This is a genomic window from Streptomyces sp. NPDC050988 (genome assembly GCF_044456225.1).
GTDB lineage: Bacteria > Actinomycetota > Actinomycetes > Streptomycetales > Streptomycetaceae > Streptomyces.
On sequence record NZ_JBITFQ010000001.1, the window covers coordinates 721,677 to 835,186 of the forward strand.

General features: G+C 70.4%; 98 protein-coding genes, 2 tRNA genes, 9 pseudogenes and 1 riboswitch (1 of these 110 only partly in view). Of the genes and pseudogenes, 40 read left to right on the forward strand and 69 right to left on the reverse strand.

All coding sequences use genetic code 11. The features are described 5' to 3' along the window. Positions 1–112 precede the first annotated feature (112 nt). Positions 113–186 (reverse strand) — tRNA-Pro (locus tag ACIBEI_RS03105). A gap of 101 nt (positions 187–287) precedes the next feature. On the opposite strand from ACIBEI_RS03105, the gene ACIBEI_RS03110 reads away from it, so the two are divergent. The 3 genes from ACIBEI_RS03110 (at position 288) to ACIBEI_RS03120 (ending at position 3,951) form a co-directional block, all read left to right on the forward strand. After that, entirely contained in the window at positions 288–800 is a 513-nt protein-coding gene (locus ACIBEI_RS03110) for a DUF309 domain-containing protein (protein WP_398884467.1), read from the forward strand. Positions 801–879: 79 nt separating this feature from the next. Continuing rightward, positions 880–1,650: a precorrin-6A synthase (deacetylating) gene (gene cobF, locus ACIBEI_RS03115; protein WP_398884469.1), complete on the forward strand. Its 771-nt coding sequence runs from the start codon at positions 880–882 to the stop codon at positions 1,648–1,650. Positions 1,651–1,848: 198 nt separating this feature from the next. Next, entirely contained in the window at positions 1,849–3,951 is a 2,103-nt protein-coding gene (locus ACIBEI_RS03120; protein ID WP_398884471.1) for an MDR family MFS transporter, read from the forward strand. Between the two features lie 22 nt (positions 3,952–3,973). Here ACIBEI_RS03120 and ACIBEI_RS03125 read toward each other — a convergent pair whose 3' ends face one another. The 3 genes from ACIBEI_RS03125 to ACIBEI_RS03135 form a co-directional block, all read right to left on the reverse strand. Continuing rightward, a complete protein-coding gene (locus tag ACIBEI_RS03125) occupies positions 3,974–4,720 on the reverse strand; it encodes a cobalt-precorrin-6A reductase (protein WP_398884473.1) in 747 nt (248 codons plus the stop codon). 55 nt (positions 4,721–4,775) lie between these two features. Then, positions 4,776–6,611 carry a glycoside hydrolase family 15 protein gene (locus ACIBEI_RS03130; protein WP_398884475.1) on the reverse strand — a complete coding sequence of 612 codons (1,836 nt, stop codon included), beginning with the start codon at positions 6,609–6,611 and terminating at the stop codon, positions 4,776–4,778. Positions 6,612–6,802: 191 nt separating this feature from the next. Next, positions 6,803–7,576: a sulfite exporter TauE/SafE family protein gene (locus tag ACIBEI_RS03135; RefSeq protein WP_398884477.1), complete on the reverse strand. Its 774-nt coding sequence runs from the start codon at positions 7,574–7,576 to the stop codon at positions 6,803–6,805. 152 nt (positions 7,577–7,728) lie between these two features. Here ACIBEI_RS03135 and ACIBEI_RS03140 point away from each other — a divergent pair, with 152 nt between their 5' ends. From ACIBEI_RS03140 to ACIBEI_RS03160, 5 genes and pseudogenes are all read left to right on the forward strand, one after another. Next, positions 7,729–8,538, forward strand: coding sequence for a lysophospholipase (locus ACIBEI_RS03140; RefSeq protein WP_398884479.1), 810 nt, complete (start codon positions 7,729–7,731; stop codon positions 8,536–8,538). Positions 8,539–8,606: 68 nt separating this feature from the next. Continuing rightward, a complete protein-coding gene (locus ACIBEI_RS03145) occupies positions 8,607–8,867 on the forward strand; it encodes a WhiB family transcriptional regulator (RefSeq protein WP_398884480.1) in 261 nt (86 codons plus the stop codon). Between the two features lie 32 nt (positions 8,868–8,899). Then, the gene (locus tag ACIBEI_RS03150) at positions 8,900–9,379 is read left to right on the forward strand and encodes a Dps family protein (RefSeq protein ID WP_398884482.1); all 480 of its coding nucleotides are present in this window, start codon (positions 8,900–8,902) and stop codon (positions 9,377–9,379) included. Positions 9,380–9,492: 113 nt separating this feature from the next. Then, positions 9,493–9,843, forward strand: a complete 351-nt coding sequence (locus ACIBEI_RS03155; protein WP_398884484.1) for a DUF3140 domain-containing protein — start codon at positions 9,493–9,495, stop codon at positions 9,841–9,843. Between the two features lie 25 nt (positions 9,844–9,868). Then, positions 9,869–10,254, forward strand: a pseudogene (locus tag ACIBEI_RS03160) (SAM-dependent methyltransferase); the annotation flags it as partial. Here ACIBEI_RS03160 and ACIBEI_RS03165 read toward each other — a convergent pair. The 9 genes from ACIBEI_RS03165 to ACIBEI_RS03205 form a co-directional block, all read right to left on the reverse strand. Further along, a complete protein-coding gene (locus tag ACIBEI_RS03165) occupies positions 10,249–10,938 on the reverse strand; it encodes an SDR family NAD(P)-dependent oxidoreductase (RefSeq protein WP_398884486.1) in 690 nt (229 codons plus the stop codon). The pseudogene ACIBEI_RS03160 and the gene ACIBEI_RS03165 overlap by 6 nt on opposite strands. After that, a complete protein-coding gene (locus ACIBEI_RS03170) occupies positions 10,935–11,843 on the reverse strand; it encodes a cupin domain-containing protein (RefSeq protein WP_398884488.1) in 909 nt (302 codons plus the stop codon). Before ACIBEI_RS03170 ends, ACIBEI_RS03165 begins: the two co-directional genes overlap by 4 nt. Continuing rightward, a complete protein-coding gene (locus ACIBEI_RS03175) occupies positions 11,840–13,198 on the reverse strand; it encodes an amidohydrolase family protein (RefSeq protein ID WP_398884490.1) in 1,359 nt (452 codons plus the stop codon). Before ACIBEI_RS03175 ends, ACIBEI_RS03170 begins: the two co-directional genes overlap by 4 nt. Positions 13,199–13,227: 29 nt before the next feature. Then, positions 13,228–14,208, reverse strand: a complete 981-nt coding sequence (locus ACIBEI_RS03180) for an alpha-ketoacid dehydrogenase subunit beta (RefSeq protein ID WP_398884492.1) — start codon at positions 14,206–14,208, stop codon at positions 13,228–13,230. Beyond that, positions 14,196–15,209: a thiamine pyrophosphate-dependent dehydrogenase E1 component subunit alpha gene (locus ACIBEI_RS03185; protein WP_398884494.1), complete on the reverse strand. Its 1,014-nt coding sequence runs from the start codon at positions 15,207–15,209 to the stop codon at positions 14,196–14,198. Before ACIBEI_RS03185 ends, ACIBEI_RS03180 begins: the two co-directional genes overlap by 13 nt. Continuing rightward, positions 15,206–16,543 carry a M24 family metallopeptidase gene (locus ACIBEI_RS03190; RefSeq protein WP_398884496.1) on the reverse strand — a complete coding sequence of 446 codons (1,338 nt, stop codon included), beginning with the start codon at positions 16,541–16,543 and terminating at the stop codon, positions 15,206–15,208. Before ACIBEI_RS03190 ends, ACIBEI_RS03185 begins: the two co-directional genes overlap by 4 nt. A gap of 47 nt (positions 16,544–16,590) precedes the next feature. Then, positions 16,591–17,241: a helix-turn-helix domain-containing protein gene (locus ACIBEI_RS03195; protein WP_398884498.1), complete on the reverse strand. Its 651-nt coding sequence runs from the start codon at positions 17,239–17,241 to the stop codon at positions 16,591–16,593. Positions 17,242–17,329: 88 nt separating this feature from the next. Next, positions 17,330–17,908 carry an RNA polymerase sigma factor gene (locus ACIBEI_RS03200; RefSeq protein WP_398884500.1) on the reverse strand — a complete coding sequence of 193 codons (579 nt, stop codon included), beginning with the start codon at positions 17,906–17,908 and terminating at the stop codon, positions 17,330–17,332. 78 nt (positions 17,909–17,986) lie between these two features. Next, a complete protein-coding gene (locus ACIBEI_RS03205) occupies positions 17,987–20,086 on the reverse strand; it encodes a penicillin acylase family protein (protein ID WP_398884502.1) in 2,100 nt (699 codons plus the stop codon). A 136-nt stretch (positions 20,087–20,222) separates the two neighbouring features. On the opposite strand from ACIBEI_RS03205, the gene ACIBEI_RS03210 reads away from it, so the two are divergent. Then, on the forward strand, positions 20,223–20,882 hold the full coding sequence (locus tag ACIBEI_RS03210) for an isochorismatase family protein (protein WP_398884504.1): 660 nt from the start codon (positions 20,223–20,225) through the stop codon (positions 20,880–20,882). Between the two features lie 64 nt (positions 20,883–20,946). Here the strand turns inward: ACIBEI_RS03210 and ACIBEI_RS03215 are convergent, their stop codons facing one another. The 3 genes and pseudogenes from ACIBEI_RS03215 to ACIBEI_RS03225 all read right to left on the reverse strand — a co-directional run bounded on the left by ACIBEI_RS03215 (position 20,947) and on the right by ACIBEI_RS03225 (position 22,389). After that, positions 20,947–21,180 carry a hypothetical protein gene (locus ACIBEI_RS03215; protein ID WP_398884506.1) on the reverse strand — a complete coding sequence of 78 codons (234 nt, stop codon included), beginning with the start codon at positions 21,178–21,180 and terminating at the stop codon, positions 20,947–20,949. Then, positions 21,177–22,146: pseudogene (locus ACIBEI_RS03220) on the reverse strand (amidohydrolase family protein). The gene ACIBEI_RS03215 and the pseudogene ACIBEI_RS03220 overlap by 4 nt, the downstream one beginning before the upstream one ends. 30 nt (positions 22,147–22,176) lie before the next feature. Further along, positions 22,177–22,389: an MbtH family protein gene (locus tag ACIBEI_RS03225; protein ID WP_189839450.1), complete on the reverse strand. Its 213-nt coding sequence runs from the start codon at positions 22,387–22,389 to the stop codon at positions 22,177–22,179. Positions 22,390–22,490: 101 nt separating this feature from the next. On the opposite strand from ACIBEI_RS03225, the pseudogene ACIBEI_RS03230 reads away from it, so the two are divergent. Further along, a pseudogene (locus tag ACIBEI_RS03230) lies at positions 22,491–23,165 on the forward strand (methionyl-tRNA formyltransferase); the annotation flags it as partial. 213 nt (positions 23,166–23,378) lie between these two features. On the opposite strand, the gene argB reads toward ACIBEI_RS03230, so the two are convergent. Beyond that, on the reverse strand, positions 23,379–24,263 hold the full coding sequence (gene argB / locus ACIBEI_RS03235; protein WP_398884509.1) for an acetylglutamate kinase: 885 nt from the start codon (positions 24,261–24,263) through the stop codon (positions 23,379–23,381). A 207-nt stretch (positions 24,264–24,470) separates the two neighbouring features. Between argB and ACIBEI_RS03240 the strand changes: the two genes are divergently transcribed. The 3 genes and pseudogenes from ACIBEI_RS03240 (at position 24,471) to ACIBEI_RS03250 (ending at position 28,034) form a co-directional block, all read left to right on the forward strand. Further along, positions 24,471–25,820, forward strand: a complete 1,350-nt coding sequence (locus tag ACIBEI_RS03240) for a lysine N(6)-hydroxylase/L-ornithine N(5)-oxygenase family protein (RefSeq protein WP_398884511.1) — start codon at positions 24,471–24,473, stop codon at positions 25,818–25,820. 152 nt (positions 25,821–25,972) lie between these two features. After that, positions 25,973–27,152 (forward strand): annotated as a pseudogene (locus ACIBEI_RS03245) (ABC transporter transmembrane domain-containing protein); the annotation flags it as partial. Positions 27,153–27,506: 354 nt separating this feature from the next. Next, positions 27,507–28,034, forward strand: a complete 528-nt coding sequence (locus tag ACIBEI_RS03250) for an NUDIX hydrolase family protein (RefSeq protein ID WP_200401382.1) — start codon at positions 27,507–27,509, stop codon at positions 28,032–28,034. Between the two features lie 29 nt (positions 28,035–28,063). Here the strand turns inward: ACIBEI_RS03250 and ACIBEI_RS03255 are convergent, their stop codons facing one another. The 3 genes from ACIBEI_RS03255 to ACIBEI_RS03265 are packed head-to-tail and all read right to left on the reverse strand — an operon-like array spanning position 28,064 to position 31,556. Beyond that, on the reverse strand, positions 28,064–29,104 hold the full coding sequence (locus ACIBEI_RS03255; RefSeq protein WP_398884513.1) for a ComEC/Rec2 family competence protein: 1,041 nt from the start codon (positions 29,102–29,104) through the stop codon (positions 28,064–28,066). Then, positions 29,101–30,387: a hypothetical protein gene (locus tag ACIBEI_RS03260; RefSeq protein WP_398884515.1), complete on the reverse strand. Its 1,287-nt coding sequence runs from the start codon at positions 30,385–30,387 to the stop codon at positions 29,101–29,103. Before ACIBEI_RS03260 ends, ACIBEI_RS03255 begins: the two co-directional genes overlap by 4 nt. Then, positions 30,384–31,556: a caspase domain-containing protein gene (locus tag ACIBEI_RS03265; RefSeq protein ID WP_398884516.1), complete on the reverse strand. Its 1,173-nt coding sequence runs from the start codon at positions 31,554–31,556 to the stop codon at positions 30,384–30,386. Before ACIBEI_RS03265 ends, ACIBEI_RS03260 begins: the two co-directional genes overlap by 4 nt. Positions 31,557–31,688: 132 nt before the next feature. Here ACIBEI_RS03265 and ACIBEI_RS03270 point away from each other — a divergent pair, with 132 nt between their 5' ends. Beyond that, complete coding sequence (locus ACIBEI_RS03270; protein ID WP_398884518.1) at positions 31,689–32,774, forward strand: DUF2235 domain-containing protein; 1,086 nt, start codon at positions 31,689–31,691, stop codon at positions 32,772–32,774. 38 nt (positions 32,775–32,812) lie between these two features. Here the strand turns inward: ACIBEI_RS03270 and ACIBEI_RS03275 are convergent, their stop codons facing one another. From ACIBEI_RS03275 to ACIBEI_RS03300, 6 genes are all read right to left on the reverse strand, one after another. Then, on the reverse strand, positions 32,813–34,291 hold the full coding sequence (locus ACIBEI_RS03275; protein WP_398885093.1) for a dihydroorotase family protein: 1,479 nt from the start codon (positions 34,289–34,291) through the stop codon (positions 32,813–32,815). A 75-nt stretch (positions 34,292–34,366) separates the two neighbouring features. Continuing rightward, positions 34,367–35,146 (reverse strand): ABC transporter permease, encoded by a 780-nt coding sequence (locus tag ACIBEI_RS03280; RefSeq protein ID WP_398884520.1) that lies wholly within the window; start codon positions 35,144–35,146, stop codon positions 34,367–34,369. 56 nt (positions 35,147–35,202) lie between these two features. Next, complete coding sequence (locus ACIBEI_RS03285; protein ID WP_398884522.1) at positions 35,203–36,033, reverse strand: ABC transporter ATP-binding protein; 831 nt, start codon at positions 36,031–36,033, stop codon at positions 35,203–35,205. Positions 36,034–36,081: 48 nt separating this feature from the next. Then, a complete protein-coding gene (locus ACIBEI_RS03290; RefSeq protein WP_398884524.1) occupies positions 36,082–37,200 on the reverse strand; it encodes an ABC transporter substrate-binding protein in 1,119 nt (372 codons plus the stop codon). A 333-nt stretch (positions 37,201–37,533) separates the two neighbouring features. Continuing rightward, entirely contained in the window at positions 37,534–40,908 is a 3,375-nt protein-coding gene (locus tag ACIBEI_RS03295) for a pyruvate carboxylase (RefSeq protein WP_398885096.1), read from the reverse strand. Between the two features lie 203 nt (positions 40,909–41,111). Continuing rightward, on the reverse strand, positions 41,112–42,062 hold the full coding sequence (locus ACIBEI_RS03300) for an SDR family NAD(P)-dependent oxidoreductase (protein ID WP_398884526.1): 951 nt from the start codon (positions 42,060–42,062) through the stop codon (positions 41,112–41,114). Between the two features lie 234 nt (positions 42,063–42,296). Between ACIBEI_RS03300 and ACIBEI_RS03305 the strand changes: the two genes are divergently transcribed. Beyond that, entirely contained in the window at positions 42,297–42,728 is a 432-nt protein-coding gene (locus tag ACIBEI_RS03305) for a VOC family protein (protein WP_398884528.1), read from the forward strand. Positions 42,729–42,746: 18 nt separating this feature from the next. On the opposite strand, the gene ACIBEI_RS03310 is transcribed toward ACIBEI_RS03305, so the two are convergent. Then, positions 42,747–44,594, reverse strand: coding sequence for an ABC transporter ATP-binding protein (locus tag ACIBEI_RS03310; RefSeq protein ID WP_398884530.1), 1,848 nt, complete (start codon positions 44,592–44,594; stop codon positions 42,747–42,749). Positions 44,595–45,024: 430 nt separating this feature from the next. Between ACIBEI_RS03310 and ACIBEI_RS03315 the strand changes: the two genes are divergently transcribed. The 8 genes from ACIBEI_RS03315 (at position 45,025) to ACIBEI_RS03350 (ending at position 51,572) form a co-directional block, all read left to right on the forward strand. After that, positions 45,025–45,195 carry a hypothetical protein gene (locus ACIBEI_RS03315; RefSeq protein ID WP_398884532.1) on the forward strand — a complete coding sequence of 57 codons (171 nt, stop codon included), beginning with the start codon at positions 45,025–45,027 and terminating at the stop codon, positions 45,193–45,195. Positions 45,196–45,388: 193 nt separating this feature from the next. After that, positions 45,389–46,228: a hypothetical protein gene (locus ACIBEI_RS03320; RefSeq protein WP_398884534.1), complete on the forward strand. Its 840-nt coding sequence runs from the start codon at positions 45,389–45,391 to the stop codon at positions 46,226–46,228. Positions 46,229–46,325: 97 nt separating this feature from the next. Beyond that, entirely contained in the window at positions 46,326–47,327 is a 1,002-nt protein-coding gene (locus tag ACIBEI_RS03325) for a glycoside hydrolase family 43 protein (protein WP_398885098.1), read from the forward strand. Between the two features lie 364 nt (positions 47,328–47,691). Beyond that, positions 47,692–48,078, forward strand: a complete 387-nt coding sequence (locus ACIBEI_RS03330; protein ID WP_398884536.1) for a molybdopterin-binding protein — start codon at positions 47,692–47,694, stop codon at positions 48,076–48,078. A 51-nt stretch (positions 48,079–48,129) separates the two neighbouring features. Next, positions 48,130–48,960, forward strand: coding sequence for a molybdate ABC transporter substrate-binding protein (gene modA, locus ACIBEI_RS03335; RefSeq protein WP_398885100.1), 831 nt, complete (start codon positions 48,130–48,132; stop codon positions 48,958–48,960). Next, positions 48,957–49,829 carry an ABC transporter permease gene (locus ACIBEI_RS03340; protein ID WP_398884538.1) on the forward strand — a complete coding sequence of 291 codons (873 nt, stop codon included), beginning with the start codon at positions 48,957–48,959 and terminating at the stop codon, positions 49,827–49,829. The genes modA and ACIBEI_RS03340 overlap by 4 nt, the downstream gene beginning before the upstream one ends. Beyond that, a complete protein-coding gene (locus tag ACIBEI_RS03345) occupies positions 49,826–50,956 on the forward strand; it encodes an ABC transporter ATP-binding protein (protein WP_398884540.1) in 1,131 nt (376 codons plus the stop codon). Before ACIBEI_RS03340 ends, ACIBEI_RS03345 begins: the two co-directional genes overlap by 4 nt. 196 nt (positions 50,957–51,152) lie before the next feature. After that, complete coding sequence (locus ACIBEI_RS03350; protein ID WP_398884542.1) at positions 51,153–51,572, forward strand: molybdopterin-binding protein; 420 nt, start codon at positions 51,153–51,155, stop codon at positions 51,570–51,572. Here the strand turns inward: ACIBEI_RS03350 and ACIBEI_RS03355 are convergent. Further along, positions 51,538–52,740 (reverse strand): cytochrome P450, encoded by a 1,203-nt coding sequence (locus ACIBEI_RS03355; protein ID WP_398884544.1) that lies wholly within the window; start codon positions 52,738–52,740, stop codon positions 51,538–51,540. The genes ACIBEI_RS03350 and ACIBEI_RS03355 overlap by 35 nt on opposite strands. A 171-nt stretch (positions 52,741–52,911) precedes the next feature. On the opposite strand from ACIBEI_RS03355, the gene ACIBEI_RS03360 reads away from it, so the two are divergent. Further along, positions 52,912–53,463 (forward strand): SigE family RNA polymerase sigma factor, encoded by a 552-nt coding sequence (locus tag ACIBEI_RS03360; RefSeq protein ID WP_398884546.1) that lies wholly within the window; start codon positions 52,912–52,914, stop codon positions 53,461–53,463. Further along, positions 53,460–54,815 (forward strand): PQQ-binding-like beta-propeller repeat protein, encoded by a 1,356-nt coding sequence (locus ACIBEI_RS03365; protein WP_398884548.1) that lies wholly within the window; start codon positions 53,460–53,462, stop codon positions 54,813–54,815. Before ACIBEI_RS03360 ends, ACIBEI_RS03365 begins: the two co-directional genes overlap by 4 nt. A 58-nt stretch (positions 54,816–54,873) precedes the next feature. Here the strand turns inward: ACIBEI_RS03365 and ACIBEI_RS03370 are convergent, their stop codons facing one another. Continuing rightward, complete coding sequence (locus ACIBEI_RS03370; protein ID WP_398885102.1) at positions 54,874–55,458, reverse strand: TetR/AcrR family transcriptional regulator; 585 nt, start codon at positions 55,456–55,458, stop codon at positions 54,874–54,876. A 148-nt stretch (positions 55,459–55,606) separates the two neighbouring features. Here ACIBEI_RS03370 and ACIBEI_RS03375 point away from each other — a divergent pair, with 148 nt between their 5' ends. The 3 genes and pseudogenes from ACIBEI_RS03375 to ACIBEI_RS03385 all read left to right on the forward strand — a co-directional run bounded on the left by ACIBEI_RS03375 (position 55,607) and on the right by ACIBEI_RS03385 (position 57,625). Continuing rightward, on the forward strand, positions 55,607–56,299 hold the full coding sequence (locus tag ACIBEI_RS03375) for an NAD(P)-dependent oxidoreductase (RefSeq protein ID WP_398884550.1): 693 nt from the start codon (positions 55,607–55,609) through the stop codon (positions 56,297–56,299). Then, positions 56,296–56,700: pseudogene (locus ACIBEI_RS03380) on the forward strand (pyridoxamine 5'-phosphate oxidase family protein). Before ACIBEI_RS03375 ends, ACIBEI_RS03380 begins: the two are co-directional and overlap by 4 nt. Positions 56,701–56,752: 52 nt before the next feature. Beyond that, positions 56,753–57,625 (forward strand): haloalkane dehalogenase, encoded by an 873-nt coding sequence (locus ACIBEI_RS03385; RefSeq protein ID WP_398884552.1) that lies wholly within the window; start codon positions 56,753–56,755, stop codon positions 57,623–57,625. Positions 57,626–57,736: 111 nt separating this feature from the next. Here the strand turns inward: ACIBEI_RS03385 and ACIBEI_RS03390 are convergent, their stop codons facing one another. Both ACIBEI_RS03390 and ACIBEI_RS03395 read right to left on the reverse strand, forming a co-directional pair. Next, the gene (locus ACIBEI_RS03390; protein ID WP_398884554.1) at positions 57,737–58,990 is read right to left on the reverse strand and encodes a hypothetical protein; all 1,254 of its coding nucleotides are present in this window, start codon (positions 58,988–58,990) and stop codon (positions 57,737–57,739) included. A gap of 23 nt (positions 58,991–59,013) precedes the next feature. Next, entirely contained in the window at positions 59,014–60,357 is a 1,344-nt protein-coding gene (locus tag ACIBEI_RS03395) for a family 43 glycosylhydrolase (RefSeq protein WP_398884556.1), read from the reverse strand. Positions 60,358–60,653: 296 nt separating this feature from the next. Between ACIBEI_RS03395 and ACIBEI_RS03400 the strand changes: the two genes are divergently transcribed. From ACIBEI_RS03400 to ACIBEI_RS03425, 6 genes are all read left to right on the forward strand, one after another. After that, entirely contained in the window at positions 60,654–61,895 is a 1,242-nt protein-coding gene (locus ACIBEI_RS03400; protein ID WP_398884558.1) for an ROK family protein, read from the forward strand. A gap of 40 nt (positions 61,896–61,935) precedes the next feature. Beyond that, positions 61,936–62,751 (forward strand): ABC transporter permease, encoded by an 816-nt coding sequence (locus ACIBEI_RS03405; RefSeq protein ID WP_398884559.1) that lies wholly within the window; start codon positions 61,936–61,938, stop codon positions 62,749–62,751. Then, positions 62,748–63,527 (forward strand): ABC transporter ATP-binding protein, encoded by a 780-nt coding sequence (locus ACIBEI_RS03410; protein ID WP_398884561.1) that lies wholly within the window; start codon positions 62,748–62,750, stop codon positions 63,525–63,527. The genes ACIBEI_RS03405 and ACIBEI_RS03410 overlap by 4 nt, the downstream gene beginning before the upstream one ends. Before the next feature lie 206 nt (positions 63,528–63,733). Then, positions 63,734–64,717, forward strand: coding sequence for an aliphatic sulfonate ABC transporter substrate-binding protein (locus ACIBEI_RS03415; protein WP_398884563.1), 984 nt, complete (start codon positions 63,734–63,736; stop codon positions 64,715–64,717). 111 nt (positions 64,718–64,828) lie between these two features. After that, on the forward strand, positions 64,829–66,388 hold the full coding sequence (locus ACIBEI_RS03420) for a sulfatase-like hydrolase/transferase (RefSeq protein ID WP_398885104.1): 1,560 nt from the start codon (positions 64,829–64,831) through the stop codon (positions 66,386–66,388). A 98-nt stretch (positions 66,389–66,486) separates the two neighbouring features. After that, positions 66,487–67,362: a formylglycine-generating enzyme family protein gene (locus tag ACIBEI_RS03425; protein WP_398884565.1), complete on the forward strand. Its 876-nt coding sequence runs from the start codon at positions 66,487–66,489 to the stop codon at positions 67,360–67,362. 103 nt (positions 67,363–67,465) lie between these two features. Here ACIBEI_RS03425 and ACIBEI_RS03430 read toward each other — a convergent pair. After that, positions 67,466–67,542: transfer RNA gene (locus tag ACIBEI_RS03430), tRNA-Pro, on the reverse strand. Positions 67,543–67,698: 156 nt separating this feature from the next. Here ACIBEI_RS03430 and ACIBEI_RS03435 point away from each other — a divergent pair. Continuing rightward, a complete protein-coding gene (locus ACIBEI_RS03435) occupies positions 67,699–68,421 on the forward strand; it encodes a transketolase (protein ID WP_398884567.1) in 723 nt (240 codons plus the stop codon). Positions 68,422–68,489: 68 nt separating this feature from the next. Then, entirely contained in the window at positions 68,490–69,404 is a 915-nt protein-coding gene (locus ACIBEI_RS03440; protein WP_398884569.1) for a transketolase family protein, read from the forward strand. Positions 69,405–69,580: 176 nt separating this feature from the next. Here ACIBEI_RS03440 and ACIBEI_RS03445 read toward each other — a convergent pair. The 8 genes and pseudogenes from ACIBEI_RS03445 to ACIBEI_RS03480 all read right to left on the reverse strand — a co-directional run. Further along, positions 69,581–70,909: pseudogene (locus ACIBEI_RS03445) on the reverse strand (MFS transporter); the annotation flags it as partial. A gap of 165 nt (positions 70,910–71,074) precedes the next feature. Next, entirely contained in the window at positions 71,075–71,434 is a 360-nt protein-coding gene (locus ACIBEI_RS03450) for an MmcQ/YjbR family DNA-binding protein (RefSeq protein ID WP_398884571.1), read from the reverse strand. A gap of 143 nt (positions 71,435–71,577) precedes the next feature. Continuing rightward, entirely contained in the window at positions 71,578–72,147 is a 570-nt protein-coding gene (locus tag ACIBEI_RS03455; protein WP_398884573.1) for a GNAT family N-acetyltransferase, read from the reverse strand. Continuing rightward, entirely contained in the window at positions 72,144–72,740 is a 597-nt protein-coding gene (locus ACIBEI_RS03460) for a helix-turn-helix domain-containing protein (protein ID WP_398884575.1), read from the reverse strand. Before ACIBEI_RS03460 ends, ACIBEI_RS03455 begins: the two co-directional genes overlap by 4 nt. Before the next feature lie 46 nt (positions 72,741–72,786). Next, positions 72,787–73,692 (reverse strand): LysR family transcriptional regulator, encoded by a 906-nt coding sequence (locus ACIBEI_RS03465; RefSeq protein WP_190227439.1) that lies wholly within the window; start codon positions 73,690–73,692, stop codon positions 72,787–72,789. 74 nt (positions 73,693–73,766) lie between these two features. Beyond that, on the reverse strand, positions 73,767–74,966 hold the full coding sequence (locus ACIBEI_RS03470) for a glycine C-acetyltransferase (RefSeq protein ID WP_398885106.1): 1,200 nt from the start codon (positions 74,964–74,966) through the stop codon (positions 73,767–73,769). Positions 74,967–74,975: 9 nt separating this feature from the next. Beyond that, on the reverse strand, positions 74,976–76,004 hold the full coding sequence (tdh, locus tag ACIBEI_RS03475) for an L-threonine 3-dehydrogenase (RefSeq protein ID WP_269652509.1): 1,029 nt from the start codon (positions 76,002–76,004) through the stop codon (positions 74,976–74,978). 269 nt (positions 76,005–76,273) lie between these two features. Continuing rightward, a complete protein-coding gene (locus tag ACIBEI_RS03480) occupies positions 76,274–77,458 on the reverse strand; it encodes a Gfo/Idh/MocA family protein (protein ID WP_398884578.1) in 1,185 nt (394 codons plus the stop codon). A 302-nt stretch (positions 77,459–77,760) separates the two neighbouring features. Between ACIBEI_RS03480 and ACIBEI_RS03485 the strand changes: the two genes are divergently transcribed. Continuing rightward, positions 77,761–79,644 carry a DUF2264 domain-containing protein gene (locus ACIBEI_RS03485; protein WP_398884580.1) on the forward strand — a complete coding sequence of 628 codons (1,884 nt, stop codon included), beginning with the start codon at positions 77,761–77,763 and terminating at the stop codon, positions 79,642–79,644. Between the two features lie 72 nt (positions 79,645–79,716). On the opposite strand, the gene ACIBEI_RS03490 is transcribed toward ACIBEI_RS03485, so the two are convergent. From ACIBEI_RS03490 to ACIBEI_RS03515, 6 genes and pseudogenes are all read right to left on the reverse strand, one after another. Then, on the reverse strand, positions 79,717–80,310 hold the full coding sequence (locus ACIBEI_RS03490; RefSeq protein WP_398884582.1) for a GAF domain-containing protein: 594 nt from the start codon (positions 80,308–80,310) through the stop codon (positions 79,717–79,719). Further along, on the reverse strand, positions 80,307–80,906 hold the full coding sequence (locus ACIBEI_RS03495) for a GTP-binding protein (protein ID WP_398884584.1): 600 nt from the start codon (positions 80,904–80,906) through the stop codon (positions 80,307–80,309). The genes ACIBEI_RS03490 and ACIBEI_RS03495 overlap by 4 nt, the downstream gene beginning before the upstream one ends. Then, positions 80,884–81,255: a DUF742 domain-containing protein gene (locus ACIBEI_RS03500; RefSeq protein WP_269652502.1), complete on the reverse strand. Its 372-nt coding sequence runs from the start codon at positions 81,253–81,255 to the stop codon at positions 80,884–80,886. The genes ACIBEI_RS03495 and ACIBEI_RS03500 overlap by 23 nt, the downstream gene beginning before the upstream one ends. Before the next feature lie 2 nt (positions 81,256–81,257). Beyond that, the gene (locus ACIBEI_RS03505) at positions 81,258–81,692 is read right to left on the reverse strand and encodes a roadblock/LC7 domain-containing protein (protein ID WP_398884586.1); all 435 of its coding nucleotides are present in this window, start codon (positions 81,690–81,692) and stop codon (positions 81,258–81,260) included. Positions 81,693–83,056: 1,364 nt separating this feature from the next. Continuing rightward, a pseudogene (locus tag ACIBEI_RS03510) lies at positions 83,057–84,262 on the reverse strand (sensor histidine kinase); the annotation flags it as partial. Positions 84,263–84,645: 383 nt separating this feature from the next. After that, a complete protein-coding gene (locus ACIBEI_RS03515) occupies positions 84,646–85,848 on the reverse strand; it encodes an MBL fold metallo-hydrolase (RefSeq protein WP_398884588.1) in 1,203 nt (400 codons plus the stop codon). Between the two features lie 335 nt (positions 85,849–86,183). Between ACIBEI_RS03515 and ACIBEI_RS03520 the strand changes: the two genes are divergently transcribed. Together ACIBEI_RS03520 and ACIBEI_RS03525 are read left to right on the forward strand one after the other, a co-directional pair. Beyond that, positions 86,184–87,374 (forward strand): Glu/Leu/Phe/Val dehydrogenase dimerization domain-containing protein, encoded by a 1,191-nt coding sequence (locus ACIBEI_RS03520; protein ID WP_398884590.1) that lies wholly within the window; start codon positions 86,184–86,186, stop codon positions 87,372–87,374. Positions 87,375–87,477: 103 nt separating this feature from the next. Further along, positions 87,478–88,098, forward strand: coding sequence for a TetR/AcrR family transcriptional regulator (locus tag ACIBEI_RS03525; protein WP_388452722.1), 621 nt, complete (start codon positions 87,478–87,480; stop codon positions 88,096–88,098). Between the two features lie 359 nt (positions 88,099–88,457). Here the strand turns inward: ACIBEI_RS03525 and ACIBEI_RS03530 are convergent, their stop codons facing one another. The 4 genes from ACIBEI_RS03530 to ACIBEI_RS03545 all read right to left on the reverse strand — a co-directional run bounded on the left by ACIBEI_RS03530 (position 88,458) and on the right by ACIBEI_RS03545 (position 93,666). After that, positions 88,458–89,243: an SGNH/GDSL hydrolase family protein gene (locus tag ACIBEI_RS03530; protein ID WP_266754045.1), complete on the reverse strand. Its 786-nt coding sequence runs from the start codon at positions 89,241–89,243 to the stop codon at positions 88,458–88,460. A 146-nt stretch (positions 89,244–89,389) separates the two neighbouring features. Next, positions 89,390–90,061, reverse strand: coding sequence for a DUF6250 domain-containing protein (locus tag ACIBEI_RS03535; RefSeq protein WP_398884592.1), 672 nt, complete (start codon positions 90,059–90,061; stop codon positions 89,390–89,392). 138 nt (positions 90,062–90,199) lie between these two features. Next, positions 90,200–91,120, reverse strand: coding sequence for a peptidoglycan DD-metalloendopeptidase family protein (locus ACIBEI_RS03540; protein ID WP_398884594.1), 921 nt, complete (start codon positions 91,118–91,120; stop codon positions 90,200–90,202). Between the two features lie 4 nt (positions 91,121–91,124). Next, positions 91,125–91,289, reverse strand: a riboswitch (cyclic di-AMP (ydaO/yuaA leader). 295 nt (positions 91,290–91,584) lie between these two features. After that, positions 91,585–93,666, reverse strand: coding sequence for an alpha-galactosidase (locus tag ACIBEI_RS03545; protein ID WP_398884596.1), 2,082 nt, complete (start codon positions 93,664–93,666; stop codon positions 91,585–91,587). A gap of 169 nt (positions 93,667–93,835) precedes the next feature. On the opposite strand from ACIBEI_RS03545, the gene ACIBEI_RS03550 reads away from it, so the two are divergent. After that, entirely contained in the window at positions 93,836–94,633 is a 798-nt protein-coding gene (locus ACIBEI_RS03550) for a tyrosine-protein phosphatase (RefSeq protein WP_398884598.1), read from the forward strand. Positions 94,634–94,664: 31 nt separating this feature from the next. Here the strand turns inward: ACIBEI_RS03550 and ACIBEI_RS03555 are convergent, their stop codons facing one another. From ACIBEI_RS03555 to ACIBEI_RS03645, 19 genes and pseudogenes are all read right to left on the reverse strand, one after another. Beyond that, positions 94,665–94,790 (reverse strand): DUF6126 family protein, encoded by a 126-nt coding sequence (locus tag ACIBEI_RS03555; protein WP_055616152.1) that lies wholly within the window; start codon positions 94,788–94,790, stop codon positions 94,665–94,667. Then, complete coding sequence (locus ACIBEI_RS03560) at positions 94,787–95,428, reverse strand: helix-turn-helix domain-containing protein (protein WP_398884600.1); 642 nt, start codon at positions 95,426–95,428, stop codon at positions 94,787–94,789. The genes ACIBEI_RS03555 and ACIBEI_RS03560 overlap by 4 nt, the downstream gene beginning before the upstream one ends. 69 nt (positions 95,429–95,497) lie before the next feature. Continuing rightward, entirely contained in the window at positions 95,498–96,895 is a 1,398-nt protein-coding gene (locus ACIBEI_RS03565) for an aspartate aminotransferase family protein (RefSeq protein ID WP_398884602.1), read from the reverse strand. A gap of 251 nt (positions 96,896–97,146) precedes the next feature. Then, positions 97,147–99,036, reverse strand: a pseudogene (gene dxs / locus ACIBEI_RS03570) (1-deoxy-D-xylulose-5-phosphate synthase); the annotation flags it as partial. A 29-nt stretch (positions 99,037–99,065) separates the two neighbouring features. Then, entirely contained in the window at positions 99,066–100,247 is a 1,182-nt protein-coding gene (gene ispG / locus ACIBEI_RS03575; RefSeq protein WP_055616154.1) for a flavodoxin-dependent (E)-4-hydroxy-3-methylbut-2-enyl-diphosphate synthase, read from the reverse strand. 4 nt (positions 100,248–100,251) lie between these two features. After that, the gene (hpnH, locus tag ACIBEI_RS03580) at positions 100,252–101,274 is read right to left on the reverse strand and encodes an adenosyl-hopene transferase HpnH (RefSeq protein ID WP_398884603.1); all 1,023 of its coding nucleotides are present in this window, start codon (positions 101,272–101,274) and stop codon (positions 100,252–100,254) included. 5 nt (positions 101,275–101,279) lie between these two features. Continuing rightward, positions 101,280–101,924 (reverse strand): 1-hydroxy-2-methyl-2-butenyl 4-diphosphate reductase, encoded by a 645-nt coding sequence (locus ACIBEI_RS03585; RefSeq protein WP_398884605.1) that lies wholly within the window; start codon positions 101,922–101,924, stop codon positions 101,280–101,282. Further along, positions 101,924–103,942, reverse strand: a complete 2,019-nt coding sequence (gene shc / locus ACIBEI_RS03590; protein WP_398884607.1) for a squalene--hopene cyclase — start codon at positions 103,940–103,942, stop codon at positions 101,924–101,926. The genes ACIBEI_RS03585 and shc overlap by 1 nt, the downstream gene beginning before the upstream one ends. A 112-nt stretch (positions 103,943–104,054) precedes the next feature. Next, entirely contained in the window at positions 104,055–105,185 is a 1,131-nt protein-coding gene (locus ACIBEI_RS03595; protein WP_398884608.1) for a polyprenyl synthetase family protein, read from the reverse strand. Next, positions 105,182–106,618, reverse strand: a pseudogene (gene hpnE, locus ACIBEI_RS03600) (hydroxysqualene dehydroxylase HpnE); the annotation flags it as partial. The gene ACIBEI_RS03595 and the pseudogene hpnE, both read right to left, overlap by 4 nt. Continuing rightward, a complete protein-coding gene (locus ACIBEI_RS03605; RefSeq protein WP_398884610.1) occupies positions 106,603–106,743 on the reverse strand; it encodes a DUF6380 family protein in 141 nt (46 codons plus the stop codon). The pseudogene hpnE and the gene ACIBEI_RS03605, both read right to left, overlap by 16 nt. Then, a complete protein-coding gene (gene hpnD, locus ACIBEI_RS03610; protein ID WP_398884612.1) occupies positions 106,743–107,663 on the reverse strand; it encodes a presqualene diphosphate synthase HpnD in 921 nt (306 codons plus the stop codon). The genes ACIBEI_RS03605 and hpnD overlap by 1 nt, the downstream gene beginning before the upstream one ends. Positions 107,664–107,689: 26 nt before the next feature. Beyond that, positions 107,690–108,592, reverse strand: coding sequence for a squalene synthase HpnC (gene hpnC, locus ACIBEI_RS03615; protein ID WP_398884613.1), 903 nt, complete (start codon positions 108,590–108,592; stop codon positions 107,690–107,692). Between the two features lie 374 nt (positions 108,593–108,966). Beyond that, the gene (locus tag ACIBEI_RS03620) at positions 108,967–109,746 is read right to left on the reverse strand and encodes an ABC transporter ATP-binding protein (protein ID WP_143634321.1); all 780 of its coding nucleotides are present in this window, start codon (positions 109,744–109,746) and stop codon (positions 108,967–108,969) included. Next, a complete protein-coding gene (locus ACIBEI_RS03625) occupies positions 109,739–110,668 on the reverse strand; it encodes an ABC transporter permease (RefSeq protein WP_398884615.1) in 930 nt (309 codons plus the stop codon). The genes ACIBEI_RS03620 and ACIBEI_RS03625 overlap by 8 nt, the downstream gene beginning before the upstream one ends. A 98-nt stretch (positions 110,669–110,766) precedes the next feature. Continuing rightward, positions 110,767–111,651 (reverse strand): glycosyltransferase family 2 protein, encoded by an 885-nt coding sequence (locus ACIBEI_RS03630; protein ID WP_398884617.1) that lies wholly within the window; start codon positions 111,649–111,651, stop codon positions 110,767–110,769. After that, positions 111,648–112,427 carry a CDP-alcohol phosphatidyltransferase family protein gene (locus ACIBEI_RS03635; RefSeq protein ID WP_398884618.1) on the reverse strand — a complete coding sequence of 260 codons (780 nt, stop codon included), beginning with the start codon at positions 112,425–112,427 and terminating at the stop codon, positions 111,648–111,650. Before ACIBEI_RS03635 ends, ACIBEI_RS03630 begins: the two co-directional genes overlap by 4 nt. Beyond that, on the reverse strand, positions 112,405–113,469 hold the full coding sequence (locus ACIBEI_RS03640; RefSeq protein WP_398884620.1) for an iron-containing alcohol dehydrogenase family protein: 1,065 nt from the start codon (positions 113,467–113,469) through the stop codon (positions 112,405–112,407). The genes ACIBEI_RS03635 and ACIBEI_RS03640 overlap by 23 nt, the downstream gene beginning before the upstream one ends. After that, positions 113,457–113,510, reverse strand: the final stretch of a protein-coding gene (locus ACIBEI_RS03645) for a phosphocholine cytidylyltransferase family protein (protein ID WP_269649843.1). The gene runs 699 nt beyond the window's last position; 54 of the gene's 753 nt are visible here — the last part of the coding sequence; the start codon falls outside the window, past its right edge — the gene reads right to left on this strand; the stop codon is at positions 113,457–113,459. Before ACIBEI_RS03645 ends, ACIBEI_RS03640 begins: the two co-directional genes overlap by 13 nt.

Here is a 113,510-nt window from a genome sequence, read left to right on the forward strand (position 1 = left end):
GGAACGCCCAACCTGGGCCGGCCCTCACCCGACCCTCAGCCCCCCCCGTAAACGATCGATGGGTGGCTTCGGATTCCTCCGAAGCCACCCTTCGACCTGCGACTCGTACGAGTCGGGACGACAGGATTTGAACCTGCGACCCCTTGACCCCCAGTCAAGTGCGCTACCAAGCTGCGCCACGTCCCGATGCGCTTCTTCGCGGCAGAACCGCGTGATCGCACAGACAGAACACTACCCCACACCCGGTGCTGCTTCGAAGGTGGCGTGGGGCGAGGGACAATCGGTGCATGAGCAGTGCTTCTGACGACAGGCGGGACCGGGACGCCGAGGGACGGGCGCGCAACGCGCGGCCCCGGGACGGGCTCGGGCGGCCCCTGCCGTACGGGACCGACGGGGTGGAGCGGCAGCCCGAAGGGGTGGTTCGCGCGCCCGAGGAGACGGTCGTCGAGGCGCAGGCTCTGCTGGCGGCGGGCAAACCGTTCCACGCGCACGAGGTGTTCGAGGACGCGTGGAAGTCGGGTCCCGACGAGGAGCGGGCGCTGTGGCGCGGGCTGGCCCAGCTCGCGGTGGGGCTCACCCACGCGGCCCGGGGGAACGTGACGGGCGGGGCGCGCTTGCTGCGGCGGGGCGCCGGGGCGGTCGAGGAGTGGGCGGCGGAGGCCGGGCGGTCGCGGCCGTACGGGCTGGAGCTGGCCGGACTGGCCGCGTGGGCGCGGGAGTTGGCGGGCACGGTGGAGAAGGACGGGGCGTCCGTGGACGCGCGGGTGTGGGCGCCGCGGCTGCGGGGCGGCGGGGCCTGACAGCGGCTCAGGGCCGGGCCGGGTCTCCTCCGTCGGACGCGGTGACGGGACTGTCGGTGGCGTGGGGCAGACTCGGGGTGTGCGAAAGATTCATGTCATCGGCATCGGGGCGGGCGATCCCGACCAACTGACCCTCCAGGCGGTCAAGGCGCTGAGGAACACGGACGTGTTCTTCATCCTCGACAAGGGCGAGGCCAAGTCGGACCTCGTCCAGCTGCGCCGTGACATTCTCGACGCGCACCTGCCGGACGGGACGTACCGCCTGGTGGAGGCGCGCGATCCGGAGCGGGACCGGGCCGCCGGGGGCGCGGGCTACTCCCCCGCCGTCGGCGACTGGCGCAGTGCCCGTGCCGACATCTACGAACGGCTGATCACCGAGGAGCTGGGCGAGGACGAGAGCGGGGCGTTCCTCGTCTGGGGCGACCCCTCCCTGTACGACAGCACGCTGGGGATTCTGGAGGAGATCCTCGACCGGGGCGCGGTCTCCTTCGAACACGACGTGGTGCCGGGCATCAGCAGCGTCTCGGCACTGGTCGCCCGCCACCGCACCGGGCTCAACCGCGTGGCCCGGCCCGTCCAGATCACCACGGGCCGGCGACTGGCCCAGGGCTTCCCGGAGGACGTCGACGACGTGGTGGTCATGCTCGACGCCCACCAGGCCTTCCAGCAGTACGCCGACCAGGACATCGACATCTACTGGGGGGCCTACATCGGCACGCCCGACGAGATCCTGGCCTCCGGCCCCCTCGCGGAGACGGCCCCGCGCATCGCCGAACTCCGCGAGCGGGCCCGCGACCGCAAGGGCTGGATCATGGACACATACCTGCTGCGCAGACACCCCCAGGACTAGACCGCGGCCCCAAAGGGTCGCGGGGAACTGCGCGACCAGCCACGGCGAACCCGCGGCCGAAGCACCGGCCTTCCGGCGGAGCGTTCAGGGGCGCCCGGCGCCCCTGCGCTGCCCCGCACCACCACCGCGGTAGCGGGCTCGCACCCGTGCGGACGGCCCCGCATGCACCCGCCACCACCCGGTGTGAAGCTGACGAGTGTGACGACCACCGACACCGCCGAGCCGCCGTCCGAGGCTCGGACGGCCCCCGCGCAGCCGCCCGTGCTGGACAAGCGTCGCCGCAACGTCGTCTTCGTGACGATCATGCTCGGCATGCTGCTGGCCGCGCTGGACCAGACGATCGTGGGCACGGCCCTGCCGACGATCGTGTCGGACCTCGGTGGTGCGGAGCACATGTCGTGGGTGGTCACCAGCTATCTGCTCGCGGAGACCGTCGCGACGGTGCTGGTCGGCAAGTTCGGTGACCTGTTCGGCCGCAAGGTGGTCTTCCAGGCGTCGGCGATCATCTTCATCACCGGCTCGTTCCTGTGCGGCCTCGCCTCGAACATGACACTGCTGATCGTCTGGCGGGGCATGCAGGGCATCGGCGCGGGCGGTCTGATGGTCACCGCGATGGCCCTGATCGCCGATGTGATCCCACTGCGCGAACGCGGCAAGTACCAGGGCGCCATCGGTGCCGTCTTCGGTGTCGCCACCGTCATCGGCCCCCTGCTCGGCGGCCTCTTCACCGACCACCTCACCTGGCGCTGGTGCTTCTACGTCAACGTCCCCATCTCGATCCTCGTGGTCGTGGCCGCGGCCCGCACGATCCCGGTGGTGAAGTCGCCCTCCCGCCCGGTCATCGACTATCTGGGCATCGCCCTGGTGGCCGTCGGCGCCAGCGCCCTGATCCTGGCGACGAGCTGGGGCGGCAACGAGTACGCCTGGAGCTCGCCGGTCATCATCGGCCTCTTCGCGGGCGGCATCGTCGCCCTCGCGGCCTTCTGCTGGGCGGAGACCCGCGCGGACCAGCCGATGCTGCCGATGCGGCTGTTCGGCAACCCCGTCTTCACGGTCTGCTCGATCCTCAGCTTCATCGTGGGCTTCGCGATGCTGGGCGCGATGACGTTCCTGCCGACGTTCCTGCAGTACGTGGATGGCGACTCGGCCACGGTCTCCGGCGTCCGCACCCTGCCCATGGTCATCGGGCTGCTCATCGCGTCGGTGTTCAGCGGCAACGTGGTCAGCAAGACCGGCCACTATCGCGTCTTCCCCATCGTCGGGTCCCTGGTGATGGGCGTCGGCCTGTTCCTGCTCTCCATGATGGGCCCCGGCACCAACACCTGGCTCGCGTCGTTCTACATGTTCGTCCTGGGCACCGGGATCGGCCTGTGCATGCAGGTGCTCACCATCGCCGTGCAGAACACCGTCGAGTACACCGACCTGGGCACCGCGACGTCCGGGGTGACCTTCTTCCGTACGCTGGGCAGTTCGTTCGGCACCGCGGTGTTCGGCACGATCTACACGAACACGCTGGCGCCGCGGCTCGCGGACGGCGTCGCGGAGGCGGCCCGGACGACCGGGACCGATCCCGCGGCCCTCACGAAGGCCGCGACCAGTCCGGAGGGGCTGCACGAACTGCCGTCGGCGACCGCCGCGCCCATCGTGGAGGCGTACGCCGACACGCTCCAGACCGTCTTCCTGTGGACCGTGCCGGTGACGCTGATCGGCTTCGTGGTCGCGCTGTTCCTCAAGCAGGTGCAGCTGCGCGACAGCGCCCGGATGGGGTCCACGGACCTGGGCGAGGGCTTCGCGACCCCCTCCTCGGCCGACAACCAGCGGCGTCTGGAGGCCGTGGTCGGAAAGATCATCGGCGGTACGAGTCCCGACGCCATGCGCCGGCTCGTCACCGAGTCCGACACCCGTCTCGACATCGCGGGCGCCTGGGCCGTGATGCAGGTCGAGCTGTTCACCCGGATGGTCGGCCACGCGAGCCTCAGCCTGATCGCGGCCCGCCGCCACATGCCTCCGGAGGTCCTGGTCCCGGTCTTCCAGCGCATGGTCGAGGAGGGCTACCTCACGCGCGACGGCACCCTCTTCTCCCACACCGAGGCGGGTGACCGCGAGGCCCACGTCATCGGCAAGGCCTTGGCCACGGCGCTCGCCGAACGCGTCGAACAGGACATCGGCCGCCCCTCCGGCGCGGACCTCCGCGCCGCCGTCGACACCATCGCCAAGCGTCTCCTGGTCGAGGACCTGACCCAGGACATCCTGACGGAGGACCGCCCCAAGTCCCTGGCAGCGGCCACGACGGAAACCTGACGAGCACGCCGGCCGAGCGGCCCTACCCCGCCCCGAAGCCCAGCCGGGCCAGCACCGACACCACATCCGGTTCGGCTCGTATCCCCTGTGGGAGAGGAGGGCGGTGTACGACCACGACCGGCAGCCCCAGTTCCCTGGCGGCCGTCAGTTTGGCCGAGGTGGCCGAGCCGCCACTGTCCTTGGTGACCAGGACGTCGATGCGGTGCTCGCGCAGGAGGGCCGTCTCGGACTCCACCGTGAACGGGCCGCGTGCCAGCAGGACTTCCGTGTGGCGCGGCATCGGCGGCTCGGGGGGTTCCACCGAGCGTACGAGGTAGTGCAGTTCGGGCTCCCGGGCGAAGGCCGCGAGGCCCAGGCGGCCCGTCGTGAGGAAGACGCGCCGGCCCAGGGGCGGGAGCAGGGCGGCGGCTTCGGCGAGGGACGCCGCCGGGTGCCAGCGGTCGCCGGGGACGGGGGTCCAGCCCGGGCGGCGCAGGACCACGGCCGGGACGCCGGTCGCCGCCGCGGCCCGTACTGCGTTCTCGGTGATGCCTCTCGCGAAGGGGTGCGTGGCGTCGACGACGGCGTCCACCTGCTCGGCGCGCAGCCACCGTGCGAGGCCCTCCGACCCGCCGAACCCCCCGACGCGTACGTCCCCGTCCAGGGCTCCCGGCCGGGACACGCGGCCCGCGAGCGACGTGGTCACGCGCACGCCGGGGCGGGCCGCGAGCGACGCGGCCAGTTCACGCGCCTCGGTGGTCCCGCCGAGGACCAAGACATGCGGGGACATGGCATCGAGCGTACGGGCCCGGACTCCTTCAGCCGTCCGCCGGCCTCGGCCGCTGTCAGCCCAAGGCCCGGTCCAGGTTGAACGCCGCGCTGATCAGGGAGAGATGGGTGAAGGCCTGCGGGAAGTTGCCCTGCTGTTCGCCGGTGTGGCTGATCTCCTCGGCGTACAGACCGAGGTGGTTGGCGTAGGTGAGCATCTTCTCGAAGGCCAGCCGCGCCTCGTCGAGCCGTCCGGCCCGGGTCAGCGCCTCGACGTACCAGAAGGAGCAGATCGAGAAGGTGCCCTCCTCGCCGCGCAGACCGTCGGGGCTCGCGTTCGGGTCGTAGCGGTAGACCAGCGAGTCGGAGACCAGGTCCTCGGTGAGCGCGTCGAGGGTGGAGAGCCACTTCGGGTCGGTGGGCGAGATGAACTTGGCCAGGGGCATCATCAGCACCGCGGCGTCGAGGACGTCGTCGTCCTCGTGCTGGACGAACGCCTGGCGCGCCGGTGACCAGCAGCGTTTCATGATCCGCCGGTAGATCGTGTCGCGGGCGCCGCGCCAGCGCACGATGTCCGCGGGCAGGCCCCGGCGGGTGGCCAGCCTGATGGCCCGCTCGATCGCCACCCAGCACATGAGCCGGGAGTAGAGGAAGTTCTTGCGGCCGCCGCGGGTCTCCCAGACGCCCTCGTCGGGCTGGTCCCAGTGTTCGCAGACCCAGTCGACGAGTCCGCAGATGTCGTCCCACTGGTCGCTGGAGATCGGCTGGGCCCACTTGTCGTAGAGGTAGACCGAGTCGATGAGCGCTCCGTAGATGTCGAGCTGGAGCTGGTCGGACGCCGCGTTGCCGACCCGGACGGGCGCGGAGCCCTGGTATCCCTCCAGGTGGGGAAGCTCCCGCTCGGGCAGGTCGGTGCGCCCGTCGATGCCGTACATGATCTGCACCGGGCCCCCGGGGCGGCCGTCGCCCGGGGTGATGAATTTTGCCGCGAAGGCCATGAAGGACTCGGCCTCGCTGGTGAAGCCCAGCCTCAGCAGCGCGTACACGCAGAAGGCGGCGTCGCGCACCCACACGTACCGGTAGTCCCAGTTGCGCTCGCCGCCGAGCTGTTCGGGCAGGCTGGTCGTGGCCGCTGCCACGATCGCGCCCGTCGGCGCGTAGGTGAGCAGCTTGAGGGTGAGCGCGGAGCGGTGCACCATCTCCCGCCACCGGCCGCGGTACTGGGAGGCGGTCAGCCAGCGCCGCCAGAAGGCCACCGTGGCGGCGAACAGATCCTCGGCCTCGGCGCGCGGGCAGCGGCGGGGCGCGATGTCGCCGCTGACCTGGTCGAGGGCGAACACCGCGGACTCGCCCTCCTGGAGCTTGAAGTCCACTCGCGCGTCGAGCCCGTCGCATTCGAGCGGCTCCGTGGCGGTCAGCGCGAGGGACAGACCCGCCGACTCGAAGATCACCATGTCGTCGTGGGTCCGCGCGGTGTGCGGCTGGGCTCCGTACTCGAACCGGGGAGCCACCCGCGCGCGGAAGGGGATCGAGCCGCGTACGCACAGCACACGGCGGATGAGCCGGTGCCGGTCCGCCTCGGTCTCGTCGCCGTCCACCGGCATGAAGTCCTGGATCTCGCCCACCCCGTCCTCGGTGAAGAACCGGGTGACCAGGACGTTGGTGTCGGGGAAGTAGAACTGCTTGGTCCGGGCCGGCACGGCGGCCGCCAGCTCGAAGGAGCCGCCCCGGTCCGCGTCGAGGATCGAGGCGAAGACGCTGGGCGCGTCGAAGGACGGACAGCAGTACCAGTCGATCGTGCCGTTCGTGCCCACCAGGGCCACGCTGCGCAGATCGCCGATCAGACCGTGCTCGGCGATCGGCAGATAGCCGGTGGATGCCGGTGGATCCTCGTGACCGGACGCCTCGGACATGGCCGCAGCCTCCCTGCCCCGGGAACACACTGATGACGCCTTCCAGCGTAGGCGCTCCGCTGGATTTGCGGTTGGTCTTCGCTTTGGTCCGCGGTTGGTTTTGTGCGAGCCGGTGGGGGCTGGTCACGCCCCGTGGCGGAGCCGCAGATCGATACATCCCCGCGCCCCTTACGGGGCTCGGGGATGCGGCATCAGCGCAGGAGCAGCTGTGCTCCGCCCACCACCGTCGCCGCGATCACCAGCTGTTCGAAGAGTCGCTGATTGATCCGGTTCACGGCCCATTTCCCGATGAACGCCCCTGGTACGACGAAGGCGGCGAGGGCGGCGTCCAGCAGCAGCGAGTTGCCGTCGATGAGGCCGAGGCCGACGCTGAAGGGGACCTTGGAGACGTTGACGATCAGGAAGAAGAAGGCGGAGGTCCCCAGGAAGCCGAGCTTCCGGAAGCCCGCGGAGAGCAGGTACATCGACATCACCGGGCCGCCCGCGTTGGCGACCATCGTGGTGAAGCCGCCCAGCACGCCGTACGAACGGGCCTTGATACGGCCGGTGCGCGTGGCCACGGAGTCGGGTTCCTCCTCCGCCTCGGCCTTGCGGCGGCGCCAGATGGTGACCCCGGCCATCAGCAGCAGGATCGCGCCGATCGACGTCCGTACGACCTGGTCGTCGGCCCACATGAGGAACACCGTGCCGACGATCACTCCCGCGGCGACCGCCGGGAACAGTTTCCACAGCGTCGGCCAGTGCGCGTGCCGCCGGTAGGTGAGCACGGCGAGCACGTCACCGACGATGAGGATCGGCAGCAGGACGCCGGTCGACGCCCGGGCGGGCAGGACGGCCGCGAAGATGGCGAGGCTGACCGTGTTGGCTCCGCTGACGGCTGTCTTGGAGAAGCCGACAAGCAGGGCCGCGGCGGCGAGGGCGGCGAACTCCCACAGGGATATGTGCCAGAGCGTCATCGTGTTCATGCGGGGACCGATGCTATGCCCACGTATCCGATGGCGTCAGGACCGTCTCGACAGGTGGCCCCTGCCGTCGGCGCCGGCCGCGCGGTGTGGACCGCTCCCCCGCCCCCTGGAAAGATCGCCCTCGATTCTTCGCCGACGCCGATGGAGGACCCATGGCCGACTCCCGCGAGCACACCCTCACGGGCACCCGGGGCACGATCACCGCACGCGAGTGGCCACGGGAGCGGCCTCGGTACGTGGCGTTGCTGGTGCACGGCTACGGGGAGCACATCGGCCGGTACGAGTACGTGGCCGACGTGCTGCACGCGCACGGCGCGGCCGTGTTCGGCCCCGACCACATGGGGCACGGGAAGTCGGCGGGCGAGCGGGTGCTGGTCGAGGACTTCGAGGACGTGGTGAGCGACGTCCACGCGGTGGAGCGGCTGGCCCGGGCCGCCCATCCGCACGTACCGGTCGTGCTGGTCGGCCACTCCATGGGCGGCCTGATCGCCGCGCGACACGCCCAGCGGTACGGGGACGGGCTCGCCGCGCTCGTCCTCTCCGGGCCGGTCATCGGCAGCTGGGACCTGCTGCCCCAGCTGCTCGCGCTCGATCCGCTGCCCGACATCCCCATCGACCCGACGACGCTCTCGCGCGACCCGTCGGTCGGTGCGGCGTACGCGGCGGATCCGCTGGTCTGGCACGGGCCGTTCAAGCGCCCCACGCTGGAGGCGTTCGTACGCACTCTGGAGACCATCGCCAAGAGCGGTGACGTGGGTGCGCTGCCGCTGCTGTGGCTGCACGGGGACGACGACCGGATCGTGCCGCTGCCCGCCAGCCGCGCGGGCATCGAGGAGCTGCGCGGGGCCGACTGGTCCGAGCGTGTGTACGCGGGCGCTCAGCACGAGGTGTTCAACGAGACGAACAAGGACACGGTCCTCGCGGACGTGACCGCCTTCGTGGACCGGGTCCTGGCCGGCTGAGGGCGGACGGGCCCCGCGGCCCGGAAATCGGGTGTTTTCGCTGATCCGCCCTGGGCACCCGGCCCCGCATGGAGTGGTTGCGGAGCGCGGCTTGCGCGGAGGAGGACCCTGAACTGTTCTTCCCTGTAGGTACGACCGGCCCCGCGCAGCGGGACATCGCCGCCGCCAAGCGAGTCTGTGCCCGTTGCCCGGTGGCCGGCCCGTGCCTGGCGTGGGCGCTCGCCACCGGACAGACGTCGGGTGTATGGGGTGGTACGGGCGAGGAGGAACGTACTGAACTGCTCCGCATGGTTCGCCGCCAACAAGCGTCGCAAGAACCGCGAACGTAGCAAACATCGCAAACGTCAAGGAGAAACGCGCCATGACCGTGGTGAAGAGCACCCTGCCCGAGTCCGCTCGTCAGGTCGTCGGGGAGGCCCTGCAGGGCACTCTGGTGGATCTGCTCGGGCTGTCGCTCATCGGCAAGCAGGCCCACTGGAACATCGTGGGCCCGCGGTTCCGCTCGATCCATCTGCAGCTCGACGAGGTCGTCGACACGGCCCGTACGTACGCCGACACCGTGGCCGAGCGCGCGGCGACGCTCGGTGTGCCGCCCGACGGCCGGCCCGAGACGGTCGCGACGGCGGCCGCCCCGCAGGGCCCGAAGGCGGGCTGGGTCCAGGACACCGAGGTCGTCGGCGTGCTCGTCGAGGCGCTGGAGACGACCATCGGACTGCTGCGCGAGCGGATCACCGCGACCGCCGAGCCCGATCCCGTCACGCAGGACCTGCTGATCGGTCTGACGGCGGAGCTGGAGAAGCACCGCTGGATGTTCCAGGCCGAGGACTGGCCGCGCACCTGAGGTCCGCGGGCATGCGCGGCAGGACAGCGCACGCAGCCATGTCGTCTTCGTAGGCCAGCCATGTGGTCTTCGTAGGCAGGGACGAGCGCACGACCGAAAGGGAGGTGTACGTCATGACCGACGCCCTCGAACTCGACGCGTTGTGGGACGAGTTCCACCGCGCGGTGAACATGACCTCGCAGGAGCTGGCCGCGTGGCTGCGGGTGAGCGACGCCTCCGAGGAGACGGAACCGCTGCCGGAGCACGCGGGTTCGCCCACCGGTCAGCATGTGCTGGCCATCCTCCAGAAGCGCCGCACCGACCTCACCGACGACGACCTCGACGTGATGTACGAGGTCGTGGACATCGTCACGGCCGAGACGGATCCGGAGGGCGAACCGTTGGCCGGTCCCGGCGCCGAGGAGACACAGCGCCGGCATCGGCTGATGGCATTGGGCCACGACCCGCTCAAACCGCCCTCCTAGGGGGACAGAGCCTTCCGCGCACCGGATCGACACCAGCAGGCCTCATCCCGCACGGGTGTACGACTGGCTCATCGGCGGCAAGGACAACTACCCGGTCGACGAGCAACTGGGCCTGCAGATGCTGGCGTTGGAGCCGGCCGCGGCGCCCGACGCACGGATCGTGTACGCCGACAACGACCCCATCGTGCTGGCCCATGCCGCGGCGCTCCTGCACGGCACTCCCGAGGGGTGACGGAGTACATCCAGGCGAATGTGCGCGACACGGGCAGGATCCTGGAACAGGCGAGGGCCGTCCTCGACTTCGACCGGCCCGTCGCGCTGTCGCTGGTCGCGCTGCTGCACTTCGTCGCCGACGAGGACGGGGCGTACGACCTGGTGGGCAGCCTGGTCGAGGCGCTGGTCTCATCATCGCAGCAACCACCCTCCGTCCACACCGAGGTTGACGCCGTTGACCGCTTCGTTGCGCAGCAGGAAGTCCACCGCGTCCACGACGTCCCGCATGCGCGCGAGCCGGCCCGTGGGCGTCTGGGCGCGGTAGTTCTCCAGCACCTCCGGTGGCTTGCCCGCCCAGAAGGGGCTGTCGCCGACGATGCCCGGGTGGACGGCGTTGACGCGTATCGGGGCGAGTTCGCTCGCGAGGGTTCGCACCAGGCCCGTGACGCCGGCGTTCACCGTGGCGACGGTCGTGGCGCCCGGGTAGGGCCGTTCCTTGGCCTGCCCGCCGAAGATCACGACGGCGCTCGCCTCGGTCATCCGGGGCAGCAGCGTGTGGACGACCTCGGTGTAGCCGACGAGCTTGAGCGTGACGAGGTGCAGCGCGGCGGCTATGTCGTAGTCGGTGACGGTGTTCCGGTCACGGGAGATGCCCGCGAGGACGAGGTGGTCGACCCGCTCGACACCGGCCAGCGCGCCCGCGATCTCGCGCGGCCGGGACAGGTCGAGGGCGAGCCCGCGCGCGCCGATCTCCTTGGCTGCCGTGTCGGCGCGGTGGGCGTCACGACCGGTGAGTACGACCTCGTCGCCGCGTTCCGCGCGGGTGCGGGCGAACTCGCGGCCGATGCCGGCCGTACCGCCGATGACGACAACACTGCTCATGGCCTCTCCCCCAGCATGTCGCGCAGGTAGTCCCAGTCGCGGGCGAACCGGTAGGAGTGGCGCGACGGCGGCTGTGGTGCCTGTGTCTCCAGCCAACGCACCGGTCCCGTACCGGCGTTGGTGAAGCTGTGGACGCAACCGGCGCACGCCCAGGCGGCGTCGCCCACGCCCAGCCGGTACCGCTCTCCGTCGAAGGCGGCGTCCACGGCTCCCTCGACGATGAGATACGTCTCCTCGAACGGGTGGTCGTGCGCGCCCGCGACGCCGTCGGCCGCGTACCGCACCATGAACATGGTCGAGGCCACCGCGCCCAGGTCGGCGTCCACCATCATCTTCACGGTGATCCCGCTGTAGACGAGCAGCGCGGTGCGCATACTGGCCGACACGGCGAGGAGGTCCTGGGACTGTTTGCCGGGGTCCATCTGGGCGGCCTCGAAGTGGCCGAACGAGCGGGTGCGCGGGTCGCGGACGTCGATCCGGACCGGCTCACGGAACGACTCGCGGTCCGGCAGTGCGGGCACCGCCCGGGTGTCGTGTCCATAGCGCGCCCTCGGCACCGGTGCGAGCATGTCCGCCCAGCGTGCGACGGTGTCCCCGGCCCCGCGCCAGGCGTGCGGCATGCCCGTCGGCAGCAGCCCGTAGTCGCCTTCTTCGAGGAGGTACGAGCCCTCGGGCGTATCGAGGATCACCGTCCCGGAGAGCAGGTGGAAGGACTCCTCGTACGAGTGGACGTGGGCCCCGATGGCCCCGTCCGGCGTCAGTTCGCAGACGCCGAAGCCCGTGTGCACGGAGCCGTCCTCCTCGCCGACCACAGTCCGCCGAGTGAACCCCGTGCTCCCGTACGGCAGTTGGGGCGGGGCGGCGAACGTGGCGTCCGCCGCCCGCCGGATCACGTGGTGCGTCATGCCTGCTGCTTCCCACGTGCCTCGACCGCTGCCGCGAGACGGTCTCGGGACTCCTCGACCAGGCGCCGCGCCCGCCCGACGTCGGCGAGCAGCCTGCCGTCGCGCTTGCGGACGACTCCGTCGACGATGACGGTCTCGACGTTGGACACGTCCGCGCCCAGCGTCACGGCGGCCACCGGGTCGATGAGCGGCGCGACGTTGAGCGCGGTCGCGTCGATCGCGACGACGTCCGCGCGCTTGCCGGGGGTCAGTGAACCGGTGCGCTGTTCAAGTCCCGCGACATGGGCGCCGTTGACCGTCACGATCTCCAGCATCTGACGTGCCGTCAACATCGTTTCGGGTACGGGGGTGTCGGCCTGCCAGCACTCGGCGTTCACCCGTGCCCGCTCGGCGCCGAAGGCCGCTCGGATCTGGGTGAACATGTCGCCGGGCACAGTGGTGACCACGTCGATGCTCAGGGACGGCCGCAGCCCGTGCTCGATGGCCTTCATCACCGGCGGCCAGCCGTGCCCCATCTGCAACTCCACCTGGGGTGCGACGGAGACCGTGCCGCCGCTGTCGGCGACCATCCGCCACTCCTCCTCGCTGAAGTAGCAGCAGTGCACATAGGTGGTGTCGGAGCCGAGCAGCCCCAGCTCGTGCAGTTGCCTGACCATTCCGAAGCGGCCGGCGAGCCGCCCCATGCCGACGTGCACGGTGATGGGGATGCCCAGTTCGCGTGCGAGGCGCCACTCGGCCTCGACGACGTCGTTGATGCAGAAGCCTGGACCACGGGTGGCGAGGCCCATGGTCAACAGTCCTTCGTCCGAGGCGAAGTGACGGTCCCTCACCCTTCGTACGTCGTCCCCGGGAATCGAGATCTTGCTCTCGTACCAGTAGTCGGCGAGCGAGGTGTTGGCACTGCCGTACGCGTACTGGGCGCGGATACCGGTCTCGCCGAGTGCCTGGACCGCGGCGTCCGGATGCTCGGGGGTGTTGTTGATGTGGGACCAGTCGACGAGGGTGGTGATGCCCGCGTTCAGGCACTCCAGTGAGCCCGCGAGGTTGCCCGCGTACACGTCCTCGGGTGTGTAGACGGGCGCGAAGGTGTCGAGGACCTCCACGAAGTAGTCGTCGAGGGTGGCGTTGGGCGCGCAGCCGCGAATGGGCGCCTCCCAGGTGTGGCGGTGTGTGTCGACGAAGCCGGGCACGAGGATGCGGCCCGTCATGTCGAGCACCTCGGCGTCCGCGCTGATGTCGCGGTCGACCGCCACGATCTTCCCGTCCTCGATGAGGACGTCACCGCCGGGCAGGTCCCCGATGTCGGGGTCCATCGAGATCACGTGGCCCGAGCGCAGGAGCATCCGATTCGTCATCGCCCTACTCGCCTCTCTCCTTGCCGAGTTCAGTACGCGGTGAGGTCGCGGACCTTGGTCACGACCTTGTCGACGGTGGGGATCACCTGCTCCTCGAGCGCGTCCGCGAAGGGCAGGGGCACGCATTCGGCGGCGACCCGGCGCACGGGCGCGTCGAGGAGGCCGAATCCCTCGTCGGCGACGACCGAGACGAGCGTGCCTCCCCAGCCGCCCTGGTACGGGTTCTCCTCGACGGTCACGAGGCGCGAGGTCCTCGCGAGCGAGCCGAGCACGGTCCGGGTGTCGAGCGGCACCAGGCAGCGCAGGTCGATCACCTCCGCCTCGATGCCCTCCTCCGCGAGCCGTTCGGCGGCGGTGAGCGCCACCGGCACCATCGAGGCGAGGGCCACGAGCGTGATGTCGGCGCCCTCGCGCACGACGGCCGCCCGCCCCAGTTCGACGACGTGGTCCGGCGGCGCGGGCGCTCCCTTGGTCGCGAGGAGTCCCTTGTGCTCGAAGAAGACCACAGGATCGTCGCTGCGGATGGCGGCCGCCATCATGCCGACCACGTCGGCGGGTGTCGCCGGTGCCGCGATCTTCAGCCCGGGGACGGTCAGCGTCCAGTTCTCGGTGGCCTGTGAGTGCTGCGCGCCGAAGCCGAGTCCACCGCCGTTGGCCGTACGCACCACGAGCGGGACGGTCACCTGACCACCCGTCATGTAGCGCACCTTGGGTATCTCGTTGGCGAGGTAGTCCCAGCAACAGGCCAGGAAGTCGGAGAACATGATCTCGGCGACGGGTCGCATGCCGGTCATCGCGGCGCCCATCGCGGCCCCGACGATGGCCTGTTCGGAGATCGGCGTGTCCCACACCCGCCCGGACCCGAACTCCTCGTGCAGTCCGGCGGTCGTCTTGAACACCCCGCCCGCCGCGCCGATGTCCTCGCCCAGGCACACCACCGTCGGATCGCGCCGCATCTCCCGCGCGATGCCCTCGGCGACCGCCTGCCGGTAGGTGATCACGTCCGCCACGCCGCACCTCCGTCGGCCCATACGTCGGTCAGCGCCTCCCGGGGATCGGGCGCGGGCGCGCTCTTGGCGGCCTCAACTGCCGCCTGTACGAGGCCGGTTGCGCGTTCGTCGGCCTCGGTGACCGTGTCGGCGGGCACCCCGAGTTCGGCGAGCCGGCCGCGTGCCACGTCCAGCGGGTCGTGCTTGAGCCAGCGCTCCACCTCCTCCGCCGGGCGGTACGTCGCCGGGTCGGCGCGGCTGTGGCCGAAGTGCCGGTAGGTCTGCGCCTCCAGCAGGCTGGGCCCGTCTCCTGCCCGGGCCCGGCCCGCGAGGCGGGTCACCACCTCCTGCACGGCAACCACGTCGTTGCCGTCGACGATCTCCCCGGGGATGCCGTAGGCGGGTGCCCGGTCGGCGGCGGGGTTGGCCACCGCGGTCACGTCGGCGATCGGGGTGTATTCCATATAGAGGTTGTTCTCGCAGACGAACAGCACGGGCAGCTTCCACACGGCGGCGAGGTTGAGCGCCTCGTGGAAGGCTCCGATGTTGGTCGCGCCGTCGCCGAAGAAGGCCACGGCGATCTGTCCGGTGCCGCGCAGCCGGGCCGACCAGGCTGCGCCGACCGCCATCGGTAGATGGGCGCCGACGATCGCGTACGAACCGAGCATGTTCCGCGAGGCCTTGGTCAGGTGCATCGAGCCGCCCTTGGCCTTGCACAGTCCGGTGGCGCGGCTCATGAGTTCGGCGAGGCACTCCTCGGGGGTCGCGCCGCGGGCCAGTGCGTGGTGGTGGCCGCGGTAGGTGGCGAAGACGTAGTCGTCGTCGCGCAGGGCCGCGCTCGCGCCAACGGCGATCGCCTCGTGTCCGGCGGCGAGGTGGGTGGTTCCCTTGACGAGGCCGGACATGAACAGGTCGTGGGCGGCCTTCTCCGTACGCCGGATGACGGCCATCTGCTCGTACAGCGCGAGGAGTTGGGCCGCGTCCTGATCCGCGGCCTCGTCCCGCTGGAGGGCGTGCGTCATCGTTCCCCCCTGCCCTCGCGGGTGTTGAGGTGGGACTGGGACTCGCGCCGGGTGTTGAGTTCGCCGCCGACGGTCCAGTACTTGCGGCCCGCGACGAGGAGTTCCTCGGCGGGGAACTTGGTGATCACCTCACACCCGTCGGCCGTGACGACGAGTTCCTCCTCGATGCGCGCCGCCGACCAGCCGTCCGCCGCGGGCCAGTAGGTCTCAAGCGCGAACACCATGCCCTCTTCGAGGACTTCGGGATGGTCGAGCGAGACGAGGCGGCTGAAGATCGGCTTCTCCCAGATGGACAGGCCCACCCCGTGCCCGTACTGGAGCGCGAACGCGGCTGTCTCGTCCGGGAAGCCGAACTCCTCGGCACGCGGCCAGACTTGGACGATGTCGGCGGTCGTGGCGCCGGGCCGGACCAGGGAGATGGCCTCGTCCATGTAGGCGCGGCAGCGGATGTACGCGTCGCGCTGGGCGGGTGAGGCGCTGCCGACGGCGAACGTGCGGTAGTAGCAGGTGCGGTAGCCGAGGTGGCTGTGCAGGATGTCGAAGAAGGCGGGGTCGCCGGGGCGGATCAGCCGGTCGCTGTAGACGTGCGGATGCGGTGAACAGCGCTCCCCCGAGATGGCGTTGACGCCTTCGACGTACTCGCTGCCGAGGTCGTAGAGGACCTTGCTGACGAGTCCGACGCACTCGTTCTCGCGTACGCCCGGTCGCAGATGGGCGTACAGCTCCTCGTAGGCGGCGTCGACCATTGAGCAGGCCTGGGTGAGCAGGGAGATCTCGTCGGGTGTCTTGACGCGGCGGGCCTCCAGGAAGATCTGCTGGCCGTCGACGACGTCGATGCCCTCCTCCTTGAGGGCGTGCAGGACGGGCATCTCGGCGAGGTCGACGCCCAACGGCTCGCCTGCCAGGCCGTGTTCGCGCAGTTCCGCCGCCACCTTCGCCGCGACGTCCGCGCCGATGCCGGCGTCCGGGTGGAAGGCGCCGCGGAGGGTGGAGATGCCGGCGCGGGCGCCGGTGGGCGGGCCTTCCTTGCCGTCGCTGTAGTCGAGCCAGGGGTTGTAGAGCTGGTGGTGGCGGGCGGCGGAGCCGAAGTCCCAGACGATTGGTTCGCCGCCGCGGACGAGCAGTGCGAAGCGGATCAGTTTGTCCATCGCCCAGGTGCCGATGTGGGTGGACGACATGTAGCGGATGTTGGCGAAGTCAAAGCTGAGCAGCGCTCCCAGCTCGGAGCGGTTCAGTGCCTCGTGGAGCCGGGCCAGTCGCTGTCCGCGCAGCCGGTCGAGGTCGATGCGCTGTTCCCAGTCGACGGCGTTCGGTCCGAATGTGCGGATTGCCATGACGACCACCACCCTCATTCGGAGTGAACGACCGTCCGGGGAAAGTGTCAACCCATACTGAACACGAACCAGACACCGACAGCCGGTTCGCTGCCGTCGTTGCGATACCGGTGCGGGGTCGTCGACTCGAAGCAGACCGCGTCGCCCGGCCGGATCACGTACTCCTCGAAGCCGAGCGTGAGGACCAGTTCGCCGGAGGTCAGATAGCCGTACTCCGTCCCGGGGTGCCGCATCAGGCCTCCCGCGCTGGAGGAGGTCCCGCCGGGCCGGTAGGTCACGCGCAGGAAGTCGACGTCAGCTCCCGGAACGTGGCCCAGACGTTCCCATACAACACCAGAGTCCAGCTCCAGCACCTCCCGCTCACCACCTCCGACCAGCGGTCCGATCCTGCGGCCTGGATCGGCGGCGAAGGCGGCGAGGGCGTGCAGCACGGTGTCGGGCGGGGCGCCGACGGCCGCGGGCGCCGGAGTTCGGGCCGTCTCCCCCTTCGCGTCGAAGAGCGACTCGACCGGGATGGAGAGCGCGGTGGTGATCGCGTACAGGGTGCTCACCGAGGGCTGGCTCTTGCCCGTCTCGATCTGGGAGATCAGGCTCGCGGAGACCCCGATCTCGCGCGCGAGACCGCGCAGGCTCATCCCCCGCGCCGTACGCGCCTGCCGGATGCGCGCGCCGACGGGCGGCACGACCACAGGGGACACGGACGGCTCCTTCCGCAGATACGTTCACACTCATTGAACAGCGTGGCCGGAGGAATCGGGAGACTTGCTCGAAATCGGCGTTCGCCGACTACACCACGACACCGTCCATGGACCTGGCGCAGATCAGCCGAAGCCGTGCGCGACCGCGGGTGAACGCGCCCTCGGCCGCCTTGACCGAGATCTGGTGGATGCGGGCGAATTCCAGAGTGGAGATGCCGTGGGCGCGAGCGAGCACGACCTGCCGCTCGCGGCCCCGCAGGAGGTGCACCTGGCGGAGCAGCCAGCGCCCGAAGTCCCTGTCGCACACGCCCTCGTCCGGGATCTCGGGTGTACGGACATCGGCGGTGCGGGGCAGCAGCAGCCGGCTCCGCTCCTGCTCGCGGTGGCTGTCGGCACAGAGGCGCAGGGCCACCGAGGTCAGAAAGAGGCCGATGCGCTCCCGGTCCAGATCACCGAAGGCGGCCGCCCTGATCATCGCCTCCTGTACACAGTCCTCCGCGTCCTGCGCGTTAGGAAGCCGGCGACGGACAAGTCTCATCAGCCGCTCCCGGTGGCCGGCGATCACCTCCCAGGACAGGGCCCTTCGTAACTCCTCCTGGGATTCATGGAGTTCCCGGTCGCCGAACCCGGACTCGCCTGAGGTCTCCGCCCAATTCCCGTGAACCATGGCACCGGTCTGTCCGAGCGGGGAGAGCGAAAAACCAGGGGCCTTCACCTTTCATTCGTCCGCATGAAGAACGGACGATCACATTCCGAGACGCCGGGAACCGTGCTCCGGTTCTTCGGTGAGGAGCGCGAAATCAGTGATGACAGGGGCGAGTTGACCCGTCAGCCACAGCGGAAGCTGGTCCCGCCGGTGCGGGTCTCCGGGGATGCCGCGTGCGCCCAGGGGCACGGTCCAGAGGCTGTTCTCGCGGCGGGCGAGGTCCCAGACGTACCGGGCGGACGGCCCTCGGGAGCTGAGATCGGTCAGACCGGGCGTGCTCGACGTGGCCAGCACACAGTCGTGGTCCCCGCCCAGTCCGGGCCACTCCTCGCCCTCGGCGGCGGGGAGGATCCGGGCCGGGGCGAGCCGGTGCAGTTCGCCCCAGGTGACGGGATCCAGGCGCGCCGTCTCCTCCAGAGCCGCCCGGACGACAGCCGCACTGTCCAGCCCCGGGAGCAGCTCGGTGGCCAGCAGGTTCTCCAGCGCGGAAGCGACCTTCGCGGTGAGGTTCAGCCATGGCTCGAACACCACGGGATACGGCAGGGGCGGCACGGCGAGACTCTTCAACTCCGGTGCGGCCGCGACCCGTTGTACGACCGCGGAGCGCAGCCGCGCGAAGTCCGCGGCGGCGGTGCTGTCGGCGTCCATATGCCGGTTCCAGGCCAGCAGCCGCGCCCTCAGCCCCTCTGCCTCGGGGCCGAGTCCGTCGAGCCGTGCCACTCGCTCCAACAGGGGCGCGGCGGCCGCGAGTTGGGTGTCCATGTGAATGGCGGCCATGTCCTGGGGCGCCCACTGCGATGACGCCCGCAGCAGGTCGCCGATGCGGTCGGCGCGGTAGCGCGGGGCGAACTCCGTGCCCAACGGTGCCGCGAGGCCACGCTCGTTGGCCATCACCGCGATGCCGTCCACCTCGGCGCGAGGTGTGTCGTGGCGGCCCTGCCACTCGTGCCCGCTCCGCCAGGCGGGCACGACCCGCAGCCCGTTCTCCCGGTGCCGTACGGGCACGTATCCGGCCACCCGGTGCAGCAGCCCACCGGACGTGTCCGCGGCGTGCACGACGTTCACCGGCTCGATCCAGCCGTCGAGCGCCCGGTCCACGTCCCCTACCGTACGGGCCCGGAGGAGGGCCGGGAGCACGTCGAACCCCAGGTCCTCGGTGACGCGGGGCGGGTAGCGGAGACTGATGCCTTCGGAGAACGCGGCGGGTCCCGAGTCACCCTCGGCCCCGTCGGCGGGTCCGTCGATGATGACCGGCCCGCGCTCCGTCTCGATCACGTCGATCTCGACCGGGTCGGCGCCCGCGACCCGGATGGTCTCCCGGTGGTGGGCGGCCGGCCGCCAGCCCTCGGGCCCCAGCGCCTCGATGCCGTCATCCGATGTGCGCAGCTGCTCCCGGTAGAGGTCGTGGTAGTCGGACATGGCGTTGGTGATGGCCCAGGCCACGGTCCCGGTGTGGCCGAAGTGCGCGATGCCGGGTACCCCGGGGACGGCGAAGCCGATGACGTCGTACTCCGGGCACGAGAGGTGGATCTGCTGGTAGAAGCCCGGGTCCTGGATGAAGCGATGGGGGTCGCCGGCGATGAGCGCGGCCCCGGACTCGGTGCGGTCGCCCGCGACCATCCAGCCGTTGGAGCCCGAGGTGGCGGGGCCGTCCGCGGCGAAGAGTTCGAGGGCCTCGTCGCCGAGTCGGCGTGCGACCTCCTCGCGCCACAGCTTGGTCGGGAATCCGGCGAAGAGGATGTGGTGGGCGAGCCAGACGCCGAGGGGCGTCCACTTCTGCCAGGTCCCCGGGGCCAGACCCGTGGCCGCGAACTCCGGCGCGTCGGCCGCTCCCCGCTCAAGGCCGTCGTTCACCCCGTCGACGTACGCCGACACCCAGGCCGCCGTCTCCTCCTCCAGTGTCTCGAAGCAGCGCCGAGCGGTGTCGTCGAGCCGTGCCTGTCGGACGAAACGGTCCCAGGGGACGGCGGCCGCACCGAGGAAGGAGGCGGTGGTGCCCTGCGAGCGATGCCTTTCGGCCTCGATCTGCCAGGCCCGGTCGCGCGCCGCGTTCCTCCCCTGGGCGAAGGCCAGTTGCAGCGGATCGGAGGCGCGGAGATGCGGGATGCCCCAGGCGTCCCGGTACGTACTGCTCGCCATGATCCTCGCTCCTCGAACTCCAGCTACATGGGCCGATCCGGCCATCTGACGATCCACCACTCATCAAGTTAGCTTAGGCTAAGCTAACGTCCCTCGATCGGGCTCGGCGCACACGCCATCAGGGAGGAGTCCGCCCATGGGCTTGCCGGTCATCAACTCCTATCCCATGCCCGACCGTTCCGCGGTGCCCCCGTCGGGCCCGCCCTGGACGATCGACCCGGCACGGGCCGCGCTGTTGATCCACGACATGCAGAACCACTTCGTCCAGGCCTTCCCGCCGGACTGCTCGCCCGTCGTGGAGCTGCTCGACAACAGCGCCACCCTGCGCGAACTCGCGGGGACGCTCGGCATGCCGGTGGTGTTCAGCGCCGAGCCGGCCGCCCAACGCCCGGGCCAGCGAGGGCTGATGAACGACATCTGGGGCCCTGGCATCGGTCAGGAGCCCGGCGACGACGCGGCGATCGTCGCGGAACTCACGCCCCGGGTGGGAGAGCACGTACTTGTCAACGTCCGCCACAACGCTTTCCTCCGCAGCCATCTGGGCCGGCTGCTGCGCTCCGAGGGGCGCGACCAGCTGATCCTCTGCGGGGTGCGGGCACATCTCGGAATACTGCTGACGGCCGCGGACGCGTTCATGAACGACATCCAGCCGTTCGTCGTGGCCGACGCGGTGGCCGACTTCTCCGCCGAGGACCACTCCATGGCACTGCGGTGGATCGGACGCACCAGCGTGGTGTGCACCACCGACCAGCTGATCCGCCAGCTCCTGCACGGCAGGGCGGCACAGAGCATGTGATGCCTTCGCCCTCGCCTCTGCCCGCGTCCGCGCCTTCGCCTTCGCCTTCGCCGAAGCGGGTCGTTCACGAGCAGGGGCGACCCGGATAGTCGTCGCTCTCCGGTACGCCCGCCTCGCGCATCCTGCGCACGACGTCCCGCCGGACACGCTCGTCGTCGATGTCCACAAGGCCGTTGGCGTCCCGGTCGAACACCAGGATGTCCCCGGCGGTGTCCCAGAGCACCCACCGGTGCGGGTAGGACGAGCCCTGCCACAGGTGTGCGTACCGGGTGTTGTCGTTGTCCGTCCGCGTGCTCACGACGCGGCCTCCTCGGTCTCACGGCCGCCGACGAACGTCGCGACCACCTCGATGTCACCGATGCGCGAGGCGTCGACACTCCTCGGGTCGTCGCCGAGGACGACCAGGTCGGCGCGTTTCCCGGGCGTCAGACTCCCCGCGCTGTCCTCCCAGTGGCAGGCGAAGGCGCCGGCCACGGTGTACGCGCAGAGCCTCGTCGACCATGATGCCCTCGTCCGGGCCGATCACCTGACCGGACTCGGACGCACGCTCGACCATGAGCTGCACCCTGAGCGGCAACTTGCCCTGCTCCTGGGCGAGTTGATAGGCACCAAGCTCGACCGGGCTGTGGCCGAACAGTGCGCCGCCGATGCCCGCCTCCGCGCAGGCCGTCACTCCCTCGGCCAGGCAGGTTAGGGCGGCCAGCCCGATCGCGTTGGCCAACTCCTGCTGGGAGTACGGGAGTCGAAGCGCCCGCGCGGCTCCCATGGCGCCCTCGGCCAGGAAGCCGTCCTCATGCGGGAGTTCGGCGGGCAGCAGGTCCAGGACGGCCGTGTTGACCATGCAGCCGTGTCCGGAGTCGTGCATCATGAAGACTTTTCGCCCGGCGCCGACCTTGTCCAGCTCGGCGGCGGTCAGATGGCGTCCCAGGCCGCGCTGGTCGTACCCCGCGAGGTCCGCCCAGCCCCCTTCCGGCGTACGAGCCACCACCTCTGCCACGGCGACGAGCACGTCCTCGACCGAGGCGCACGGGGCGACGCTCGGGGTGCCCGCCTTGAAACCGGTCCAGGCCAGGTGCACATGGCTGTCGATGAAGCCGGGCAGCACGGTGGCGCCCTGGAGGTCGACCACTTCTCGGGCCGGCAGGGAAGTCACCGCTGCGTTCAGACCCACGATCCGGCCCCGCCAGATGCCCAGGTCATGGGCCACGGGGTGGTCCGGATCCATGGTGAAGAAGCGGGCGTTCGTCAGTCTGGTGCAGAGCATCAGCGGTGTCCCCCGAAGTGGCCGGCAGGGTCACACGTCCCCGGACGTCGCGAGGGACCGCGGGCGCAGATCGGTCCAGTGCGCCTCGATGTAGTCCAGGCACGCCTCCCGGGTGTTCTCGTCGAAGGCGACCGTCCACCCTCCGGGCACCTCGGCGAAGGACGGCCAGAGCGAGTGCTGGCCCTCGTCGTTCACCAGGACCAGGAAGCGGCCTTCGGTGTCGTCGAAAGGGTTGGTGCTCATGTTCGGTGGCCCTTTCAGGAAGCGCGTCTGAGAGGGAGCCGAGGTGGAATCGGCGATGGAGAGGAATGCCAGGGTTAAGTTAGGCTCACCTAACTAAAAGCCCGCGCATCTTCGACCTGCCGCGCCACGGCACGCTGAACATCCACGACTCGCTGCTGCCGAAGTACGTCGGCTTCTCCCCGCTGATCTGGGCCCTGATCAGCGGCGAGACCGAAGTGGGCGTCACCGCGCACATGATGAACGACGAACTCGACGCGGGCGACATCGTCCGGCAGGAGGCGGTTCCGGTCGGACCGACGGACACCGCCACCGACCTCTTCCACAAGACCGTCGACCTCATCGCCCCGGTCGCCGTCGGCGCGCTCGACCTCATCGCCGCCGGGCAGACGGAGTTCACCAAGCAGGACCGGTCCCAGGCGAGCTTCTTCCGCAAGCGGGCCGCCGAGGACATCCGCATCGACTGGGCCTGGCCGGCCGAGGACCTGGAGCGCCTGGTCCGCGCCCAGTCCGAGCCGTACCCCAGCGCGTTCACCTGCCACAAGGGCAAGCGACTCGAGGTCCTCGCCGCCGTGGTGTCCGAGGGCCGCTACGGCGGTACGCCCGGCCGCGTCTTCTACCGCGAGGGCGAGGGCGTGGTCATCGTCGCCTGAGCCGACGCGCGCACCGGTCGCAACCACGGCCTGGCCATCACCCGTGTACGGACCGAGGACGGCCGCGAGCTGTCCGCGACGCAGTACTTCACCTCCATGGGCGGCTACCTCACCACCCGCCCCTGATACCCCGGCCCCAGCACGGTCCCGAGGGCCGGCCGGACGCCCCCGCCGTGCGGAACTTCCCGTCTCCGCACGGCGGGGGCGCTCCCTCTACGATTCGGGCCCTGTTCGGCTTTGCGGCTCCGCCGCGGGGCGCGACCAGCCCCCGCACACCCGCAGCCGCAGCCGCAGCCGCAGCCGCAGCCGCAGCCGAATAACCCTGCCCCCGGCGGAGCGTCACGCCAGGATCGTCGTCCCCGTTCCGACGACACCGGCCAGCCCGTCGAGCAACGCGTGCGGCGCGCGCCCGTCGAGCACCCGGGCCGCTCCCACCCCGCCCCTGACTGCCCTCAGACAGGCCTCCATCTTGGGCCCCATGCCGCCGTTCAACGTCGGCAGCAACCGCTCCAGTTCCCCCGCGCCGATCCGGTCTACGATCCGGTCGCTCGCGGGCCAGTCCGCGTACAGCCCGGGAACATCGGTGAGGACGACCAGGATCCGCGTGCCCAGCGCGGCCGCCAACGCCCCTGCCGCCGTATCGGCGTTGACGTTGTAGACCTGCCCGTCCTCGCCCCGGCCGACGGAGGAGACCACCGGGATGTGGCCGCTGTCGAGCAGGACGCGCACGACCGCGGTGTTCACCCGTGCCACGTCCCCGACGAGCCCGATGTCGACGGGCTCACCGGCCACTTCGGCGTACCGCTTGACGGCGGTGAGGGTGCGCCCGTCCTCACCGCTGAGGCCGACGGCGTACGGGCCGTCTTCGTTGAGCAGGCCGACGAGTTCCTTCTGGACCTTGCCGGACAGCACCATGCGGACGACCTCCATGGTCTCCGGAGTGGTGACCCGGAGCCCGTTCAGGAAGGACGACTTGAGGCCGAGGCGGTCCAGGTGGGCGCCGATCTGCGGACCGCCGCCGTGCACGACGACCGGTCTGACGCCGGCGCGCCGCAGGGTGAGGACGTCCTGCGCGAAGGCCCGTCTGAGCGTGTCGTCGGTCATCGCGTGACCGCCGTACTTGACGACGACCGTGTGTCCGCGCAGGGGTTCCAGCGCCGCGAGGCGGTCGGTGAGGTCACCTGCGGAGGACTCGGTGTCAGAGGAGGTGGCCGCTTCGGCCACGACGGCCCCGTTCACGGCCGCCGGCCGCTGCGGGTCCCGCGCTTCTCGGCCAGGCCGGAGTCCAACAGAGCCTGGAGCGTGCGATGCCCCCAGGTCCGACGGCCGAACATGACGACCCGCATCGTCGATCCCCTCCTGGGACATACCATTGCTAGGTAAGGCTAACCTTATTTAACATCAGTGGCGCCTAGGGGAAGGAAAATTGCGGTGAACACACTGCATGACGAGCCGGACGCCATTCTTGACGTGCTCGGTATAGGTTTCGGTCCGTCAAATCTCGCACTGGCCATCGCGGTTGAGGAACACAACGCCCAAGTCCCTCCGGAGCACCGGATCCGCGCGGGCTTCCTGGAGCGCCAGCCGTCGTTCGGCTGGCACCGGGGAATGCTCATCGAAGACGCCACGATGCAGGTGTCCTTTCTCAAGGACCTGGTCACCATGCGCAACCCGACCAGCGACTTCAGCTTCCTGTGTTTTCTGCGGGAGCGGGGCAGAATGGTGGACTTCCTCAACGCGAAGACGCTGTTCCCGTTGCGGATCGAGTTCCACGAGTACTTCGAGTGGGCCGCCGCCCGGGTCGCCCACCTCGTCGACTACTCCGACGAGGTCGTGTCGGTCGACCCGGTGACCGGACCCGACGGGGAGGTCCGCTGGCTGGACGTGGTCAGCCGCGTGCCCGGCGCCCCCGAGCGGACCATCAGGCGAAGGGCCCGGAACATCTCGGTGGCCGTCGGCCTGGAGCCGCACCTGCCGCCGGACACGGCCCTGTCCGACCGCATCTGGCACAACAGCCAACTCGTCCCACGGGTACGCGAGTTGAACGACTCCGGCACCCCGGTGGGCCGGGTCCTGGTGCTCGGCGCGGGCCAGAGCGCGGCCGAGGCCGTGGACTATCTGCACCAGTCCTTCCCCGAGTCGGAGATCTGCGCGATCTTCGCCAAGTACGGGTACACGCCCGCCGACGACAGCCCGTTCGCCAACCGGATCTTCGACCCGGAGGCGGTGGACGTCTACTTCCGCTCCAAACCGGAGGTGAAACAGTCCCTGGTCGACTACCACCGCAGTACCAACTACTCGGTGGTGGACATGGATCTCATCGAGTCGCTGTACGCGACCATGTACCGCGAGAAGGTGCAGGGCCGTGAGCGGCTGCGCCTGCGGAACGTGTCCCGCATCCGGGACGTACGCACTCTCGACGACCACCTTGAGGTCACCGTCGAGTATCTCCCCACCGGGGAACGGGAGGTGATCTCCGCGGACCTGCTCGTCCACGCGACCGGCTACCGCCCCAGGGATCTCGACACCCTCCTGGGCAGGACCGCGAAACTCTGCCTGCGGGACGACAAGGACGCCGTGCGCGTCGGACGCGATCACCGTGTCGAACTCACGCCCGACGTCACGGCGGGCATCTATCTGCAGGGCGCGACCGAGCACACGCACGGACTCACCTCGACCCTGCTGTCCACCACGGCGATTCGGTCCGGGGAGATCCTCGACTCCCTGCTCGCCCATCGCGCGGACGACCTGGCCGGCGGCCTCACCGCGCGACCCGCCTGAGGGACCCCGGCGGCCGGCTGGGACGGCACGGATCCACGTGCCGTCCCACCCCCGCACGGCAACGGTCGGTTCCACGTTCCCTCACCGGGCATGACTCATGAATTTAGGGTAGCCTCACCTAACTTTCTGCGTTCCATCCCGGAGGGATACGGGTGAGTCCTTCATATCCGACGGGGCGGGACGTCCTGCGGGAATCGGTCGGAGGGCAGCGGCGGGATGCCGCCCTCGGCTCGCTCCTCGGCTCCGGGCATCAGCTGGGCGAGGCGCTGGTTCCGGTCCTGATCGGCGTGGTCATCGACCGGGCCGTCACCAGGTCCGACACCGGCGCCCTCGTCCTGTGGCTCGGCGTCCTCGCCGTGGTCCACGTGGGGCTGGCGCTGAGCTGGCGCTTCGGCGCCTGGACCGGCGACCGCTCCGCTGTACGGGCCGAACACGCCCTGCGCATCGCCCTCGTGCGACGGGTACTGCATCCCGGCGGCGGGACCGAGGAAGGCCGGCTGCCCGGTGCGCTCGCCAGTATCGCCACCGAGGACGCCAAGCGCGTCGGCGCCGTCAACATGGCGGTCATGTACGGGATTTCGGCCCTGGTGGGCATCCTCACCACCGCCGTCGTCCTGCTACGTACGTCGGTGACGCTCGGCCTGGTCGTCCTGCTCGGCACACCCGTGCTGCTCTGGCTCGGACATCTGCTGAGCAAGCCGCTGGAGACCCGCAGCGAGGCCGAACAGGAGCGCGCGGCACACGCCTCGGCCGTCGCCGCCGACCTGATGGCCGGGCTGCGCGTCCTCAACGGCATGGTGCTCTCCCTGACGGGCTACCTGATCGCCGTCGTCGCCCTGGTCGGCGGGCGGCCGGCCGCGCAGGGCAGCATCAGCCTGGGCCAGTTGGTGTCGGCGATTGGGCTCGCGCGCTCTTCCTGCTCGGACCACTTCAGGTGCTCGCGCTGGTCAACGCCGGGCTCGCCCAGGGCCGCGCCTCGGCCACCCGGATCGCGGAGGTCCTGGCAACCCCGCACACGGTCACGGCCGGAGACCGGAGCCTGGCCCGGCCGGTGCGCGGCGCTCTGCGGCTGACCGGCGTCAGTCACGGCGGCTGCGCGAGGTGGACCTGGACATCGCGTCCGGCGAACTGCTGGGTGTAGTCGCGACCGACCCCGCGCACGCCACCGACCTGCTCCGCTGTCTGGCCCGACGGGCCGACCCCGACAGGGGCACGGTGGAGCTGGACGGCGTGCCCCTGCGGGACCTGGACCCGGCCGAGTTGCGCACGGCGATGCTGGTGGCCGAGCACGACGCGGACCTCTTCGAGGACGCGGCCACGCTCCACAAGAACGCCCTCTACGCCGACCTGGACGTGGTGAAGCAGGGGCGCGAGGTCTTCGTCAAGGAGGCCGGCGACTACGGCAACGCCGTCTCGTTCGTGTCGGTGCTGAGCCTGCCGTACATGCTGGAGCGTCTGGTGCCGCAGCTCGGCGCGGCGGTCGACGGCGACACGGCCACGAAGGTCACCGAGGCGACGCCCTGACGACGTCCACGAGGAACCCTGCGGATGTATACAGAGGGCCGGGGCCGCGGGCGAACCGTGGCCCCGGTCATGCCGTGTCGCGCGGGTGACCTCGGCCCCGGCTGTGGCACGCGACACGCTCGCTACTGGAGACGCTGAAAGTATGATCAACCAATGTCTGACATGACCGAAACCACGCCCGGCTGGCTCCCGCACGACGAACTGGAGCAGGCGCGCGCACGCATGCCGATCCTGTACGTGGAGGCCGTACCCGTCCGCGTCGACGACAGCGGCGAAGTCACCAGCATCGGACTGCTGCTCCGCATCGGGTCGGACGGGACGGTCAGCCGCGCGCTCGTCTCCGGCCGGGTGCTGCACCATGAGCGGGTGCGGGACGCCCTGCTGCGCCACCTGGAGAAGGACCTCGGCCCGGTCGCACTCCCCCGCGTCCCGGCCTCGCTGCAGCCCTTCACCGTCGCCGAGTACTTCCCGACGCTCGGAGTCACGCCGTTCCACGACCCCCGCCAGCACGCGGTGTCCCTCGCCTACATCGTCCCGGTGTCCGGTGACTGCCGCCCGCGGCAGGACGCTCTCGACCTGGTCTGGTTCACTCCCGAGGAGGCCGCGTCGCCCGTGGTCATCAACGAGATGCCGGGCGGCACCGGAGCCCTCCTCAAGCAGGCGCTCGCGCACATCGGCCACCTGTCCTGACGGCGGGCGCCGGTCCTGCCCCGGAGTTCTCAGAGTTCGAGAGCGACGAACCCGTCCGGCTCGTCCGGTGCCGGGGCCGTCACGGTGTAGCCGAAGCGATCCTTCAGGCCCGTGACGTCCCACAGCGCCGCACGGTCGCGGTAGTTGAAGACGAGTTCCTTCTCGGCTCCGCCGTGCTTGAGGATCCGGGCGATCGCGATCTCGTTGGGATGGTCGTGCCGCGCGCCGCTGGTCGATATCAGATAGCGGTCACAGTCGATCAGGTCGAGGAGTTCGTTGGAGAGGTTGTGGTCGCTTCCGTGGTGGGCGACCTTGAGGAGGTCGACGTGCATCCGTCCGCCCTCCGCCTCGGCCCGGGGCCGTATCGACGCCACGAGCCGGCGGTCGTCCGCGTCACCGGTGAGGACGATCCGCTTGTCCTCGAACTCGAAGAGCAGACCGATGCTCGACACGTTCGTCTTCGACGTGTCGGGCTTGAACACCGACGCGGCCAGCCGGTCCACGTTCACACCGCCGAAGTGCTCGAAGCCCGGGACGGGGGGATTCTCCTCGGGATCCCGGCCCGGGATCAGACCGTGTCTGGCGCATTCCGCGGTCCAGGCGGGCGCCAGCTTCTCCAGTTGCCTGCGGTCGGGTGAGAGCACGTCCATCGTGGATCCGTCGTCGAACCACGCGAGTTCCCGGCCGACCTCGACACTGCGTCCGCCGAACGCGTCGTTCCACGGCACCTTCTGTTCCAGCAGGGAGCTGGTGAGCTTCTCCCCGTCCTGGGCGCCGAACCCCTCGGTGTCGAGGAGGTGGTCGAAGCCGTTGAACCACACGTCCCCGAACTCCACCGACCGGTCGAGGTCGTCCAGCAGGGCGAGCACCCCGAGGATGTGGTCCTGGTCGACATGGGTGACGACGAGGACGTCGACCTGCCCTTCGAGCCCGGCGAGCGTGGGCTTGATGAGCGGATACGTGCCCGAGCGGCCGCCGTCGACGAGGATCCGGCGTACGAAGCCGCCGTCGCCGTACTCCAGGAGCAGGCAGTCGCCGTCCTCGCCGGGCATCATCGTGAACCGGATCATTGCTGTCTCCCTCGCAGAGCGACGATCACGAACGGCTCGCGCATGTCGACACGCCACGACAGGCGCCGGGCCTGTTCGAGCCGCGCGGCGCACCCGGGGTCGTCGGGGAACTCGGAGAGCCCGTGGATGAGGCGGCTCAGGCCCAGGGTGAAGACCGGCACTCCGCGGTCGAAGGCCTCGACCAGGGCGTCCCGCGCCGCCTCCCGCTCCGGCTCGGTGTGGGCCCGGCGCAGGTGCCGCATGGCCCAGAGCAGGGATCCGTCGCTCATCCAGTCGAACTCGTGCCGCAGCCGGGACAGCCACGGGTCCCAGCGGTGCGGCCGCTCGGTCAGCTCGCTGCCGACCAGGACGTAGGCGCCCGCCACCGCCGCGAGCGGGTTGGTCATCCTGCCGTCGTAGAGCATGGCCTCCGCGTCCCTGACCAGCATCGCCGCCGCGTCGAAGGCGCCCCGGGTCATATAGGCCAGGGCGGGCCCCACCCGGCTGTCCCGTACGGACACCGAGACGGCGCTGCCGGTCGGGCTCTGCCGTTCGTTGACGAGGACCTCGATCTGCGCGGCACCCCAGGGTGCGGGCAGGGTGACGACGTACTCGGTGCCGGCCAGCGAGACGACCAGGAACTGGCGTGGGCCCAGGGGGACGTCGAGTGTGCGACCGCCCCGCTCGTCGACCGGGCCGTGCTCGCCGAAGCGGTAGAGCCGTGCGGCGGCGTCGCCTAGGTCGAGACTGGCCACGGAGTGCGGTTCGGAGCGGGCGATCTCGATCGCGACCAGTTGCTTCGCGGGTCCGTCGGTCAGCCGGAGCATCGAAGGGAACTGCCAGCTCGTCGGCTTCGGGTCGCCGACCCAGGCCGCGTGTCCGGGTTCGATGAACGCGCCGCGCTCCCAGGTCCCGGACCGCGAGCCCAGGGAGCGGGGCACGGGGATCGGGGCCCCGTCGTGGTAGGCCCCGTAGGACTCGATGTTGCCCATGAGGTGCTGCCAGGAGTGCGATTCGAAGGGCGAGGCCGCCGGGCGGAGCGTCACCTGCATCTCGTCGCCGTCCGCCACCTCGGCGTCCTTGGAGAGCACAACCCCGGAGGGCAGTGTGGCGGACACGATGTAGTGGCCGGGGTCGACCTCGAACCGCGCCGGTGGTGCCGTGGTCCCGCAGGGGAAGAGGACGGCGCGGTGACCGGGGCCGCTGCCCTCGGACGGGTAGATGTTGCCGACCACCTTCGCCCCGTCGGCGAGGTCGGCTTCATGGAGGCTCAGCTCGACGTTCACGCTCAGGCCCGCGCTCATGGCTTCTCCAACTTCACGCGGCGGAACACCGGACGTACGGTGACGGATTTCGTCCGCACGTCCTGGTCGCCGAGCCGGGCCTCGAAGTCGTAGTCCCCGAAGCGCAGTTCGATGGCCCACTCGCTCTCCGGATCCTCTCCGTCGATGTCACCCGCGGCCCGGCGCAGCCGCTCGGATCCGTCCTCACGGCAGACGAACTCGGCCTCGGCGTTGTCCTCGGCGGGATCGCAGCCGACGTACACCGGGACGACCGGCGGGCCGTCCAGCTGGTGGAGGACGAACACGGGCAGTTCGCCGACCGAGGGGACCTGGACTCCCGCGACCGCCCCGGCGAACCGCGGTTGACGCATGAAGTGGTCGATGGCCTTCAGCAGGTCGGAGGTGTCGACCCGCCAGTCGCCCTCGGGATCGTCGCTCGCGGCGCCGGCCAGGCTCTTCAGCAGGGCCTCGGTGAACAGGCTCACCTGGCCGGGCCGCGCGTGCGAGCGGTCGCCGGACAGGGTGGCGTAGTACGGGATGTGGAAGCGGCGGGGCAGGTCCAGGGGCCGGGTCCCGGCACCGAGCGGGGAGCGCCCCGCGAACCGCGCGCCCGAACGCTCGATGAGGACATCGGAGTTGGACCGGCAGGCGTCGACGAAGAACACCTGCTCGCTGGCCCTGCACCGCTTGAGGCCGTTCATCAGGCCCGCGAAGTCCAGTGCGCTGTTGAGGGGGTTGTGCTCGTCGGCGAAGATGTCCGCGGCCAGGAGCGCCATGTCGTCGCCCTGCGAGACGCCGTGGCCGCAGAAGTAGAAGACGAGCCGGTTGTCGACATGGCTGTCACCGCGGTCGTACCACTGGGTGACCGCCGCGAGGATGTTGTCGATGGTGGCCGTCTCGATCTCGTGGGCCTGCTGGGTACGAGGGTTCACGAACGGGGTCGGCTCTTCCTCGCTGAGCAGCAGGGCGAGACTGCCGAGCGGCCGTCCGGGATCGTGGTACTCGGCCAGCAGCCAGGTCGCGAGCGTACGGGCGGAGACGGGCGGCGAGCTGAGCTGCCGCATCCCGTCGGAATCGGCGACCGGTGCCTCGCCCCCGGCGAGATGGGGATACTTGCCGACGCCGATGACCAGTGCGTGGGTGCACGGGGAAACGGCGTGCTCATCGAGGTGGACCACGGAACCGGCCATGGATCCTCCGGAACCCCTACTACTACGCCGGAGCATGCCCGCAGGCAGCATTTTCCCTATTATATTCCTGAGACATTCACTATGTCCCGATATGCCACCAGCGACCGGTTCCTCGGTGAACGTGAGGTCCCCATGGCCAAGAATCTCGTCGTCTGTCTGGACGGCACGGGCAATCAGTTGAAGGCGAAAGGGAACACCAATGTCGTCCGGCTCTACGAAATGCTGGACCTCACCGATCCCACCCGGCAGATCGCCTATTACGACCCCGGTGTCGGCACATTCTCTGCCGCGGGCGCCTGGACACCTCTGGGCCGGCATCTGTCGAAACTCCTCGGTCTCGCCTTCGGCTCCGGAATGCGCACCAACCTCGCCGAGGCCTACACCTATCTGATGCGGCACTACCAACCGGGCGACCGCATCTACGTGTTCGGCTTCAGCCGCGGCGCCTACACGGCCCGTGCCCTCGTGGGCATGCTCAAGGCGGTCGGTCTGATGCGGCCCGGCATGGAGAACCTCGTCCCGTACGCCGTCTCCGTCTACGCGAGGAACAAGGACTGGACGCGGCAGGACTGGGACCAACTCCATCGATTCGCGGGCGCGTTCAGCAACGCGGTCGACGGCCGGGTCGGCATCCGCGTCGAGTACCTGGGGATCTGGGACTCCGTGAAGGCCGCGGGCCTCCTGCGCTGGAACCTGCGCTGGCCGTACACCCGTCAGGCCCCGAACGTCCGCCGCATCCGCCACGCCGTGTCCATCGACGAGAAGCGCAGACCCTACCGCGAGTACCTCGTCACCCCCGCCGACGGGGACAAGAAGCGGGCCGCCGTGCCGTCGACGGTCGAGCAGGTGTGGTTCGCCGGGGTCCATTCCGACGTCGGCGGGACCTTCGAGGACGACCCCAGGCTCCCCACGATCGCCCTCAAGTGGGTCGTGGACGGCGCCCTCGAAGCACGGGACGGTGAGCCCGAAGCACGTCTCCTCCTGAAGCCCCGGGCCTACGAGCGCGAAGTGGCCCTCGTGCCCGAGGACGCCCTGGGCAAGGTGCACCGTATGGGCTGGATCTGGGCCCTGCTCACCTACCGGCGCCGCGGGCTGCCGCAGGGCGCGCATGTGCACGAGAGCGTCCGGGCGCGGCTGGACAAGGACGCGGCCTACGCGGACCGGATCCCGCCGACGGCGGTCTGGTCGGACACCGGCTGGCTCACCGCCCGGCAGTGACCCCCTCCTGGCTCACAGCCCGACAGTGATCCCCTGGCTCACCGCCCGGCAGTGATCCCCACAGGGCGGTGGAGGTACGCGCCCATGGGTTCGCCGGCGATCTTGCCCGCCCGCAGGATGTGATGGCCTCTCAGGAAGGTGTCCGTGACCTGGGCTGTCAGCTCGAAGCCCTCGAACGGCGTGTACTCCTGCGTCGACTCCGACTCGGCGGCGCGCACGGTCCAGGTGCGGTCCGGGTCGACAAGGGCGATGTCGGCGTCGAAGCCGGGTGCGAGGGCTCCCTTGGTGCGCAGCCCGTAGCGCCGGGCCGGGTTCCAGGAGGTCAGCGCCGCGATCCGGCCCAGGGGCAGGCCGCGCCCGGTGCCCTCGGTGATCAGGCCGGGGAGGAGGTACTCGGCCCCGCCGAACCCCGCCTTCGCCAGGAACACATCGTCCTTGGGCTCACCGAACTTCGCCTCCTCGCGGCAGCACGCGTGATCGCTGACGACCCAGTCGACGGTGCCGTCGAGCACGTACTCCCACAGCGCCTCGACGTCCTCGCGGGGCCGCAGCGGCGGGTTGACCTTGCCGCCGAGGCCGTGCGCGGTGGTGATGTCGGCGAGCAGGTGGCCGACGGTGACCTCTCTGCGGAAGTCGATGTGCGGGAACGCCCGGCTCATCCGCACGGCCGCGTCCACCGCCTTGCGGGACGACAGATGCAGCAGGTTGATCGTCGGCAGTCCGGTCTCGTGCGCGAGGTAGGCGGCGACGGAGACCGCGAGCCCCTCGGAGTGCGGCGGCCGGGAGGCGCTGTAGGCGGCGAGCCCGGTCGGCTCGCCCGCCTCCTCGACCAGCTTCGTGTACGCGGTCATGATCTCGGCGGTCTCGCAGTGCAGGGACAGGGAGATCTCGTCGGCGAGTTCGGGGAACCGCTCACGGGCGGCCTGCACCCCGCGCATCACGAACTCGAAGTGCGCGTAGTCGTACCGCTCGTCCTCGGGGATCATCAGGAACGCGTTCTGGTCGGCCGATCTGCCGTGCAGGCCGTGGCTGCCGTAGAACATGAACACCTTGAACGAGGTGACTCCGAACCGCTCGATCAGGTCGGGGATCTCGTCGATGTGGCCGCGCGATATCGGCGCGAGATGGAAGCCGTGGTCGACGTGGGCGCGGCCCGCGGCGGCGTCCAGCACCTCGGGGAGGAAGTCGGCGTACGGGCCGCCCTTGTTGAGGTAGTACCGGCCGGTCCGCATGTACGTCAGCGCGCTGGTGACGCCGCCCTGCGCACACGCACGGCTCTCGGTGACCGCGTCCTCGGCCAACGGGTTGTAGATCCCCCAGTGCTGGTGGGCGTCGACGACCCCAGGAAACGCCAGCCTGCCGCCGGCGTCGACCACCCGCCGGGCGCCCTCGACGGCGATGCCGGGGGCCACGGCGGCGATCCGTCCACCGCTCACGGCGATGTCGGCGGGCCTGGCGTCGTCGTGGTCGTGGGTGACGACGCGGGCGTTCTTCACGACCAGGTCGTACTCGGTCACGGTGTCGTCCAGGCCGTACTCGGTCACGGTGTCCTCCTGCCGTCCGGGGTCATGCCCCGATCACGTCGTCCGCGGTCATGCCCCGATCACCCGGTTCTCCTCGGACCAGAAGGTGACGCGCCTCTGGGCGAACCGGACGACGGAGTGGGCGATCAGTCCCAGTACGGAGAGCACCACCAGGACGGCGAACATCCCGGCGATGTCGAAGTTGTAGTTGGTCTGCAGGAGGAGATATCCCAGGCCCTCCTTGGCGCCGATGAACTCGCCGACGACCGCGCCGAGGATCGCGAAGACGATCCCGATGTCGAGCCCGGCGAAGATAAAAGGGAGCGCGCTCGGCAGCCGCACCATCCTGAAGATCTGGAACGGTCCGGCGCCGAACACCGTGAGCATCTGGATCCGTTCGGCGTCGGCCGAGCGCAGCCCCTCGATCACGTTGACCAGTACCGGGAAGAACGAGATCACCGCCGCCATCACGACCTTGCTCGTCATACCGAAGCCGAACCACACGACGAACAGCGGCGCGAGGGCCACCTTGGGCACGGTCTGGAAGGCGACCACGTACGGCATGAAGGTGCGCTCGATCAGCCGCACCTGCGAGATCGCGGTGCCCAGCACCAGCGCCGCGCCCACGCCGAGAAGGAAGCCGTACAGCGACTCCAGGACGGTCACCTTCAGATGTCCCCAGAACAACGGGTCCGCCAGCTGGGTCCGTAGGGCGTCGAGGATCTGGGAGGGGCGCGGGAGTACGTAGTCGTCGATCCCGAAGGCGGGGACCGCGAACTCCCATGCCAGCACGACGATCACGAAGACTGCGGGAACGAGGAGCAGTTCGGGCCGCTCCCTCAGATCCACCCGGGGCGGCTTGATCCGGGTTCGCCTGATCCGGGGTCTCTTGAGCCTCAGGTGCCTCAACGGTCGATCACTCCGGCGGTGTTGAAGTGCCTGCGGATCCGCTCGACGTGGACGCCCGCCCGGTCCGAGGCCATGGCACTGAGCGCGCGCGGGCGTTCCAGGTCGACGTCGACGATCTCTGCGACACGGCCGGGCCGGGCGCTGAGGACCACCACCCGGTCGGAGAGGAAGACCGCCTCGGCCATGGAGTGGGTGACGAACACGATGGTCTGGCCGCTCTCGCGCCAGATCCGCAGCAGCTCGACGTTCATGTACTCGCGGGTCATCGCGTCGAGCGCGCCGAAGGGCTCGTCCATCAGCAGCACGGCCGGATCGTGCACCAAGGCCCGGCAGATTCCGGCGCGTTGCTGCATGCCGCCGCTCAGCTCATGGGGGTACTTGTCCTCGAATCCGTCGAGGCCGACCATCGTGAGCAGCCTCCCGGCCCGCTCCCGGTACACACGGGCGTCGAGTTTCCGCACCTCCGCGGGCACCATCACATTCCGCAGGACGGTCCGCCACGGCAGGAGGGTGGCCGCCTGGAAGACCATGCCCACCTCGGGCAGCGGCCCGGTCACGTCACGGCCCGCGACCCGGACCGTGCCCTCGCTCCTGGGGACGATCCCGGCGAGGATCTTCAGCAGTGTGGTCTTGCCGCACCCCGAGGGTCCGACGACCGAGACGAACTCACCGCGCCGGACGGTGAAGGCGACGTCCGAGAGCGCGTGGGTCGGCTCGGACCTGCGGGACCGGTAGGTCTTGTGCAGTCCGCCGACCTCGATCCAGCGGGCCTCGTCCGCCTCGGGCGCGGGAGCCGCCTTCCGGCCTCGGCGCCCCGGACTCCTCATGGCCGTCACAGCCGCCCTGCCTTCCTGCTGGGGTGGGTGTCCGGGTCACTACCGGGCGGCCTTCGCCTGCTCGATCACGGCCGCGGAGTCGAAGTCGTTCGCGCCCTTGAGCAGTCCGTCGTCCCACAGTTCCGCGAGGCCGACGTCCTTGGTGACCTGGCCGGACGCCTTGGTGTAGGCGACGGTCTTGTCCCACTCCTCGTCGCTGATCGCGCCCCAGTTCCTGAAGCTCGCGGGTTCACCGGTGGCGGGAACGGCGGTCTTGATCCACGCGTCGAGGGCCTTGCTGTCGTCGCCGATGCGGTCGTCGGCCTTCTTGCCGGTCAGTAGTTGCGGGAAGACCTCGTATCCGTCGCGCATGGCGGCCTCGGGATTCGCGGCGGAGAACAGCAGCGCCTTGTACGAGGCACGCAGATAGCGCGTCAGTACGTCCTTCTTCTCCCTCAGGGTCTTCTCGGTCACCGCGAAGGTCAGGGAGCGGATGCCGTCGAAGGCTGCGGAGTTGTCGAGGTAGCGGAACTCCGCGCCGGTGTTCTCGATCGTGGTGTACGCCTGCGTGAACAGCGCGAGCACATCGACCTTGCCGTCCTCCAGGGCGGACAGGGCCTGCGCGCCCACGCCGACCGGCAGCAGTTCGACGTCCTTGGCCGCGTCCAGGCCTGCGTCACCCGCGTACGCGCGGGCGTAGATGGCCGAGCCGGATGCGAGGCTGATGACTCCGACCTTCTTGCCCCTGAGGTCGGCGGGGGTTCTGATGTCGCTGTCCGGCTCGACCGCCATCCGCCACGGCCAGTTCTGTACGAGGCCGCCGATGGCCTTGACTGGGACGCCCTTCTCGCGGGCGGCGAGGACGGCTCCCGCGTCGGCCGGTGTGATGTCGGCGCTGCCGGAGGCGACGGCCTGGACCGCGGCGACCGAGCCGTCGGTGTTGATCACGTCGACCTTGAGCTTCTCCTCGGACAAGTAGCCCTCGGCGTCGCCCACCGCGTGGACGGCGACCTCTTCCTTGGGGGCGAACACGGCCGACGGGACGGCGAGTTCGAGTTTTTCCGTGGCACCTGACTCGCCGTCGGAGGACGACGGTGAATCCTCACCTCCGCAGGCGGAGAGCACCGCCAGGGCGGCAACGGTGGCGACGCTGACGCCGAGCCGCAGGGAACTCTTCATGCTGGGCACCTCGATCCATCCGGTGGGGTGAGGGCTGTCGGTCGGTCGGGCGGGACTCGAAGCAGCGCTCACACACCCACTGGGGGCATCCGTGCCGTGTAAGTGGTCGCCTTCGTCGCTCATCTCACTGCTCCGGCTTCGCCTCGGACAGGACCGTGCAAGGACGTGCAGGGACGGTGGCAGACCCCAAGCATGTCGGAGGGAATCAGATCGCGGAAGAACGCGACAGGGGTCCCGGGGGCGGCGAACCGCCACCCGGGACCCCTCAATTCCCTCCGGACCCTCCGAACTCTCCGAACTCCCCGAACCTTCCGGCCGGAGCCGTCGGGAGGGTCAGCCGATCTCGACGAGCAGGTCGCCGCCCTCCACCTGCTGGATCTTGTTGATGGCCAGCCTGGACACCGTTCCGGCCTTCGAGGCGGTGACCGCGGCCTCCATCTTCATGGCCTCGATGGTGGCCACCGTGGCACCGGCCGCCACCTCGTCGCCCTCGGCGACCGCGAGCGTCACGACTCCGGCGAACGGCGCGGCGACATGGCCGGGGTTGGCACGGTCGGCCTTCTCCGTCGCCGGGACGTCGGAGGCCACCGAGGTGTCGCGCACCTGGATGGGCCGCAACTGGCCGTTCAGAGCGGACATCACCGTACGCATCCCGCGTTCGTCGGCCTCGCCCACGGCCTCCAGCTCGATGAGCAACCGTACGCCCTGTTCGAGGTCGACCGCGTACTCCTTCCCCGGGCGCAGCCCGTAGAAGAAGTCCTTGCTGTCCAGCACGCTGGTGTCGCCGTAGGTCTGACGGTGTGTCTCGAACTCGCGCGTCGGACCGGGGAACAGTAGCCGGTTGAGTGTCGTACGCCGCTCCTTCACCAGCCCCTCGCGGTCGTCCGCGGTCAGTTCCTCGACGGGCTTGGGGGCGGCGCGGCCCTCAAGGGCCTTGGTGCGGAACGGCTCGGGCCAGCCACCGGGCGGGTTGCCCAGCTCGCCGCGGAGGAAGCCGATGACGGAGTCGGGGATGTCGAACCTGTTCGGCGTCGCCTCGAAGTCCGCCGGTGAGACGCCGGCGCCCACCAGGTGGAGCGCGAGGTCACCGACCACCTTCGACGACGGCGTGACCTTCACCAGATGGCCGAGGATGCGGTCCGCGGCGGCGTACATCGCCTCGATCTCCTCGAAGCGGTCGCCGAGGCCGAGCGCGACCGCCTGCGTGCGCAGGTTGGACAGCTGCCCGCCGGGGATCTCGTGGTGGTAGACCCGCCCGGTCGGCGAGGCGAGCCCCGCCTCGAAGGGCGCGTAGATCTTGCGGACGCTCTCCCAGTACGGCTCCAGGTCCCCCACGGCCTGGAGGCTGAGCCCGGTGGACCGCTCGGAGTAGTCCGTGGCGGCGACGATGCCCGACAGCGAGGGCTGCGAGGTGGTGCCCGCCATCGACGCCACCGCGCCGTCGACCGCGTCCGCACCGGCCTGGATCGCGGCGAGGTAGGTGGCGAGCTGACCGCCGGCGGTGTCGTGGGTGTGGATGTGCACCGGCAGGCCGAACTCTCGGCGCAGCGCGGATACGAGGGTCGCGGCGGCCGGGGCCCGCAGCAGGCCCGCCATGTCCTTGACGGCCAGGACGTGGGCGCCCGCGTCGACGATCTGCTCGGCGAGGCGGAGGTAGTAGTCCAGGGTGTAGAGCCGCTCGGACGGGTCGGACAGGTCGGAGGTGTAGCAGAGGGCGACCTCGGCGATCGCCGTTCCCGTCTCCCGTACGGCGTCGATGGCGGGGCGCATCTGCCCGACGTCGTTCAGCGCGTCGAAGATCCGGAAGATGTCGATGCCGGTCGCCGCGGCCTCCTGCACGAAGGCGTCGGTCACCTCGGTCGGGTACGGCGTGTAGCCCACGGTGTTGCGGCCGCGCAGCAGCATCTGCAGGCAGATGTTCGGCACGGCCTCGCGGAGCGCGGCGAGGCGTTCCCAGGGGTCCTCGGCCAGGAAGCGCAGCGCGACGTCGTAGGTGGCGCCGCCCCAGCACTCCAGGGACAGCAGTTCGGGCAGGGTCCGCGCCACGACGGGCGCGACGGCGAGCATGTCCTTGGTACGCACCCGGGTGGCGAGCAGCGACTGGTGGGCGTCGCGGAACGTGGTGTCGGTGACGCCGATGGCCGGTGACTCCCGCAGCCACCGCGCGAAGCCCTCGGGGCCCAGTTCGACGAGCCGCTGCCGGGACCCGGCGGGCGGCTCCGTGGCCGACACGGGCGGCACCTTGGTGACGGGGTCGATCAGCTCGGGCCGTTCGCCGTGCGGCTTGTTCACGGTGATGTCGGCGAGGTAGGTGAGCAGCTTCGTACCGCGGTCGGCGGAGTGGCGTGCCGTGAGCAGGTGCGGACGCTTCTCGATGAACGAGGTCGTGACCTGGCCGGCCCGGAAGTCCGGGTCGTCGAGCACGGCTTGCAGGAAGGGGATGTTGGTGGCCACGCCGCGGATGCGGAACTCGGCCACGGCACGCCGGGCCCGGCCGATCGCGGTGCTGAAGTCGCGTCCCCGGCAGGTGAGCTTGACCAGCATCGAGTCGAAGTGCGCGCTGATGTCCGTACCGGCGTGGGTGGTGCCGCCGTCCAGCCGGATGCCCGAACCGCCGGGCGAGCGGTAGGCGCTGATCCTGCCGGTGTCCGGGCGGAAGCCGTTGGCCGGGTCCTCGGTGGTGATCCGGCACTGGAGTGCGGCGCCGTGCAGGGTGACGGTCTCCTGCGAGAGCCCGAGGTCGGCCAGGGTCTGGCCGGAGGCGATGCGCAGCTGCGACTGCACGAGGTCGACATCGGTGACCTCCTCGGTCACCGTGTGCTCGACCTGGATGCGCGGGTTCATCTCGATGAAGTGGTAGTTGCCCTCGCGGTCGAGGAGGAACTCCACCGTGCCCGCGTTGCGGTAGCCGATCTCCCGGGCGAACCGTACGGCGTCGGCGCAGATCCGCATCCGCAGTTCGGGGTCGAGGTTCGGCGCGGGGGCCAGCTCGATCACCTTCTGGTGGCGGCGCTGCACCGAGCAGTCGCGCTCGAAGAGGTGGATGACATTGCCCTCCCCGTCCGCGAGGATCTGCACCTCGATGTGGCGGGGTTCGACGACGGCCTTCTCCAGGAAGACCGTGGAGTCGCCGAACGCGGACGCCGCCTCGCGGGACGCCGCCTCGATGGACTCGCGCAGCTGGGCGGGCTCCTCGACCCTCCGCATGCCACGCCCGCCGCCACCCGCGACGGCCTTGACGAACACCGGGAAGCCGATGTCCTCGGCGGCGCGGACGAGTTCGTCCACGTCGGTGGAGGGTTCCGAGGAGCCGAGCACCGGTACGCCTGCCGCGCGGGCGGCGGCCACGGCGCGCGCCTTGTTGCCGGTCAGCTCCAGCGTGTCCGCGCTCGGGCCGACGAAGGTGATGCCCGCCTCCTCGCAGGCGCGCGCCAGGTCGGGGTTCTCGGACAGGAATCCGTATCCCGGGTAGACCGCGTCCGCTCCCGCCCGCCGCGCCGCGCGGACGATCTCCTCCACCGAGAGGTAGGCCCGGACCGGGTGCCCGGGCTGTCCGATCTCATAGGCCTCGTCGGCCTTCAGCCGGTGCAGTGAATTGCGATCCTCGTGCGGGAACACGGCCACGGTCCTCGCGCCCAGCTCATAGCCGGCACGGAACGCGCGAATAGCGATCTCACCACGGTTGGCGACCAGCACCTTGCGGAACATTTGGATCCCTTCAGCCTGCCCGGTGACGCGCACCATCGTGTCGGCCCCGCCCGCCCCGCGCCATGTGAGCCGGGCCACTCGTCCGGATACCTCCGACCTGCGGAGCAGCCGACCGCCCGGCCGGGACGCCCGCCGGCCGGTCTCGCGGGCCACCGGCGAACTCCTTGAGCGGACAGGCGGCTACCCAGTTGCGGGGTACGCAGTCACGCGGGCCCGAAGGTCGGATCGACCCCGGTCAGGTCGCGGCTGGCCTCCCACAGACGTGCCGCGGTCTCCCGGTCGGCCAGCCGGTCGCCGACCGGTTCGAGTCCGGGCGCGCCTCGCAGGCCGAACACCCGGGGGCCCCACAGCTGCCCGCCGCTCACGGACGGGTCGAGAACGGCCCGTACGGCAGGCCACGCGGCGTGCTCCTTGCCCTGGACGAGCAGACCGGCGGGCAGGCCTCGCAGTCGTTCGCCGGTGGTGCGCCGGTGCACGTCAGCGCGTTCGGGAGTCAGGGAGTCCAGCGCGCCGCCGGGGTGGGTCACCACGCTCGACACCGTGCTCGCGGCGGCCCGCAGCCGGCGGTCGAGCTCGAAGCCGAAGAGCATCTGCGCGAGTTTGGAGCGTGAGTACGTGCGCTTGGGCCGGTAGTCCCGGGTGCTCTGCAGATCGGCGAGGTCCAGCCGCACGGACTTGCCCGTGAAGCTGCCGGTGGTGACGACACGGCCTGCTGGGGCGGCCGCCAGCAGGGGCGCGAGCCATCCCGTCAGCGCGAAGTGCCCCAGGTGGTTGATGCCGAACATCCACTCGTTGCCGTCCGCGGTCTCCCGGCGCTCCGGCTCTTCGACCAGGACCCCGGCGTTGTGGACCACCGCGTCCAGGCGGTCCACCTCCAGGGCGTCCGCACAGGCCCGCAGTGAGGACAGGTCGGCGAGGTCCAGCCTCAGATGACGTACGTGTGCGTCGGGGACGCGGGAGCGGATGGAGGCCGTGGCCGCGTCGGCCCTGGCCGCGTCACGGCTGCCGAGCACCACCGTGGCGCCGGTGCCGGCGAGCTGCTCGGCGACGAAGTACCCGATGCCCGCGTTGCCGCCGGTGACCAGGAAGGTCTTGCCGTCGGCACGCGGGAGCCGGTGAACGGACCACGGCCGGGACTGGACTGCGGACGACATGGCACGCTCCTCGCGTTCGGGACGGTCTGGCGGTGGCGGGACGGCCGCGCGTTCACGGCCCGTCGCCCACATCCCCAAGATCCCGGCGGCCTCCGACAGATCACCGACAGATTCCGTCGGCCGCCTACAGGCGAGCGATACGGCCGCTCATGCGCGGCCGGACCGTTGACGTGATCCTGGACAATCTTCGAAGGCGGGGGCCGGACCCGCGTCGCTGAGAGGCAGGAGACGTCCATGACCGTTCTCGACTCCCCGATCCCGCGTTTCCATCTGGCCATGCCGGTCGACGACCTGGCGGCCGCCCGCCGTTTCTACGGTGAGGTGCTGGGCCTGGAGCAGGGCCGCAGCTCGGACACCTGGGTGGACTGGAACCTGCACGGCCACCAGTTCGTCACGCACCTCGCGCCGGAGCGCGCCCAACACATCCACAACCCGGTCGACGGCCATGACGTACCCGTGCCGCACTTCGGGCTGATCCTCACGGTCCCCGCGTTCCAGCAGCTGGCGGAGCGGCTGCGCGCGGCGGACGCAGAGTTCGTCATCGAACCCTACGTCCGCTTCCAGGGGCGTCCCGGCGAGCAGTGGACGATGTTCCTCCTCGACCCGGCCGGCAACGCCCTGGAGTTCAAGGCGTTCGCCGACGACTCCCAGGTCTTCGCCGCCTGACGCGCGACCGGCTCGCGTTCAGAGCAGGTCGGCCCGGGCGGGGCTGCCGTCGAGAGGGTCGTCGACGGGGTCCATGGCGTCCTCGTCGAGGAAGCCGCCCGACTGGTGCTGCCACAGCTTCGCGTACGCGCCCTCCGAGGCGAGCAGTTCCTGGTGGGTGCCCTGCTCGATGATCCGTCCGCGGTCGAGGACGACGAGTCGGTCCATGGTGGCGACCGTGCTCAGCCGGTGCGCCACCACGAGCGCCGTCCGTCCCTCCATGAGCCGCCACAGCGCCTCCTGGACCAGGATCTCGCTCTCGGAGTCCAGCGCGCTGGTGGCCTCGTCGAGCAGCAGGATCGGTGCGTCTCGCAGGATCGCCCTGGCGAGAGCGACCCGCTGGCGCTGTCCGCCGGACAGCTTCACACCGCGCTCGCCCACCATGGTGTCGAAGCCGTCCGGCAACGCGTCGGCGAACTCCGCGACATGCGCAGCCTCGGCCGCCCGGCGGATCTCGGCGTCGGTGGCGTCCGGCCGGGCGAACGCGATGTTCTCCCGCAGTGTCCGGTGGAACATCGCGGGGTCCTGCGGCACGTAGGCGATCAGACCGCGCAGGTCGGCCTGGCGCAGCCTGCTGATGTCCTGGCCACCGATCAGGATGCGGCCGGCCTCGATGTCCGTCATCCGCAGCAGCAGCCGGGTGAGGGTGGTCTTGCCGCCGCCGGACCGTCCGACGAGGCCGATCTTCGTCCCGCTGGGCACGGCCAGGTCGAGGCCCTCGAAAAGCGGCCGCCCGCCCCCGTGGGCGAAGGTCACCTGCTCGAAGCGGACGTCGGCGGCTCCGGGCAGCGGCGCGGGCGACGCCGGGTCGAGCACGGTGGGCGGCGCCAGCAGCAGTTCGGTGAACTGCGAGGCCTCCGTCATCGAACTCTCCAGGCGGCGGTAGATCTGGTTGAACTCGAACATGATCCGCGTCGCGTTCGTGTAGTACGTGAAGGCGACCACGACCGCCTCGACGCCGAGCTGCCCCCCGCCGAGCGCGACCGCGAGCAACAGGCCAAGGGCGTTGGTCAGTACGGACATCGGCGCGACGAGCGTGTCGATGCGCAGGTTGCCGTAGTCCCACGACCTCAGCGTGAGCCGCCGTGATGCCGCGACGCGGGAGCGGTGCTCGGCCGCCTCACGTTCCTCGGCCGCGAACGCCCGGACCGTGTCCATGTTCATGAGGCTGTCGGCGACGTGGCCCGCCACCCTGGCGATCGCCTCCTCGCGCTTGTCGACGAGCGCCTGACGGCGGCGGATGAGGGGCACCACGATCAGCGCCGTGAGCGCGATCATCGTCAACAGGCCGACGACGAGCAGCGGTTCATAGCGCCACAGCACCACCGACCCGAACAGGAGCGGCACCAGACTTCCCACGACCTGGAACGTCAGCGTGTCGACGAACTCCTCGAATCGGGACGCGAAGCTCAGCACCCGCTTGGTCAGGGCCCCGGCGAAGTTGTCGTGGAAGAACGCCGCGTCCTTGGCGAACAGCTCGTCCATGCCGACCACGTACAGCCGCTCGATACCGCGGGCGGCAAGGCGGTTCAGGCAGTGCAGGCCGATGCGCCACAGTATTTCCGCGAACAGCAGGACACCGGCGAAGCCGAGAACGTACGGCATCGTCGAGCCCAGGTCGATACCGGCGTCACCGGCGATGTGGCCGACGAGCTTGGCGACGATCAGCGGCGCAATGTAGTTGATGCCGATGTTGCCCAGTGCGGGCATCAGCATCGCGGGTACCGTCAGCCACCGTAACCGGGCCAACTCCCGTCCGTAGTACCGGAGTGCCAGGAGCACCGAGCCCCTGCTCCGCGGAACCTCTCGCGATTCGGGCGATTCCATTCCATCCCTGTGGTGTTGTGTGCCAACTGGAACCGAATCGTCCCGCGAGGGCACCCCCCGAGTCCAAGCGTTTTTCTCGGCCATTGGCGCGCCACCCACCGGTGCGCCGCGTACGCCCGCGTGCGCGCCGGCACGGCCCGGGAGGGGGGCGCCCCTCCCCGCCATCGCGACGCGTCAGGCATACGCGTATACGCGTCGCACGCGTCGCACACGGAATGGACCACCGCAGAATGTTTTCACCACGGGCACAGAATTACTTCGCGTTCTCCTCAATTGCGTTCCGCCCGCCGCGTTTTATCCACCGGTCGGACCACGGGATTGCCGCGCGAATTGGCGGGCATAATTGCGTGCGAATCCCAGCCCGGCCGGTTGAATGGCGGTATCGACACCGCTCGTTCATCCGGGTCCGACACGAAGAAGGACCAGCCCAGTGATACCCAGCTCAACCCGAAACGATCATCTCCCGGTCTACGAGAGCCTGGTGCGTGAGCGAGGTGACGTCGTGGAGGAAGCCCGCGCGGTGGCCGAGCAGACGCAGCGCCAGATGACCGAGGCACTCAACGGACACGAAGCGGTCCAGCCCGAGCACGATCCCCGGTGAGCCCGCTCCGGCCGGGCGCGGTACACCGCTGTACCCCACAGAGCCCCCGGAGAACCCGCGCAGGAGTCTCACACAGACTGCACACAGTCCCTCGAAAGCCTCGTTAGCGTTGCAGCCCGCTCGATCCCACGTACGAACGTGCCCGGGCCGCGGCCCGGAGGGTCGACGGTGCGTCAACCCAGGAAGACCCCAGATGGACTACTGCTCCTCCTGCCGCCGGCATCTCAACGGCGCCCTGGTGTGTCCCGGGTGCGGTGCCTACGCCCCGGACATCGCCCCGATCACCGCCGGCGGTCACACCGTCCCGGCCATCTCGCCGGGGTCGGGCACACCGCCTGAATGGAATGCGGCCCCGGCAGACACGTGGCACGACGACCGGCCGCACGCCACGGTCGGCGGGGCAGCAATCACGGCGGCCATGAGCGAGTACCCGCGGACCGATCCGGGCGACGACCTCGTACCCGTGCCGTCCGCCCCACAGGGACGGGCGGCACGGCGTCGCCAGCGGGCCCGCTGGAAGAAGACCCAGCGCCGGGCCGTGGTGGCTACCGCCGTCGCACTCGTCGGCGGCGGCCTGACGGTGTCCGCGATGAACCAGCAGTCCGGTGACCGGGCACAGGCGGCCACGGCGCCGGAGACCGCGGGCACGGAGACGGACACCGACGGGAATTCGACGCCGTACACGCGGCCGAGCAGGACGCGGCCCGACTCGGGCGCCTCCTCCCCCACGTCCTCCGCACCCGAGCGCGCCAGTCGGCAGCGCGCCGCCGCTCCGCCCCGGAGCACGCCCTCGAACCTGCGACCCGACTCGGCCGCCCCGCCGCGCAGTACGACGACCGAGGAGTCGGCCCCTCAGCCGCAGACGTCCTCCCCGTCCGCGGAGGACACGGTCTCCGACCGCGACGAGGCGCAGCCCAGTCAGACGCCCACGCCCTCTGCCACCGAGCCGAGTTCGCAGCCGCCGCAGACGAGCCCCGCGCCGACCGCGACCTCGCCGTCGCAGATATGCCTGCTCGTGGTGTGCCTCGGCTGACGACGTCGAGTTCGCCGGCGAACCGACAGTTCACCGGCGGCCCGACCGCTCTCGGCTCCCGCCGACGTAGTCTTCGGCCGTGGCCGAGAGCGAACTGATGCGCCTTCCCGACATGCCGCTGCACGATCCGTTCGTCGTCGCCGACCCGAGGACGCGCGCCTATCACCTCTACACGTCCAACGACCCTTCCGTGTCGGGCGTGGACGGCACCGGCACGATGGTCTACCGCAGCGAGGACCTGCGCGACTGGACGCGTCCCGTCGTGGTCTTCCTCGCCGCCGAGCAGCAGGAACTCTGGGCGACCGACGGCGGATGGGCGCCGGAGGTCCACCAATGGGGCGGCAGGTACTACCTGTTCACCACTCTGCACAACCAGGACAGGCCGATTCCGGTGCCTCCGCCCAACCAGTGGGGGGTGCCGTTCCAGATCCCGGCCTACATGCGCGGCACGATCACGGCCGTTTCGGACTCGCTGCTGGGCCCCTTCGGCGTCGTCGACCCCGCACGCCCCACCCCGCCGGAAAATCTCATGACCCTCGACGGCACGCTCCACGTCGACCCGTCCGGACAGCCCTGGATGGTGTACGCGCACGAGTGGCTGCAGACCATCGACGGAACCATGGAGGCGATCCGGCTTGCCCCGGATCTGACCCGGACGATCGGCGACCCGGTCCTCCTGTTCAAGGCCTCGGACGCGTCCTGGATCACCGAGCAGATCCCCGGCGGCCTGCCGAACCAGCTCCCGCCCTACGTCACCGACGGTCCCCAGCTCCACCGCACCCCTGACGGGTCCCTGCTCATGCTGTGGTCGACGTACGAGAAGAACGTGGTCGGCCAGGACGGGTCCATCAGTGGCGGCTATGTGCAGACGTATGCCACCTCCAGGTCCGGCAGCATCACAGGACCGTGGCGGCAGCACCGACCGCTGGTCCGCGACGACAGCGGACACGGCATGCTCTTCCACACCTTCGACGGCCGGCTGATGATGGTCCTCCACCGCCCCTTCGAGAACGCACGGGGCAAGCTGTACGAGATGGAACTCGGCGGCCACGAGCTGCGCGTGCTCCGCCGACGCGCCGACCTCGACGGCGGCGGCTGACACGGCTCCACGGCGCGACACGGCAAGGCCGCTTTCCCCTTCGGGCAAGGCCCGCTTCTCCCATCGCTTCAACGCAGGTCGAGCAGTTACTCGTAGGGGCCAGGCCGCACCGCCGATCCGGAACGCCTGCACGCGACAGCGGTCGCAGGAGGCCAGCAGCGTCGCCCGGGTGCGCGCGTCCCGGCCGTACCTCGCCGCAGCCGATCCGCGCTCCCGCCTCACCGGGCTCCTCCCACCTCCCGGACGACCGTACCCGGGCAGCCGTCTCGTACAAACGCACATTCCAGGCCTGCCAATCAATGATCCGGCTCATGCAATGAGACAGTAGGCTTTCTCCTTGCATTTGCGGCAGTATCATCGGCGCATGCACACCTACCGGATCAGGGACGCCGCCGCCCTGCTCGGTGTCAGCGCCGACACCGTGAGGCGCCTGGTCGACGGTGGGAACCTCGCTGCCGAACGCGACGGGATGGGCCGCCGGATCATCCCCGGGCCGGTCCTCGCCGCCTATGCCAGGCGGTTGCACCGCACGGACCAGGAGAACGCCGGCTCCTCGGCCCGCAACCGTCTCTCCGGCATCGTCACGGACGTGATCCTCGGCGATGTCTCCGCGCAGGTGGAGATCCAGGCGGGGCCGTTCCGGGTGGTGTCCCTGGTCAGCCGCGAGTCGGCCGAGGAGTTGAAGCTGGAGCCCGGTGTTCCGGCGGTTGCCGTGATCAAGTCGACCAACGTGGTCGTCGAGAGACCGTAGAGGAGTCCCGCGGTGGATTCTTCGCCATGTGACAGAGGGAGTAGATCCGTGATGACTCGTTCCGCGCGCCGGACCCACCGGACCATGCAGGTGGCCGGTGCGGGAGCCGCCGTGTTGCTGGCCCTGAGCGCCTGCTCCTCCTCCGACGACTCGTCGACGGGTTCCGGCTCCTCCGCGTCGGAGTCCTCGTCCTCCTCGGACAAGCTGTCCGGCACCGTGACCGTGTTCGCCGCGGCCTCCCTCAAGGAGAGTTTCACCGCGCTGGGCAAGGAGTTCGAGCAGGAGCACCCCGGCACGAAGGTGACCTTCAGCTTCGGTGGCAGCGACTCGCTCGCAGCGAGCATCACCGGCGGTGCCCCGGCCGACGTGTTCGCCTCCGCCAGCCCCAAGACGATGGCCATCGTCACGGACAAGGGCGACGCGTCGGGGACACCCGCCACCTTCGTCCGCAATCAGCTGGAGATCGCCACCCTGCCCGGCAACCCGGACAAGATCGTCTCCCTCAAGGACCTCACCAAGTCGGGCCTGAAGGTCGTGCTCTGCGACAAGACCGTGCCGTGCGGCGCCGCCGCCCAGAAGGCCCTGGACGCCAGCAAACTCAAGCTCACACCGGTCTCGTACGAGCAGGACGTCAAGGCCGCCCTGACCAAGGTCGAGCTCAAGGAGGCCGACGCCGCGGTCGTCTACAAGACCGATGTGAACGCCGCCGGTGACAAGGTGGAGGGCGTGGACTTCCCCGAGTCGGCCGACGCCATCAACGACTACCCGATCGTCCAGCTCAAGGACGCCCCCAACGCCGAGGCGGCCAAGGCGTTCATCGCGCTCGTGCGGTCCGCCGACGGCCAGAAGGTCCTGACCGAGGCCGGGTTCCTCAAGCCGTGACCTCCCCGACCGACGCACCCCACAAGTCCGCCGCCGCGGCCGACACCCTCCGGGGTGGACCGCGGCGCGGGCGCGTCCGGAAGGGCTTCGGCCGGGGCGTACCACTGCCCCTGCTGGTGCCCGCGCTGCTGGGCCTGGCGTTCCTGGTGCTGCCGCTGATCGCCCTGCTGGTCCGCACCCCCTGGCACAGCCTGCCGGACCAGCTGACCAGTCCCGAGGTCTGGCAGGCGCTGAAGCTGTCCCTGCTGTGCGCCACGGCGGCGACCGCCGTGAGCCTGGTGATCGGGGTGCCGCTGGCCTGGCTGCTGGCCCGGGTCGAGTTCCCCGGACGCGGGCTCGTACGGGCCCTGGTCACGCTGCCGCTCGTCCTGCCCCCGGTGGTGGGCGGTGTGGCGCTGCTGATGGCGCTGGGCCGCAACGGCATCGTCGGAAAGTGGCTGGACGCGTGGTTCGGGGTCACGCTGCCGTTCACCACCGCCGGAGTCGTCGTCGCCGAGGCGTTCGTGGCGATGCCGTTCCTGGTCATCAGTGTCGAGGGCACCCTTCGGGCCGCCGACCCCCGCTACGAGGAGGCGGCCGCCACGCTCGGGGCCTCCCGCTTCACCGCCTTCCGCCGCGTCACGCTCCCGCTGATCGCGCCCGGGATCGCCGCGGGCGCGGTCCTGGCCTGGGCGCGGGCGCTCGGCGAGTTCGGCGCGACGATCACCTTCGCCGGCAACTTCCCCGGCCGTACGCAGACCATGCCGCTGGCCGTCTACCTGGCCCTGCAGAGCGACCCCGAGGCGGCCATCGCCCTCAGCCTGGTGCTGCTGGCCGTGTCCGTCGCGGTCCTGGCCGGGCTGCGCGACCGCTGGATGACCGCCTCATGACCCACACCGAGAAGACCCAGAAGAACGAGACGGCCGAGAAGGCCGAGAAGGCCGCGTACGAGGCCACGGGCGGGCCCGGACCGGCTCCGGCGGGGCTGGACGCCCATCTGGTCGTCGACCGCGGCTCGTTCCGGCTCGACGTGGCGCTGACCGCCGCACCCGGCGACGTGGTCGCGCTGCTGGGCCCCAACGGCGCCGGAAAGACCACGGCCCTGCGCGCCCTGGCCGGCCTGACACCGCTCACCGGCGGCCGTCTCCGCCTGGACGGTGCGGCGTTGGAGCGTACGCCGCCCGAGTCGCGCCCCGTCGGTGTCGTCTTCCAGGACTACTTGCTCTTCCCGCACCTCACGGCCCTGGACAACGTGGCTTTCGGACCGCGCTGCCACGGTGCGACCAAGGCGGAGGCCCGCGCCCAGGCCGCCGAGTGGCTGGAGCGGATGGGCCTGGCCGAGCACGCCGGCGCCAAGCCCCGCCGCCTGTCCGGCGGCCAGGCCCAGCGCATCGCCCTCGCCCGCGCCCTCGCCACCAACCCCCGCCTGCTGCTCCTCGACGAGCCCCTCGCCGCCCTCGACGCCCGCACCCGCCTGGAGGTACGGACCCAACTCCGCCGCCATCTGGCCGAGTTCGAGGCCGTCGCCGTACTCGTCACCCACGATCCGCTCGACGCCATGGTCCTGGCCGACCGTCTCGTCGTCATCGAGGACGGCCGCATCGTCCAGGAGGGCACCCCCGCCGACATCGCACGCCACCCGCGCACGGACTACATCGCACACCTGGTGGGCCTGAACCTCTACAAGGGACGGGCCGAGGGCCACACGGTCCGCGTGGACGACGGCCCGGAGATCACCACCACGGAGGACCTGACGGGCCCGGTCTTCGTGGCCTTCCCGCCGAGCGCGGTCACCCTCTACCGGGACCGCCCCACCGGCTCCAGCGCCCGCAACCTCTGGCAGTGCGAGGTAGCCGGCATGGAGACCCACGGCGACCAGATCCGCGCCGACCTCACCGGCGAACTCCCCCTCGCCGCCGACCTGACGACCGTGGCGGCCGCCGAACTCGACCTCCACCCCGGGGCCACGGTCTGGGCGACGGTCAAAGCGGCCCAGACCCACGCCTACCCGGCCTGACGCGACGCGGAAGCCGACCGCACACCCTCCCTCGCCCTCTTCCCCTCCGCTCCTCTCGACCTGCGAGGTCTTCGACGTCATTCGCCCGGCGGATGCGACCAGCCTCACCACGGCTCACGCCCCACGCGGCTACGGTGAACCCACAGTCACCCCAAAGTGAGACATATCCACCACGCAGTCTGTGAGGCGTCCCGTCATGAGTCTGAGCATCCGCAACCAGCTCCCCGGCACCGTCACCTCCGTCACCCCGGGCGAGGCCATGGCTACCGTCAAGGTGCGTCTCGACGGCGGGCAGGAGCTCACCGCGGCGATCACCTTGGAGGCGGTGAAGGAACTCGGTCTCGCCGAGGGTTCCGCCGTCCGCGCCCTGGTGAAGTCCACCGAGATCTCGCTGGCCACCGGCCCGGTGGACGGTCTGTCCATCCGCAACCGGCTGCCGGGCACGGTCACCGACATCGCCACGGGCGGCGCCATGGCCTCCGTGAAGGTGAGCGTCGACGGCGGCGACCTGACCTCGGCGATCACGAAGGACGCCGTAGGCGACCTCGACCTGAAGACCGGTACCGCCGTCACCGCTCTGATCAAGTCGACCGAGGTGTCACTCGCGACCATGTGAGGGGCAGGGACGCGAGGCCGCGCATCAATCGCGTGTGCCGCCATTCCAGTTCCTCCGCGGGAATCGCCGGCCGAATGTCGGCGAAGCGGGAAATGACCGCCCGGAGCGCGAGTTCGGCCTCGGCTCGCGCGAGGGGCGCTCCCAGGCATCTGTGGATTCCGTGGCCGAAGGCGAGGTGTCCGGTGGCACCACGGTTGAGATCGAGCTGGTCGGGATCGGGAAACCGGTTCGGGTCGCGGTTGGCGGCGCCGGGAGCGATGAGCACCGGAACGCCTTCGGGAATCACGGTCCCGCCGAGCGTGAACTCTTCGGTGCTGTAGCGGAACGTGGCGATCCCGACAGGCGAGTCGAAGCGCAGCAACTCGTCCAGCGCACTCCCGAGGAGCTGCGGCTCGGCTCTCAACCGCGCGAGGGACTCCGGGTGCTGGAGAAGCGCCAGGGCCGCGTTGCCGATGAAGTTGGTGGTGGTCTCGTGGCCGGCCACGAGCAGGAGCACGGCGAGCGAGACGAGTTCGTCCTCGGTCAACTGGTCCTGGCCGTCGCGTACTGCGATGAGGTCGTCGAGCAGACCCTCGCCGGGCGAGCTGCGTCTGGAGGCGACGAGGCCGGCCATGTAGCCGCCGATGGCATGTGAGGCGGCGTCGATCCGCCGGGGGTCTCCGGCGGCGAACAGTTCACTCGACCAGGTGCGTACGAACCGACGGTCGGACTCGGGCACCCTCAGCATCTCGCAGATGACCGTGACCGGCAGCGGGACGGCGAGGCTCTCGACGAGGTCCACCGGGCCGTGGTCGGGCCAGGCGTCGAGCAACTCGTCGACCAGGGCGGCGATACAGGGGCGCAGCCGTGCGACGGCCCCGGTGGTGAACGCCTTGGTCACCAGCGCTCGCAGCCGTGCGTGCTGCGGAGGGTCGGTGGCAAGCATGTTCTGGGAGACTGCCGGATGCAGATCACGCTGCGACGGCCGGCCGGCGAAGAACCGCGTGGTGTTCTTCGAGAGCCGAGGATCGGCGAACGCCTCCCGGGCCTCCGCGTAACCCGTGACCAGGTAGCTGGGGCGCCCTCCTGAACCGGCGGGCACCCGCTGCACCGGCGCCGCGTCACGCAGCCGCGCGTAGGTCGGGTAGGGATCGGCGAAGAACCCCGGATCCAGCAACGGGTCGGTCACGCTCGCGGCTCCATTCCCGAGGGTGCCGGTTCGTCGGTGGCGGTGCGAAGGCCGGCCCTCCTCGCGTGTCCGAGGTTGTCACCGACTTCGTGTGAATACACAATCTCGCCCGTGGAGGGATAGCCGCGGGCGGCTCATCACGTCGTGGTGGTTGCGAGAAGGGGAGGGTCGATGGAGGCCACAAGTCACGACGAGTTCCGGGAGTTCGTAGCGATGCGCTCCACCGCGCTGCTGCAGCTCGCGGTGCTGCTCACCGGCGGGGACCGGCACGCCGCGGAGGATCTGCTGCAGATTGCGCTGATGAAGGCCTACGGGCGCTGGGCTCACATCGAGCAGCCCGAGGCGTACGTCCGTCAGGTCATGTACCGCCAGCAGGTCAACCGCTGGCGGCTGCGCAGGCACCGCGCGGAGACGACGGTGCCCGTACTGCCCGAGACCGGCGGCGACGCCGGTACCGAGTCGGGCACCGAGCTGCGGATCGCGCTGTGGGCGGCGCTCGGAAAACTGACGAAACGGCAGCGGGCCGTGGTCGTACTGCGCTACTTCGAGGACCTGCCGGAGGCCGAGGTCGCCGCGCTGCTGAGATGTCCGGTCGGCACGGTGCGCAGTACGGCGTACCGGTCGCTCGCCAAGCTCCGGCTGCTCGTACCGGAACTCGGGCCCGAAAGCCCCGCGGAACAGGTGCAGCAGCTCAGTTACACGCCGAAGGAGGTCCAGGGATGACGACGGAGCAGGTGGAGGAGAAGGTCCGGGAGACACTGCGCGCGGTCGCCCTGGACCGGGTACGGGCACCGGGCGATCTGGCCGAAAAGGTGGTGCGGCGGCGCAGTCGGCGCCGTTTCTCGCAGGTCGCGGGGGCAGCGGTGGCCGTTGCCGCGATCACCGTAGGGGCGGTGTTCGGGTTCGGGGGCGGCGGTGCTGCCGAGCAGGACCGGCCTGTGCGCCCGGCGGTGTCGCCGGAGGGCTGGAAGCCGTGGCAGAACGACGCCCGGGGCTCCGGCGAGCGGGGCTGCCTGGTGGACGGTTCCGCGCTGTACTGCAGCGGGTCCAAGTACGACGTCGCGAAGTTCGACGCGAACACCGGCGAGCGGCTGTGGACCGTCAAGGTCAACCGCGAAGGCGACGGGCCCGACCACGCGTTCGCCGCGCGCGACGGCGTGGTGTACGCCTACCGCAATCACACCGCGGACAAGGAGCCGAACGGCGACTACATCGGCGGTACGGATCTGATGGCGGTGGACGCCGACAACGGCAAGGTGCTGTGGACGGCCGAGATGCCACAGGACGACCGCACCGACCAGGCCGCCATGCTGATCGACGGGGCGGTACTGGCCAACACCCCGACGCTCCGCACGATGTCGGCCCTCGATCCGCTGACCGGAGAGGAGAAGTGGCGCCACACCTGGGACAAGGGCATCGTGTGTCAGCGCGCGGTGCTCAGCGGGGTGCCGTATCTCCTGTGCAACCAGGACACCGAGAAGCAGGACGACACCGACGTCATCCGTCTCGATCCCGCCACCGGAAATGCCGAGAAGGTCATGACCATGCCCGGCAGGCAACAGTTCCTCGGGACCTCGGGCGACCGGATGGTCCTGATCGCGGCGAAGAACGCGGGCGACAAGGACCTGCGGCTGACCACCCTCAGCGGCTCCGGCGAGCAGGCCTCGCACTCCTATCGGATCAAGGGAGAGCCGGCCAACTCGGACATCGTCGGTGATCTTCTGATCTCCGTGTCCTGGCAGGGCAAGGCCTCGGCCTACTCGCTGACCACCGGAAAGACCCTCTGGACCGCCCCGGTGGGCGTCAAGATGCCCGACAAGGAGACGATGGCGGGCCTCGCGGAACCCGTGGTGTCGGCGGGCCAAGGGGTCGTGTACTTCGTCGGCCCGAACGGAGACCTGTCGGGCCTCAGTCTGCGCACGGGTGAACAGATCTGGCGCGGCCATGCCGACACCGGCGACCAGGAGCCGGGTCCCACCTTCGGCGACACGCCCCAACTCCTGCTCTACGAGGACGTCCTGATCGCCCGGAACGGCAGCAAGATCGTCTCCCTGCTGCCACGGATCGGGGACTGACCGAACGGCCGTCGGCCGGGGCGGCACCGCTGCCCCGGCCGACGGCACGTGCTGCTCGTCAAGGCCGGACGGCTCCTCCACCGGAGGCCGGCGAGCCCCGACGGCCCGCTCCGGTGGTTGCCCCGGTGCGCGGCCTCGGGGTCAGTGCCGCGCGCAGCGCAGGGGTGAGGATGTGGCGGGTCTCGGAGGGGGTGAGGGCCGCGGGGGTCGGGAGGGGGTTGAGGTAGCGGGTGTAGATGAGGCCGCCGAGGATCGTCACCACGGCCGTGGCGCGGGCGGTCGCGTCCCGGCCGCCGAGAAATTCAACAAGCCGGGCCAGCAGCTCGCGTTCCAGGTATTCGCGGAGCACCTCGGCAGCCTCCTCGCCCTGGGTGGTGAGCTGTACGAAGTCCGCGTCCTCCCACAGGTTCGTCACCGCGTCGATCAGGCGGCCGGGGAGGGTGGCCGGGTCGCCGCCGAGGACGTCGTCCACCGCCAGCGCATTGGCGCACTGGAACTGCATCACGTCCGCGAACAGGCTCTTCTTCGAGCCGAAGTGGTACGCGATCAGCGCCGGGTCGACGCCGGCGGCCCCGGCCACCGCGCGCAGAGTGGTGCCCCGGTAGCCGCGCTCCAGGAAGAGCGCCCGGGCCGCCGAGACGATCGACTCGCGGGTCGGCGGGTTGCCGCGGGGACGGCCTCGGGTGCGGGCGGTGACAGGGGCGGAGTTATTCTTCAGCGTTGAGCCTGCTTTTCGTGATCGGCACAGTCAAGGGCGTTCCGGCAACCACACGAAGGGACGACCCGACGCCATGCGTATCGCAGTCCTCGGCGCCAATGGACCGACCGGCCGCCACCTCACCGACCAGGCCCTCGCCGCCGGCCACGTGGTCGTCGCCGTGACTCGCCGCCCCGGCTCTCTCGCCACGCGGCCCGGTCTCACCGTGGCCGTCGCCGACGCCACCGACCCGGCGGCCGTCGATGCCGCGATCGAGGGGACGGACGCCGTCCTCTCCGTACTGGGCGCGCGTTTCAGCAAGGAGACCATCAGCACCTACTCGGCGAGCGCCGCGGCCGTCACCGGGGCCATGGCCCGCCACGGCATCAAACGGCTGCTCGCCGTGAGCTCCAGCATCGCCGACCCGCACTGGCGTCCCACGGGCGCGCACTTCTTCAATCATGTGCTCGACCCGCTGGTGAACCGACGCCTCGGCCGTACCCTCCATGAGGACATGCGCCGCATGGAGGCCGTGGTCCGTCGGACGGACCTCGACTGGACCTTCGTCCGGCCCTCGGGCCTCTTCGAGCACCCCGTCGTCACGGACTACCACACCGCCGAGACCAGTGCAGACGGCGTCTTCACCGCCCGTGCCGACCTCGCCTCGAGCATGCTGCGCGAGGTGGAGGAGCGGCGGTACGTCCGTACGGCCATGGGCGTCATCACCACGGCCGTGAAGCCGAACATCGCCAAGCTGATCTGGCACGAGGGCGTGAAGAAGAAGTGAGCCGGGTGACCGTCGAACTCTCGCCCGCCACAAGGGTGTTCCTCACTCGCGCCCACACCGCCACCCTCACCACTCTCCGCCCCGACGGCACCCCGCACGTCACCCCTGTCCGCTTCACCTTCGACGCGGTCGACGGCCTGGTCCGAGTAACCACCCGGGCGGGAGCGCGCAAGGCCCGGAACGTGGCGAGGGGCGGCCCAACAGCCCGTGTCGCGCTCTGCCAGGCGGACGGCTTCCGCTGAGTCACCCTCGAAGGCCGGGCCACCGTCACCGACGACCCCGCGCGCCTGGCCGAGGCGGTCCGCCGCTACACCGTCCGCTACCGCGCGGCCCCGCCCACCCCGCCGGACCTGGTCGTCGTCGAGATCGCCGTCGACCGAGTCCTGAGCCTCAACCTCTGAATCCCCCTCGAAGAATCTGACTCCCCCTCGAAGAAAGCGAAGTGACACCGCCGTGCCCCGTCTCCCCCTCCTCGACTCCACGCTCCACTACCGCGAGTCCGGCGACCCCGACGGTCTGCCGTTCGTCTTCCTCCACGGCAACCCCACCTCCTCCCACCTGTGGCGGAACGTCCTGCCGGGTGTGGCCGCGCCCGGCCGCCGCCTTCTCGCCCCGGATCTCATCGGCATGGGCGACTCCGGAAAACCCGACCTCGCCTACTCCTTCGACGACCACGCCCGCTACCTCGACGCCTGGTTCGACGCCCTCGGCCTTGCCGAGGCCGTCCTCGTCGGCCACGACTGGGGCGGCGCGCTCGCCTTCGACCGCGCCGCCCGCCTCCCGGGCCGCGTCCGCGGCCTCGCCTTCACCGAGACGATCGTCAAGCCGCTGGTCGGTGACGAATTCCCGTCGGCCGGGCGGGAGTTGTTCACCCTCCTGCGCACCCCCGGGGTGGGCGAGGAGATGATCCTGGAGAAGTCCATGTTCATCGAAGAGCTCCCGGACACGCTCGCCACCCCGCTCGACCCCGCCGACCTGGAGGTCTACCGCCGCCCCTTCCCGACACCGCACAGCCGCCGCCCGGTACTGGCGTGGACGCGCATGATGCCGCTGGACGACGAGCCCGCCGACATCGTGGCCCGCGTCGAGCGGTACGACGCCTGGCTGGCCGCCAGCCCCGAAGTCCCCAAGCTGCTGGCCGCGTTCACGCCCGGCCCGGGCGCGATGACCGACCAAGGGGCCGTGGCCTGGTGCGAGGAGAACATCGCCGGCCTGGAGGTCTCCCGCCACGGCCTCGCCGGCCACCACTCCCCGGAGGACCGCCCGGAGGAGCTGGCCACGGCGATCAACGCCTGGGCCGACCGCCACGGGCTGGCACGCCGGTAGGAGTCCTCGACCACGACGGTGCCGACCGTCCCAACCGGCAGAACTGCCGCTGCCGGATGATGACTTCGGACATCGACGCGGCCCGACTCCAGACGCCGGCCCACGGGTTGCTCAACGCCACGCCATCGTGACCCCGCCGGAAACGTCCTGGAGGGCGCGGAACGAGTCGTAGAACGCCGGGTTGTGCGCCATGGCGCCATTCGCGGAAGGCTGGACGACGAGGTTGGCGTACAGGCTGTTCAGCAGCCACGGCATCTTCGTCGGCCCGATGTCGCGGACCATGGCGGGCTGCTGGAGCGTGCCGTAGGCCGCCACGGCCAGCCGTCCCGTGGCACGGAACTGCCGCACCTGGTTGGTCAGGTAGTCCTTTCGGGAGGCGAACCAGGGGCTGTTCATCAGCAGATCGCGCCACCGCTGCTGCGAGACGGCGTCCGCGGCGGAGTCCCGAACCTCCTGCCACACCGGGGTCCCGGCCGCCACCCCGTATCGGTCGGCGTACACGGCGGGCACCGGATCGCTCCAGTGCCGCTTCCACCAATGCACCAGGGAGAACTCGGTGGCGAGGAAACGCTGCTCGGAGCGGATCCGCGGCAGCACGTGGTCCGTATACGCCCTGGCCTGTTCGACGGCCGCGACGTGCGGGTGAATGTCCACGCCGTCGAGCTCGGGAGTGGCCCTGACGTGTGCCAGCCAGGCGTCGACGGCAGGGGTGCGCCAGGCGGGGTCCTCCAGGCGGTTGAGGGCGCCCATGTACAGGCGAGTGCGACATTCGGACCCGCAGCGCTTCCTCCGCTCGGAGATCACGTGCGCGGCAACGGCCTCGTAGAAGGGGTTCAGGAGGGTGGCGCGATCCTCGGCGCGCGTCTCGAGGAACGGCTCGTTGCCGATGACCAGGATGTCGACCTTGTCCAGCACAGCGTCCAGTGCCCTGTCGACGCGGGCGAGTTCCTTGTCCATCGCGCCGCTGCCCGGCTGCGGGAGAGGCGTGGTCCGGTGCGGGAACTTCAGCGACAGTACGGTGCCATGGCCGGAGCCGGCGAACGACAGCAGGGTCCTGATCGCGGGTTGCCGGGATGCCTCCACACTGTCCAGTTCGGGCATCGCGACAAAGCCGCGTACCCACCTGGTGCGCAGGTCGTCCAGCACCGAGGCGGTCATGCCGCGCGGCTCCTCGTTGAAGTTCGCGCCGAGCACGCCCTCCGGGGCCGCGGGACGCGTCCGGTGCCCGGCGTGGCCGCCCGGACCGCCGGCACCGCTGCCTCCTGGGCCGCCGGCTCCGGCTCCGTCCGACCGGCACCCCGCGAGCAGCAGGGCGCCACCCCCGGCGAGGCCGAGGAGCCTCCGACGGCTGGGGCTCGTGCCCATCTCCCATACCTCCGCTCGCACGGTCAGCCGTCGGCCGGTCGGTTCTGCCTGCGTCGGACGTAGAGCCGACCGCCTTCCGGGCCCGTCCACTCCAGGCGTACGACGCCCGGAACGGCGGCGTCCGCGATACGGGACGGGTGGGACCAGTATCCGGCGACCGGGTTGCGGAAGAACGTGGCCCAGAGGCCACCCGCGTGATCGGAGAACAAGTTGTTGTGGCCCGCTCCGACACCCGCGGTCCACCGCCGGGAGTACGGGCCCTCGAACCGGTCGGCGACGGCGACGACCGCGTCGTACTGGTACTGCGTGCGGCCTGTGCCCGGCGGGGCGTAGGCGTAGCGCGTGCTGCCGTCCGGGGCGACGGACGAGCGGTTCCAGGCGGCCTGGAGGAGGTAGTACTTGCCGCGGTGCTTGAAGACGTACGCGCCCTCGAGGTACGGCTCCGGAGAGTAGGGCGACTGCCGGAACTCCGGGAGGTCCGTGGTGGGGACGATGTCCTCCATGTCGGAACGGAACCTGGCGTACAGGTCGTTGTGCAGCACGAGCCAGGCGTTGTCGCCCTCGGCGTAGATGCTGCCGTCGATGTGGTGGTACGCGCCGGGCTCGATGAACGGCGGCCCGCCGACGACCGCTTCGCCGAACGGCTTGGCGAGGTTGCCCTCGGCGAGCCGGTACGGGCCCGCGACCCCGCCCTCGCTCACCAGCAGGAACGAGCCGACCTTGCGGGAGTGGTCACCCATGCACGCGACGATGTACCAGCGGCCGCGGACGTGGTGCACCTCCGGCGCCCACACCTCGCCGCGTTTGCCGAACTCGTCGTCGTGCCAGTACTGCTGCCAGGGGGCGACGACCGTGCGCCCGGGCCGGTTCTCGCCGGCGAACTCGGGCGACCACACCTTGCCCTTGGCGGCACCCGGGCGGATTCCGGTCGTGTCCGCCAGCCGCCACGGTCCGCGCAGCGACCTGGACACCCACACGAAGATGCCGTCGTTCCACGGGGCGGCCGCGTCGAGGCCCGGCGCCCGGGTCGTACCGGTGGCGACGTAGAGCGGACTGCCCCCGACGACGAAGCAGTTGACGTACGTGTCCCGCATCCACACCACACCGCGCTCCTTGTCCCGGGGGCGCAGTTCGAGCGGGAGGACGAAGGAGTTGTCGTCGCGCGGCCAGAGGTCCGGGCGGGTGTCGGCGAGACCGTACGGTTCGGGGTCGGGCCAGTTCGCCGGGTATGCCTCGGCCTGTAAACGTCGCGTCGCCGGGTCCGCCTGTACGGAGGCCGTGGGCAGCGCCGCCGCCACTCCCAGGGTGCCCGCACCTGCCAACAGGGCTCTCCGGCCGATGGGCGGCCGGTTCGTGCTGTCGGTCATCAGTCACGTCCTCCCTCGTCGGGCCGCCCGAGGGACGGCATGACGAACAGGATGCGAACGGCCGCCGGATTTCGTCAACAGCCCGGAAAATTAATCCGGATCGGGTGTTCCGGGGGCACGATTTCGGCCGGGACAACCCCAATCGCCGCGCGTTATCGAAGCGTTACGAGCCGGTTCGCGACGTAGGCGTTCCAAGTAACCCCAGGCCACAGGGGGTTGAGGTCGACTCCCCCTGGAGGGTGGGAGCGGCGAAGTTATTTCGTCCGACTCATTGACGAAAATATTCGTGCGCTCACATGCTGTCCGGCATGCACCCACACGACGGTCCGCTGACACGGCTCCGGCGCAGCCATGAGCAATCCGTTCTCGAGTTGCTCCGCAAGTACGGTCCGCTGAGCCGGGCCGAGTTGGGCACGCGAAGCGGGCTCTCCCGCACCACGCTCTACGACATAGTCGCCGGCCTGGTGACCAGCCGTGCGGTGGTCGTCGGCACGCCCTACGTCGAGGCGCGCAAGCGGGGGCGCCCGGTCGAGAAGCTCAGCCTCAACCCGGCCGCCGGGGAGGCGGTGGGCATCGACTTCGCGCGCCGTGCCGTGCATGTCGCCGCGGTCAACCTCGCCCACGAAGTGGTCGGTTCGGCGAGCGAAGGGCATGCGGCGGACCTGTCCTGGCCCGAGCGGGTGGACATCGCCGTACGGCTGCTCGACTCGCTGACGACCAGTGCGCCGGGGGAATCGGGGGCCGGGGGCACAGGGCGGGAACAGGCCGTCCATCTCGGCGCACTCCGTGCGATCGGCGTCGGCGTGGTCGGTCCGACCACCGACCCCGGCAGCGAGAGCGCCCACGCGCAGGGCATCGACGGCCTACCCGACCTGCTGCGCAAGCGGTTCGGGGTGCCGGTGCTGCTCGACAACAACACCCGCCTCGCCGCGCTGGCCGAAGCGGTGTGGGGCGCGGCGGCGGACAGCGGCGACGTGCTCTACCTGAGGCTGTCGCACGGCGTGGGCGGCGGGCTCGTCGTGGGCGGCGCGCTGCACCGGGGCAGACACGGACTGTCCGGCGAGTTCGGACACATCACCGTGGACCCGGCCGGCGAGCGGTGCGAGTGCGGCGGAACCGGCTGCCTGGAGACCCTCGCCTCACTCGACGCGGTACTGCGCCGCTACCGGGCGGCGGGCGGCAGGGCGGACAGCACCACGCAGTTCCTGGACGCGGCAACGGCCGCCGACCCGCCCGCCCTTGAGGTACTTGCCCGCGTCGGCAGCGAGGTCGGCGGCGTACTGGCCGCGATCTGTCACGCCGTCGGACCGGGCGTCATCGTCGTCGGCGGCGAGCTGGCGCAGGCCGGCGACGCCCTGCTCGAACCGGTCGAACGGGCCCTGCGGCAGCACCTGATGCCGCTTGCCCGCCACCACGTGGACGTACGGCGCGCCACACTCGGCGAGGCCGGCAGCGCCCTGGGCGGCATCGCCCTCGTACTCCATGAAACCCCCCTGCTCACCCACTACCCGCAGCCCGTCTCCGAGGAGAACGCATGAGGCCACCAGGAGAACGCACGAGGCCATCAGTGAGGAACCCATGGCTGTGATCACCCCCCTCGACAAGACCGCTGCCCCCACGCGGCGGCAGCAGCAACAACCGCGTCGTTCCGTCCGACCGCTGGTCCTGGGCGGCCTGGCGCTCGCGGCGGGTGTCGCCGTGTGGGCCGTCGTGGCCGCCCTCGGACTCGTCGAGAACCTGCCCACACCGGCGGCGGTGGCGCGCAAGGCGGGCACCATGACGGCCGACGGCACGCTGGCGTCCGACACGTCCGCCAGTCTGCGCCGGGTCTTCATCGGTTACGCCCTCGGCGTGGTCGTGGCGGTCCCGGTCGGCTTCCTCATGGGCTGGTACCCGACGGTGCGCGCCGTGGTCGAGCCGTACATCCAGTTCTTCCGCACCATCCCGCCGCTGGCACTGATCCCGCTGGCCGTGGTGCTGCTCGGGATCGGTGAGGTACCGAAGATCGCCGTGATCTGTCTGGCCTCGTTCATGGCCTGCGTCGTGGCCTCCTTCCAGGGCGTCGTCGACGTGGACACGACCCTGATCAACGCCGCCCGGGTGCTGGGCGCCTCCGATCGCGTCATCTTCGCCAAGGTGGTCGTGCCGGCGTCCACCCCGTTCATCCTCGTCGGCATGCGGATCGGCCTCGGCGCGTCCTGGGCCACCGTGGTCGCCGCCGAACTCATCGGCGCCCAGGAGGGATTGGGCTACCGGATGCAGAAGGCGGCCACCTGGTTCGACATGGACGCGATCTTCGTATCGCTGATCACCATCGGAGTACTCGGGCTCGTGATGGACCGGCTGTTGCTGCTGGCCGAGCGACGCCTCACCGGCTGGCAGGAGCGACGATGAACAGCAAGATCAGTTTCCGTGACGTGGTGAAGACCTTCCCGCTGAAGAGCGCCACCTTCACGGCGCTCGGCGGGGTGGACCTGGACATCGCGGACCAGGAGTTCGTCACCGTCGTGGGGCCGTCCGGCTGCGGCAAGTCCACGCTGATGAGCATGGCGGCTGGGCTGCAGGAGCCCGACTCGGGCAGCGTCCTGGTCGACGGGAAGCCGGTGTCGGGTCCCGGCCCCGACCGGGGTGTGATCTTCCAGCAGTACGCCCTGTTCCCCTGGCTGACCGTACGGCAGAACGTGGAGTTCGGGCTCAAGCTCGCCTCCGTACCCACCGCGGAGCGCAGACGGCGCACGGACGCCGCCATCGACCTCGTCGGACTCGGTGAGTTCGCCGACGCCCTGCCCAAGACGCTGTCCGGCGGCATGAAGCAGCGCTGCGCCATCGCCCGCGCGTACGCGGTGGACCCTCAAGTGCTGCTGATGGACGAGCCGTTCGGCGCTCTCGACGCGCTCACCCGGGTGCAGTTGCAGGACCAGCTGCTGCGGACCTGGAGCCAGGAGAAGCGGACCGTGCTGTTCATCACCCATGACGTGGACGAGGCCGTCTACCTGGCCAACCGTGTCGTCGTCATGGCGGCGGGTCCCGGGCGCGTCCACCGCGTCATCGACGTGGACCTGCCCTATCCGCGCACGGAGGAGATACGGCTGTCCGCGGAGTTCCGCCGCATCCGCAACGAAGTCTGGACGTCCGTCTACCACCAGGACGAAGCCGCCCCGGCCGCATAACCGCCCGACGGCTTTCCGCCACCCACCGACCCTCGTACCGCACCGCACCGCACCGCATCGCATCGCATCGCATCGCATCGCATCGCATCGCATCGCATCGCACCGCACCGCACCGCACCGCACCGCACCGCACCGCACCGCACCGCACCGCACCGCACCGCACCGCACCGCACCGCACCGCACCGCACCGAGAGGATCCATCCACCATGCACCGAAGCACGGTCAGACGCGCCCTCACGACACTGCCTGCCGTATTCGTACTGTCACTTTCCGTGAGCGCGTGTTCCGGGAGCGGGTCCGGCGACGACTCCACGGTCAGGTTCGGCTACATCGGCGACTACAACGGGGCCAGTCTGCTGGCGATCGCCGAGAAGCAGGGGCTGTGGAAGAAGGTCGGGCTGACCGCGGAGACCAAGACGTTCAACAACGGCCCGGTGCAGATCCAGGCGCTCAGCGCCGGAGACCTCGACTACGGCTACATCGGCCCCGGTGCCGTGTGGCTGCCCGCCTCCGGCCAGTCCAAGATCATCGCCATCAACACGCTCACGTACGCGGACCGGGTCATAGGCCAGCCCGGGATGGACTCCATGAAGGACCTCAAGGGCAAGAAGATCGGCGTGCCCGAGGGCACTTCCGGCGACATGATCCTCAACATCGCGCTGGCGGAGGCCGGGATGACCGGCAAGGACATCTCCAAGGTCAACATGGATCCGTCCACGATCGTCTCCGCCTTCTCCTCCGGGAAGATCGACGGCGCCGGCTTCTTCTATCCGGCCATCGACACCATCAAGAAGAAGGTGCCGGACCTGGTGGAGGTCGCCAGCACCAAGGACACCGGGGATTTCTTCCCCACCGCGTTCGTCGCCGGCAACAAGGTGCCGGAGGAGAAGAACAGCAAGGTGGTCAAGGTGCTGCAGCAGGCCAACGACTGGCGCCAGGCACATCCCGCCGAGACCATCGCGCTCACCGCGAAGCTGCTGGAGGTCTCAGAGGCCCAGACGAAGGCCGACGCCTCCCACGTCCAGACCCTCTCCACCGCGGACCTGGTCGCCAAGTCGAAGAGCGGTGAAGTGGACAAGTGGCTGAAGACACTTGGCGACTTCTTCGTACGCAACAAGCAGCTGGACGAGAACCCCGATCCGGGTGAGTACTACGCGGGCGATCTCTACGAGAAGGCGCAGGGCCGGTAGCGGGCGAAAGCGTCCTCCAGGACGGCGTCCTCACCGCGACGGCGTCCTGACTGCCGGCCAGGCAATTCGATACGCCCGTACGACTCGAAAGGCACCGCCGTGCGCCACAACATGCTCTTCCTGATGACCGACCAGCACCGCGTCGACACCCTCGGCGCCTACGGCAACCCACACGTGCGCACCCCCAACCTGGACCGCCTCGCCGCACAGGGCACCCGCTTCGACAGCTGCTACACGCCGACGGCCATCTGCACTCCGGCCCGGGCCAGCCTGCTGACCGGCGCGGCACCCTTCCGGCACAAGCTGCTCGCCAACTACGAGCGCAACGTGGGGTACTTGGAGGACCTGGCCGACGGCCAGTTCACGTTCGCCGAGCAACTGCGCAGCGAGGGCTACAACCTGGGCCTCCTGGGCAAGTGGCACGGCGGCGTCCGGCGCACCGCCGCCGACTACGGCTTCCAGGGCCCGGACCTCGCCGGCTGGCACAACCCCGTCGATCACCCCGACTACCTGGCCTACCTCAAGGAGAACGGCCTTCCCGAGTACGCCATCAGCGACCGGATGCGCGGCACGACCCCCAACGGCAGCCCGGGCAACCTCCTCGCGGCCCGGCTGCACCAGCCCGTCGAGGCCACCTTCGAGTACTACCTGGCGACCCGCACCATCGAGATGCTCCACCGCTTCGCTCGGAACGAGCAGGCCGGGGAGGGCGTCCCGTTCTTCCTCGCGACCCACTTCTTCGGTCCGCACCTGCCGTACATCCTCCCCGACGAGTACTTCGACCTGTACGACCCGGACCTGGTGGAGCTGCCCGCCTCCATCGGCGAGACCTTCGCGGGCAAGCCACCGGTCCAGAGCAACTACAGCAAGCTGTGGGCGTTCGACACCATGCCGATCGAGGACAGCCGCAAACTCATCGCCGTCTACTGGGGTTACGTCACGCTCATCGACGAGCAAATCGGCCGCATCCTCGACGCCGTACGGGAGTTGGGCCTGGACGAGCGCACCGCGGTGTGCTTCACCGCCGACCACGGCGAGTTCACCGGCGCCCACCGGCTGCACGACAAGGGCCCCGCCATGTACGAGGACATCTACCGCATCCCCGGGCTGCTGCGGGTGCCGGGTGCCGTACCGGGCCAGGTGCGCGAGGAGTTCGTCTCGCTCACCGACTACACGGCGACCATCCTGGAACTCGCCGGCAGCGATCCCGCCCCGGCCGTGGACAGCCGCAGCCTGCTGCCCCTGGCCCGCGGCGAACGGCCGGCCTGGGACGAGCATCACCTGGCCGAGTACCACGGTCACCACTTCCCGTACCCGCAGCGCATGCTGCGCACCCGGCACCACAAACTGGTCGTCAACCCCGAGTCGCGCAACGAGCTGTACGACCTGCGGACCGACCCGGACGAACTCCTCAACCGCTACGACCACCCCGAACTCCGGCACGTACGCACACAGTTGATGCACCGCCTGTACAGCCTGCTACGGGACCGCGGAGACAACTTCTTCCACTGGATGACACCCATGTACGACGTGCCGACCGACCACGACACCACCCTGTCGTCGTTCGAGACGGAGAAGGCCGACGGCGCGGGCTCCTCGCCGCCCGCCGGTACGGACGCATCGCCGCCCGCCGGCACGAACGCATCGACGCCGGTCGGCGGTACGCGGTGAGCAGCCCGCCGAGCGCGGGCCGGGACCGGCCCTCATGCTGCGCCCCCTCCCGCACCGGCGCCGATGCCGTCGGCGCGGGGCCGGTCACTCTCGCGCCCATGCCGCCCGCCACCCGCACCCGGTCGCCCGGCCACGACACCCGCGTCGCCCTGCCCGGCGGAACCTTCCGCATGGGCACCGAGGACGCGGACGCGAACCCCGGCGACCGGGAGGGCCCCGTCCGTGAGGTGGCCGTGGACGCGTTCGCCATCGACGCCTACGCCGTGACCACCGCCCGCTTCGCGGCCTTCGTCGCGGACACCGGACACCGCACCGAGGCCGAGCGCCACGGCTGGAGCTACGTCTTCGCCCGCTTTCTGCCGGGCGACCTGAGACGCGTCTCCCCGCGCCCCGACGCCACCCCGTGGTGGTGCGGAGTCGAGGGAGCCACCTGGCGCGCCCCGGAGGGACCCGGCAGCGACCTCGAAGGCCGCTGGGACCATCCCGTCACCCACGTCGGCTGGTCCGATGCCGAAGCGTTCGCCGGGTGGGCCGGCGGACGGCTGCCCACCGAGACCGAGTGGGAGTACGCCGCCCGCGGCGGCCTCGACCAGGCCCGCTACCCATGGGGCGACGAACTCACCCCCGACGGCGAGCACCGCTGCAACATCTGGCAGGGCACCTTCCCCACCAAGAACACCGCCGAGGACGGCCACACCGGCACCGCACCCGTCCACGCCTTTCCGCCGAACGCCTACGGTCTCCACAACGTGTGCGGAAACGTGTGGGAGTGGTGCGCCGACCCGTGGGACACCAAGTCCCCGGAACTGCGCGTCATGCGCGGAGGCTCGTACCTGTGCCACGACTCGTACTGCAATCGCTACCGCGTCGCCGCCCGCACGGCCAACACCGCCGACAGCACGACGGGCAACCTGGGCTTCCGGGTCGCCTACCCCACCGAGGGCCCGCAAGCCTCTCCGGACGGCCGGCGGTAGCCACCGTGTGCGACCTGCGCCCACAGCACGACCACCAGGCCTCCTGGAACGCGAAAAGCCGCCCTCCCATTGGTGAGAGAACGGCCTCCGACCTGCAAGAAGCTGGTCGGGACGACAGGATTTGAACCTGCGACCCCTTGACCCCCAGTCAAGTGCGCTACCAAGCTGCGCCACGTCCCGGTGCCCGTTGTGACCTGGGGTTTCCCCTGGCTGAACGCGCACGGAAACAATACCGCACTCGGGTCGATGGTCGCGCACTCCTTTTGTCCGGTGATCGCCCTGCCCCGGCGGTCACCGCTTGACCTCAACTTCGCTTGAGGTCGCACGATCGTCCGTATGACGACGATGACGACGATGACGACGACAACGGTGCGACGCGGCTACGGGTATGCGGACCTGCCGGGCCTGATGGGGTTGATGAGCGGGGACGAGAAGCACGGACCGGCGGCGACGTCCACGCTGGACGCGCTCTGGGTGCTCTACGACCGGGTGCTTCGGGTGACACCGGAGCGGGCGGACGATCCGGAACGGGACCGGTTCCTGCTGTCCAAGGGGCACGGGCCGATGGCGTACTACGCGGTGCTCGCCGCGAAGGGTTTCGTGCCCGTCGACTGGCTGCCGGGGTTCGGCTCGTACGAGTCGCCGCTCGGCCACCATCCGGACCGCGTGCTCGTACCGGGTGCCGAGATCGGCAGCGGTTCGCTCGGGCACGGGCTGCCGATCGCGGTCGGCACGGCGCTGGGTCTGCGCGCCCAAGGACTGCACGACCCCCGTGTGTGGGTGCTGGTCGGGGACGCCGAACTGGACGAGGGCAGCAACCACGAGGCCATCGCGTACGCCGGTCCGGCCGGGCTCGACCAGCTGCACACCGTCGTGATCGACAACTCCTCCGCCAGTTACGCGCTCCCCGGCGGGATCGCCGCGCGCTTCGAGGCCGCGGGCTGGTCCGCCGAGACCGTCGACGGGCGGGACCACGACGCCCTGTACGCCGCCTTCACCGCCCCTCACCCGGGACGGCCGCGCGTGGTCGTCGCCCAGGTGGAGCCGAAGACCGCCTGAGCCGGTCGCCGACGCCCACACAGCAACTCTTCAGCACACCCGCGCACCCGCAACGGAGGACTTTCCCCATGGACACCATGCGTGACCGCTTCGCCCCCGTCGTCTCACGGCTGCTCGACGAGGACCCGCGCGTCGCGGTCGTTCTCGCCGAGATCGGTGTGGCCGGATTCGAGGACGCGCGGCACCGGCATCCGGACCGTGTGATCAACGTCGGCATCCGGGAGCAGTTGCTGGTCGGGGCGGGCGCGGGCCTCGCGCTGACCGGGCTGCGGCCCGTGGTGCACACCTTCGCCAGCTTCCTCGTCGAGCGGCCCTTCGAGCAGGTCAAGCTGGACCTCGGGCACCAGGACGTGGGCGCGGTACTGGTCAGCGCCTCCGCGTCCTTCGACTGGCCCTCGGGCGGCTACACCCACATGGCACCCGGCGACATCGCCCTGCTGGACACGCTCGACGGCTGGACGGTGCACGTCCCTGGCCACCCGGACGAGGCCGAGACACTGCTGCGGCACGCCGTCGCGGCGGGCGACGACAAGGTGTACGTACGGCTGTCCGTGCAGTCGAACGCCGAGGCCCTGGACGTCGACGGAGTCCGCTTCCGCACCGTCCGCGAGGGGCGTGCCGGTGTGGTGGTCGCGGTCGGGCCGATGCTCGACGCGGTCCTCGACGCCACCGAGGGACTCGACGTCACCGTGCTGTACGGCACGACCGTACGCCCCTTCGACGCGGCCGCGCTGCGCCGGGCCACGGAGGCAGCCGGGACCGATGTCGTCCTCGTCGAGCCGTACCTGGCCGGCACGTCGACGGCGGCCGCGAACGACGCCCTCGCAGACCTGCCGCACCGCGTCCTCGGCCTCGGCGTCGGCCGCCGCGAACTGCGCCGCTACGGGCAGATCGAGGAACACGTGGCCGCGCACGGGCTGGACGCCGGGTCGTTGCGGGAGCGGATCGGTGGGTTCCTGGGGTCGACGCGGGTCAGCGCGTAGGCCCGGCTCCTCGGCCGGGCTTCAGCCCTTCCCGCCGGTGCACGCCTGTCTGTCCCCCAGTCCGTCCCCTCGCCCGTCCCCCTGGTGGCTGTCCCTTGGCTGGTTCCTCCGCCGCCGGTATGCGCAGGGTGGGCTGTCCCCATGGTCCCGTGCGACAGCGACAGCGACAACGACCGCGACCGCGACGTCGGCGCCTCGGCCCTCACCAGCCCTCGTATCGCGGGCACCGAGAGCAGTGCCGTGGCCACGACGAGAGTCATGGCGCCGGCCACGAGGAGGACGTTGTCCGCGCCGAGGGCCGCCGCGGCCGGGCCTGCGAGGGCCTGGCCGACCGGCATCATGGCCAGAGAACCGGCTATGTCGTAGGCGTGAATGCGGTTGAGGGCATCGGGCGGGACCTGGGTCTGCACGCTGGTCGCCCACATGACGCCCCAGAACGACAGGCCCGCGCCCGCCATCGCCGCACCGGCCGCCATCGCCGCCACTCCGAAGCCCGCTCCGACGGCGGCCGGGAAGCAGGCGAAGGAGAACAGGGCGAGCGAACCCGCGCGCAGCATGTGCCGAGGACGCAGGCGCAGTGCGATCAGACCGCCTATGACCGTGCCCGCGCCGAGGGCGGAATTGACCAGGCCGTAGGCGCGCGGCCCGTGCTCCTGGACGACCTCCGTCGCGACCAGCGGAACCGTCGGACCCCAGACGGAGATCATCAGGACGCACCAGATGACGATGACGCCCCACAGCCACGTACGGGATCTGAACTCCCGCCAGCCCTGGACGAGATCGGTCCCGAAGCCGTTGGTACGGGCCCGGTGGCCGGGGTCGGCCGGGGGCAGCCGGAGCAGCAGGAGACACAGGGCGCTGAGAGCGTACGTGGTGGCGTGGGCCGCGAAGACTCCGCCGGGTGAGGCGAAGGCGACCAGCAGTCCGGCGAGCGCGGGGCCCGCCAGTTGGGCCGTGGACTCGGCGACCCGTATGGCGCCGTTGGCCGCCTGGACGTCGGTGGCGAGCCGGGGCACCGTGCTGGCGACGCCGGGCTCGAAGAGCGCGGCCGCCGCGCCGTTGACCGCGCCGATCACACAGATCTGCCAGAGCACCACATGCCCGGTGAAGAACAGGGTGGCGGCGACCGACTGGCTGCCCAACCGCACCACATCGGCGCCGATCATCAGCAGACGGGTACTGAACCGGTCGGCGAAGACCCCGCCGAAGATCACCAGCCCCGCGAAGCAGGCGGCCGAAGCGGCCATGGCCAGGCCGACAGCCCCCACTCCGTAGCCGTGCTGCAGCAGGCCTGCCGCCAGCGCCACCGGCAACATCGTGTCGCCCAGCTTGGCGACGGCCCGCGCGGTGAAGAACAGTCCGAAATCCCGCGACCAGACCTTCCGGCGCCCGGCGCCGTCACTCACATCACGACGCCCGGGCCCACCGCCCACGCCACGGCGACCGCCGCCCGCATCCTCCTCCGACGACGACACCCCGCCCGAGGACAACCCGCCCCCAGCCATCCCCCTCACGCCCCTCCCCCGGCGACCAACCGCCCCCTCGACGGGACCACGGCGCCCCACCGCGCCGAACTCCCCACCCGCCTTCGGATCATGCCACGCGGCACTGACAACGCCCCTCAGGCGTCAGACCTCGGCCGCCAGGCCTCAGCCGCGAGACCTCGTCCGTCAGCCGTCGGCCGGAAGCCCCAATTCCGGGTAGGACTCCAGCAGTCGCGTCGGAGCCGCCTGCCGCCACGAGTCCGCGAGGATGTCACGCAGCTCGTCCGAGTCCTCAAGGGCCGCGAGCCGCACACGCACCCAGGCGAAACCCGCCTCATGGTCGGCGATCCAGAACTTCGCTGGTTCGGCCAGCACCAACTCGTCGCGCTCCTCCTTGGGGCAGCGCACGGCGATGGAGGTCTCCTCCTCGGGCAGCGTGGCGAACATCTTCCCCGCGACCCGGAAGGTCGGCATGCTCCAGGCGATCTTCTCCGTCGTGTCCGGCAGAGAGAGGCAGATTCGGCGTACGTCTTCGGCATCCTGCATGGAAGGCACCGTAGCCAATACCACTGACAATCACCTGCTGAGAGCCGGTACAGGCACCGCCGAAAGCCGGTTCCGTCACCCGCGACAAGCCAGTTCCGTCACCCGCCGCAAACCAGTCCCGTCACCCGCTGCGATGGGAGCGGTCAGCGACTCGCGGCAGGCTCCGAACCCTCGTCCGCCGTCACGTACTTGTAGAAGATCGTCGTCGGACGAAGCACCCCGGCGGGCGTCCGCGCGTAGTCGGGTATGACGCCCGCCCGGGTCCAACCCGCCGACCGATAGAGGGACTCGGCCGGGCTATCCGTCTCGGTGTCGAGGTTGAGCAGGGTCACGCCCGCCTCGGCGGCGGCGCGTTCGGCCGTCGCGAGCAGCGAACGTCCGAGTCCCCTGCCCCGCCCCTCCCGGTGCACCATCAGCTTCACCACCTCTGCGCGGTGGCTGCTGTTGGGCTTGTCCGGAAAGGCGAGACTGACGGTGCCGACGATTCGGTCCCGCACGTACGCGGCCCACACGGCGAGACCGCCCTCCGCGAGCACGCCCGCGCGCCCCCGCCACCAATCGACGGCGGCGGCGCGGTCGAGCGGGGCGAGGAAGCCGACCGACGCTCCCTCATTGACGGTGTGGGTCAACAGATCGGCCAACTCATCAACCGACCGCAGGAGTTGGTCGGCTGTAAGCCGGACGACGGCGTTGGCGTTGGCGTTGGCGGTCACGGCAGCACCACCGCCAGCACATAGCGCGCGTCCCCGGGGCCTGTGGACCTGAACCGCGTCGGCCCCCACACCCGCAACCGCAGGCAGTCGCCCGCGTCAAGCCGGTGCTCGGCGTCCTGGGCCGTGACCTCGAGCCGCCCGTCGAGCACCCAGATGTGCTGTTCGAGGCCGGGTACGGGCGGCCGGTCGTACGCGATGTCCGCGCCGGCCGCGAGCCGGCCCTCGACGAGTTCGCCGCGCAGACCGGCATGCGGCGGGGACACCGAGCGGCGTACGAAACCGGACGCCCTGTCCTCCCATACGGCCTGGTCGGCGGCCCGTACCAGCTGGGCGGGCTCCGCCTCGACCTCGCTGAGCAGCTGCGACATGGTGCGGCCGTAGACCCCGCACAGCCGGTTCAGGAGAGAGGCCGTGGGGCTGATCTCCGCACGCTCGGCCCGGGACAGGGTCGACCGGCTCACCCCGCTGCGCTCCGCCAACTCGCCCAGGGACCAGCCTCGTTCGGCCCGCAGCTCGGCCAGTCGCACGCCGAGCCGGGCATCGACCGGGTCCGGGCCGGCGCCGGCCGCGTCAACATCTCCACCGTGTCCCATATTCAGGATGCTATCCCACATATGAAACGCGACAGTGGCACGGCGGTCATCCCACCGGTGCGGCCTCCCCCAGCGCCTCCAGCACCGGCCGGATCAGCGGATGCTCCTCGGCGCCCCGGCGCACTGCGGCGAAGACCCGGCGCGTGGGTGCGACCCCGTCGACAGGGCGTACGACCACGCCCGAGAGATCCATGCCGCTCAGGGCCGAGCGCGGAACCAGGGCGACTCCCGCGTCGGCCGACGCGAGCGCGACGACCGCGCGGAAGTCGTCCGAGGAGTGCTCGAGACGGGGTTGGAATCCCGCGTGCTCACAGGCCAGGACCACCACGTCGTGGCAGGGGTTTCCGGGGTACGGGCCGATCCACGGGTCCTTGGCCAGCTCGGCGAGCGGCACCTCCGTACGGTCGGCGAGGCGGTGGGTCACCGGGACGACGGCGTCGAACGGCTCGGCGTACAGCGGGATGTGGGCGAGGCGGGGGTCGTCGGCGTCCGGCGCGCCGCGGTACTCGACGGCGACCGCCACGTCGACCTGCCGGTCGAGCACCATCGGCAGGCTGGCGTCGCCCTCGGCGTCCTGGACGCGGATACGGATGCCGGGAGCGGTCCGCGCGAGCCGGGCCACGGCGGGCGCGACGACCAGGCCGATACCGGTCGCGAAGGAGGCGACCGTGACGGTGCCCGCCGAACCCGAGTCGTACGCGGCGAGCTCGGCCTCGGCCTTCTCCAGCTGGGCCAGTACCGCGTTGGTGTGGCTGAGCAGGATCTCGCCGGCCGGAGTCAGGCGTACACCCCTGGCGTTGCGCTCCACCAGGCGGTGGCCCGTCTCCTGCTCAAGGGCCGTCAGCTGTTGCGAGACGGCGGAGGGCGTGAGGTAGAGCGCGGCGGCAGCGGCCGTCACCGTGCGGTGGTCCGCCACCGCACGGAGGATGTGGAGCCGCCGCGCTTCGATCATGTGACCGATTCTCTCAGAGGTTCACTTTTCGCCCTGCCGTATCTCCCGCTCGCGCTCGGTGACCGGCCGTGTGCTCAGGCCTCCGCCGCCAGCTCCGCCCGCGCCGCTACGAAGGCGTCCACGGCCCGGTTCACGTCCTCCGTCGAGTGCGCGGCGGACAGCTGTACGCGGATCCGGGCCCGGCCCTGGGGGACCACGGGGTACGAGAAGCCGATCACGTACACCCCGCGGTCCAGAAGCAGCTCCGCCATGCGTCCGGCGACGGCCGCGTCGCCGATCATGACCGGTGCGATGGCGTGGTCGCCGGGGAGGATGTCGAAGCCCTCCTCGGTCATCCGGGAGCGGAACAGCGCGGTGTTCGCGGCGAGGTGCTCGCGCAGGTCGCCCGCCGACTCCAGCAGGTCGAGGACCTTGAGCGAGGCGGCGGCGATGACCGGGGCCAGGGTGTTCGAGAAGAGGTACGGGCGCGAGCGCTGGCGCAGCAGGGCGACGATCTCGGCGCGGGCGGCCACGTAACCGCCGGACGCTCCACCGAGGGCCTTGCCCAGGGTGCCGGTGATGATGTCGACGCGGTCCATGACGCCGTGCAGCTCGGGGGTGCCGCGGCCGCCGGGGCCGACGAAGCCGACGGCGTGCGAGTCGTCGACCATGACCATGGCGTCGTAGCGGTCGGCGAGGTCGCAGATCTCGCGCAGCGGAGCCACGTACCCGTCCATGGAGAAGACGCCGTCGGTGACGATCAGCCTGCGGCGGGCGCCCGCGGCCTCCTTCAACTGCTGTTCCAGGTCCGCGAGATCGCGGTTGGCGTAGCGGAGGCGGCGGGCCTTGGAGAGGCGGATGCCGTCGATGATCGACGCGTGGTTGAGGGCGTCGGAGATCACCGCGTCCTCCTCGCCGAGGAGGGTTTCGAAGACGCCGCCGTTGGCGTCGAAGCAGGAGGAGTAGAGGATCGTGTCCTCCTGGCCGAGGAAGGCGGAGAGGCGCTGTTCGAGCTCCTTGTGCACCTCCTGCGTACCGCAGATGAAGCGTACGGACGCCATTCCGTAGCCCCAGCGGTCGAGGGCCTCGTGGGCTGCGGCGATCACCTCGGGGTGGTCGGCGAGGCCGAGGTAGTTGTTCGCGCAGAAGTTGAGGACCTCACCGGGGCGACCGCCCGCGGTGACGTTCACGGTCGCGGACTGCGGGCTGCCGATGACGCGCTCGGGCTTGTGCAGTCCGGCGGCACGGATCTCGTCGAGGGTGGCGCGGAGGTCGTCGCGTACGGAGTCGAACATCATCAGTCCTTAGTGGGTCCAGTCGAGGATGACCTTGCCGCCGCGGCCGCTCGCCGCGTCGGCGAACGCCGCCTCGTGGTCGCGGTAGCCGTAGCGGCCGGTGATCACGGGGGCGAGGTCGAGGCCGCCTTCGAGGAGGACCGACATCGCGTACCAGGTCTCGAACATCTCGCGGCCGTAGATGCCCTTGATCGTGATCATGGAGGTGACGATGCGGGACCAGTCGACGGCGAACTCCTCGGACGGCAGTCCGAGCATGGCGATCTTCCCGCCGTGCGTCATGTTGGCGAGCATGTCGCGCATCGCGACGGGGTTGCCGGACATCTCCAGGCCGACGTCGAAGCCCTCGCGCAGGCCGAGCGTGCGCTGCCCGTCGGCGATGGTGGACTCGGCGACGTTCAGCGCGAGGCTGACGCCGATCTTGCGGGCGAGCTCCAGGCGCTCCTCGCTGACGTCGGTGACCACGACGTGCCGGGCGCCGGCGTGCTTGGCGACGGCGGCGGCCATCAGGCCGATCGGTCCCGCGCCGGTGATCAGTACGTCCTCTCCGACCAGCGGGAACGACAGCGCGGTGTGCACGGCGTTGCCGAAGGGGTCGAAGATCGCGGCGACGTCGAGGTCGACGGGGACTCGGTGCACCCACACGTTGGACGCGGGCAGCGCGACGTACTCGGCGAACGCGCCGTCGCGGCCCACGCCGAGCCCCACCGTGGCGCGGCACAGATGGCGCCGCCCGGCCTGGCAGTTGCGGCACTTGCCGCACACGAGGTGGCCCTCGCCGCTGACCCGGTCGCCCACGGTGATGTCGCCTACGTCGCGGCCCGTCTCGACGACTTCGCCCACGAACTCGTGGCCGATCACGAGCGGCGTCCTGATCGACTGCTGTGCCCAGCCGTCCCAGCTGCGGATGTGCAGGTCGGTGCCGCAGATCCCGGTCCTGAGGACCTTGATCAGCACGTCACCGGGTCCGACGACCGGCTCCGGTACGTCCATGAGCCGGAGTCCCGGCTCAGCCTTCTCCTTGACCAGCGCCTTCAACACGGCTCCCGTGTACGAGGGTTCCGGGCCGGGGCATGCCGAGGCAGGCCCCGGCCCGGAGTGAGGGGTGGCGTCACGGCAGGGGGCATGGCGGGGGCCATGCGGGAGCGCCTCTCAGCGGCTGCGGCGCTCCACTGCCGACGCCGAGAAATCTGCCGTACGCGGGCGCTGCGGTCCATCGAGGTTTTCTTAAGCTCCGCCGCAGCTTTCCTTCACGCCTCGCTCCCCTCCCACAGATCTGCTCCCTTCCCACGCATCCCCCGCCCTCGTCAGCGGGTCTGCCCCCTCTCGAAGTACGCGACCAGCTCGGCGTCCAGCGGCGGCACCTCGTACGGAACGCCGCCCCCGCGCAGCGACTCCGTCGCCCGGAACCCCGCCGCCACCGCCATCCGCGCGGCCACCGGGGACGTGTCGGTGCGCCCTCCCTCACGTGCGAACCGCAGGAACTCGTCGATCAGCAGCGGATCCGCGCCCCCGTGCTCGGCGTCCTGTTCCACGTCGGGCACCGCGTACTCGGCGTCCGCCTCGGCCCGGTGTCCGGAGCGGCGGGAGTTCCACACCTTCACCACTCCCCCGGGCCCGTCCCCGAAGTTCTCCAGGCGGCCCGCGTCACCGATGACCGTGTAGTTCCGCCAGTAGTCGGGGGTGAAGTGGCACTGCTGGTAGGCGGCCAACACCCCGTTGTCCAGGCGCATGTTGACGATCGACACGTCCTCGACGTCGATGACGGGGTTGAGGGCCCGCTGGGTGTGCGGCGGCCAGTGGCCGTCCTCCGTGTACCAGTCGTCGGACTTCGGCTCGCCCGGCGAACGGCGGTGCGGATTGCCGCCGTACACCATCAGGTCGCCGAACGCCTGTACCTGCCGGGTGTATCCGCCCGCGAGCCAGTGCAGTACGTCGAGGTCGTGGGCGCCCTTCTGCAGCAACAGGCCGGTGGTGCACCGGCGTTCGGCGTGCCAGTCCTTGAAGTACCAGTCGCCTCCGTAGCCGACGAAGTGGCGTACCCACACCGTTTTGACCGTGCCGATGTCGCCGCGTATGACGAGGTCGCGCATCATCCGGATCACCGGCATGTGGCGCATGTTGTGGCCCACGTACAGCCGTGTGCCGGTCTCGAAGGCCGTGCGCAGGATGAGGTCGCACCGCTCGATGGTGATGTCCAGGGGCTTCTCGACGAAGACGGGCTTGCCCGCGCGCAGGGCCTCGCAGGCGATGTCGGCATGGGTGTGGTCCGGGGTGAGGACCAGCACGGCGTCGACGTCCGGGTCGTCTATGACCTTGCGGTGGTCCTCGACGGTCCGGACGCCGGGGATGCGGTCGGCGGCGCCGTCCCGCAGTGCCGGATCGTGTTCGGCGACGACGGTCACGCGCGAGCCCCGGCCGGGCCGGTGGGCGATGCGCGCGAGCGAACCGCGCAGGCCGAAGCCGAGGACGCCGAGACGCAGGTCGGTCATGGGATGCCTTCCCGTTCGGTGACGAGGAGTCGGGTCAGGCGGCAGGAGGTCCGGCCGTGTTTCTCCGAGGAAGCCGTGCCCACGTGCGCCGGAGTCAACTTCCCATCGGGCGACGCGTTCCGGGAGAGCGCACGGGGGCCGCACACAGGAACAGGGCCGACCACATGCGAACAGGTCTCACGGTGTGCGCACACGACACATGGCATACGCACACAGCCCCATTGATCTGTCGGCCCCCACGAGCCGTATCCCTCTCCGGAACCTGGAATCGCGCCCGGGAACAAAGGAGTCGGAACCCCGCCATGCCCGCACCGCATGTGTCCCTGCCGCCCATCGACCACGTCCTGTCGCCGCACACCGGCTGGACGCGGGCTCACTGGGAGGCGCTCGCCGACCGGCAGCTCGAAGCCCTGGTCCCGTACGCGACGCCGGGCCTCGCGCAGTACCGGCTGCCCGGGCGGGCCTCGTGGTCGGGAGTGGTGTCGGACGGCCTCGAAGGGTTCGCGCGGTCATTCCTGCTGGCCTCCTTCCGGATCGCCGGGGCGCGGGGCGACGTCGATCCCCGTCTCATAGAACGCTACGCGCGGGGTCTGACAACGGGCACCGACCGCGACAGCGGCGAGTCCTGGCCCGAAATCACCGACTGCTCCCAGCAGATGGCGGAGGCCGCCTCGGTCGCCGTGGCGCTGCACGAGAGCCGCCCCTGGATCTGGGACCGGCTGCACACCGAGGCGCGGGAGCGGGTCGTGGACTGGCTGTGGGGTTTCGTGGGCCGCCGCACCTGGGACAACCACTGGCGGCTCTACCAGGTGGTGGCCGAACAGTTCCTGGCCTCGGTCGGCGCGCCCCACCGTCAGGACGACATCGACGCCGGGCTCGACCGCCTCGACGACTGGTACATGGGCGACGGCTGGTACAGCGACGGCGACGGCCGGACCTTCGACTACCACAACGGCTGGGCGATGCACTTGTACCCGCTGCTGTGGTGCCGGATGACCGGCGGCGACGGCGGAGGCCGCGGCCACGTCTACCGGGAGCGGCTCGCCCGGTTCCTCGCCGACTACCCGCGGTTCTTCGGCGCGGACGGTGCCCCCGTGCACCACGGCCGCTCCCTGACGTATCGTTTCGCCACCGCCGCCCCGGCATGGATGGGCGCCCTCGCCGGCTGTACGCCGCTGGAGCCGGGCCTCACCCGACGGCTGGCGTCCGGCACGGTGCGGCACTTCGTGGAGCGGGGGGTGCCCGACGAGCGTGGGCTGCTGCCGCTCGGCTGGTACGAAACGTTCCTGCCGATGGCCCGGCCGCACTCGGGGCCCGCGTCCCCGTACTGGGCGAGCATGGGCTTCCTCGGGCTGCTGCTGCCTCCGGAGCACCCGGTGTGGACGGCACGCGAACTGCCGCTGCCGGTCGAGGAGTCGGACCAGTACACCGCGCTCCCGGCCCCCGGCTGGCTGTTGCACGGCACGAAACACGACGGCATCGTCCGCCTGGTCAACCACGGCAGCGACCACAACTCCCCGTCCGGGCCCGCCGAGGACGACCCGCACTACACCAAGTTCGGCTACTCGACGGCGACCGCTCCCGAGGCCGCCGCCCACGCCTGGGAGCGGACCGTGGACGGGCACATCGCGCTGGTGACCCCGGACGGCACCGCGTCCCGCCGGCTCACCATCGTCCCGCTGCACTGCTCCGGGCGGACGGCCGCCTCCCGCTACAGCGCCCGACTGCCCGACAGCGAGGAGGAGTTCCCCATCGAGACGACAAGCGTTCTGCGCGGTCCCTGGGAGATTCGCGTGCACCGGGTGCTCGCGCCGACCGGTCTGACCGTCCGGGAGGGCGGCTACGCGGTCGCCGCCGAGACCAGGCCCACCGCCGAGCGGGGCCACGGCTGGGCGCTGGCCCGCACGGACAACGGGCTGACCAGTGTCGTCGTCGCGCTGCACGGCTGGGACGAGGACACGGGCATCGCGCGCGAGGTCGAGGCCAACGCATTCGGCCCGCACTCCGCGACACCGTACCTGCGGTGCGCGGCGGGCCGTCCCGGCGGCTCCGGCGTGTACGTCACGCTGCTCGCGCTGACGCGGGACTCCGTACACCCGCAGGCGTTACGGGAGTCGGTGTCCTGCGAGGTCGAGGGACACGAGGTCCGGATCACGTTCCCCGAAGGGGACACCGTCTCCGTGTGAACGACATGACCGATGAGCACCGGACTCCGTGTGAGAGGGACATCGTCCATGTGAGGACAGAGGGCGCGCGGGTCAGAATCCGCCTTCCCGCAGCTCGATCCGCTCGACCAGCTCCGCCGCCATCGACTTGATGGTGTCGAGCCCGGCCCGCCCCCACGGCCGGGGCTCGACATCGCTGACGCACACCGTGCCGAGTGCGATGCCCGTGCGGTCGATGAGCGGCGCGCCGAGGTAGGAGTGGATGCCGAACTCGTCGACGACCGGGTTGCCCGCGAACCGGGGATAGTCACGGACGTCCTCCAGGACCAACGCCTTGTGGCGGACGACCACATGTGGGCAGAAGCCATGGTCCCGGGCCATATAGCGGCCGATCCTCGGTTTCGTGGTGTCCGCGTGATCCGTACGGGCCTCGGCCGGCGGCTCGGCCGGGAGGCCCCCGTAGGGCGTGTGCAGGCCCGCGAAGAACTGCCGCTCCTCGTCGATGAAGTTGACCATCGCGTAGGGCGCCCCGGCGAGTTCTGCGAGCCGGTCCGCGAACGCGTCGAGGGCCGGCTCGGTGTGCTGCCCCAGACCGAGCACCCGCAGCCGCCGTGTTCTGGCGGGGGCCTCCTTGTCCACGGGGGTGAGCAGCAGCCGACCGGCCGGACGCGGCGGGTCGTACGTCATGTGTGGGCTCCGTGGCTGGGGGCGTGCGAGGGGGCGTGGGCGAGGAGGTGGCGGACGAGGGTGAGCAGGGTCTGCACTCCCGAGCTGGAGATCCGGGCGTCGCAGCGCACGACGGGCACCTCCGGGTCGAGGTCGATGGCCGCCCGCACCTCCTCCGGGTCGTAACGGAAGCCTCCGTCGAACTCGTTGACGGCCACGATGAATCCCAGGCCGCGCTGTTCGAAGAAGTCGACGGCGGCGAAGCAGTCCTCCAGACGCCGGGTGTCGGCGAGGATGACCGCGCCGAGCGCGCCTTCGGAGAGCTCGTCCCACATGAACCAGAACCGCTCCTGTCCGGGCGTGCCGAACAGGTAGAGCACGTGTTCCGGATCGAGGGTGATGCGGCCGAAGTCCATCGCGACGGTCGTCTCGACCTTGTTCTCGACGCCGTCGAGATTGTCGGTCGCGGCACTGACGGTGGTCAGCAGTTCCTCCGTACTGAGCGGCGCGATCTCGCTCACCGCGCCGACGAAGGTGGTCTTTCCTGCTCCGAACCCTCCCGCCACCAGGATCTTCAAGGCGGTGGGAAAGGGGTCAGAGCTGTCGTCGTAGTCCATCGAGCACTGCCTCCAGAAGAGACCGGTCAGTGGGGTTGTGGTGGAACGTCGGGGGCTTCATGGAGAGCACCCCGCAGTCGACGAGATCGGACAGCAGCACCTTGGTCACCGCGGCGGGCAGTCTCAGATGCGCGGCGACCTCGGCGACCGAGACGGGGTCCCGGCACAGTTCGAGTGCCTGGGCGTGCTCGGGGCCGAGGTAGCCGAGAGGGGTGACGCCGGTGGCCATCACCTGCGACAGGAGGTCGAGCGCGGTACTCGGCCGGGTCCGGCCGTTGCTGACCTGGTAGGGGCGCACAAGGCGTCCGGCCGCATCGTCAAGCCAGGGCCCGTCGCCGGCCGAGGTCACGCTCAAGGCCTCATCGCCGACGGTTCGACGCTGTGCTGCCTCGGCGCGGTCATCAGGTACGGGCGGACGCTCTTGACCAGCATCGCCATCTCGTAGCCGAGCACGGCCGCGTCGGCGTCGCGTCCGGCGAGCACGGCAAGACAGGTACCGGAGCCCGCGGTGGATACGAACAGCAGCGTGGAGTCCAGTTCGACCACGACCTGGCGTACGTCACCGCTGTCGCCGAAGCGGACGCCCGCGCTGCGGCCCAGGGAGTAGAGCCCGGAGGCCAGGGCCGCCATGTGGTCGGCGCTGTCGGGGTCGAGCCCGTGCACCGACTTCACGAGGCCGTCGCAGGAGAGCAGCACGGCACTCCTGGTGTGCGGTACGCGCTGCACGAGGCCGCTCATCAGCCAGTCGAGATCGGATGCGTGCCCGGTCGGCACATCGCTCGCCATGGGGGATCGACTCCTTGAAGTACGAAGGTCTGCGGGAGCGGAAGTGTGGGTGGGGGTGGCGTGGTTCATCCGGCTGGTGTGCTCCCGTCGTGCCGGGCGGTGAGGTCATGACCAGGCGCGTGCGCCGTCTCATGTGCCTCGGGCGCCTCGTATGGTTCGTGCGCTGGGTGCGCTTCCCCTATGGGCGTTCCATCCATGTGGGCCGAGTCCCGGAACTGGGCCTCGGCGAGCCCGATGCCGCGCTGGAACGCCGCCATCAGACCGGGGTCGTGACCGACGACGAACTCGGAGTCCGGCCGGGGCGCGGGTCCGTCGCGCAGCTCGGGCACGAGGTGCTCCTGGGCCCGCCGTCTGGGCAGTTGCGGCTTGCTCATGGTGCCGCGCACGACACCGCCGCGCGGGGTCGGGGGCGTGACCGTGTTCTCGGTGACGAACCGCCGATCGCCGGGACGGATCCCGGGCACGGCCTCCGCCGGGTTGGCCCGCGTCTCGGCACCGCGCACCGGGAGCGGGGCCGGAGCACCACCGTTCACGACCGACAGCCCGCCCGGCACACTGTCCCGCCGCGGCTGCGTCGGAACGGCGGTCCTCGTGCCGTGGGCGTCGTGGGACGGGTACGACGCGGATTCGTGAAACGGCGCCCGCGGTACGTCGACGGAGGCGCCTGGAACCACGCCCGGTACGGCGATCGGCGTCCCGTGGGAGGGAGTCCCATGGGCAGGGCTGCCGTGAGAGGGAGTCTCATGGGCCGGACTGCCGTGGGAGGGAGTCTCATGGGCCGGACTGCCGTGAGCAGGAACACCATGGGCGGGAGTCCCATAGGCAGGCGTCCCGTGAGCCAGCGTTCCCTGAACCGGGCTCCCATGTGGTGACGTGCCATGTGGTGGCGTGCCATGGGCCGGCGCATCCTGCCCCGGCGTGCCATGGCGAGGCGTGCTCCTCAGCGGCGGCTCATGTGCCGACATGCCATGGGAAACCGCGGCCCCATGTGTTGAAGAGCTGTGTGCCGAGGAGCTACGTGCCGCAACCCCATGCACCGAAGCGTCATGTGTCGGCGCGGCATGAGTCGGTCCGACATGAGTCTGCGCGGCATGCGCTGGAGCCCCAGCCACCGAAGCACCATGCCCCGAGGCACCCTGTGTCGAACCGGTAGATGCCGAACCGGCATGCGCCTGACCACCATGTGCCGGACCACCACGGCCAACCGCCCCCTCAATCCCGGAAGCACCCGGCCTCAACACCCCGGCCCCCACACCCCCTGCCGTGACCTCCCGAGGAGACCCACCCCCGGAACCGGCCCCAGCGCCAGTCCCAACCCCAGAACGGGCACCCACATCGGCCCCGCCCCCGCCCGGCGGCTCCCCCTCCGTCCCCAGCAACGCCTGCGGCACAACCAACACGGCCTGGACGCCACCGTAGATATTGGTCTGCAGCCGCACCACGATCCCGTGCCGGCGCGCGAGTTGGGAGACCACGAACAATCCGATGCGGCCGTCCTGCAGCAGACTCGCAACGTTCACCTGATCGGGGTCGGCGAGCAACGCGTTCATCTTGTGCTGCTCGGCCAGTGGCATCCCGAGCCCGCGGTCCTCGACCTCGACGGCGAGCCCGGACGTGACCACGTTGGCCCGCAGCAGCACTTGGGTGTGCGGCGCCGAGAACACCGTGGCGTTCTCGACGAGTTCGGCCAGTAGATGGATCACGTCGGCGACGGCGTGCCCGCGCACGGTGCCGTCGATCGGCGGGACGAGCTTGACCCGCGAGTACTGCTCGACCTCGGCGATCGCGGAGCGCAGCACCTCGGTCATGGAGACCGGGTTGCTCCACTGCCGGCGCGACACGGCCCCGCCGAGGACGGCGAGGTTCTCGGCGTGCCGCCGGATACGGGTGGCGAGGTGGTCGACGTGGAACAGACCCTTGAGCAGGTCCGGGTCCTCGATCTCGTTCTCCAGCTCGTCGAGGATCGAGATCTCGCGGTGCACCAGGGACTGCAGGCGCCGGGCGAGATTGACGAAGACCTCGACCTTCTGCTCGCTGTCCGCCTGGCTGGAGAGCTGGGCGGCCTGGACGACCGCGTTCACGGCGCCTTCATGGGCGCGCGCCAGATCGTCCTCGAGCAGGTCGAACTCGTCGGCGTCCGAGGCGGGCCGGCCGACGGGTCGGCGCTCGGGCGGCCCGTCGCCCCGGCGCAGCGTCTCGACGAGGGCACGCAGATCGGACTGGCCGCGGGCGCTGGTGCGGCGCAGGGTGCCGACGCGCTCGTGTACAGACCTGGCGGCGCGGTCGGCGGCCACGGCGGCGATCACGATGCCCGCGAGGGCCACCGCGACGGCTCCGCCGAGCACGATCCACAAGGTGGGGCCGGGCCGTGCCGCGGTCGTGCGGACGATGAAGAGCACGGCTGCGCTGGCGCTGAGGGCCACCGCGATGGGCGGCAGGACCGCGAGGCGGAGGAGCTGGGGCCGTATGTGGGTCTCGGGCAGCGTGGGGGTGGTGCGGGCGACCGGTCGCCCGTGCCGCCCGCCCTCGCGTCGGTCTGCGCGGGCGGCCGGTGCGCGAAGGTGAGACATCGACGTCCTCGTACTGGTGTGTCGGGGCCGTGGGGGCTCCCGCGGGTTCTGCGACCGAGGCATGCGCCGACTGGGACACGCGCCATCGCTGCGCCGGTCGAGAGAGTCGAAGAATTCGGCCCTGTGTCGCTCAGCGGCCACTCACAGTAGTCGCCACCGCATCATGTGCGGTGGGCAGTTGACAAAGTCCGGCGGCCTGCGTCCCGCTCTGGTATGAGGGTTCGTACGACAGGCCGATAAACCCCTCGCACGCCCGTTCCCGTGCGTCAGCGAACCGATCAGACCTGGTCAGAAGCGGTCAGCGAAAAAAGAGCGAGGGCCGAGGAGCAGGATGCTCCTCGGCCCTCGCCGAACGCCTTCAAGTGCCTTCGCGCGCTTCTACGTCACCCCGCGGGGACGGTTTCCGGGTCTCCGGTGTCCTCCTTGGTGTCACGCGGTGTGTCACCGACCGTCTCCTCGGCGGAGGGCCAGCCGCCCTCCGGGACGACGGCCACACCGCGCCACCAGGGCTCGGACGGGACGGTCTCCGAGGTCGGCTCGAAGGGCTCACCGGGCCGGGGCAGCGCGATCCGGGCGCCGACCGCGCGGGCGGCGGTGACGGTGCCCTCGCCGGGCTCGGCCCAGGGGTGCGCCGCGAGGTTGAACGTCGCCCAGTGGATCGGCATCATCACGCCGCTGGGCCGGCCGCCCTGGAGGTCCAGATGGGCCCGCATGCCCTCCTCGGGCGTCATGTGGATGTCGGGCCAGAACTCGCTGTACGCACCGATCTGGATCATCGTGGCGTCGAAGGGGCCGTGCTCGGCGCCGATGTCCGCGAAACCGGCGAAGTACCCCGTGTCCCCGCTGTGGTAGATCCGGTGCTCATCCCCGGCAACGGCCCAGGAGGCCCACAGGGTGTGCTGCGTGTTGCGCAGGCCGCGGCCGCAGAAGTGGCGGGCAGGTGTGGCGGTGAGGGAGATTCCGCCGACCTTCGTCGTCTCGTGCCAGTCGAGCTCGCGCAGCCTGTCCGCCGAGACGCCCCAGTGCTCCAGGTGGGCGCCGACACCGAGGGGCACCGCGAACACCGTGTCCGTACCGGCCAGGGCCTTGATCGTGGGCAGATCCAGGTGGTCGTAGTGGTCGTGCGAGATGACGACCACGTCCACCGGGCCGAGCGCCTCCAGCGGGAGGGGCACGGGGTGCAGCCGCTTGGGACCGGCGAAGGCGAACGGGGAACAGCGCTCACCCCACACCGGGTCGAAGAGCACTCGGCGCCCGTCGATCTCGGCGAGGACGCTGGAGTGCCCCATCCACGTCAGCCGCAGCCTGTCGGCCGGCGGCCGGGCCAGGTCGGCGAGGGTCGTGGCATGCACCGGCACCGTGCCCGCCGGGGCGCGGCGCACGCGCTCCTCCTTGCGGAAGAAGGACCGCGCGAACTCGAGCATGGCGCCGTCGGGCCGGGGTGCGCCCTCGGGATTCCGGAAGACGCCGTCCGCGTAGTTCGGCGATCTGCGGATGCGCTCCATGCGCTCACCGCTGGGATCCGCGCCGAACGCGGCGGGCCGCAGCGCACGGAGCCCGGAACTGAGGGAACGGGAACCGGTCACGGCACCTCCAGGTGGAGTCGGTCTGACTTTCCATTATGGTCGCCGCCTCTGACAGCGCCGGGTCGGGCGTATGGCAGGGCGGTTTCCGCGCGGGCCATGGCGGGATCCATCGAGTACGACATCACGTTCTACTGAAGATCCATTCAGTAAGTTGACAGATACATGCAGCACTTTCGATACTGACCGACCATTCAGTAGAGGTAGCCGGTGCGGCACCGGGGCGCGGTGTGCACCCGGCCCCACGCCGGTCAAACGCTCCGAACCTGTCACCTTGTTCCCCTCGCACTCCGCTTTCCAGATCCCCGTTTCCCGGAACCCCGCCCCCTAGGAGTCCCATGACCGCCCAGGACAGCAGCCCGTTGATGACGCTCACCTGGACCGACCACGTCACCGGCCGCCAGGGGCACCTGGTCGTCGACCGGCTGGTGCGCGGTGTCTCCAGCGGCGGGCTCCGCATGCGGGCGGGCTGCACGCTGGACGAGGTCACCGGGCTCGCCCGCGGCATGACCATGAAAGAGGCCCTGCACTACAACCCCGAGAGCCGCTACGTACCGCTGGGCGGCGCCAAGGGCGGCATCGACTGCGACCCCCAGGCCCCGGAGGCGTACGGCCTGCTCGTGCGCTATCTGCGTGCCATGCGCCCGTACATCGAGAGCCTCTGGACCACGGGGGAGGATCTCGGTCTCACCCAGGACGTCGTCGACCGGGCCGTGGCGGAGGCGGGGCTCGTGTCGTCGATCCAGGCCGTGTATCCGCTGCTCGACGACGAGGCGGCGGCCCGGCGGCGGCTGGCGGACGCGTTCGCGGTCGAGGTGGACGGCATCGGGCTCGACGAGCTGGTCGGCGGCTGCGGGGTGGCCGAGTCGGTCCTCGCGGCCCTGGACCGGGCCGGGGTCGCGTACGAGGGGACCCGGGTCTCCGTGCAGGGGCTGGGCACGATGGGCGGGGCCACGGCCCGCTTCCTCGCGCGCGCGGGGCTCAGAATCGTGGCCGTCGCCGACGTGAAGGGCACGATCGCCAACCCCGGAGGGCTCGATGTCGACGCTCTGCTCGCCGCCCGGGACACGTACGGGACGATCGACCGTGCGGTGCTGCGTCCGGGCGACCGTGAACTGCCCGTCGACGCCTGGCTGTCCGCCGACGCCGACGTGCTGGTTCCGGCGGCGGTCTCGTACACGATCGACGCCACCAACCAGGGGCGGGTCACGGCCCGTTGGATCGTCGAGGCCGCCAACATGCCCGTCCTGCCGGGCGCTGAGCAGCAGCTCGCCGGCCGCGGTGTCACCGTCCTGCCGGACGTCGTGGTCAACTCCGGGACCAACGCCTGGTGGTGGTGGACGCTGTTCGGCGACATCGGGGCCGACGCCGACGAGGCGTTCGCCCACACACGGCGCTCGATGCGTGCCCTGATCGACCAGACGCTCGCGCGCGCGGAGGCCGACGGGACGACACCGCGGGCGGCCGCGCACGCGATCGTCGCCGACCGGCTGCCGGTGATCGCGGAGCGGTTCGGCTGGTACCGGTGACGCCGCTGCCGGGCCGGGCCGGGCGGGATCGGTGACGGTCCGGCCGCGGCCGGTAACCGACCCTCCACCGGCGCGCTCCGGGGCGACGCAATAGGGTTGCCGGGTGGCAAGAGTGCGGTTGAGCGTGGCGGAGCGGCGTGAGGAACTGCTGCGGGCCGCCATCCAGCAGATCGAGGGGCGGGGCGTGTCCGCAGTGCGGATCGCCGATGTGGCGACCGCGCTCGGGGTGAGCAACGCGCTGGTGCTCTATCACTTCTCGACCAAGGAGAAACTGGTCGCCGCCGCGTTCACGTACGCGGCCGAGGACGACCTCGCCCATCTCCGCAAGCTGCTCGGCCGCCGGACGACCGCGCTGCGGCGGCTGCGGGCGGCGGTCCGCTGGTACGCGCCGACCGGACAGGCCAAGGGCTGGCGGCTGTGGATCGAGGGCTGGGCGGTGGCGCTGCGCGAGCCCGCGCTGCGGGACGTCACCCGTGACCTGGACCGGCAGTGGAAGGCCGCGATCACCGAGGTCATCGCGGAGGGCGTGGCCGCGGGCGAGTTCCACTGCCCCGACCCCACGAGTACGGCCCTGCGCCTGACCGCCCTGCTGGACGGGCTCGCCGTCCAGATGACGGCGTACCCCGGTGCGGTGTCTCGCGCCCGCACCCAGGAGTGGGTGGACGAGGCACTGGCCCGGGAGCTGGGGCTGGCGCGCGAGGCGCTGACGACTCCGGGCGCCTGAGGCGGCGTACCGCCGAATCGCGGCCGCGGAACAGCTCGCCCTTCGGCGACATCACCGCCGAGGGACGGCGAGGGCTTCCTCGGCATCACGGGCCGGAAGACGGTTCTGCCTCACCGAGGCCACCGGCGGAAAGGCATCGGAGTCTCACCAATGTCACCACCAGGGGCAAGGCGAAGCCCTCTCGGCGTCACAGGCAGAGAGATGCCAGGACTCCCCCGACGCCGTCGGCCGAACGGCGGCGGGACTCCCCCGACGTCACCCGTCAGGGAAGCCCCGCCCCTCCGCGGACCTTGGAGCCGCAGGCCGCGACCACCGGTCGAACCGTGGCCCGCCCCGAAGGCCCTCAGGCCCCCGGACCTTCAAGCCACCGGCTCGATCCGCATCTTGATGTCGTCGGGCGACAGGCTTCCCTTCGCCACCACGCGGTCCCCGGAGGACTCCCCGCGCAGTCGCCGCCCGATCCACGGCACCAGGTACTCGCGCGCCCAGTGGATGTTGTCGCGCCGCATTTCGAGCGTGCCGCGCGGCGGCAGGGGCGGCCACGGCTGGTCGGGGTCCGCGGGCACTTCCAGGCCGAGGACCTGGCCGGCGCGCAGGGCGACCCGCGTGTGTCCCTCGGGCGACAGATGGAGCCGGTCGCCGTCCCAGGCCCGCCGGTCCTGGATGGTCTTGAGGGACCACAGGTCGAGCACGGGACAGCCGTACCGGTCGGCGATGGCCCGGATATGGAGGTTGTACGTGGCGATCTTGCCGCGCATGTGCTTGAGCACGGGCACGCCACGGGTGTCGAAGCCGGTGGTCACGAGGACCGTGCCGACGGCCGAGGTGAGGTCCGCGACGGCGCGCTCGAAGCGCTCCGCGACCTCGTCGGGGTCGGTTCCCGGCCGGATGATGTCATTGCCGCCCGCGCAGAAGGAGACCAGGTCCGGCGCGAGTTCCTTCGCGCGCGTCAACTGGTCCTCGACGATCTGGTCGAGGAGTTTCCCGCGGACGGCGAGGTTGGTGTAGTCGAAGTCGCCCTCGGGCCGGCGGTCCGCGAGAAGCACCGCGAACCGGTCGGCCCAGCCGACGAACGCCCCGTCCGGGCCAAGGTCGCCGACGCCCTCGGTGAAGCTGTCCCCCACCGCCACGTACGACCCGATCACTGATCTGTTGTCATTCTTCGAATCGTCTGCCACATCGGGTCATGATTCACCTTCGGGTGTGAGCTACGCGACCGTAGGAAAGGGTTGACGGGCGGTGAGATAAGCCACTCGTCAAGTGTTGGTCAATCCCGGAATAAGGGGCTCCATCAGGGACGTTGTCGCAGCTCGCGCACCCTGAAGTCCGTGATCCTGAAGTGACTCCACACCGTCCGGAACGCGAAGTGCCCGCTCGTGTACGGCTCTTGGTCCACGAAGTCGAGGACGAGCCGCCCGTTGTTCCACCACTGGACCGTGGAGCCGTTCGAGACGATCCGGACGCGGTTGGGCTCGTTCGCCGTGAGTAGGGGCTCCGTGTAGTCGAGGACGAGCGGCCGGACGCCCGCCTCACCGACGTAACGGCGCAGCCTGGTCGTGGTGTTGGTGTTGGCGCCGTATCCGGCGTAGTACGTCGTGAGGTGGTCGTACTCGTCGAGCGCGCCGACCCTGTGCGTGGCGAAGAGGTCCTCGGGGGAGCGGACGTCCGTGGCGTTCCAGAAGTTGTTGAGGTCCGAGACCCGGTCGTTGGCGCCGCCCGCCGAGACCGGCGTGGCGGTGTACTCCAGGACGTAGGGCCCTCGGAGCTTGCGCTTGAACCACACGGTCGCGCCGCTCGGCACGTCCATCTCCAGGACGCCCCGGGACGCGGTGACGCTGCCGCCGTCCTGCAGTTCTGTCGCCCACTGGCCGAGGCCGTGCCGGAAGTCGTCGCGGGCGATGAGCCGCCCCGGACGGTGCCGGGGCGCCGCGCTCGCGGAGTCACTGTGTCCCGGCTTCCGCACCCCTGTCGACCCATCGCCCGGCCATGCCACAGACGTGCCACAGAGCCGAAACACCGAAGGCCGGACCCCGGGGATCACCGGGTCCGGCCTTCGGAGACGAGCGGAGTGGTACGCCGTGCGGGCGCGCCTGGCGTCGGGTCAGACGGAGACGCCCTTGCCGCGCAGGTACGCCAGCGGGTCCACGTCCGAGCCATAGTCCGGGGTGGTGCGGATCTCGAAGTGCAGGTGCGGGCCGGTGACGTTGCCCGTCGCGCCGGAGAGGCCGACCTGCTGGCCCTCGGTCACGGCCTGTCCGGCCGAGACGGAGAGGGAGGACAGGTGGGCGTACTGGGCGTAGTGGCCGTCTTCGAGCTGGATGACGACCTGGTTGCCGTACGCGCCGCCCCAGCCGGCCGAGACGACCGTGCCCGCGCCGACGGCCTTCAGGGACGTGCCGGTCGGGACCACGAAGTCGACGCCGGTGTGGTACCCGCTGGACCACATGCTGCCCGACATCTTGTACGGGGTGCCGACGCCCGCGCCCGCGACCGGCAGCGTGAAGCCGGCGGCACTGGCCGCGGCGGCGGCCTTGGGAGCGGCAGCAGCCTTCGGGGCCGCGGCCTTCTTCGCGGAGGACTGAGTGGTCTTGGAGGCGCCGGAGTCGGAGCTCGACGTGGCGGCGGCCTTGCCGATCGACAGCTTCAGGCCCGGGTGGATCAGCGCCGGGTCACCGCCGATCGCCTTGCGGTTGTCCTCGTACAGCTTCTTCCAGCCACCGCTGACGTCCTGCGTGTCGGCGATCTTCGACAGGGAGTCGCCCGCACGCACCGAATAGGTCTTGGCCGCGGCCTTCTTCGCCTCGGCCTTCTTGTCTGCGGCGGCAGGCGCCGATTCGGCGGCCTTGCTCGCGACATTCGAGACGCTCGCCACGGAATCGGCGGCGGACTGCGGAGTCGCGGCGTGCGCTCCGGTCGCACCGAGCAGCGGAAGGGCGAGCGCCGCGCCGCCGGTTCCGGCGACGGCTATGGAGCGGGTGAAACGCTGGGACTTGGGACGGCGGTGCTTACCCTTCGCGGGCATGGCGAATTCCTCTCCGGCGCCTGCGAGGTGAGCTGTCGGGTGCGAGCTGGAGATGCCCGGCCGTGTTTGCGCACGACTTAACCCCTAGCCGTTCCGGAGACCGGAACAGGCGTTCTACCTGTGGGTCCCCCGCTCCTGCCGTGTACGGGTGGGTGAGCGGATTCCGGGCGGCGGCAGGATTGGGCGTCCGTCCGGATTGGTGGCGAACGTAAGCGACATGAAGACGCAGGAACAACCTTTGGGGTTTCCTGTGTACCCCGTTCTCTTGATCCCTGACCGAAATGACGGTCACGCTGCGTAAATCAGGGATCTCCCCCGTTTGTTAAATCCCTGAAAACGCAGCTGAATTACGTGAACATGGCGACAGCGGACCGTCACGAATATGACGCTGCTCACGGAGTGCCGTTGCAGGAGCCTTTATTCCAGAGCGAGTTGGAACTAAGGCTCCATTACGGACACAACAGTCACATGCGACGCAGCCGGAAAACTGCCGCATCAAGGTCACCACGCAGCCCCGTCCGCAACCCGTGGTGCAACAACACCGCACCGCGGTGGACTTCACCCGTTTCGAGGCATTCGTACGACGCCGCCGGGTCGAGCCCGCGCAGCCGCACCGGAGCGACCGGTTCGCCGTAGTGCTGGGCCTGGAGCCAGGCGAGGACGACGACCTCGCCGTCACGCGAGTACTGCACGGCGCTCAGCCCTCCCTCCGGCGCCCTCAGCCGGTGGAGGTCCCCGCCCTGCACGACGGGCCGGATCTCCTTGTAGAGCTCCACCCACGTCCGCGCCTCGGCCAGCTCCTCCTCGCTCCAGCGGGTCAGGTCGCCGCCGACACCGAGCACTCCGGCCATCGCGCTCATGAAGCGGAAGCGCAGCGAGCTGACGCGGCCGTTGAGCTGGGTGTTCGGACTGTCGGTGACCCAGGCGGCCATGGTCCGCGCGGGATGCACCTGACTGAAGCCGTGCTGGATGGCGAGCCGGTCGAGCGGGTCGGTGTTGTCCGAGGTCCACACCTGGTCCGTACGCGCCATGATCCCGAGGTCGATCCGGCCGCCGCCGCCCGAGCAGGATTCGAAGGCGACGCCCGGGTGGGCCGCCCGCAGCCGGTCCAGGAGGCGGTACAGGGCGTGCACGTGGTCCACCCAGAGCCGCTGCGGGTAGGCCTCGCCGGGCCACCCCGCGTCGGTGAAGCAGCGGTTGAAGTCCCACTTCACATAGTCGATCGGCGCACTGGAGAGCAGCGTGTCGAGCCGCTCCCACAGATACTCCTGGACGTCCTCGCGGGCGAGGTTCAGTACGAGCTGATTGCGCAGCTCCGTCCTCTTTCGTCCCGGTTGGAACTGCACCCAGTCCGGGTGCGCGCGGTACAGCTCGCTGTCCGGGTTGACCATCTCGGGCTCGACCCAGATCCCGAACCGCATCCCGAGCGCGTGCACCTCGTCGGCGAGGGGCTTGAGACCGGCCGGGAAGCGGTCGGGGTTGGGCGTCCAGTCGCCGAGCCCGGCCCGGTCGCTGGTGCGCGCCCCGAACCAGCCGTCGTCGACCACGAACAGCTCGACCCCCATGGCGGCGGCCCGCCGCGCGAGCGCCCCCTGCTGCTCCTCGGAGATGTCGAACTCCGTGGCCTCCCAGGAGTTGTAGAGCACCGGCCGGTGCTCGTCCGCGTCCGGGATCACATAGGCGCGCTGGTAGGCGTGCCAGGCACGGCTCGCGCCGCCGAATCCGCCGTCGCTCCACAGGCCCGCGAAGACGGGCGTGACGAAGCTCTCCCCCGGCTCCAGCCGTAGCAGCCCCGAGTCGTCGTACCCGACCCCGCCGGTGATCTGCACGCGCGCGTCCGGGAGTTGGGCCACGGCGATCCGCCAGGTGCCCGACCAGGCGAGGGCGCACCCGTAGACCTCGCCCCGCTCCTCGGTGGCCGCTCCGTCCGGGTCCAGGGCGACCCAGGGCAGGTGCTGGTGCGAGGTGTGCCCGCGCCGGCTGCCGATGACCTTCTCACCGTAGGTGAGTTCGGAGCGTACGAGCCGGGACTCGGCCGCCCACCGCCCGTGCAGCTGGGACAGCCGCCAGCCGTCGCGCTGCGGCAGCGTCCAGGCCGCGGAGTCGGCGCGCAGCACCTCCAGGGCCGGCCCCTCGTTGTCGAGGGTCACCCAGCGCTCCACGACGTCGGTCCCGGCCCGCATCCGGTAGTGCAGCGTGATCCCGAGCCCGGAGTCGGAGAACCGCAGCCGCAGCTCGTCGCCGTCCGCCTCGTACGTCTCGAAGCTCCACTCGGTGCCGCGCCGCTCGTCCGTCCGCACGGACAGGGCGGGCCGCACAAAACGGGGGCCGCCCTCCACCGGGTACTCCTCGTGCCCGTCGAGGGTGGCCTCGAAGGCCCAGTACTCCGGTCCCGGGCCGGCCGCGAGTGCCTCGGCGTCGGCGAGCGCGATACGCGGACCCCAGTGCAGATGCAGCAGCGCGTCGTCCTCGCCGAGCCGCAGGGCATAACTGCTCGCCGGGCCCGAAAGAAGCCACGTACGACCGTCTTCGCCGATCTCCAACATCAAACCCTCACAGATCCGAACAGGCACGCTCAATCATCAACATCATTATGGGCCGCGTACCTCCCCGGCAACGCCTGTGGACAACTCATTGGCGTACGAATCGATGTCGTATCGTCGAGAACGCACTTCGCCGACGAGCCGCGTCGGCAGCCGAATGGGAGGAGCCCCCGTGACGCAGCAGGTCCCGTCGACCGAGCCCGAGCTGGCCGGAGTGCGCAACTTCCGTGATGTGGGCGGCCTGCCGACGGTGGACGGCCGGCGAGTGGCGTACGGACGGCTGTTCCGCAGCGGCCACCTCGCGCACGCGACGGAGTCGGACGCCGAGTTCCTCGCCTCCCTGGGCCTGCACACGATCTTCGACTTCCGCAACGCCGCCGACCAGAAGCTCGAAGGGCCCGACGTCGAGCTGCCGGGTGTGCGGAACGTGAATCTTCCGCTGACGGACCCGGCGCACGGGGCCGAGTTCTGGACGATGGTCCGCGACGGCGACATCGACCAGTTGCGCTCGATCCTCGGTGACGGCAAGGCGGCGGACCGGATGATCGGCTCCTACCGCGCGATAGTCAAGGAGCGCACGGCCGAGCACCGCCAGGTGCTGCACTCGATGGCCGAGGACAGCGTCCCCGCCCTGATGCACTGCGCGGCGGGCAAGGACCGCGCCGGCATCTCCATCGCCGTCACCCTGCTCGCCCTCGGCGTCGAGCGCGAGGCCATCGTCGCGGACTACCTGGAGTCGAACGCGACGCACCGCCGCTACAAGGTGCACCGCAGCAAGTCCTCCGCCTCCGCGTACTCACCCGAGGTGATGGAGCTGCTCAGCCCCCTCTTCGACGCACGCGCCGAGTACCTGGAAGCGGCCTTCGACACGATCGAGGAGAAGTGGGGCGGGGTGGACGCCTACCTGGAGCAGGGCCTGGGCGTGACCCCCGAGGTCCGGGAGCGCCTGCGGGAGCGGTTCCTCGACTGACCGGCTGCCCGCCCCTCAGAGACGGGCGCCGCTACTGCCCCTGGGCTCCGAGCGAGAACAACAGGTAGATGAAGGCGGCGAAGATGTGCCCGACCGCCACGTAGATGATGAGCCGCACCCACAGAGCGCGCGGGAACTTCTCCTCCATGTCCTTCATGACGTCTCTCCGGGGGTCGTCGGCCCGAGGCACAGCGTGGCCGTGGGGCTCTGCAGCAAGGTGTGTACGAAGAGGAGCTCGGCCCCGTCCCGGTCCGCGGCGGCGATCCGGTGCGGGGTCAGCGAGTCGAAGTGCGCGCTGTCGCCGGGCTCCAGGACATGCGCGGTGTCCCCGAGGCGCAGCCGCAGCCGTCCATCGAGGACGTACAGCCACTCCTCTCCGGGGTGGACCCGCACGATGTCGCCCTGGGCCCCGTACGGGACGTGCACGCGCAGGGACTGCATGCCGCGTCCGGCCGCACCGGCCTGCCAGTACGTCCAGCCACCGGCCCGGGTGGGCTCCATGTCGGCGGCGCGCACGACGGCGTCCCGCTCGGCGACCGTCTCACCGAGCAGCTCGGAGACGGTCGTACCGTAGATGCGGGCCAGCGCGAGCAGCATCGGCAGCGAGGGCTGGCGCTGCCCGGTCTCCAGCCGGGACAGGTGCGCGGGCGAAAGGCCGGCGGCGCGGGCCGCGGACTCCAGGGTGAGGGAGGCACGGCGCCGCAGCGCACGCAGTTGCGGTGCGACCGCGGGCACCGCGGGCAGCTCGTCGGCCGCCCCCGGCTCGGAAGGGCTCGTACCCTCGACAGGGTTCATGTCCTCCATTGAGCCGGAGGCTTGCCTCTGAGGCAAATTTCTTACCTCAGAGGCAAAAAGCGAGGACCCCTACCGGTTGGCGACCGCCTGCTTCACCAACGTCTTCCCGAAGTCCCACATCAGGCCGCCCCCGCTGTGCGCGTCGGCCATCACGGCGGTGAAGGCCTCCACGAACCGGTCGACGTCCCGCTCTCCGACGACCAGCGGCGGAATCAGCTTGATGACCTCCAGGTGATCGCCGGAGACCTGGGTGAGGATCCGGTGCCGTTGGAGCAGCGGCACGACCACCATCTGGGCGAACAGCCCCTTCCGCGCGGCCTGCAGCATCGTCCAACGGCTGCGCAGCTTCAGCGACTTGGGGCGCCCGAACTCGATGCCGATCATCAGCCCACGGCCGCGCACATCGCTCAGCAGCTCGTACTTGTCGACGAGTGCCGCGAGCCGGGACTTCAACTGCTCCCCCGTGGCCCGGGCGTTGGCGACGATCTGCTCGTTCTCCATGGCCGACAGCACGGCGAGGCCCGCCGCCATGGCCTGCGCGTTGGCCCCGAAGCTCGCGGAGTGCACGAGGACGCGGTCCATGGTCGAGTAGACCTTCTTGAAGATCCAGTCCTTGCCGAGGGTGGCCCCGACGGGCACATACCCGCCGGACAGCGCCTTGGCCACGCACACCAGGTCCGGCTCCACACCGTCCTCGTGCTGGTAGGCGTAGAAGTCCCCGGTCCGGCCGAGCCCGGTCTGCACCTCGTCCGCGATGAGAAGCGCCTTGTGCTTGCGTAGCAACTCCTGTGCGCCGCGCAGATATCCGGGCGGCGACTCGTGCACACCCTTGCCCTGGATCGGCTCGACAATCAGCGCGGCGACATCGCCCTTCTTCAACTCCCGTGCCAGCGCGTCGAGATCGCCGAGCGGGACCGCCGTGTCGGGCAGCAGCGGGGCGAAGCCGTCCCGGAAGCCGTCCTCGCCGTTCACGGACAGGGACCCGGTGGTCAGACCGTGGAAGGCGTGGGTGCAGTACAGGACCCTCGGCTTCCCGGTCGCGTACCGGGCGAACTTCAGCGCGGTCTCGACGGCCTCCGTACCACTGTTGCCGAAGAACACCCGGTCCAGGTGCGGACTGTGCGTGAGCAGCTTCTCCGCCAGCAGCCCGGGCAGCGGCTGGCAGTCGAAGCGGGTGAGGTCGGCGAGCTGCGCGTCGAGGACGTCGTGCAGCGCCTTGCGGACGACAGGGTGATGGCGGCCCAGGCCCATCACCCCGAACCCGGCCAGCATGTCCAGGTACTCGTTGCCGTCCGCGTCCCAGAAGTACGCGCCCTCGGCCCGCTCGTAGACCTTGTCGAAGCCGATGGTGTGCAGCATGCGCGGCAGCTGGTGGTTCAGATGCTTCGCGTGCAGCTCGTAGCGCTCGGCTCCGCGCTCGGCGAGCAGGCCGGCGAGGTCGAACTCCTGGGACTTGCTGGTCGTCATTCCTGTTTCTCCTTGGACGCGTGCTCCTTGCCCGCCGGCTTCTTGGCGGTCTGCCTCTTCGCGACGCGCTGCCTGGCGGGCTGCGCCCTTGAAGCGCCTGAAGCGCCCTGCCCGGCGGACCGCGCCTTCGAGCCGTCCGACGCGGGGGCCTTCCCGTCAGCGACCTTCCCGTTCACAGCCCGCCGCGCCTCGGAAGCCTGTCCTTCGGGTGCCCGCCCCTCGGGTGCCTGCCCCTCGACCGCGGGTTCGGCCTCCATGACCGTCGAGCGCGCCTCCCGAGTGGCCAGGCTCGCGCTGATCCGCCCCGCGATCTCGACGGGCGTGAGACCGATGTCGGCGAGCACCTCCCCCCGCTTGGCATGCGCGAGGAACTGCTCGGGAATCCCGAACCGCCGTACGGGCACGTCGACTTCGGCGTCTCCGAGGGCGAGCGCGACCGCCGCGCCCACGCCGGCCGCCCGGCTGTTGTCCTCGACGACGGCGACCAGGCGGTGCTCGGCGGCGAGGCCGGGCAGCGCGGGATCGACCGGCTTGACCCAACGCGGGTCCACGACCGTGCAGTTGACGCCCCGCGCCTCCAGCAGTTCGGCCGCCTGGAGACACACCGGCGCCATCACGCCGACGGCCACGAGGAGCACTTCGGGCCGCTCGCCGCGATGCAGGACGTCCAGGCCGCCCACCCGGTCGACCGCCGGAACGACCGGTCCCACCGACTCCTTGGGGAACCGGATCAGGGTCGGGGCGTCGTCCACCGCGACCGCCTCGCGCAGCTGGGCGCACAGTTGGTCGGCGTCGCGGGGCGCGGCGATCCTGAGCCCCGGCACGACCTGGAGGATGGACATGTCCCACATGCCGTTGTGTGACGCGCCGTCAACTCCCGTTACCCCGGCCCGGTCCAGCACGAACGTCACTCCGCAGCGATGCAGTGCGACATCCATCAGCAGCTGGTCGAAGGCACGATTCAGGAAGGTCGCGTACACCGCGACGACCGGGTGCAGTCCGCCCGTCGCGAGCCCGGCCGCGGACACCGCGGCGTGCTGCTCGGCGATGCCGACGTCCCACACCCGGTCGGGGAACCTCTCCGCGAACTTCGCGAGTCCCACCGGGTGCAGCATGGCCGCCGTGATCGCGACGACGTCCTCGCGCGCCTCCCCGATCCGTACGATCTCGTCGCCGAACACCGAGGTCCAGGAAGGGCCGTTGGAGGGCGCGAGGGGCTCGCAGGTGAGCGGGTCCATCACGCCGACGGTGTGGAAGTGGTCCTCCTCGTGGGCGATCGCGGGCTCGTAGCCGCGCCCCTTCTCCGTCAGGCAGTGGATGAGTACGGGCCCGTGGAAGCGTTTGGCGCGCCGCAGCGCCGACTCCACCGCGCCCACGTCGTGCCCGTCGATCGGCCCGACGTACTTCAGTCCCAGGTCCTCGAACATGCCCTGCGGCGCGAACGCGTCCTTGAACCCCTTCTTCGCGCCGTGCAGCGACTCGTAGAGGGTGCCGCCGACGACGGGCATGCCCAGCAGTACGTCCTTGCCCCAGGCCAGGACCTTCTCGTAGCTGTCGGTGGTCCGCAGGGTCGCCAGATGGTTCGCGAGGCCGCCGATGGTCGGCGAGTACGAGCGCTCGTTGTCGTTGACGACGATGATGAGCGGCCGGTCCTTGGCCGCCGCGATGTTGTTCAGCGCCTCCCACGCCATGCCGCCGGTGAGGGCCCCGTCGCCGATGACCGCGACGACGTGCCCCTTCTCCCCCTGCACCTGGCGGGCCTTGGCGAGCCCGTCGGCCCAGCCGAGCGCGGTGGACGCGTGGCTGTTCTCGATGATGTCGTGCTCGGACTCCTCGCGCGACGGGTAGCCCGACAGGCCGCCCTTGCCGCGCAGCTTGGAGAAATCCTGACGTCCCGTCAGCAGCTTGTGTACGTAGCTCTGATGGCCGGTGTCCCACAGAATGCGGTCGACCGGCGACTCGAAGACCCGGTGGAGCGCGATGGAGAGTTCCACCACCCCCAGGTTGGGCCCCAGATGACCGCCGGTCCTGGCGACCGCGTGCACCAGGAACTCCCGGATCTCGTCGCCCAGTTGACCTATCTCCGCCTCGGACAGCGCTTTCAGGTCGCGTGGTCCCCGGATGCTCTCCAGAATCGTCACGCTCGGCCCCCTCTCGGTCCGTGCTGCAGCTAACTCGCGGTGACGGTGGGTTGCCCCGGCACCGTGACCTCCGGCTCGCCCGACGCGACGCCGTCCGCCTCCATCTGCTCGGCGATCTTCATCGCCTCGTCGATGAGGGTCTCCACGATCTTCGACTCGGGCACGGTCTTGATGACCTCGCCCTTGACGAAGATCTGGCCCTTGCCATTGCCGGAGGCGACCCCCAGGTCCGCCTCCCTGGCCTCTCCCGGTCCGTTGACGACGCAGCCCATGACCGCGACACGGAGGGGCACTTCCATGCCCTCCAGGCCGGCCGTGACCTCGTCGGCCAGTTTGTAGACGTCGACCTGGGCCCGCCCGCAGGAGGGACAGGACACGATCTCCAGCCGCCGCTGCCTGAGATTGAGCGACTCCAGGATCTGGATGCCGACCTTGCACTCCTCGGCGGGCGGCGCGCTCAGGGAGACCCGGATGGTGTCCCCGATGCCCTCGGCGAGCAGCGCCCCGAAGGCCACCGCGGACTTGATGGTCCCCTGGAAGGCAGGGCCCGCCTCGGTCACACCGAGGTGCAGCGGGTAGTCGCACTGGGCCGCCAGCTGCCGGTAGGCGTTGACCATCACGACCGGGTCGTTGTGCTTGACCGAGATCTTGATGTCCCGGAACCCGTGCTCCTCGAAGAGCGACGCCTCCCACAGCGCCGACTCGACGAGTGCCTCGGGCGTCGCCTTGCCGTACTTCTGGAGCAGCCGCCGGTCCAGCGAACCGGCGTTGACCCCGATCCGGATCGGCGTGCCGTGGTCCTTCGCGGCCCGCGCGATCTCCTTCACCTTGTCGTCGAACTGCTTGATGTTGCCGGGGTTCACCCGAACCGCCGCGCAGCCCGCCTCGATCGCGGCGAACACGTACTTCGGCTGGAAGTGGATGTCCGCGATCACCGGGATCTGCGACTTGCGCGCGATGGTGGCCAGCGCGTCCGCGTCGTCCTGCGTGGGACAGGCGACACGGACGATCTGGCAGCCGGACGCGGTGAGTTCGGCGATCTGCTGCAGGGTGGCGCCGATGTCCGACGTACGCGTCGTCGTCATCGACTGCACGGACACGGGTGCCCCGCCCCCGACCGCCACCGGTCCGACCTGGATCTGCCGCGACACGCGGCGCTCCGCGATCGGCCGGACCGGCACCTCGGGGAGGCCCAAGGAGATGGCGGTCATGACGTCACCCGCGGTTTCCGGAGACGGTGTCACGGGCGGCCCGCAGGGACTCCTTGAGGGAGTCCATGGTGGCCAGGACCGCGGTCGGCTCGTAGCCGCAGTGCGCCATGCAGTTGGCGCAGCGCGGGTCCTTGCCGCGGCCGTACGAGTCCCAGTCGGTGTCCTCGATGAGTTCCCGGTACGTCGTGACGTATCCGTCGCTCATCAGGTAGCAGGGCTTCTGCCAGCCGAACAGCGAGTAGTTGGGGATCGCCCACGCCGTGCACGGGAAGTCGACCTTGCCCTCCAGGAAGTCCAGGAAGAGCGGGGAGTGGTTGAGCCGCCAGCGCCGCCGGTTGCCGCCCGCGAAGGCCTTCTTGAACAGTTCGCGGGTCTGCTCGACGCCCAGGAAGTGCTCCTGGTCGGGCGCCTTCTCGTAGGCGTACGCGGGCGAGATCATCATCTCGTCCACGTGCAGGTCGTCATTGAGGAAGTTGAGGACCTCGATGATCGTCTGCGGGGTGTCGGTGTTGAAGAAGGTCGAGTTGGTGGTGACCCGGAAGCCGCGCTTCTTGGCCTCCTTGATGGCCGCCACGGCCTCGTCGAACACTCCCTCCTTCGCGACGGACTCGTCGTGCCGCTCGCGCAGGCCGTCGATGTGCACGGCGAAGGCGAAGTACGGCGAGGGTGTGAACTTGTCCATCTTCTTGCGCAGCAGCATGGCGTTGGTGCACAGGAAGACGTACTTCTTCCTGGCCACCAGCTGCCGCACGATCTCGTCGATCTTCGGGTGCATCAGGGGTTCGCCGCCGGCGATGGACACCATCGGCGCACCGGACTCCAGCACCGCCCCGACGGCCTGGGCCACCGGCATGCGCTGCTTGAGCACTCCGGCCGGGTGCTGGATCTTGCCGCAGCCCTCGCATGCCAGATTGCAGGCGTAGAGCGGTTCAAGCTCGACGATCAGCGGAAACTTGTCCCGCTTGCGCAGTTTCTGTTCAAAGAGATACGTCGCGACCTTGATGGTCTGGCGGAGCGGCATGGCCATCTGGCTCACCTCCTGGGGAGCAGCAAAGAACGGTGCCATTCGAAGAAAGCTGGAAGAACGGCACGAAGAACGCGGAAGGCTGATATTCCACCGCGCACCGTGCCGATCCGGACGAGTTCATGTTCTGGAGCGTCCACGACCACCCGGACGGCCGCAACCGGGCGCGTGCCCGCGCGTACGGCGCTGTGGAGCGTGGCCGCCGACTCCATGTCGACCGCGATCGCGCCGGTCGCGAGCAGTTCCGACCGTTCCTGACCGCGGACGACGTGGTCGGAGCCGGTGAGCGGCCCCGTGTGGACGGTGCGCCCGGGCAGGGCGCGTGCCAGTTCCTTGACGAGCAGGTCGGTGCCCACGCAGGGCGTGGTGCCGCGCGGGTCCCGGGTCTCGTCGGCGACGACCAGGTCCCCCGGGTGCATGCCGGGGGCGAGCCCGGCACAGAAGCCCGTGGCCAGCACGGCCGCCCCGTTCAGCGCGGGGCCGGCCAGGGCCCGGGTGACCGCCCGTTCGGCGGCACCCGGCCCCATGCCCGTACGCAGCACGGTGACCGGGCCGTCGGCGCTGCCCCGGTCGCCGCCGGTGCGCAGGGCCAGCTGCTCGATGCCGAGCGCACAGGCGATCAGCAGCGGGGCGGCGCCCGGTTTCGTGCTCATCAGCTCGCCCTGCCGAAGGAGGCCTGCCGGTCGGCGAACGGTTCGCCGTTGACGTACCGGCCGAGCGCGGTGAGCGGGAAGACCTGCCGGTAGAGGTGGTAGTTGATGGAGAAGTCCCACGGGAACCCCGTACCGGTGAAGTACGGCTCGTCCCAGGAGCCGTCCGCCAGCTGGGTCTCCGCGAGCCATGCGACACCGCGCTCGGCGGCCTTGGAGTCGCGCTCCCCGGCCGCGAGCAGCGCCAGCAGCGCCCACCCGGTCTGGGAGGCGGTCGAGGCGCCGCGCCCGCTCCACTCGGCGACCTCGTGGTAGGAGCGCAGGTCCTCGCCCCAGCCGCCGTCATCGTTCTGCACGGTCTCCAGCCACGCCACGGCCCGGCGGATCGCGGGATGCGATCCGGGCAGTCCGGCGGCGACCAGCGCGGGCACCACCGACCCGGTTCCGTATACGTAGTTGACGCCCCAGCGGCCGAACCAGGAGCCGTTCGCCTCCTGTTCGGCGAGCAGCCACTCGATGCCGCGGCGGGTGCGCGGGTCGTGGGACAGTCCCTCGATCGCGAGCATCTCCACGACATGCGCCGTGACGTCGGCGGACGGCGGGTCGATGACCTCGCCGAAGTCGCAGAAGGGCAGCCGGTTGGGGAAGGGGCTGGTGTTGTCGACGTCGAAGGCGCCCCACGCGCCGTTCCTCGACTGCATGCCGAGGTTCCAGCGCACCCCGCGCCCGATGGCCTTCTCCATGCGCTCCGGGTCGTGGTGCTTGACGCGGCGCAGCGCGAGGACGACCTCGGCGGTGTCGTCGATGTCGGGGTAGTTGTCGTTGTGGAACTCGAACGCCCAGCCGCCCGGCGGCAGATGGGGCCGCTTGACCGCCCAGTCCCCCGGGCGGACGATCTCCTCTCCGAGCATCCAGTCCGCGGCCTTCACCAGCTGCGGGTGGTCGGCGGGCACGCCCGCGTCGGCGAGCGCGATGGTCGCGAGGCAGGTGTCCCACACCGGCGACTGGCAGGCCTCGATCATCCGGGCCCCGTCCTCGCGCCAGACGGTGAAGCGGTCGAGGGATGCCAACCCCTCGCGCATCACCGGGTGTTGAAGGTCGTAGCCCAGCAGGTGCAGCGCGATGATCGAGTACACGGCGGGCGGCTGGATGCCTCCCCAGCAGCCGTCGTTCTCCTGCCGCTCGATGATCCAGCGGGCGGCGGTGTTCATCGCGGCCCTGCGGAGCCGGCGCGGCGCGACCTTGCGGTAGGTGTGCAGGGCCTTGTCGAGCCGCTGGAAGACCCCGTCCCAACTCCCCACGGGGGCAAGGGGTTTGACCGGATTCGGGTTGTCCGCGTCGGTGTGCAGCTCGTCGAGCGGGAACGGCGCGGGCCGTACCGGACGCTTCGCCGAGACGACGGTGAGCGGCACGATGGTCTGCCGCGCCCAGCACCCGAAGTCGTAGATGTTGAGCGGTACCCACTTGGGGAAGTAGATGAGCTCCGGCGGGAGTTCGGGCAGGTCGTCCCACTTCCACCAGCCGAACAGGGCGAGCCAGATCCGGGTGAAGACCCGGGCCGAGGCGATGCCGCCCCGCTCGCGGATCCACGCGGACGCCCTCGCCATGTGCGGCTCGTCCGGCGCGTCACCGGCCAGCCGCAGGGCGACGTACGCCTCGATGGTGGTGGAGAGTTCGCCGGGTCCGCCGTAGAAGGTGGCCCAGGTGCCGTCCTCGCGCTGCTCGCCGCGGATGAAGAGGCCGGCGGCGCGGGTGGTGGCCTCGTCGCGGATGCCCAGGAACTGGCGGAGCAGCAGGTCTTCGGCGTCCATCGTGACGTTGGTCTCGAGGTCGCCCTTCCACCAGCCCTGGGCGTCCTGCGTGGAGAGCAGGAAGTCGGTGGCGCGCAGTATCGCGCGCTCGGCGGCGTCTCGGGTGTCGACTGTCCCGGCCGCCTCGGGAGTCGTGACTTCTGTGGTTTCGCTGGCCGCGGCTGCGCGGGGCGGCAGGGCCCCGGTGCTTCCGTCGGTCGTCGCTGTCATGGCTTCCCCTTCGTGCAGTGGCATGTCTCTGCTGTGGGTCCGCCGTCGGCCGGTGCTCGTTCTCCCGCGGCACCGGCCGGCGACTACGCGAGGCTTATTCGACCGATAGTGATCATCTCTTCCGTACGACGACGAAGTCGGCGAGCTCCACGAACTGGGCCCGTACGTGGTCCGGCATGAGGATCGTGTCGAGCGCCTCGATGGCGATGGTGTGCTGGCGGCGCGCCTCCTGGGCGGTCCACTCGCGGCCGCCCGCCTCCTCGATGAGCGCGGCACGTACGGCGAACTCCTCCTCGGAGAAGTTCTCGAAGTCGCTGCTCTTGGCGTCCTCGGCGAGCAGTTCACCGAGGCGCTCGGAGGCCGGGCCGCCCGCGGCGAGCGCGGCGACGACCGGCAGGGACTTCTTGCGCTGGCGCAGGTCGCTCCAGGTCTGCTTGCCGGTGGCCACCGGGTCGCCCCAGATGCCGAGCAGGTCGTCGACGGCCTGGAAGGCGAGGCCGAGGTGGTAGCCGTACCTCTCCAGCGTGTCGGCGGTGACGTCGTCGGCGCCGCCGAGGACCGCGCCGATGGAGCAGGCGCAGGCGAGCAGGGCGCCCGTCTTGTTGCCCTCCATCTCCAGGCACTCCTCGACGCTGACCCGGTCGCGGTGCTCGTAGGAGATGTCCTGCGCCTGACCGTCGATCAGGGCGCGGGTGGCGGTGGTCAGGCGGCGCGTGGCACGGCCCGCCTCGACCGTGCCGAGTTCCAGGAGCAGCTCGTTGGCCAGCGCGAACAGGGCGTCGCCGACGAGGATCGCCTGGGCGGGGCCGTGCACCTTCCAGACGGTGTCACGGTGGCGGCGCTGCTCGTCGCCGTCCATCAGGTCGTCGTGCAGGAGCGAGAAGTTGTGCACCAGTTCAACGGCGACCGCGCCCGGCACGCCCACCTCGGGGGCCGCACCGGCGGCCTCGGCGGACATGACGGCGAGGGCGGGACGTACGGCCTTGCCGCCGTCTCCCTCCGCGGGGTTGCCTTCGGCGTCGATCCAGCCGAAGTGGTAGGCGGCGACGGTGTCCATGGGAGGGGCGAGGCGGTTGATGGCCGCCCTCAGTACCGGAGTGGCCAGGGTCCGGCCGCGCTCCAGGAGCGCGGTCACGTCCACCGCGTCGGCAGCCGTCGATGCCGGGGGCACAGTGGGCACAGTCTCTCCTCTTGTGGTGATACGGGGGGTGCGGGGGCCCGCCGCGCTCAGTTCGAGCGTCACGCCGCCTCCTCGAAGAGCTCGAAGAGGTGATCGCGGGGCCGGCCCAGGGCGCTCAGCGCGGCGTCCGCCGCACTCACGCCACTGCGGACCGCACTCTCCATGGTCGCGGGCCACCCTGTGGCGGTCCACGCGCCGGCCAGGTAGAGGCCGGGTGCCTTGGTACGGGCGCCGGGCCGCAGCCGCCCGACGCCGGGGGTCGGAGCGAACGTCGCCGTACGCTCCCTGGTCACGAAGAAGTCCCGGACCTCGGCACCGCGGGTGCCGGGCAGCAGCCGCTCCAGCTCCGGCAGGTACCGCTCGCGCAGTGCCGAGACGGGTGCGTCGATCTCGTCCTGCGCGGCCGACTGCGACAGCGCCAGGTACTGGCCGTCCGAGAGCCCGGACGCCTCGGTCCGGTCGAAGACCCACTGCACCGGTGAGCCGAGCGCGGCGAAGAACGGCCGGCCGAGCACCTTGCGGTCGTACACGACGTGGATGTTGAGGATCGGCGCCGTACCGATGTCGAGGAGCTGTTCAGGGGCGTCGAGCGCGCCGTCGGGCAGCAGATCGTGGGCCTCGCGCTGCGGTACGGCGAGCACGACCGCGTCGGCGTCGAGCGTCTCGCCGGGAACCTGAACGCTCCAACGGCCGTTCCCGTGTTGGGAGATGGAGGTGACCCGTGTCCGAAGTTCGGTACGGACGCCCGCGGAGTCGAGCGCCTTGCGGGCCAGCCGGTCGTGCAGTTCACCCAACGGGACGCGTGCCCAGCCGATGTCGGCCGCGCCCGGGTCGGAGAGCAGCCCGGTCTTGAACACCATCGCGGCGAGCCCGAGCGAAGCATCGCCGGCCACCGCGTTGAGGGTGGCGACCCCCACCAGGTCCCACAGTGCCTCGATGGCACGCTCCGACTGACCGTGCGCGGCCAGCCAGGTGCCGAAGTTCTGCGCGTCGAGCGCCGGATCCGCGAGGTCGAGGCCCTTGAGGGCCAGCGCGGCACGTCCTACTTTGGCGCGCTCGGCGAGCGACAGATGGGGATAGGTAGCGAGGCTTTTCGCGAGATGCAGCGGTACGGGCAGAGCCGTGCGGCCGATTCTGCCGAGTCTGCGTCCGGGTTTCGCCTCCGCGTCGAGAACGGGCACGTCGAGACGATCCTGCAAGGGAGCAAGCTCCGCTCCGTCGACGCGGTCGAGGAACCAGCGGTACGCGGTGCAGCAGCGCAGATACACATGCTGGCCGTTGTCCACGGTGAGAGCGCCGCGCTGGAAGGAGAAGGCCAGCCCGCCGAGGCGCGGCCTGCCCTCCACCAGCGTCACGCGCACCCCGGAGTCGGCCAGCGCGAGCGCGGTGGTGATTCCGGCGAGCCCCCCGCCGACCACCACGGCCGTCGCCGGGCGGCTCCGCTGATCCGCGTCGAGCCCCTCGTCCTGCGTCGTGTCGTTCATCGTGCACCTTCCCCCGAGGCCCGGCCGTGCTGATCGAGCAGTGCACGGTCGGCCGTTGAAGTCAGGGACGCGGTCCCCGACCGGAGGGTTGCGCGCCGTTTCCCGGGACTTGCGTCATCTTGGCCCAAAGTGTCCATCAAGCGCGCCTCCTGATGGTTCGGCGCGAGACGTGCCGGGCGTCGAGGCCGGAAAGGCCCCGCACGGCGACGTACGCCTTCTCGCGGCCGGGCAGCGAGACACGGCCGCGCAGGACGGCCTCCGGCTCGCGCTCGATGCGGTCGAGGAGGCGGCGGTAGATGCCGGCCATGGCGGCGACGCAGGCGCCGCTGCGGCGGTCCAGCATGGGCAGCAGCCGGTAGCCCTCCGCGAAAAGCGCGCGGGCCCGTCGCACTTCGAAGTGGACGAGGCCCGCGAAGTCGGAACCGGCCGGTGGATACGCTCCGTCGAAGCCGGCCGAGCAGCCGAATTTCGCCAGGTCGTCCGCCGGCAGATAGGTCCGCCCGTCCTCCGCGTCCTCGCGAACATCCCTGAGGATGTTGGTGAGTTGCAGCGCGAGCCCGAGTGTGTCGGCGTACTCGGGCGCCCGCTCGGTGCCGCGCGCCCCCGGTTCCGTACCAAAGACGCCTAGCGAGAGGCGGCCGATGGCGCCTGCCACGCAGCGGCAGTAGACCTTGAGGTCGTCCCAGGTCTCGTAGGTCTCGCCGCGGACGTCCATGAGGACGCCGTCGATCAGCTCGTCGAGGCCGTCCAGCGGGACCGGGAAGTGATCCGCCGTGTGGCTGAGGGCGACCGCGACCGGATCGGTGTCGTCGTCGTCCACGGAGCGGTCGCGGACCCGGGCGAGCAGCGCCCGGGTGTCTTCGAGGCGCGCGGCCTTGACGTCGGGAGCGAGTGTGCCGTCCCCGATGTCGTCGACGCGGCGCGAGAACGCGTACAGCGCCGACATGGCGCGACGCTTGGGCGTCGGCAGCAGTCTGATGCCGTACGCGAAATTGCGGGCCTGCTGCCCGGTGATCGCCTCGCAGTAGCTGTATGCGGCGAGTACCGGTGCGGACATGTGCGGCGGAGCCTCCACGGTCCGGATCACCCCTCTCCTCGCAGAGTCACTCCCACCTCGCGCAGCAACTGGATCTTGCCGGGCTTGGGCGGGCCGGAAAGTACGTCGTATTCGGCGGCGGCAATCGCACGGATTGCCGCCCTTCCTCCTGCAACGAAGCCCGCGAGCAGCAGCCTCAGCCTGCCGTGGACGCTACCCACGAGGGGGGTGCCTTCATTCAGGAGGTTCAGGGCGCGTTCTGCTTCGTATGCAACCAGTGCGCGCACCGATGCGCCTGCCGTGGCCGTGGCGAGATCCGCCTCCTGGACATGAAAGCGCTTCATGTCCTCGGCGGGCAGATAGACACGGTCGCGGTCCAGATCCTCGGCCACGTCCTGGAGGTGCTCGACGATCTGCAGTGCCGTGCAGACGGCGTCCGAGCGGCGGATCCGCTCGGGGGTCGAGGTGCCGGTGACCGAGAGGACCAGACGGCCGACCGGGTTCGCGGACAGTTCGCAGTAGGCGACGAGGTCGTCGTAGGTCTCGTACCGCTTGACGAGCTGGTCCTGGCGGTTCGCCGCGATCAGGCCGAGGAAGGGCTCGGGGGTCAGCCCGGTGCGGCGGACCGTCGGCTGGAGGCGGCGCAGGAGCGGGTGGCGAGGGGTCGCGTCGAAGACCCTGTGGAGGTCGGCCTCGAAGGCGTCGAGGAGGAGCAGCCGGTCCTCGGCCTCCTCGGGGGAAACGCCCAGGAGGCGGGCGTCGGCACCGCCGGGGGCCAGGTCGCCGTCGCCGATGTCGTCGACCAGGCGGGCGAAGCCGTAGACGGCGATGAGGTCGGCGCGCCAGGCCCTGGGCAGGAAGAACGGTGCCACGGGGAAGTTCTCGTCCGTGGCCTTGTCCAGGGTGCTGCGCTCCGGGTCACCGGCGCGCGCCGTCCCGGCTGGCGTCACCGCTCACTGCCCGGGCCGGGAACGGCACAAGCGAAGACGGCACGCGCACAGCTGAGCTGGAGAGTTTCCGTAGCCATCGCCGTCACATCTCCCGTTCTACACTGCCGACCCAATACAGACTATTTCGGACACGCCGCCCGGTCGTCCGCGCAGCAGACCCTATGCCGGGTGTCGCGCATTATCGCCCTACTTGCCGCGAATCAGCACCGGTACAGCTTACGTTGTACAACCCGCCATGCCTCGTCGGGGTGTCCTGCACATCACAACAAGACACCGATTGGCGTCAAGATTCCCAAGGACGCCCAGAGTTGGCGTTTCCTTTGCAGACGCAGGGCCCCGCCGGAACGTTCCGACGGGGCCCTGGGCGATTCGGGCTACTTGCCCGTGAACTTCTCGTACTCCTTGATGACCTCGTCGGTCGGGCCGTCCAGGCGCAGCTCGCCGCGCTCCAGCCACAGCACGCGGTCGCACGTGTCACGGATCGACTTGTTGTTGTGGCTGACGAGGAAGACCGTGCCCGCGCTCTTGCGCAGCTCGCGGATGCGGGCCTCGGAGCGCTTCTGGAAGGAGCGGTCGCCGGTCGCCAGGGCCTCGTCGATCATCAGGACGTCGTGGTCCTTGGCCGCCGCGATGGAGAAGCGCAGCCGCGCGGCCATACCGGAGGAGTAGGTGCGCATCGGCAGGGTGATGAAGTCGCCCTTCTCGTTGATACCGGAGAAGTCGACGATGTCCTGATAGCGCTCCCGGACCTGCTCGCGGGACATACCCATGGCGAGCCCGCCGAGGATGACGTTCCGCTCGCCCGTGAGGTCGTTCATCAGGGCCGCGTTGACGCCGAGGAGCGAGGGCTGGCCGTCGGTGTAGACGTGCCCCTTCTCGGCGGGAAGCAGTCCCGCGATGGCCCGCAGCAGGGTGGACTTGCCGGAGCCGTTGGAGCCGATCAGGCCGATGGCCTCGCCGCGGTAGGCCTTGAAGGAGACCCCCCGGACGGCGTGCACCTTGCGGACGCCACGGTCCTCGCCGCGCTTGATTATGCGGCTGAGGGCCGCGGTGGCGCTGCCCTTGCCGGTCTTGGCGCCGTTGACCCGGTAGACGATGTGCAACTCGTCCGCGATGACGGTGGGGATCTGGCCCCCGGTGTTTTCCTCAGCCACGGCCGTAGCGCTCCTCAGCCTTCCAGAAGTACACGAATCCGCCGACGGCGACGAGGAGGGCCCAGCCGGCGGAGACCGCCCACACGTGCGGGGGCAGGTTCTCGGAACCGTAACCGTCGATCAGCGCGAAGCGCATCAGGTCCATGTAGATGGCGGCCGGGTTCCACTGGAGGATGTCGGCGATCCAGGCGGGGTGCTTCTCCAGCATCACGGGGATCGAGAACATCACGCCGGACGCGTACATCCACGTACGCATCACGAACGGCATGAGCTGCGCGAGGTCCGGGGTCTTGGCGCCCATCCGGGCCATGATCATCGCGAGGCCGGTGTTGAAGAGGAACTGCAGGGCCAGCACCGGGAGGATCAGCAGCCAGGACAGCCGCGGGTAGCTGCCGAAGCCGACCGCCACGACGAACAGCACGATCATCGAGAAGAGCAGCTGCTGGAGCTGCTGCAGCGAGAACGAGATCGGCAGCGCGGCGCGCGGGAAGTGCAGCGCCCTGACCAGACCGAGGTTCCCGGAGATCGCGCGGACGCCCGCCATCACCGAGCTCTGGGTGAAGGTGAAGACGAAGACGCCCGTCACCAGGAACGGGATGTAGACCTCCTGGGGCATGCCGCGGTCGGCGCCCAGGATCAGGCCGAAGATCAGGAAGTACACGAGTGCGTTCAGCAGCGGTGTGGCCACCTGCCAGAGCTGGCCGAGCTTGGCCTGGCTGTACTGGGCGGTCAGCTTCGCCTGCGAGAAGGCAAGGATGAAGTGACGCCGTCCCCAGAGCTGGCGGACGTACTCGACGAGTCCGGGCCGGGCGCCGCTGACGGCAAGCCCGTACTTGGCGGCGAGGTCCGCCGCGGAGAGCCCTTCATCGGGCGACGGAGGGGCGCTCACCGCGACACCACCGTCATGCGTTGTCTCACTCACAAGTGGAAACTTTCGTCCTCAAGATACGCAGCCTGGTCGGGCGTAGGCCAAAGCCAGGGACCGGGGTACGGCCCGAATGCTCTCAGATTTCGAGCTTGTCAGATGACGGGTGGCCGGCCCAGTCTGGTCAGGCGCCATACCGTACGCCACTTCATGGGGCGCCGGGGGCCGCACGGACTGGTCCAGCCCTCCTTGAAACCACCGAACCAGGCTCTCAGCGCGGGGCGGGAGGGGCGTCGGGCGAGGGTCAGCAGCATCCACACGCCGAGATACACGGGAACCAGCGGCGCGGGCAGATTTCGACGGGCCAGCCAGACACGGTTGCGGGCGACCATCCGGTGGTAGATCGCGTGCCGCGAGGGGGCGGTCGCGGGGTGGTACAGCACCATGTCCGAGCGGTAGTCGATCATCCAGCCCGCGTCGAGGGCACGCCAGGCGAGGTCGGTCTCCTCGTGGGCGTAGAAGAACTCGTCGGGCAGTCCGCCGACCTGGCCGAGCACCTTCGTACGGACGGCGTTGGCTCCGCCGAGGAAGGTGGTGACGCGTGAGTTGCGCATCGGGTCGGAGGCGCGCAGCCGGGGTACGTGGCGGCGCTGGGTTACCCCGGTCTCGGGGTCGGCGATGCGGAAGCTGATGATGCCGAGTTCCGGGTCGGCCGCGAAGGCCTGCCGGCAGAGTTCCGCGGTGTCGTGGTTCGCGAGGAGGCCGTCGTCGTCCAGGAAGAGAAGGACGTCCACGTCGGTGCCGCCGGGGCCGAACGCCTCGATGCCGACGTTGCGGCCGCCTGGGATGCCGAGGTTCTCGGCCAGCTCGACCGTCCGTACGCCCGCGGGGACGTCCGGTACGGGCGAGCCGTTGCCGACCACGACCACCTGGACCGGGTCGCCGTCCTGCTTGGCGACCGAGTCGAGGAGGGCACGGAGTTCGTCGGGGCGGTTGCCCATGGTGATGATCACCGCGCCGACCTTCATGGACGTGCTCACTTCAGCCTGCTCGAAGCCAGGATGGACACCAGGTGCAGCACGGTCTGCAGCAGCGCGATGCCGGCCAGGACCGCGACGCCGAGCCGCGAGAAGAACAGGTCGTCCCTGACCGTGTCCAGGACCGCGAGGACCAGGATCAGCAGGGAGGCCTCTATGCCGAGGACGAGCCGGTGGAACTTGAGCGCGCCGGCGGCCCGGCGGGCCAACGCCATGCCGGAGGAGCGCGGCTCGGACGCCGACTCCTGGACCGGCTCCTTGCCGGTCTGGTGCCGGGCGACCCCGACGAGGTCCGTCTCGGACTTGATCAGAACGGCGCCGAGGGCGGCCAGCGTGCCGAGGAAGGCCCACAGCCAGTCGATCCGCCCGGTGCCCCACAGGTCCGCGGCGCGCAGGCCGAAACCGACCAGGACCGCGGCGTCGCACAGGTAGGCGGCGACGCGGTCGACGTACACCCCGGTCATCGAGTACTGCTTGCGCCAGCGGGCGATCTCGCCGTCGACGCAGTCGAACAGCAGGTAGAGCTGGACCATCAGTACGCCCAGCAGGGCGCCCGGGATGCCCGGCACCAGCAGGGCCGGGGCGGCGAGCACGCCGAAGACGGTCATCACGTAGGTCAGTTGGTTGGGCGTGACCTTGGTGTTCACCAGGTGCCGGTCGATGCGCAGCGAGATCTCGCGCATGTAGAGCCGGCCTCCCCAGTGCTCGCCGCTCCGCCGGTCCTTCACACCCGGGGGGTGAACGACCGGGCGGAGCTCAGCTACCGATGGCTTTTGCATAGTCGGCGTATGCGTCCCTGATCTGGTCGGTGGACAGGTCGAGGTGTTCGAGGATCGTGTAGCGGCCGGGCCGGGTCGACGGAGCGAACTCCACGACCTGGACGAACTCGTCGACGGTGAAGCCGATCTCGTCCGGGAGCACGGGGAGGCCGTGGCGGTTGAGGACCTCCGTCATGTGCCCGGCCGTCTCGTGGTCGCCCCGCAGGAACGTGGCGAACGCTCCGCCGAGGCCGCACTGCTCGCCGTGGAGGGCGCTGCGCTTGGGGAAGCTGAGGTCGAAGGCGTGGCTGATCTCGTGGCAGGCGCCGGATGCCGGGCGGCTGTCACCGGCCACCGACATCGAGATGCCGCACAGGACCAGCGCCTCGGAGAGCGTCGTCAGGAAGGCGTCGTCGCCGACACCTCCCGGGTGGCGCAGCACCGCTTCCGCGGCCTGACGGGCCATGGCGGCGGCCAGGCCGTCGACCTGCTCACCGTTCTCCCGGTGCGACAGCTCCCAGTCCGCGACGGCCGAGATCTTGCAGATCACATCGCCGATGCCGGCCCGTACGAACCGCACCGGAGCCTCGCGGATGACGTCGAGGTCGATGACGATCGCGATCGGGTTGGGCACACCGTACGAGCCGCGGCCCGCGTCGTTGTCGAGCGTGGCGACCGGGGAGCAGAGACCGTCGTTGGCGAGGTTCGTGGCCACCGCGACGAGCGGCAGGCCCACCCGTGCCGCGGCGTACTTCGCACAGTCGATGACCTTGCCGCCGCCGAGCCCGACCACGGCGTCGTAGTGACCGCCCTTCTTGATCGAGTCGGCGAGACGGACGGCACCATCGATGGTGCCGTCGGCGTCGCTGAACCAGTCGGCGTCCGGAAAAGCGGGGGCGAACCGGTCGCGCAGCGCAGCGCCGGAGCCGGCACTGATCGCGAAGGCCAGCCGGCCCGACGGCGCGATGCGCTGGTCCGACAGGATCGTCGCCAGATCGTCGAGCGCGCCGGGACGGATGTCGACGACGACCGGCGAGGGGATGAGCCTCGTCAGTACTGGCACGCGATTTCACGTCCCTTTGCGAGGTCGTCGTGGTTGTCGAT

What these genes read in the sequence shown, in the direction of transcription:
- shc (WP_398884607.1), bottom strand. Translation starts at nt 103,942, where the DNA reads ATGACAGCGACGACCGACGGAAGCACCGGGGCCCTGCCGCCCCGCGCA.
- ACIBEI_RS03420 (WP_398885104.1), top strand. Translation starts at nt 64,829, where the DNA reads ATGCTCTTCCTGATGACCGACCAGCACCGCGTCGACACCCTCGGCGCC.
- ACIBEI_RS03520 (WP_398884590.1), top strand. Translation starts at nt 86,184, where the DNA reads ATGACCGCCCAGGACAGCAGCCCGTTGATGACGCTCACCTGGACCGAC.
- ACIBEI_RS03435 (WP_398884567.1), top strand. Translation starts at nt 67,699, where the DNA reads ATGACGACGATGACGACGATGACGACGACAACGGTGCGACGCGGCTAC.
- ACIBEI_RS03225 (WP_189839450.1), bottom strand. Translation starts at nt 22,389, where the DNA reads ATGAGCACCAACCCTTTCGACGACACCGAAGGCCGCTTCCTGGTCCTG.
- ACIBEI_RS03350 (WP_398884542.1), top strand. Translation starts at nt 51,153, where the DNA reads ATGAGTCTGAGCATCCGCAACCAGCTCCCCGGCACCGTCACCTCCGTC.
- ACIBEI_RS03305 (WP_398884528.1), top strand. Translation starts at nt 42,297, where the DNA reads ATGACCGTTCTCGACTCCCCGATCCCGCGTTTCCATCTGGCCATGCCG.
- ACIBEI_RS03210 (WP_398884504.1), top strand. Translation starts at nt 20,223, where the DNA reads ATGGGCTTGCCGGTCATCAACTCCTATCCCATGCCCGACCGTTCCGCG.
- ACIBEI_RS03415 (WP_398884563.1), top strand. Translation starts at nt 63,734, where the DNA reads ATGCACCGAAGCACGGTCAGACGCGCCCTCACGACACTGCCTGCCGTA.
- ACIBEI_RS03185 (WP_398884494.1), bottom strand. Translation starts at nt 15,209, where the DNA reads ATGACGCACGCCCTCCAGCGGGACGAGGCCGCGGATCAGGACGCGGCC.
- ACIBEI_RS03345 (WP_398884540.1), top strand. Translation starts at nt 49,826, where the DNA reads ATGACCCACACCGAGAAGACCCAGAAGAACGAGACGGCCGAGAAGGCC.
- ACIBEI_RS03555 (WP_055616152.1), bottom strand. Translation starts at nt 94,790, where the DNA reads ATGAAGGACATGGAGGAGAAGTTCCCGCGCGCTCTGTGGGTGCGGCTC.
- ispG (WP_055616154.1), bottom strand. Translation starts at nt 100,247, where the DNA reads ATGACCGCCATCTCCTTGGGCCTCCCCGAGGTGCCGGTCCGGCCGATC.
- ACIBEI_RS03205 (WP_398884502.1), bottom strand. Translation starts at nt 20,086, where the DNA reads ATGGCGAGCAGTACGTACCGGGACGCCTGGGGCATCCCGCATCTCCGC.
- ACIBEI_RS03465 (WP_190227439.1), bottom strand. Translation starts at nt 73,692, where the DNA reads ATGATCGAAGCGCGGCGGCTCCACATCCTCCGTGCGGTGGCGGACCAC.
- ACIBEI_RS03250 (WP_200401382.1), top strand. Translation starts at nt 27,507, where the DNA reads ATGACCGAAACCACGCCCGGCTGGCTCCCGCACGACGAACTGGAGCAG.
- ACIBEI_RS03375 (WP_398884550.1), top strand. Translation starts at nt 55,607, where the DNA reads ATGCGTATCGCAGTCCTCGGCGCCAATGGACCGACCGGCCGCCACCTC.
- ACIBEI_RS03505 (WP_398884586.1), bottom strand. Translation starts at nt 81,692, where the DNA reads ATGGCGAGCGATGTGCCGACCGGGCACGCATCCGATCTCGACTGGCTG.
- ACIBEI_RS03125 (WP_398884473.1), bottom strand. Translation starts at nt 4,720, where the DNA reads ATGTCCCCGCATGTCTTGGTCCTCGGCGGGACCACCGAGGCGCGTGAA.
- ACIBEI_RS03410 (WP_398884561.1), top strand. Translation starts at nt 62,748, where the DNA reads ATGAACAGCAAGATCAGTTTCCGTGACGTGGTGAAGACCTTCCCGCTG.
- ACIBEI_RS03560 (WP_398884600.1), bottom strand. Translation starts at nt 95,428, where the DNA reads ATGAACCCTGTCGAGGGTACGAGCCCTTCCGAGCCGGGGGCGGCCGAC.
- ACIBEI_RS03155 (WP_398884484.1), top strand. Translation starts at nt 9,493, where the DNA reads ATGACCGACGCCCTCGAACTCGACGCGTTGTGGGACGAGTTCCACCGC.
- ACIBEI_RS03255 (WP_398884513.1), bottom strand. Translation starts at nt 29,104, where the DNA reads ATGATCCGGTTCACGATGATGCCCGGCGAGGACGGCGACTGCCTGCTC.
- ACIBEI_RS03440 (WP_398884569.1), top strand. Translation starts at nt 68,490, where the DNA reads ATGGACACCATGCGTGACCGCTTCGCCCCCGTCGTCTCACGGCTGCTC.
- ACIBEI_RS03460 (WP_398884575.1), bottom strand. Translation starts at nt 72,740, where the DNA reads ATGGGACACGGTGGAGATGTTGACGCGGCCGGCGCCGGCCCGGACCCG.
- ACIBEI_RS03110 (WP_398884467.1), top strand. Translation starts at nt 288, where the DNA reads ATGAGCAGTGCTTCTGACGACAGGCGGGACCGGGACGCCGAGGGACGG.
- ACIBEI_RS03140 (WP_398884479.1), top strand. Translation starts at nt 7,729, where the DNA reads ATGGCCGACTCCCGCGAGCACACCCTCACGGGCACCCGGGGCACGATC.
- ACIBEI_RS03175 (WP_398884490.1), bottom strand. Translation starts at nt 13,198, where the DNA reads ATGACGAATCGGATGCTCCTGCGCTCGGGCCACGTGATCTCGATGGAC.
- hpnH (WP_398884603.1), bottom strand. Translation starts at nt 101,274, where the DNA reads ATGGCCATGCCGCTCCGCCAGACCATCAAGGTCGCGACGTATCTCTTT.
- ACIBEI_RS03330 (WP_398884536.1), top strand. Translation starts at nt 47,692, where the DNA reads ATGCACACCTACCGGATCAGGGACGCCGCCGCCCTGCTCGGTGTCAGC.
- ACIBEI_RS03300 (WP_398884526.1), bottom strand. Translation starts at nt 42,062, where the DNA reads ATGTCGTCCGCAGTCCAGTCCCGGCCGTGGTCCGTTCACCGGCTCCCG.
- ACIBEI_RS03540 (WP_398884594.1), bottom strand. Translation starts at nt 91,120, where the DNA reads ATGCCCGCGAAGGGTAAGCACCGCCGTCCCAAGTCCCAGCGTTTCACC.
- hpnD (WP_398884612.1), bottom strand. Translation starts at nt 107,663, where the DNA reads ATGTCCGCACCGGTACTCGCCGCATACAGCTACTGCGAGGCGATCACC.
- ACIBEI_RS03400 (WP_398884558.1), top strand. Translation starts at nt 60,654, where the DNA reads ATGCTGTCCGGCATGCACCCACACGACGGTCCGCTGACACGGCTCCGG.
- ACIBEI_RS03145 (WP_398884480.1), top strand. Translation starts at nt 8,607, where the DNA reads ATGGAGTGGTTGCGGAGCGCGGCTTGCGCGGAGGAGGACCCTGAACTG.
- ACIBEI_RS03450 (WP_398884571.1), bottom strand. Translation starts at nt 71,434, where the DNA reads ATGCAGGATGCCGAAGACGTACGCCGAATCTGCCTCTCTCTGCCGGAC.
- ACIBEI_RS03565 (WP_398884602.1), bottom strand. Translation starts at nt 96,895, where the DNA reads ATGACGACCAGCAAGTCCCAGGAGTTCGACCTCGCCGGCCTGCTCGCC.
- ACIBEI_RS03360 (WP_398884546.1), top strand. Translation starts at nt 52,912, where the DNA reads ATGGAGGCCACAAGTCACGACGAGTTCCGGGAGTTCGTAGCGATGCGC.
- ACIBEI_RS03310 (WP_398884530.1), bottom strand. Translation starts at nt 44,594, where the DNA reads ATGGAATCGCCCGAATCGCGAGAGGTTCCGCGGAGCAGGGGCTCGGTG.
- ACIBEI_RS03405 (WP_398884559.1), top strand. Translation starts at nt 61,936, where the DNA reads ATGGCTGTGATCACCCCCCTCGACAAGACCGCTGCCCCCACGCGGCGG.
- ACIBEI_RS03200 (WP_398884500.1), bottom strand. Translation starts at nt 17,908, where the DNA reads ATGGTTCACGGGAATTGGGCGGAGACCTCAGGCGAGTCCGGGTTCGGC.
- ACIBEI_RS03365 (WP_398884548.1), top strand. Translation starts at nt 53,460, where the DNA reads ATGACGACGGAGCAGGTGGAGGAGAAGGTCCGGGAGACACTGCGCGCG.
- ACIBEI_RS03390 (WP_398884554.1), bottom strand. Translation starts at nt 58,990, where the DNA reads ATGGGCACGAGCCCCAGCCGTCGGAGGCTCCTCGGCCTCGCCGGGGGT.
- modA (WP_398885100.1), top strand. Translation starts at nt 48,130, where the DNA reads ATGACTCGTTCCGCGCGCCGGACCCACCGGACCATGCAGGTGGCCGGT.
- ACIBEI_RS03320 (WP_398884534.1), top strand. Translation starts at nt 45,389, where the DNA reads ATGGACTACTGCTCCTCCTGCCGCCGGCATCTCAACGGCGCCCTGGTG.
- ACIBEI_RS03480 (WP_398884578.1), bottom strand. Translation starts at nt 77,458, where the DNA reads ATGACCGACCTGCGTCTCGGCGTCCTCGGCTTCGGCCTGCGCGGTTCG.
- ACIBEI_RS03290 (WP_398884524.1), bottom strand. Translation starts at nt 37,200, where the DNA reads ATGAAGAGTTCCCTGCGGCTCGGCGTCAGCGTCGCCACCGTTGCCGCC.
- ACIBEI_RS03325 (WP_398885098.1), top strand. Translation starts at nt 46,326, where the DNA reads ATGCGCCTTCCCGACATGCCGCTGCACGATCCGTTCGTCGTCGCCGAC.
- ACIBEI_RS03545 (WP_398884596.1), bottom strand. Translation starts at nt 93,666, where the DNA reads ATGTTGGAGATCGGCGAAGACGGTCGTACGTGGCTTCTTTCGGGCCCG.
- ACIBEI_RS03485 (WP_398884580.1), top strand. Translation starts at nt 77,761, where the DNA reads ATGCCCGCACCGCATGTGTCCCTGCCGCCCATCGACCACGTCCTGTCG.
- ACIBEI_RS03265 (WP_398884516.1), bottom strand. Translation starts at nt 31,556, where the DNA reads ATGGCCGGTTCCGTGGTCCACCTCGATGAGCACGCCGTTTCCCCGTGC.
- ACIBEI_RS03270 (WP_398884518.1), top strand. Translation starts at nt 31,689, where the DNA reads ATGGCCAAGAATCTCGTCGTCTGTCTGGACGGCACGGGCAATCAGTTG.
- ACIBEI_RS03150 (WP_398884482.1), top strand. Translation starts at nt 8,900, where the DNA reads ATGACCGTGGTGAAGAGCACCCTGCCCGAGTCCGCTCGTCAGGTCGTC.
- ACIBEI_RS03135 (WP_398884477.1), bottom strand. Translation starts at nt 7,576, where the DNA reads ATGAACACGATGACGCTCTGGCACATATCCCTGTGGGAGTTCGCCGCC.
- ACIBEI_RS03585 (WP_398884605.1), bottom strand. Translation starts at nt 101,924, where the DNA reads ATGAGCACGAAACCGGGCGCCGCCCCGCTGCTGATCGCCTGTGCGCTC.
- ACIBEI_RS03425 (WP_398884565.1), top strand. Translation starts at nt 66,487, where the DNA reads ATGCCGCCCGCCACCCGCACCCGGTCGCCCGGCCACGACACCCGCGTC.
- ACIBEI_RS03605 (WP_398884610.1), bottom strand. Translation starts at nt 106,743, where the DNA reads ATGGACACTTTGGGCCAAGATGACGCAAGTCCCGGGAAACGGCGCGCA.
- ACIBEI_RS03295 (WP_398885096.1), bottom strand. Translation starts at nt 40,908, where the DNA reads ATGTTCCGCAAGGTGCTGGTCGCCAACCGTGGTGAGATCGCTATTCGC.
- ACIBEI_RS03495 (WP_398884584.1), bottom strand. Translation starts at nt 80,906, where the DNA reads ATGGACTACGACGACAGCTCTGACCCCTTTCCCACCGCCTTGAAGATC.
- ACIBEI_RS03635 (WP_398884618.1), bottom strand. Translation starts at nt 112,427, where the DNA reads ATGCAAAAGCCATCGGTAGCTGAGCTCCGCCCGGTCGTTCACCCCCCG.
- ACIBEI_RS03130 (WP_398884475.1), bottom strand. Translation starts at nt 6,611, where the DNA reads ATGTCCGAGGCGTCCGGTCACGAGGATCCACCGGCATCCACCGGCTAT.
- ACIBEI_RS03285 (WP_398884522.1), bottom strand. Translation starts at nt 36,033, where the DNA reads ATGAGGAGTCCGGGGCGCCGAGGCCGGAAGGCGGCTCCCGCGCCCGAG.
- ACIBEI_RS03165 (WP_398884486.1), bottom strand. Translation starts at nt 10,938, where the DNA reads ATGAGCAGTGTTGTCGTCATCGGCGGTACGGCCGGCATCGGCCGCGAG.
- ACIBEI_RS03470 (WP_398885106.1), bottom strand. Translation starts at nt 74,966, where the DNA reads ATGTTCGACTCCGTACGCGACGACCTCCGCGCCACCCTCGACGAGATC.
- ACIBEI_RS03260 (WP_398884515.1), bottom strand. Translation starts at nt 30,387, where the DNA reads ATGAGCGCGGGCCTGAGCGTGAACGTCGAGCTGAGCCTCCATGAAGCC.
- ACIBEI_RS03395 (WP_398884556.1), bottom strand. Translation starts at nt 60,357, where the DNA reads ATGACCGACAGCACGAACCGGCCGCCCATCGGCCGGAGAGCCCTGTTG.
- ACIBEI_RS03170 (WP_398884488.1), bottom strand. Translation starts at nt 11,843, where the DNA reads ATGACGCACCACGTGATCCGGCGGGCGGCGGACGCCACGTTCGCCGCC.
- ACIBEI_RS03490 (WP_398884582.1), bottom strand. Translation starts at nt 80,310, where the DNA reads ATGACGTACGACCCGCCGCGTCCGGCCGGTCGGCTGCTGCTCACCCCC.
- ACIBEI_RS03190 (WP_398884496.1), bottom strand. Translation starts at nt 16,543, where the DNA reads ATGGCAATCCGCACATTCGGACCGAACGCCGTCGACTGGGAACAGCGC.